This is a genomic window from Actinacidiphila acididurans (genome assembly GCF_016918855.1).
Lineage (GTDB): Bacteria > Actinomycetota > Actinomycetes > Streptomycetales > Streptomycetaceae > Actinacidiphila > Actinacidiphila acididurans.
This window is the reverse complement of record NZ_JADKYB010000014.1, coordinates 57,672-173,014: the sequence shown is the minus strand read 5'-3', so window position 1 is coordinate 173,014 and position 115,343 is coordinate 57,672. Positions and strand designations below refer to the sequence as shown.

The 115,343-nt window shown below is 72.5% G+C and carries 95 protein-coding genes (2 of these 95 cut by a window edge); 53 read left to right on the top strand and 42 right to left on the bottom strand.

All coding sequences use genetic code 11. The features are described 5' to 3' along the window. Both ITX44_RS25225 and ITX44_RS25220 read right to left on the bottom strand, forming a co-directional pair. Positions 1-1,971, bottom strand: partial view of a bifunctional glycosyltransferase/CDP-glycerol:glycerophosphate glycerophosphotransferase gene (locus ITX44_RS25225; RefSeq protein ID WP_372440991.1) — the 5' portion only. 906 nt of this gene lie to the left of the window's left edge; 1,971 of the gene's 2,877 nt are visible here — the first part of the coding sequence; the start codon lies at positions 1,969-1,971; the stop codon falls past the left edge of the window. 19 nt (positions 1,972-1,990) lie between these two features. Continuing rightward, positions 1,991-3,658, bottom strand: coding sequence for a DUF6056 family protein (locus tag ITX44_RS25220; protein WP_205359654.1), 1,668 nt, complete (start codon positions 3,656-3,658; stop codon positions 1,991-1,993). 171 nt (positions 3,659-3,829) lie between these two features. Between ITX44_RS25220 and ITX44_RS25215 the strand changes: the two genes are divergently transcribed. From ITX44_RS25215 to ITX44_RS25205, 3 genes are all read left to right on the top strand, one after another. Beyond that, a complete protein-coding gene (locus ITX44_RS25215; RefSeq protein WP_205359653.1) occupies positions 3,830-5,899 on the top strand; it encodes a PIG-L family deacetylase in 2,070 nt (689 codons plus the stop codon). Positions 5,900-6,201: 302 nt separating this feature from the next. Continuing rightward, on the top strand, positions 6,202-7,203 hold the full coding sequence (locus tag ITX44_RS25210; RefSeq protein WP_205359652.1) for a glycosyltransferase family 2 protein: 1,002 nt from the start codon (positions 6,202-6,204) through the stop codon (positions 7,201-7,203). Positions 7,204-7,368: 165 nt separating this feature from the next. Beyond that, positions 7,369-8,166: a ferritin-like domain-containing protein gene (locus ITX44_RS25205; RefSeq protein WP_205359651.1), complete on the top strand. Its 798-nt coding sequence runs from the start codon at positions 7,369-7,371 to the stop codon at positions 8,164-8,166. Positions 8,167-8,342: 176 nt separating this feature from the next. Here ITX44_RS25205 and ITX44_RS25200 read toward each other — a convergent pair whose 3' ends face one another. Beyond that, positions 8,343-9,278, bottom strand: coding sequence for a LysR family transcriptional regulator (locus ITX44_RS25200; RefSeq protein ID WP_205359650.1), 936 nt, complete (start codon positions 9,276-9,278; stop codon positions 8,343-8,345). Positions 9,279-9,385: 107 nt separating this feature from the next. On the opposite strand from ITX44_RS25200, the gene ITX44_RS25195 reads away from it, so the two are divergent. Next, on the top strand, positions 9,386-10,213 hold the full coding sequence (locus ITX44_RS25195) for an oxidoreductase (protein ID WP_205359649.1): 828 nt from the start codon (positions 9,386-9,388) through the stop codon (positions 10,211-10,213). Between the two features lie 156 nt (positions 10,214-10,369). On the opposite strand, the gene ITX44_RS42755 is transcribed toward ITX44_RS25195, so the two are convergent. Further along, complete coding sequence (locus tag ITX44_RS42755; protein WP_205359648.1) at positions 10,370-11,527, bottom strand: tetratricopeptide repeat protein; 1,158 nt, start codon at positions 11,525-11,527, stop codon at positions 10,370-10,372. Positions 11,528-11,862: 335 nt separating this feature from the next. Continuing rightward, complete coding sequence (locus ITX44_RS25185) at positions 11,863-13,224, bottom strand: glycoside hydrolase family 18 protein (protein WP_205359647.1); 1,362 nt, start codon at positions 13,222-13,224, stop codon at positions 11,863-11,865. 260 nt (positions 13,225-13,484) lie between these two features. Here ITX44_RS25185 and ITX44_RS42750 point away from each other — a divergent pair, with 260 nt between their 5' ends. Together ITX44_RS42750 and ITX44_RS25175 are read left to right on the top strand one after the other, a co-directional pair. After that, positions 13,485-14,456 carry a DUF4190 domain-containing protein gene (locus ITX44_RS42750; RefSeq protein WP_205359646.1) on the top strand — a complete coding sequence of 324 codons (972 nt, stop codon included), beginning with the start codon at positions 13,485-13,487 and terminating at the stop codon, positions 14,454-14,456. A gap of 204 nt (positions 14,457-14,660) precedes the next feature. Next, positions 14,661-15,413, top strand: a complete 753-nt coding sequence (locus ITX44_RS25175; RefSeq protein WP_205359645.1) for a GntR family transcriptional regulator — start codon at positions 14,661-14,663, stop codon at positions 15,411-15,413. A 24-nt stretch (positions 15,414-15,437) separates the two neighbouring features. On the opposite strand, the gene ITX44_RS25170 is transcribed toward ITX44_RS25175, so the two are convergent. From ITX44_RS25170 to ITX44_RS25160, 3 genes are read right to left on the bottom strand one after another with little or no spacing between them, the layout of a single operon-like run. Next, positions 15,438-15,875, bottom strand: coding sequence for a (deoxy)nucleoside triphosphate pyrophosphohydrolase (locus ITX44_RS25170; RefSeq protein WP_205359644.1), 438 nt, complete (start codon positions 15,873-15,875; stop codon positions 15,438-15,440). A gap of 19 nt (positions 15,876-15,894) precedes the next feature. Beyond that, positions 15,895-16,071 carry an SPOR domain-containing protein gene (locus ITX44_RS25165; RefSeq protein WP_205359643.1) on the bottom strand — a complete coding sequence of 59 codons (177 nt, stop codon included), beginning with the start codon at positions 16,069-16,071 and terminating at the stop codon, positions 15,895-15,897. After that, positions 16,068-16,514: an RpiB/LacA/LacB family sugar-phosphate isomerase gene (locus ITX44_RS25160; protein WP_205359642.1), complete on the bottom strand. Its 447-nt coding sequence runs from the start codon at positions 16,512-16,514 to the stop codon at positions 16,068-16,070. Before ITX44_RS25160 ends, ITX44_RS25165 begins: the two co-directional genes overlap by 4 nt. 846 nt (positions 16,515-17,360) lie before the next feature. Between ITX44_RS25160 and ITX44_RS25155 the strand changes: the two genes are divergently transcribed. Further along, entirely contained in the window at positions 17,361-19,826 is a 2,466-nt protein-coding gene (locus ITX44_RS25155) for a SpoIIE family protein phosphatase (protein ID WP_205359641.1), read from the top strand. A 260-nt stretch (positions 19,827-20,086) separates the two neighbouring features. After that, positions 20,087-22,633 carry a SpoIIE family protein phosphatase gene (locus tag ITX44_RS25150; RefSeq protein WP_205359759.1) on the top strand — a complete coding sequence of 849 codons (2,547 nt, stop codon included), beginning with the start codon at positions 20,087-20,089 and terminating at the stop codon, positions 22,631-22,633. Between the two features lie 175 nt (positions 22,634-22,808). Here ITX44_RS25150 and ITX44_RS25145 read toward each other — a convergent pair whose 3' ends face one another. From ITX44_RS25145 to ITX44_RS25120, 6 genes are all read right to left on the bottom strand, one after another. Beyond that, the gene (locus tag ITX44_RS25145) at positions 22,809-23,546 is read right to left on the bottom strand and encodes a PspA/IM30 family protein (protein ID WP_205359640.1); all 738 of its coding nucleotides are present in this window, start codon (positions 23,544-23,546) and stop codon (positions 22,809-22,811) included. Between the two features lie 294 nt (positions 23,547-23,840). Beyond that, complete coding sequence (locus ITX44_RS42290) at positions 23,841-25,946, bottom strand: TPM domain-containing protein (RefSeq protein WP_307795475.1); 2,106 nt, start codon at positions 25,944-25,946, stop codon at positions 23,841-23,843. Positions 25,947-26,022: 76 nt separating this feature from the next. Further along, positions 26,023-26,793: a succinate dehydrogenase/fumarate reductase iron-sulfur subunit gene (locus ITX44_RS25135; protein WP_205359639.1), complete on the bottom strand. Its 771-nt coding sequence runs from the start codon at positions 26,791-26,793 to the stop codon at positions 26,023-26,025. Next, positions 26,790-28,775 carry a fumarate reductase/succinate dehydrogenase flavoprotein subunit gene (locus ITX44_RS25130; RefSeq protein ID WP_205359638.1) on the bottom strand — a complete coding sequence of 662 codons (1,986 nt, stop codon included), beginning with the start codon at positions 28,773-28,775 and terminating at the stop codon, positions 26,790-26,792. Before ITX44_RS25130 ends, ITX44_RS25135 begins: the two co-directional genes overlap by 4 nt. 1 nt (position 28,776) lies before the next feature. Then, positions 28,777-29,616, bottom strand: coding sequence for a succinate dehydrogenase subunit SdhC (sdhC, locus tag ITX44_RS25125; RefSeq protein ID WP_205359637.1), 840 nt, complete (start codon positions 29,614-29,616; stop codon positions 28,777-28,779). Positions 29,617-29,677: 61 nt separating this feature from the next. Continuing rightward, entirely contained in the window at positions 29,678-29,965 is a 288-nt protein-coding gene (locus tag ITX44_RS25120) for an Rv0250c family protein (RefSeq protein WP_205359636.1), read from the bottom strand. A gap of 605 nt (positions 29,966-30,570) precedes the next feature. Between ITX44_RS25120 and ITX44_RS25115 the strand changes: the two genes are divergently transcribed. Then, positions 30,571-32,187 (top strand): ABC transporter family substrate-binding protein, encoded by a 1,617-nt coding sequence (locus ITX44_RS25115; RefSeq protein WP_307795474.1) that lies wholly within the window; start codon positions 30,571-30,573, stop codon positions 32,185-32,187. 35 nt (positions 32,188-32,222) lie between these two features. On the opposite strand, the gene ITX44_RS25110 is transcribed toward ITX44_RS25115, so the two are convergent. The 4 genes from ITX44_RS25110 to ITX44_RS25095 form a co-directional block, all read right to left on the bottom strand. Next, entirely contained in the window at positions 32,223-33,803 is a 1,581-nt protein-coding gene (locus tag ITX44_RS25110) for an ABC transporter substrate-binding protein (RefSeq protein WP_205359634.1), read from the bottom strand. Between the two features lie 2 nt (positions 33,804-33,805). Beyond that, complete coding sequence (locus ITX44_RS25105; RefSeq protein WP_307795473.1) at positions 33,806-35,710, bottom strand: ATP-binding protein; 1,905 nt, start codon at positions 35,708-35,710, stop codon at positions 33,806-33,808. A 344-nt stretch (positions 35,711-36,054) separates the two neighbouring features. Continuing rightward, positions 36,055-36,237: a 4-oxalocrotonate tautomerase DmpI gene (gene dmpI / locus ITX44_RS25100; protein WP_205359632.1), complete on the bottom strand. Its 183-nt coding sequence runs from the start codon at positions 36,235-36,237 to the stop codon at positions 36,055-36,057. 120 nt (positions 36,238-36,357) lie between these two features. Continuing rightward, a complete protein-coding gene (locus tag ITX44_RS25095; protein ID WP_205359631.1) occupies positions 36,358-37,269 on the bottom strand; it encodes a LysR family transcriptional regulator in 912 nt (303 codons plus the stop codon). A 375-nt stretch (positions 37,270-37,644) separates the two neighbouring features. On the opposite strand from ITX44_RS25095, the gene typA reads away from it, so the two are divergent. The 8 genes from typA (at position 37,645) to ITX44_RS25055 (ending at position 46,583) form a co-directional block, all read left to right on the top strand. Further along, entirely contained in the window at positions 37,645-39,513 is a 1,869-nt protein-coding gene (gene typA, locus ITX44_RS25090; protein WP_205359630.1) for a translational GTPase TypA, read from the top strand. Positions 39,514-40,049: 536 nt separating this feature from the next. Continuing rightward, positions 40,050-41,696: a peptide ABC transporter substrate-binding protein gene (locus tag ITX44_RS25085; protein WP_205359629.1), complete on the top strand. Its 1,647-nt coding sequence runs from the start codon at positions 40,050-40,052 to the stop codon at positions 41,694-41,696. A gap of 77 nt (positions 41,697-41,773) precedes the next feature. Beyond that, positions 41,774-42,697, top strand: coding sequence for an ABC transporter permease (locus ITX44_RS25080; protein WP_205359628.1), 924 nt, complete (start codon positions 41,774-41,776; stop codon positions 42,695-42,697). Continuing rightward, entirely contained in the window at positions 42,690-43,622 is a 933-nt protein-coding gene (locus ITX44_RS25075; protein ID WP_205359627.1) for an ABC transporter permease, read from the top strand. The genes ITX44_RS25080 and ITX44_RS25075 overlap by 8 nt, the downstream gene beginning before the upstream one ends. A 10-nt stretch (positions 43,623-43,632) precedes the next feature. Continuing rightward, complete coding sequence (locus tag ITX44_RS25070) at positions 43,633-44,661, top strand: ABC transporter ATP-binding protein (RefSeq protein WP_205359626.1); 1,029 nt, start codon at positions 43,633-43,635, stop codon at positions 44,659-44,661. Then, complete coding sequence (locus ITX44_RS25065; RefSeq protein WP_372440989.1) at positions 44,585-45,724, top strand: ABC transporter ATP-binding protein; 1,140 nt, start codon at positions 44,585-44,587, stop codon at positions 45,722-45,724. The genes ITX44_RS25070 and ITX44_RS25065 overlap by 77 nt, the downstream gene beginning before the upstream one ends. Positions 45,725-45,867: 143 nt before the next feature. Then, positions 45,868-46,254 (top strand): type II toxin-antitoxin system RelE/ParE family toxin, encoded by a 387-nt coding sequence (locus ITX44_RS25060; RefSeq protein WP_205359624.1) that lies wholly within the window; start codon positions 45,868-45,870, stop codon positions 46,252-46,254. Between the two features lie 92 nt (positions 46,255-46,346). After that, entirely contained in the window at positions 46,347-46,583 is a 237-nt protein-coding gene (locus ITX44_RS25055; protein WP_372440988.1) for a helix-turn-helix domain-containing protein, read from the top strand. A gap of 75 nt (positions 46,584-46,658) precedes the next feature. On the opposite strand, the gene ITX44_RS25050 is transcribed toward ITX44_RS25055, so the two are convergent. After that, complete coding sequence (locus ITX44_RS25050) at positions 46,659-47,465, bottom strand: D-Ala-D-Ala carboxypeptidase family metallohydrolase (RefSeq protein ID WP_372440987.1); 807 nt, start codon at positions 47,463-47,465, stop codon at positions 46,659-46,661. A 298-nt stretch (positions 47,466-47,763) separates the two neighbouring features. Between ITX44_RS25050 and ITX44_RS25045 the strand changes: the two genes are divergently transcribed. The 5 genes from ITX44_RS25045 to ITX44_RS25025 are packed head-to-tail and all read left to right on the top strand — an operon-like array spanning position 47,764 to position 53,497. Next, positions 47,764-49,392 (top strand): peptide ABC transporter substrate-binding protein, encoded by a 1,629-nt coding sequence (locus tag ITX44_RS25045; RefSeq protein ID WP_205359621.1) that lies wholly within the window; start codon positions 47,764-47,766, stop codon positions 49,390-49,392. A gap of 21 nt (positions 49,393-49,413) precedes the next feature. Further along, a complete protein-coding gene (locus tag ITX44_RS25040; RefSeq protein WP_205359620.1) occupies positions 49,414-50,337 on the top strand; it encodes an ABC transporter permease in 924 nt (307 codons plus the stop codon). After that, complete coding sequence (locus tag ITX44_RS25035; protein ID WP_205359619.1) at positions 50,330-51,328, top strand: ABC transporter permease; 999 nt, start codon at positions 50,330-50,332, stop codon at positions 51,326-51,328. The genes ITX44_RS25040 and ITX44_RS25035 overlap by 8 nt, the downstream gene beginning before the upstream one ends. A gap of 11 nt (positions 51,329-51,339) precedes the next feature. After that, the gene (locus tag ITX44_RS25030) at positions 51,340-52,401 is read left to right on the top strand and encodes an ABC transporter ATP-binding protein (RefSeq protein WP_205359618.1); all 1,062 of its coding nucleotides are present in this window, start codon (positions 51,340-51,342) and stop codon (positions 52,399-52,401) included. Beyond that, a complete protein-coding gene (locus ITX44_RS25025; protein ID WP_205359617.1) occupies positions 52,364-53,497 on the top strand; it encodes an ABC transporter ATP-binding protein in 1,134 nt (377 codons plus the stop codon). Before ITX44_RS25030 ends, ITX44_RS25025 begins: the two co-directional genes overlap by 38 nt. Positions 53,498-53,611: 114 nt before the next feature. Here ITX44_RS25025 and ITX44_RS25020 read toward each other — a convergent pair whose 3' ends face one another. The 5 genes from ITX44_RS25020 to ITX44_RS25000 all read right to left on the bottom strand — a co-directional run bounded on the left by ITX44_RS25020 (position 53,612) and on the right by ITX44_RS25000 (position 59,930). After that, entirely contained in the window at positions 53,612-54,763 is a 1,152-nt protein-coding gene (locus ITX44_RS25020) for an ABC transporter ATP-binding protein (RefSeq protein WP_205359616.1), read from the bottom strand. Between the two features lie 29 nt (positions 54,764-54,792). Continuing rightward, the gene (locus ITX44_RS25015; protein WP_205359615.1) at positions 54,793-55,854 is read right to left on the bottom strand and encodes an ABC transporter ATP-binding protein; all 1,062 of its coding nucleotides are present in this window, start codon (positions 55,852-55,854) and stop codon (positions 54,793-54,795) included. 55 nt (positions 55,855-55,909) lie between these two features. Next, the gene (locus ITX44_RS25010) at positions 55,910-56,893 is read right to left on the bottom strand and encodes an ABC transporter permease (RefSeq protein WP_205359614.1); all 984 of its coding nucleotides are present in this window, start codon (positions 56,891-56,893) and stop codon (positions 55,910-55,912) included. Between the two features lie 102 nt (positions 56,894-56,995). Continuing rightward, a complete protein-coding gene (locus ITX44_RS25005; RefSeq protein WP_205359613.1) occupies positions 56,996-58,786 on the bottom strand; it encodes an ABC transporter substrate-binding protein in 1,791 nt (596 codons plus the stop codon). A gap of 112 nt (positions 58,787-58,898) precedes the next feature. Continuing rightward, positions 58,899-59,930, bottom strand: a complete 1,032-nt coding sequence (locus tag ITX44_RS25000; protein WP_205359612.1) for an ABC transporter permease — start codon at positions 59,928-59,930, stop codon at positions 58,899-58,901. Between the two features lie 507 nt (positions 59,931-60,437). On the opposite strand from ITX44_RS25000, the gene ITX44_RS24995 reads away from it, so the two are divergent. Continuing rightward, on the top strand, positions 60,438-61,862 hold the full coding sequence (locus ITX44_RS24995) for a hypothetical protein (RefSeq protein ID WP_205359611.1): 1,425 nt from the start codon (positions 60,438-60,440) through the stop codon (positions 61,860-61,862). Positions 61,863-61,892: 30 nt separating this feature from the next. Here the strand turns inward: ITX44_RS24995 and ITX44_RS24990 are convergent, their stop codons facing one another. Then, positions 61,893-64,055: a S9 family peptidase gene (locus tag ITX44_RS24990; RefSeq protein ID WP_205359610.1), complete on the bottom strand. Its 2,163-nt coding sequence runs from the start codon at positions 64,053-64,055 to the stop codon at positions 61,893-61,895. A gap of 223 nt (positions 64,056-64,278) precedes the next feature. On the opposite strand from ITX44_RS24990, the gene ITX44_RS24985 reads away from it, so the two are divergent. The 5 genes from ITX44_RS24985 to ITX44_RS24965 all read left to right on the top strand — a co-directional run bounded on the left by ITX44_RS24985 (position 64,279) and on the right by ITX44_RS24965 (position 69,620). Further along, positions 64,279-64,473 (top strand): hypothetical protein, encoded by a 195-nt coding sequence (locus tag ITX44_RS24985; RefSeq protein WP_205359609.1) that lies wholly within the window; start codon positions 64,279-64,281, stop codon positions 64,471-64,473. A gap of 31 nt (positions 64,474-64,504) precedes the next feature. Then, a complete protein-coding gene (gene mshB, locus ITX44_RS24980; RefSeq protein ID WP_205359608.1) occupies positions 64,505-65,413 on the top strand; it encodes an N-acetyl-1-D-myo-inositol-2-amino-2-deoxy-alpha-D-glucopyranoside deacetylase in 909 nt (302 codons plus the stop codon). Continuing rightward, a complete protein-coding gene (locus ITX44_RS24975) occupies positions 65,410-65,817 on the top strand; it encodes a DUF6113 family protein (protein ID WP_307795472.1) in 408 nt (135 codons plus the stop codon). The genes mshB and ITX44_RS24975 overlap by 4 nt, the downstream gene beginning before the upstream one ends. Positions 65,818-66,177: 360 nt before the next feature. After that, a complete protein-coding gene (locus ITX44_RS24970) occupies positions 66,178-68,343 on the top strand; it encodes a hypothetical protein (RefSeq protein WP_236061514.1) in 2,166 nt (721 codons plus the stop codon). 182 nt (positions 68,344-68,525) lie between these two features. Then, positions 68,526-69,620, top strand: a complete 1,095-nt coding sequence (locus ITX44_RS24965; RefSeq protein ID WP_205359606.1) for an alpha/beta hydrolase — start codon at positions 68,526-68,528, stop codon at positions 69,618-69,620. A gap of 45 nt (positions 69,621-69,665) precedes the next feature. Here ITX44_RS24965 and ITX44_RS24960 read toward each other — a convergent pair whose 3' ends face one another. From ITX44_RS24960 to ITX44_RS24945, 4 genes are read right to left on the bottom strand one after another with little or no spacing between them, the layout of a single operon-like run. Next, the gene (locus tag ITX44_RS24960; RefSeq protein ID WP_205359605.1) at positions 69,666-70,631 is read right to left on the bottom strand and encodes a hypothetical protein; all 966 of its coding nucleotides are present in this window, start codon (positions 70,629-70,631) and stop codon (positions 69,666-69,668) included. A 13-nt stretch (positions 70,632-70,644) separates the two neighbouring features. Next, a complete protein-coding gene (locus tag ITX44_RS24955; RefSeq protein ID WP_372440986.1) occupies positions 70,645-71,883 on the bottom strand; it encodes a sensor histidine kinase in 1,239 nt (412 codons plus the stop codon). Then, positions 71,880-72,620 (bottom strand): ABC transporter permease, encoded by a 741-nt coding sequence (locus tag ITX44_RS24950; protein ID WP_205359603.1) that lies wholly within the window; start codon positions 72,618-72,620, stop codon positions 71,880-71,882. Before ITX44_RS24950 ends, ITX44_RS24955 begins: the two co-directional genes overlap by 4 nt. Further along, a complete protein-coding gene (locus ITX44_RS24945) occupies positions 72,617-73,645 on the bottom strand; it encodes an ABC transporter ATP-binding protein (RefSeq protein ID WP_205359602.1) in 1,029 nt (342 codons plus the stop codon). The genes ITX44_RS24950 and ITX44_RS24945 overlap by 4 nt, the downstream gene beginning before the upstream one ends. Positions 73,646-73,804: 159 nt before the next feature. Here ITX44_RS24945 and ITX44_RS24940 point away from each other — a divergent pair, with 159 nt between their 5' ends. The 3 genes from ITX44_RS24940 (at position 73,805) to ITX44_RS24930 (ending at position 75,309) form a co-directional block, all read left to right on the top strand. Beyond that, complete coding sequence (locus tag ITX44_RS24940) at positions 73,805-74,116, top strand: nuclear transport factor 2 family protein (protein WP_236061512.1); 312 nt, start codon at positions 73,805-73,807, stop codon at positions 74,114-74,116. 135 nt (positions 74,117-74,251) lie between these two features. After that, entirely contained in the window at positions 74,252-74,659 is a 408-nt protein-coding gene (locus ITX44_RS43225) for a hypothetical protein (protein ID WP_236061511.1), read from the top strand. A gap of 44 nt (positions 74,660-74,703) precedes the next feature. Further along, entirely contained in the window at positions 74,704-75,309 is a 606-nt protein-coding gene (locus ITX44_RS24930; RefSeq protein WP_307795471.1) for a response regulator, read from the top strand. Between the two features lie 497 nt (positions 75,310-75,806). Here ITX44_RS24930 and ITX44_RS24925 read toward each other — a convergent pair whose 3' ends face one another. Together ITX44_RS24925 and ITX44_RS24920 are read right to left on the bottom strand one after the other, a co-directional pair. Next, positions 75,807-76,631, bottom strand: coding sequence for a transglutaminase family protein (locus tag ITX44_RS24925; RefSeq protein ID WP_205359600.1), 825 nt, complete (start codon positions 76,629-76,631; stop codon positions 75,807-75,809). Beyond that, positions 76,628-77,629, bottom strand: a complete 1,002-nt coding sequence (locus tag ITX44_RS24920) for a GNAT family N-acetyltransferase (RefSeq protein ID WP_205359599.1) — start codon at positions 77,627-77,629, stop codon at positions 76,628-76,630. Before ITX44_RS24920 ends, ITX44_RS24925 begins: the two co-directional genes overlap by 4 nt. 108 nt (positions 77,630-77,737) lie before the next feature. On the opposite strand from ITX44_RS24920, the gene fdxA reads away from it, so the two are divergent. Both fdxA and dapC read left to right on the top strand, forming a co-directional pair. Next, on the top strand, positions 77,738-78,064 hold the full coding sequence (fdxA, locus tag ITX44_RS24915) for a ferredoxin (protein WP_205359598.1): 327 nt from the start codon (positions 77,738-77,740) through the stop codon (positions 78,062-78,064). Between the two features lie 138 nt (positions 78,065-78,202). Then, positions 78,203-79,303 (top strand): succinyldiaminopimelate transaminase, encoded by a 1,101-nt coding sequence (dapC, locus tag ITX44_RS24910; protein ID WP_205359597.1) that lies wholly within the window; start codon positions 78,203-78,205, stop codon positions 79,301-79,303. Positions 79,304-79,377: 74 nt separating this feature from the next. Here the strand turns inward: dapC and ITX44_RS24905 are convergent, their stop codons facing one another. The 4 genes from ITX44_RS24905 to ITX44_RS24890 all read right to left on the bottom strand — a co-directional run bounded on the left by ITX44_RS24905 (position 79,378) and on the right by ITX44_RS24890 (position 83,054). Then, the gene (locus ITX44_RS24905; RefSeq protein ID WP_205359596.1) at positions 79,378-79,812 is read right to left on the bottom strand and encodes an ATP-binding protein; all 435 of its coding nucleotides are present in this window, start codon (positions 79,810-79,812) and stop codon (positions 79,378-79,380) included. A gap of 400 nt (positions 79,813-80,212) precedes the next feature. Continuing rightward, positions 80,213-81,139: a heavy metal transporter gene (locus ITX44_RS24900; RefSeq protein ID WP_205359595.1), complete on the bottom strand. Its 927-nt coding sequence runs from the start codon at positions 81,137-81,139 to the stop codon at positions 80,213-80,215. Positions 81,140-81,222: 83 nt separating this feature from the next. Further along, on the bottom strand, positions 81,223-82,041 hold the full coding sequence (locus ITX44_RS24895) for a polysaccharide deacetylase family protein (RefSeq protein WP_205359594.1): 819 nt from the start codon (positions 82,039-82,041) through the stop codon (positions 81,223-81,225). A gap of 50 nt (positions 82,042-82,091) precedes the next feature. After that, positions 82,092-83,054: a helix-turn-helix domain-containing protein gene (locus ITX44_RS24890; protein ID WP_205359593.1), complete on the bottom strand. Its 963-nt coding sequence runs from the start codon at positions 83,052-83,054 to the stop codon at positions 82,092-82,094. A 65-nt stretch (positions 83,055-83,119) separates the two neighbouring features. Here ITX44_RS24890 and ITX44_RS24885 point away from each other — a divergent pair, with 65 nt between their 5' ends. The 4 genes from ITX44_RS24885 (at position 83,120) to ITX44_RS24870 (ending at position 88,184) form a co-directional block, all read left to right on the top strand. Further along, on the top strand, positions 83,120-84,670 hold the full coding sequence (locus tag ITX44_RS24885; protein ID WP_205359592.1) for an alpha/beta hydrolase: 1,551 nt from the start codon (positions 83,120-83,122) through the stop codon (positions 84,668-84,670). A gap of 389 nt (positions 84,671-85,059) precedes the next feature. Further along, complete coding sequence (gene dapE / locus ITX44_RS24880) at positions 85,060-86,136, top strand: succinyl-diaminopimelate desuccinylase (protein WP_205359591.1); 1,077 nt, start codon at positions 85,060-85,062, stop codon at positions 86,134-86,136. Positions 86,137-86,281: 145 nt separating this feature from the next. After that, positions 86,282-87,352, top strand: coding sequence for an alpha/beta hydrolase (locus tag ITX44_RS24875; RefSeq protein WP_205359590.1), 1,071 nt, complete (start codon positions 86,282-86,284; stop codon positions 87,350-87,352). A gap of 16 nt (positions 87,353-87,368) precedes the next feature. Continuing rightward, complete coding sequence (locus ITX44_RS24870; RefSeq protein WP_205359589.1) at positions 87,369-88,184, top strand: LOG family protein; 816 nt, start codon at positions 87,369-87,371, stop codon at positions 88,182-88,184. Positions 88,185-88,423: 239 nt separating this feature from the next. On the opposite strand, the gene folP is transcribed toward ITX44_RS24870, so the two are convergent. Further along, a complete protein-coding gene (gene folP, locus ITX44_RS24865; protein ID WP_205359755.1) occupies positions 88,424-89,236 on the bottom strand; it encodes a dihydropteroate synthase in 813 nt (270 codons plus the stop codon). A gap of 221 nt (positions 89,237-89,457) precedes the next feature. Between folP and ITX44_RS24860 the strand changes: the two genes are divergently transcribed. Next, entirely contained in the window at positions 89,458-89,985 is a 528-nt protein-coding gene (locus ITX44_RS24860) for a DivIVA domain-containing protein (RefSeq protein ID WP_205359588.1), read from the top strand. Positions 89,986-90,037: 52 nt separating this feature from the next. Next, entirely contained in the window at positions 90,038-90,628 is a 591-nt protein-coding gene (locus tag ITX44_RS24855; RefSeq protein ID WP_205359754.1) for a DNA-3-methyladenine glycosylase I, read from the top strand. A gap of 86 nt (positions 90,629-90,714) precedes the next feature. Here ITX44_RS24855 and ITX44_RS24850 read toward each other — a convergent pair whose 3' ends face one another. Then, complete coding sequence (locus ITX44_RS24850; RefSeq protein ID WP_205359587.1) at positions 90,715-91,497, bottom strand: enoyl-CoA hydratase/isomerase family protein; 783 nt, start codon at positions 91,495-91,497, stop codon at positions 90,715-90,717. A 598-nt stretch (positions 91,498-92,095) separates the two neighbouring features. Continuing rightward, entirely contained in the window at positions 92,096-93,061 is a 966-nt protein-coding gene (locus ITX44_RS24845; RefSeq protein ID WP_205359586.1) for a LysR family transcriptional regulator, read from the bottom strand. 166 nt (positions 93,062-93,227) lie between these two features. On the opposite strand from ITX44_RS24845, the gene ITX44_RS42745 reads away from it, so the two are divergent. From ITX44_RS42745 to ITX44_RS24800, 9 genes are all read left to right on the top strand, one after another. Further along, positions 93,228-94,142, top strand: a complete 915-nt coding sequence (locus ITX44_RS42745) for a zinc-binding dehydrogenase (protein ID WP_205359585.1) — start codon at positions 93,228-93,230, stop codon at positions 94,140-94,142. A gap of 634 nt (positions 94,143-94,776) precedes the next feature. Then, positions 94,777-99,075: a type I polyketide synthase gene (locus tag ITX44_RS24835; protein WP_205359584.1), complete on the top strand. Its 4,299-nt coding sequence runs from the start codon at positions 94,777-94,779 to the stop codon at positions 99,073-99,075. Continuing rightward, a complete protein-coding gene (locus ITX44_RS24830) occupies positions 99,072-100,553 on the top strand; it encodes an MFS transporter (protein WP_205359583.1) in 1,482 nt (493 codons plus the stop codon). Before ITX44_RS24835 ends, ITX44_RS24830 begins: the two co-directional genes overlap by 4 nt. A gap of 67 nt (positions 100,554-100,620) precedes the next feature. Beyond that, positions 100,621-101,865 carry an acyl-CoA dehydrogenase family protein gene (locus ITX44_RS24825; protein WP_205359582.1) on the top strand — a complete coding sequence of 415 codons (1,245 nt, stop codon included), beginning with the start codon at positions 100,621-100,623 and terminating at the stop codon, positions 101,863-101,865. A gap of 31 nt (positions 101,866-101,896) precedes the next feature. Continuing rightward, positions 101,897-102,634: an SDR family NAD(P)-dependent oxidoreductase gene (locus tag ITX44_RS24820; protein ID WP_205359581.1), complete on the top strand. Its 738-nt coding sequence runs from the start codon at positions 101,897-101,899 to the stop codon at positions 102,632-102,634. A 152-nt stretch (positions 102,635-102,786) separates the two neighbouring features. Next, a complete protein-coding gene (locus tag ITX44_RS24815; protein ID WP_205359580.1) occupies positions 102,787-103,749 on the top strand; it encodes a hypothetical protein in 963 nt (320 codons plus the stop codon). Positions 103,750-103,825: 76 nt separating this feature from the next. Then, positions 103,826-104,863, top strand: coding sequence for a 3-oxoacyl-[acyl-carrier-protein] synthase III C-terminal domain-containing protein (locus tag ITX44_RS24810; RefSeq protein ID WP_205359579.1), 1,038 nt, complete (start codon positions 103,826-103,828; stop codon positions 104,861-104,863). 53 nt (positions 104,864-104,916) lie between these two features. Further along, on the top strand, positions 104,917-106,497 hold the full coding sequence (locus tag ITX44_RS24805) for an acyl-CoA mutase large subunit family protein (protein WP_205359578.1): 1,581 nt from the start codon (positions 104,917-104,919) through the stop codon (positions 106,495-106,497). A gap of 253 nt (positions 106,498-106,750) precedes the next feature. Then, positions 106,751-106,918: a DUF3117 domain-containing protein gene (locus ITX44_RS24800; protein ID WP_069464762.1), complete on the top strand. Its 168-nt coding sequence runs from the start codon at positions 106,751-106,753 to the stop codon at positions 106,916-106,918. 87 nt (positions 106,919-107,005) lie between these two features. Here ITX44_RS24800 and ITX44_RS24795 read toward each other — a convergent pair whose 3' ends face one another. Beyond that, a complete protein-coding gene (locus ITX44_RS24795) occupies positions 107,006-107,641 on the bottom strand; it encodes an O-methyltransferase (RefSeq protein WP_205359753.1) in 636 nt (211 codons plus the stop codon). 201 nt (positions 107,642-107,842) lie between these two features. Here ITX44_RS24795 and sigE point away from each other — a divergent pair, with 201 nt between their 5' ends. The 4 genes from sigE (at position 107,843) to ITX44_RS24775 (ending at position 111,063) form a co-directional block, all read left to right on the top strand. Next, positions 107,843-108,634 carry an RNA polymerase sigma factor SigE gene (gene sigE / locus ITX44_RS24790; protein ID WP_205359752.1) on the top strand — a complete coding sequence of 264 codons (792 nt, stop codon included), beginning with the start codon at positions 107,843-107,845 and terminating at the stop codon, positions 108,632-108,634. After that, complete coding sequence (locus tag ITX44_RS24785) at positions 108,631-109,467, top strand: anti-sigma factor family protein (RefSeq protein ID WP_205359577.1); 837 nt, start codon at positions 108,631-108,633, stop codon at positions 109,465-109,467. Before sigE ends, ITX44_RS24785 begins: the two co-directional genes overlap by 4 nt. A gap of 213 nt (positions 109,468-109,680) precedes the next feature. After that, positions 109,681-110,163: a sec-independent translocase gene (locus ITX44_RS24780; protein ID WP_205359576.1), complete on the top strand. Its 483-nt coding sequence runs from the start codon at positions 109,681-109,683 to the stop codon at positions 110,161-110,163. A 267-nt stretch (positions 110,164-110,430) separates the two neighbouring features. Further along, positions 110,431-111,063 (top strand): hypothetical protein, encoded by a 633-nt coding sequence (locus ITX44_RS24775; RefSeq protein ID WP_205359575.1) that lies wholly within the window; start codon positions 110,431-110,433, stop codon positions 111,061-111,063. Between the two features lie 145 nt (positions 111,064-111,208). On the opposite strand, the gene ITX44_RS24770 is transcribed toward ITX44_RS24775, so the two are convergent. The 3 genes from ITX44_RS24770 to ITX44_RS24760 form a co-directional block, all read right to left on the bottom strand. Further along, the gene (locus ITX44_RS24770) at positions 111,209-112,366 is read right to left on the bottom strand and encodes an Mrp/NBP35 family ATP-binding protein (protein ID WP_205359574.1); all 1,158 of its coding nucleotides are present in this window, start codon (positions 112,364-112,366) and stop codon (positions 111,209-111,211) included. A 103-nt stretch (positions 112,367-112,469) separates the two neighbouring features. Beyond that, positions 112,470-113,045, bottom strand: a complete 576-nt coding sequence (locus ITX44_RS24765) for a DUF1003 domain-containing protein (protein ID WP_205359573.1) — start codon at positions 113,043-113,045, stop codon at positions 112,470-112,472. Continuing rightward, positions 113,035-114,432: a magnesium transporter MgtE N-terminal domain-containing protein gene (locus ITX44_RS24760; RefSeq protein WP_205359572.1), complete on the bottom strand. Its 1,398-nt coding sequence runs from the start codon at positions 114,430-114,432 to the stop codon at positions 113,035-113,037. The genes ITX44_RS24765 and ITX44_RS24760 overlap by 11 nt, the downstream gene beginning before the upstream one ends. 471 nt (positions 114,433-114,903) lie before the next feature. On the opposite strand from ITX44_RS24760, the gene ITX44_RS24755 reads away from it, so the two are divergent. Beyond that, positions 114,904-115,343 carry the 5' portion of a hypothetical protein gene (locus ITX44_RS24755; protein ID WP_205359751.1) on the top strand. The gene runs 250 nt beyond the window's last position, so 440 of the gene's 690 nt are visible here — the first part of the coding sequence; its start codon is at positions 114,904-114,906; its stop codon lies off the right edge, out of view.

Below are 115,343 nucleotides of genomic sequence, written 5' to 3'. Positions count from 1 at the left end.
CTCGGCCTGCGCCAGCGCCCGCAGGTACGGGAAGGACCAGCGCTTGACCAGGGTGGCGTCGGCCGGGAAGTCCTCGGGCCGGTCCGCGTAGGACCAGATCGCGGTGAACTTCACGCCCTGGCGGCGCATTTCCTCGTAGATCGCCCGGGGGCTGTCGCTGTACTGCTTGCCCAGGTGGCTCTCGAAGACCACCGTGCCCTTGCGGACCGGCAGCTTGCTGAACACCTCGTGGTAGACGCGGATCTTGGTCTCGCCGGAGCGGACGTACTTGCGCGCGCCGCGGGCCCTGCGCAGCCCGTTCTTGGCGACCGTGCCCGGCGCGCCCTGGAGCGCCCGGTCCAGGCCGGCCCGGCTGCGGCGGCTCACCGAGCCCTGCGCGACCTGCACGAACGCCAGATGGCCCTTGGCGGAGGTCTCGACCTCGAGCGTGTCGGCGACCAGCCGGGACAGCCGGGGCCGGATCCGCAGCGGCAGCTCGGTCTCCAGCGCCGCGTCGCCGACCGTGATCAGCATCGGCACCGTCGGGGTGCCGTCGATGCTCAGCACCAGCCGGATGTCCCACACCGGGTCCAGCAGGCCCAGCGGCCGCAGCTTCTTCGACAGGTCCGCCTCGGCCCGCCAGGTCAGGTGGTCACCGGCGTGCCGCACCTCGGCGGCCGGGAAGGTGATGCCGCGCATGCCCTTGCGGCGCGGCCGCAGTTCGATCGCGGCCTTCAGCTCCGCCTGCTCGGTGATCCGGCCCAGCGGGTTGACCACCGTGCCCGACACCGCGATGCCCTGGCCGGTCTGCCGGTACTGTTCCAGCTTGGCGCGCAGCGTCATCTGCCGCAGTGGCTTGGCGTGGTAGCCGAGGTCGGTGACGTCCAGGATCGCCCGGGCCCGCTCGTCGTCCAGGTGCTCGGCGCACCAGTAGACCCGGCCGTCCCGCTCGGTCAGCGGCACCGACAGCTTCTGCCGGTTGATCAGCGTGTCGATCGCCGGGTTGAGGTTCGCCCAGTCCTCCTCCATCAGCAGGTAGGCGCAGATGCGGTGGATGGGCTCCAGCCGCTCGTACGCCTCCTGCGAGATGCGGCTCATGTACTCCCGGGCCAGCCGGGAGAACTGGGTGCGGTAGTCGTCGTCCAGGAACGGCAGGTCCCGCAGGTGCAGCACCAGGTCGTGCTTGAGGAACTTGGTGTCCTTGTGCAGCTTCAGGTCGTCCAGGCCGCGCTCGCGGAAGATCGCGTCGATCTGGCGGTGGATGCGCACCCGGTGCACGAAGTTCTCCACCTCGTGCCGGCGGTTGCTGATCGACCGGCGGGTGCCGGTGTCGTCCACCATCCAGTTGTAGACGTGGTTGGGGATCAGCGTGATCCGCCGGGCGGCCAGGTACGCCTGCGCGGAGAACAGCAGGTCCTCGTAGTGGATGCCGACCGGGAACTCCAGGCCGTTGTCGCGCAGGAAGTCCCGCCGATAGCACATGTTGGTCGACAGGGTGTCGTAGACCAGCAGGTCCGGCAGCTCACCGACCGACTCGAAGGTGCGGGTCGAGGTGTACAGCCACGGGTACCAGTCGGCGCTCTTGCCGGTGCGCACCTGGACCCGCTTGGTCAGCCCGGACACCAGGTCGGCGCCGGTGGCGCGGGCGGCGTCCAGGAAGTTGCGGCAGGCGTCGTGCTGGAGGGTGTCGTCGCTGTCGAGGAAGACCACGTACTCACCGCGGACCTCGGCGATGCCGCGGTTGCGCGGGCCGCCGCAGCCGCCGCTGTTCTGCTCCAGCTGGAACGCCCGGACCCGGTCCGGGTGCAGCTCGGCCAGGGCCTGGGCCACCTCGTAGCTGCCGTCCGTGCTGCAGTCGTCGACGATCACGACCTCGACGCTGCGCAGCGACTGGTCGAGCACCGACTGCACCGCGGTCGGCAGCAGCTCGGCGTCGTTGTACACGATGACGACCACGCTCAGGTCGGGCCCCGGCACCCTGTTCATCCGCATGCCGTCCAAGGGTAGGCGTTCAGCTTTTCGTTCCCATCACGAAACGTGTGCTTCTCTTCGTGGGCACACGGGTGTGCTTGCTCGTACCCACCGTACCGACCGCCGGCCGCGGCTTCTGTATCCGGGTGACGTGGTAATAACGGGACACGCACTGCGCCACCCAGTCCTTCGCGTAGTCGCGGGTGAAGTACGGCTCGGCCAGCAGCGGCACATGCAGCGCCCGGTACGTGACCACGCGCGCGCCGCCCGCGGCTTCCTTGCGGATCAGGGCGTCCTGTTTGTCCCATTCCTGGGCCCGGACCACGGTGGTGGTGCCCATGTCCCGTACCACCGGCAGCAGATGCGCGGCCGCGCCCAGGCAGGTCACGGTGGCCGCCGCCGCGAGACCGGCGAGCAGCGGGACGCGGCGGCGCACTCGGGGGTCGGCGAGCCGGCGGGCGAGCAGGCGGCCGGCCAGCACGCCGTAACCGGCGAGCGTGAGCAGCGCGGGCAGCAGGAAGTTGGTCCATGCCCGTCCGTATGTCCACCCCGTCGGCCCGTAGCCCTGCCGCAGCCCGACCACCACGCCGAAGGACGAGATCAGCACCAGCGGCACCGGCAGCGCGGTGAGCGCCCAGGCCCACGCCCGCGACCCGCGCACGGCCCACTCCCGCGGGGCCTGACCGGCGGTCGGCGCATCCGGTGCGGTCCCGGCGGCCGTGTCCTTTACGGTCCGGTCCCCCCGCCGGCCGGTGAGCGCCAGCCCCAGCAGCAGACCCGCGGCGAGCGCCGCCGCGTACGCCCAGGTGGTGCCGATGCTGTGCCACACCCGCAGCCAGTCGGCGAACTCGGCCCGCAGTTGGCGCGGGGACAGCGGCGAGCCGGCCGGGGGCTGCTGGGCGCGCCGCCAGCGCGCGCCCGGCGAGGCGTAGAGCAGCGCGAACCCGGTCACCAGGCCCGCGCACCACCCGGCGCACCAGGCGAAGGGGTACCAGGTGCGGGCCCGCAGCCGCGGCACCAGCAGCAGCACTCCGGCCGCGCCCACGAACACCCCGCCGACCACCGTGAACGGCTCGCTCAGCGTGCCGATGACCAGGCCCATCAGCACCGCGAACGCCACCGCGGACCAGGTCGCCGCGCGGCCCCCGCGCCGCCCGGCGGCCACCGCGAGCAGGCCGCTCCACACCGCCAGCACCCCCGGCAGGGTGTGCGAGATCGTGCCCGGCGCCCACAGCAGCGCCTGATACGGCCGGGTGCCGGCGAAGAACAACAGCATCTGCGTGACCAGCACGGCGGCCAGCACCACCGGCCACGGCGCCCGTACCCCGGCCGCCCGGCCGAGCACCCGGGCGGCCAGCAGCAGCCCCAGTGTGAGACCGATCACCAGCAGCGCCGGCAGCAGCTTCGGGCCGAGCAGGCCGTGGGAGTAGACGAGCCCGGTGATGAAGGCGTTGGCGGCCCGGCCGTTCTGGGTGTCGTAGTAGTCCCGGGTGATGCCGAAGATGCCCAGGTCACGGGTCTTCCAGGCGCCGCACCAGTCGTCGGAGGTGGGGCGTACGTACAGCCCCAGGAACACCCCGGCGGCCAGCAGCACCCCGGCGGAGACCACCAGCGTGCCGGCCGCGCCCACGAGCAGTCGCCGCCGGTCGTCCGGCGGGAACGGATATCGCCTCAGGCGGTCGATCAGGTTCCGGATCACGTGTGTCACGTCTCCCTCGCGTCGTCCCGGGAGGGCCGTGGAACCTCGCCGCGGCATCCCCCCTCTTACGGGCCGGAGGAACGTCCGCTGCCGTGGGTCGTGCTGAGACCGGTTCGGATTATTCTTCCGAATTTCATCTCAACGCAACTTGACGTTCATGTTCGCTAGGGGGAAAGACCTGTGCCGGCCACTCGTAGGCGTCTGCTGCGCCACGCGCTCCTGGGCGCCACGGCGCTGGCCGCGGGCGGCTGCGGGCTGCTCCCGGACCACCGGCCGGCCGCGCGTACGGCGACCGACGGCGGCCCGGGGTCCGGCTCCGGGGTGGCGGTCACCGCCGGCCCCGGCGCGTCCGTGGTGCAGATCGTCGCGCACGCCGATGACGACCTGTACTTCATCAACCCCGAGACCGAGCGTTTCCTGCGCGCCGGGGTGCCGCTGACCTCGGTCTATCTGACCGCGGGGGAGAGCGCCGGGCTCGGCCCCAAGGCCCCCGCGGTCCGGGCCGGCGAGGTGCCGGTGCTGGACCGGGCGCAGTACGCCGCCGAGCGGTTCTACGGGCTGCGCCGCGCCTACGCCCGGATGGTCACCGGCGACCTGGACAGCCCCTGGACCCGTACGGCCGTGCTGCTGCGCTCCGGTACGGCCGCCGAGGTCGCCACCCTGCGGGCCGCGCCGCACGTACGGCTGGTGCTGCTGAACCTGCTGGAGGCCGGCGACCGCCGGCGGGCCTACCGGGGCCGCAGCCTGCCCGGCCTGATCAACGGCACCGCGCACTCGGTCCCCACCCTGGTCCTGGCGGACGGCCCGGTCACCAGTCAGTACTCCTACACGCGGGAGAAGCTGCTGGCCGCGCTCGACCAGCTGCTCACCGAGGCCCGGCCGACCCTGGTGTGCACCCTCGACCACGACCCGGAGCACAAGCCGGGCCGGCACGGCAGGGGAGTGATCTCCACCGACCACGCCGACCACACGGCCACCGCGCAGTTCGTGGTCACCGCGGTCGAGCACTACCGGCCGCCGGCCGGCGCGCCCGTGCCGGTGCTGCACAGCTACCGCGGCTACGCCAACCAGCTCTGGCCGCAGACCCTGGACGCCGGCACGGTCGCGGCCAAGACCGCGCTGCTCGTCACGTACTCCGGCCGCGGCCTGCCCTGCGGGGTGCGCACCGGGTGCGGCGACCACAACGTGGACAACCTGCGGCCGACCCGGCGCCGGTTCGCCAGCACCCAGCACCGCTACCAGGGCGACATCCACTGGCTGCGCCCGCTGCCCGACGGCCGGCTGACCGCGTTCGCGGTGCTGGCCGGGCAGGTCGTGCAGTGGAGCCAGGCCGCGCCGGGCGGTACCGACTTCGCCGAGCCGGTGCCCCTTTCCGGGCCGCCGGTGCTCGGGCAGGTGGCCGCGGTGTCGCTGCCCGACGGGCGGATCCGGCTGTTCGCGCTGCGGCACGGCGGACTGCTCGGCCCGCCCGCGACCCAGGTCCGCTCGGTGATCACCTGCGCCCAGTCCGCGCCCGGCGGCCCCTTCGGCCCCTGGCACGACCTCGGCGGCCCGGACGGCACCCGCGGCGCCAAGGCCCGCGAGATCGGACTGCCGTACGCGGCGGTGGACACCGGTGGCCGGGTCCACCTGGTGCTGCGCGGCTGGAACCGGGCGCTGCACGCGCGCACCCTGACGCCCGACGGCCGGTGGAGCTCCTGGCGGCGGCTGCCCGGGCCGGTGGACGTGCAGGACGGCCTGTGCCTGCTGCCCCGAGCCGACGGCCGCACCGAGATCTACGCCGGCACCCGCACCGCCCTCTACCGGTGGACGCTCGAGCCCGGCGGGTCGGCCGCGGCGGTACGGCTGCCGCTGCAGGTGCCGGCCTGCGCGCCGTCCGCGGTGGAACTGCCCGGCCGTCGGGTCCGCCTGTTCCTGCGCCCGGCCGCCTCCGCCTCCGTGGTGGTGCACGACCACGACGAGCGCACCGGCCGCTGGTCACCGGGCGTCCCGCACTCCACGGGCGGCTACGGCCCGGTCGCCGTGGTCCCCGCGTCGGGCGGCAGCCAGCTCACCGCCGCCCGCGACGACTCCGGCACGGTCACCACCCGCACCTGGCCCGCGGGCCCGCCCGCCACCGGCCACCCCGCGCTCCTCACCGGCACCCCGTCCCTGACCCGCGACCGCGCCGGCCGCACCTACCTCGCCACCATCGGCGCGGACGGCCGCCTCGCGGTGACCCGCGCCGACCCCGCGGAGCCCCGCGCATGAGCGCGGTCCGCCGGCCCCCCGGCGCGCAGCCGCGGGTTCCGCCCGCGCCCGGGCAGGCCGTACGGCCGCGGGAACCCGAGCCGGTGGACCCCGTACGGGCGCGGGCCGGCATCCACGCACCGGATTCCGCCCGTGCGTCCGACTCGGCACCCGGGCCGGTGCCCGGCCGCGTACGCGGGCCGGTGCCCGACTCCGTGCCCGCACCCGAAACCTCACCCGCGCAGGAACCCTCTTCCACGCGGGAGCGCGAACCGCACCGCGAACCCCACACCACACGCACACCGGTCCGGAAGGCCCCCGTCATGCGACTGTCCATCGTGGTCCCCTGCTTCAATGAAGAGGCCGTGATCGAGCTCTTCGACGCGCGGATCCGTCAGACCCTGGCCACGCTGCCCGTGGAGTACGAGCTGTGCTACGTCGACGACGGCAGCCGTGACGCCACCCTGGACAGGCTCCGCGCCCTGGCCGCCGGCCGCGAGCACACCACCCGCTACGTCTCCTTCTCCCGCAACTTCGGCAAGGAAGCCGGCATCCTGGCCGGACTCAAGGCCGCCACCGGCGACGCCGTGGTCATCATGGACGCCGACCTGCAGCACCCGCCCGAGCTCATCGGCCGCATGCTCGAACTCCACCAGGCCGGCCACGACCAGATCATCGCCCGCCGCACCCGCGACGGCGACAAGCCCCTGCGCACCGCCCTGTCCCGGCTGTACTACCGCATGGTCAACCAGTGGGTCGACGTCGAACTCACCGACGGCGTCGGCGACTTCCGCCTCCTGTCCCGCCGCGCGGTGGACGCACTCCTCTCCCTGCCGGAGTACAACCGCTTCTCCAAGGGCCTGTTCTCCTGGATCGGCTTCGACACAGTCACCTTCGACTACCGCAACGCCGCCCGCGAAGCGGGCCAGACCAAATGGCGCATCGGCGCCCTGGTCAACTACGGCATCGACGGCCTGATCTCCTTCAACAACCGCCCCCTGCGCCTGGCCATCTATGCCGGCCTCGGCCTGGCCACCGTCGCCGCCACCTACGCCGTCGTCGTCACCGTCATGGCCGCCATCCAGGGCCCCGACGTCCCCGGCTACGTCACGCTCCTTGTCGCCATCGTCGGCCTCGGCGGCATACAGATGCTTATGCTCGGCCTCATCGGCGAATACATCGGCCGCATCTACTACGAGACAAAACGACGGCCGCACTTCCTGGTGAAGGAGACCAACGCCGCCCCCCAGGGCTCGGCCGCCCTCGCCCCGGCGGTCACCCGTTCGGCTGTGCCCGCGCTGCCGTACCGCACGCCCCGGCCCTGACGCCCCGTGGGCCCGCGCCGGCGGGCCGGCGGGCGGTACCGGCCCGGTGGCGGCGCGGCCGGCCCCGGCGGACCCCGGTTGCGGGGGGTGCGGGGCCCGGTTCCACTCGTGGGAGAACGCGGCGGACCGCCCCGGCGGTGCGTACCCGGCGAGAGGAGCGACGTGGTGTTGTCGGCACGCAGCCTGTTCACGGAGATTCTCGACAACGACAGGTCCTTCCAGTTGTTCTGCTCCATCGCCGCCGGCGGCGAGGCCCAGGGCGGCTGGGAGAACGGACGTATCGCGGCACTGGTCCCGGACGCCCAGCGGCAGATGGCGCCCAAGATCGCCCGGCACGGCGCGGACGAGGACAAGCACGGCCGGATCTTCCTGGCCCTGCTGCGCAAGCGCGGCCTGGAGACGGTGCCGGTGCCGCCCGCGACGGACTACACGATGCTGCTGGAGCACGGCGGCATCGGCCTGGCCCACGCCCGCCTCAAGCGGGACGAGCCGCTGACCGAGGCGGACATCGTGAACTACCTCGCGCACAGCAGGGTCACCGAGCAACGCGCCTCGGAGCAGATGCAGTTGCTGCTGCGGCTGTTCGGCGACCACCCCGAGGTCGGCAAGGCGGTGCGGGCGATCTCCCGCGACGAGGACAACCATCTGGCGTATTGCAACGAGGAGTTGCTGCGGCTGTCCGGCCTCGGCCACGCCCGCGCCATCGAACGCGTCCTGCACGAGTCCGCGCTCGCCGAGATCCGGATCTACCGCGAGGTCAGCCTGGCGGTCATGGCGCACATGGGCCGCATCCTGAAGTGGTCCGCGGCCAAGGCGGCCGCGCTGCGGCTCGGCATCCACGCCGTCTACTGGTACGAACGGCTCGGCGGCTGGCGGCGGATGGTCACCCTGACCATGCCCGAGCGGCGCAACGCCCTCGGCGGCCCGACCCCGGACGACGACACTGCACTGGAACCGGCCTGACCCCGGGGTCGCGGTCCGGCAACCGTACGGCGGCCCCGGCGATCACCCACCGGCTGGACGGGCTGGACGGGCTGGACGGGCTGGACGGGCTGGACGGGCTGGACGGGCTGGACCGGCTGGACCCGCGCTCCCGGCGGCGCGCGGGGCCCGGCCTGATCCCGAACCCCACCGGTCCGTCAGGCGGCCGGCTGCCCGGACGACGGGCGCGCCGCCGCCTGACGGCAAGCGGTCGCATAGGCGGCGGTCAGCGGGCCGGCGGCGGCGCGCGGCCAGGCCAGCGCGAAGCGGCTCGGCGTGATCCCGCGCACCGGGCGGGTGGTGACGCCGCCCAGCGTGACCAGCGGCGCGTTGCCCGCGGCGAGCAGCACCACGCCGAGCCCGGCGACCAGCGCCTCGTACGTCTCCTCGGTGCTGGCCACTTCCGCGCCGATCCGCGGCGGGCGCCCACCGCGGGCGTCGAGCGCCAGCCAATAGTCCCGCAGCGGCCCGGCCGCGGCGGGCAGCGCGAGGAACGGCTCGTCCAGCAGCTCCGCGAAGTCCACGGCGGCGCCCGGCGGGACGTCGCGGGCCAGCCGGTGGCCGTCCGGGAGGGCGACCAGCCGCGGCTCCTCGGCGACGACCTGGTAGGCGTACCGCTCCTGGTCCGGCAGCGGCAGCCAGACGAACGCCACGTCGCTGCCGCCGTCGGCCAGCCCCGCGGTGGGGTCCGCCCAGCCGACCTGCCGCAGCCGCAGCTCGGCCTCCGGGTGGGCGGCGGTGAAGCGGGAGCGGACCGCCGGCAGCAGGCCGCCGCGGCCCGGGCTGGTGCTCATCCCCACCACCAGCGTGGCGCGCTGCGCGGCCTTCGCCCGCTCCACCGCCGCCCAGCCCTCGTCCCAGTCGGCCAGCACCCGGCGGGCGTACGGCAGCAGCGCCGTCCCGGCCGGGGTGAGCGCGACCCGCGTCCGGTCCCGCACGAACAGCGCCGCCCCGAGCTGCTTCTCCAGCGCCCGGATCTGTTTGCTCAGCGCCGGCTGCGAGACGAACAGCCGCTCGGCGGCCCGGGTGAAGTGCAACTCCTCCGCGACCGCCACGAAGTAGCGCAGGTCCCTGCCGTGGACGTCCATAACCATCGGTTATCACGGCGGGTCTTGGACCGACAAGGGACGCCCCCGGCAGGCTGGAGCACGCAAGCACGAGCAGGGCACGCGTACGGAAACAGGGACGGGGAGTGGACGCGATGAACAAGGTCTGGCTGATCACGGGCGCCAACAGCGGCTTCGGACGGGCGATCGCGCAGGCCGCGGTGGCGGCCGGTGACGTGGTGATCGGTGCCGCCCGGCGGGAGGGCGCGCTGGACGACCTGGTGGCCGCGCATCCCGACCAGGTCGAGGCGCTGCGGCTGGACGTCACCGACAGCGCCGCGATCGAGACGGCCGTCAAGGACGTGATCGCCCGGCACGGCCGGATCGACGTGCTGGTCAACAACGCCGGCCGGACCCATGTCGGGGCCTTCGAGGAGACCACCGACGAGGAGCTGCGGGCGCTGTTCGACGTGCACGTCTTCGGTCCGGCGGCGCTGGTGCGGGCGGTGCTGCCGCACATGCGGGCCCGCCGCTCGGGGGCGATCGTGCAGATGAGCAGCATGGGCGGGCAGATGTCCTTCGCCGGCTTCTCCGCCTACAGCGGCACGAAGTTCGCGCTGGAAGGCATGACCGAGGCGCTGGCCGACGAGGTGGGCCCGCTGGGCATCAAGACCCTGATCGTGGAACCCGGGGCCTTCCGCACCGCGCTGATGGCCAACCGCGGCGTCAGCGCCGAACTGCCCGACTACGAGGCCACCGTGGGCGCCACCCGCCGGATGGCCGAGGAGGCCGACGGCCTCCAGCCCGGCGACCCGGCCAGGGCCGCGGCGCTGATCCTGGCCGCCCTCGACGCCGAGGACACCCCGCTGCACCTGCCGCTCGGCGACGACGGCGTCACCGCCGTACTCGGCCACCTCGACCAGGTCCGGGCCCAGATCGCCCCCTGGGAGGCCCGGGCACGGGCGACCGCGTTCGGGGACTGAGCCGGACCCGGACGGTCCGGGACCCCGCAGCGCTGGGAGGCCCGGGCGCGGGCCACCCCGCCTTCGGGGACGGAACCGGATCGAGACAGGCCGAGTTGGGCCGAGCCGGACCCGGACGGCCCGGGGCTCCGCGCCCCCGGCGAGGAGCGGACGCCGTCAGCCCAGCGGTTCCAGCGCCGCCCGCGCCGCACGGGTACGCGGGTGGTCGGGGCCGAAGTGCTCGGTCCAGGCGGCCGCCGCGGCCCGCATCTCCTCCGGCGAGTCGCGGATGAGGGCGAGCAGGGTGCGGGTGCGCAGGATCCGGTGGTGGATCGGGGCCAGCCGGGCGCCCGCCTCGTTGAGCGCGTGCAGGGCCGCGGCCTCGGCCTCGGGCAGCATCCGCAGCCCGTACAGCGCCTCGGCCACCGCGAGCGAGCGCCCGCCGGGCTGGACGTCCGAGTAGCCGGGCAGCGCCTCGGCGACCCCGCGGGCCTCCTCGTAACGACCCTGGCCGACCAGCGCGGTGGCCAGGTTCAGCCGCAGCGCCTGCGCGAAGTCGCTGTAGGGGCCGAACATCCGCTCGGCCTCGGTGAGCGGGCCGCGGGCGTGCCGTTCGGCGTCGGCCGGCCGGCCCGACTCGGCGTAGGAGAAGGCCAGGTTGTTGGCGGCGGCCAGGCCCGCGATCGCCGCGTTGGGGTCCCGGCGGCCGGCCAGGTCGGCGGCCAGCGCGGACAGCGCCACCCCTTCCGCCTCGGCCTCGGCGAACCGGCCCATCAGGGCGAGTTGCTGGGTCCGGTTGATCCGGCAGATCAGCGCGTACGGGTGGTGCGGGCCGAGCAGTTCGGCGACCTCGGGCAGCATCCGGTCGCTGACGTCCACCGCCTCGCGCACCCGCCCGGCCTGACCGAGCACCTTCACCAACTGGGTGCGCACCCAGCAGCGTTCGGCGGCGAACCCGGCCTGGCGGAACCACGGCGCCTCGTACTCGTCGATCAGCGCCCGGGTCTGGCGCTCCGCATCCGCCAGCCGGCCGGTGGCGATCAGCGCGTCCACCACCTGGGTCCGCGCGGACAGCGTGGCCTGGTGCCGTACGCCGTGGGCGCGTTCGGCCTCGGCGGCGGCCGCGGAGATCACCGCCAGCGCCTCCTCGGGCCGGCCGAGCGCGAGCAGCGCGCCGCCGTGCGCGAGGCGGGCGCCGTGGATCCGCGGGTCGCCGGCCGGCAGCCCCGCCTCGCGCCGGGCCAGCAGGTCCCGCAGGTACTGCTCGCCCTCGTCCGGGCGGCCCTGCGCGACGAGCTGCTTGCCGTACGCCACGTCGGTGTCCGGCTTCTGCACTGCCGCCGTGTGTCGCCCGCGCGGCGAAATCCGTACCATCCACTGCCCCCGGGTGTCCGTGTCCGGCGATCGTACCCATCCGGCGGGCGCGGGGCGGGCGTTGCCCGGTCTCCCCCGGCAGGGTGGGGGAGACCGGGCAGTCAACTGCCGGGGACGGGCACCTTCGGCCCGCGAACCGGGCGGTCGCGGGCCGGGTGGCCGGAAGCCGGCGATCGGTGACCGGCGGCCCGGCCGATCCGGAGGCCGTCGGCGCCGGCCGTCGGATCGTGGACGGTGGGCCGCCGGGGTCCTCCGGGTCCGGGGCTCCGCCTCGACGGTGCGGCCGCCGGAGGCGGTCAGTGGCCGGTGAGCCCGTTGTGCACGGTGTGGACCAGTTCGCCGTCGCTCGTGTCGCCGTCCAGCGACCACATCATGGCGCCGCCGAGGTGGGCCTGCCGGATGAAGGCGGTCTTGGCGGTCAGGACCTGCGGGTCGTCGTAGGTCCAGAAGTTGGTGCCGTCGTACAGCCAGGCGAAGCCGTCACGGGTGTCGCGGTGGAGCGTGTACGTGCCGGACTGCGCGAGCACCTTCAGGGCGTGGTAGTCCTCGTTGCCGGCCTGCCAGGTGGCGGGCGCCGGGCCGGTGGACGTCTGGAACAGGCCGGCGGTGCCGCCGTCGGGCACACCGGTCCAGCCCTGGCCGTAGAAGGGCAGGCCGAGCACGAGCTGCCGGGCCGGCGCGCCGCGGCGCAGCCAGGCCTGGATCGTGCCGGTGTCGCTGAAGTCCTGCGCCACCGGGGAGCCGGCCGGGACCCGCAGCGCCGACTGCTGGTTGGTGGTGGTCTCGTACGGGCCGTGGAAGTCGTAGCCCTGCACGGTGCCGAAGTCGAGGTAGCGGAAGATCTTGTTCGCCTCGAAGCCGGCGTCGATCTTCGCGGGGGCGGCCGGCAGGAAGGCGCTCAGCTCGTAGTGCTTGTGCGTGGTGCGGCCGTACGCGTCGAGCTGGCGGCGGAACTCGGCGGCCAGCGCGGTGAAGTTCTGCTTGTCCTCGGGCCGGTAGACGGTGCCGGTGTTCGCGGCCGAGCCCGGCCACTCCCAGTCGATGTCGATGCCGTCGAAGATGCCGGCCGCCGAGCCCGGGCCGCCCTTGCCGTCCAGCAGCGGCAGGTTGCCCTTGATGAACATGTCCAGGCAGGAGGCGACCAGGGCCTGGCGGGAGGCGGGGGTGCGGGCCGCGTCGGAGAAGTTGGTCGACCAGCTCCAGCCGCCGATCGAGAGCAGGACCTTCAGCCCGGGGTTCTTCGCCTTCAGCTCGCGCAGCTGGTTGAAGTTGCCGGCCAGCGGCTGGTCGGCGGTGTCCGCGGTGCCGTCGACCGAGGTCGCGGCGTCCACCGGGTGCTGGTAGTCCGCCCAGGCGTCGCCCTGTCCGGCGGCGTTGGCCTCGAAGCACTTGCCGTCGGGGCCGATGTTGGCGAACGCGTAGTCGAGATCGGTGAGTTCGGCCGCGGCACCGGAGGTCTGCACGTTCTTGACCTGGTAGTTGCGGCCGTAGATGCCCCACTGGGTGAAGTAGCCGACGCTGCGGTACTCCTGGTGGTGGGAGTCGGCGTGGCCCGCGTGGGCCTGTGCGGCGCTGCCGCCGGCGACGGCGGGAAGGACGGCGGCCAGCGACAAGGTGGCGGCCGTGGCGGCCATACGGCCGAGGATTCTTCGACGCATGGCGCCGAACGTATTGGCCTAGACCAATGCGGGTCAAGGGGAACGGGCGAATGTGTTCCGCTTCCGCCGCCTTCCGCTGTCTTCCGCCGCCTTCCGCGTGCGGGCCGGCGGCCGGACCGGCCGCGGGAGCGGGGCGCCGGTTTCCGCCGGGTTCCGTGCGCGCGGCCGGCCGGGCGAGCCCGCGGCTGCGAGGATCCACCGGCCGGGCGGGGCGCCGATTCTCCCCTGGCCCCGGGCCCGCCGGACCGTAAACTCCCCTGGTGGACATACCCGCGCCGCCGCCTCCCGAGGACACTCCGAAGTCCGCCCCGGAACCCGGCGACCCCTTCGCGCCGCCGCCTCCGCCGCCCGCCCCCGTGGCGCCCGCCGGGGAGTCGGCGCCCGCCGGCCCTCGGCACGACCAGCCGCCGCCCGGTGTGCTCTACGGGCCGCCGCCCGGCTCCCCGTACGGACCGCCGCCGCCCGGGGCCGGATACGAGCCGCTGCCGCCGTACCCCGGCGGCCCCTACGGACCGCAGCCCGCGTACGGCCCCGGCCCGTACGGCGGTTACGGCTGGCCGCCGCCCCACCCCGGCGGGCCGCAGGGCTGGTACCCCTACGACCCGTCCACCAACGGCCTGGCCATCGCCTCGCTGGTGACGGCGTTCACCTGCGTGCCCTTCCTCGGCGCGATCCTCGGCGTCGCGGGGCTGCGGCAGATCGGGCGGCGCGGGCAGCAGGGCCGCGGGCTGGCGATCGCCGGCCTGATCATCAACTCGGTGGCCACCCTGCTGGTCGCGCTCTTCATCGGGCTCGGCGTGGCCGGGGTGCTGGACGAGGGCAACACCAAGGTGTCCGACCTCGCGGCCGGCCAGTGCTTCAACACCGTCGGCCGGTCGCTGTCCTCGGCAGGCGGTTCCGGCGCCTCCTCGGCCACCGTGGACGTCGTCTCCTGCGACCACGCGCACGACGCGGAGGCGTACGACGTGTTCGACCTGCCCGACAGCCTCGGCCCGGACTACCCCGGTTCCGACCGGATCTCCCAGGTGGCCGGTCCCAAGTGCACCTCGGCCGCGGACTCCTACCTCGGCGGCAAGCCGCTGCCGCACGGCGTGCGGATCTACTCCTACATCCCGCCGGCCAACGGCTGGGCGCACGGCTACCGCTGGGTGATCTGCTTCTTCGGCAGCACCTCCGAGAAGCTGCACGGCTCGGTCAAGGACGGCGGGCAGAACGCGGGGGTCGGCGTCTGACAGCGGTTCCGCGGGGGCGGGCCGGACGGCGCTCGGGAGGCGCGCGGGACGCCTTCGGGCGCACCCGGGGGGCGCGCGCGGGCGGCCCGGGACGGTGGCGCGCCGGGGTGGCGGAAAGCGGATGGTGAGGCTCAGGGGTGAGCTTGCGGACGAGCACCGACGGTTGCGAAGCTGTCGCTGACAGTCAACCCCTGGGAGGGGCACGTGGCCTTCGGTGAGCAGCCCGCCTACCTTCGCGTCGCCGACGACCTGCGGCGGAAGATCCTCGACGGCACGCTGCCGCCGCATGCCCGGCTCCCGTCCCAGGCCCGGATCCGCAGCGAATACGGGGTCTCCGACACCGTTGCCCTCGAAGCGCGCAAGGTGCTGATGGCCGAGGGATTCGTGGAGGGCAGGTCCGGTTCGGGGACGTACGTCCGCGAGCGGCCGCGGCAGCGGCGGATCCTCAGGAGCGGGTTCCGGCCCACCGGCGGCTGCACGCCGTACCGGCAGGAGCAGGCCGACGAGGGCAGCAAGGGCACCTGGGAGTCCCGCAGCATCCAGGACATCGCCTCGGCGGACGTGGCCGAACGGCTCGGCATCCAGCCCGGCGAGCGCGTGATGCGCACGCACTACCTCTTCCGGATCGAGGGCGAGCCGTCCATGCTCTCCACCTCCTGGGAGCCGCTGGAGATCACCGCCCGCACCCCGGTCATGCTGCCCGAGGAGGGCCCGGTCGGCGGCCAGGGCGTGGTGCCGCGGATGGCCGCGATCGACCTGGTCGTGGACCACATGGCCGAGGAGGTCGGGGCGCGCCCCGGGCTCGCCGAGGAGACCGCCGCGCTCGGCGGGGTGCCCGGCCACATCGTCATCGAGATCCGCCGCACCTATTACGCGAGCGGCCGCCCGGTGGAAACGGCCGATGTGGTGATTCCGGCGGAACGCTTCCGGGCCGTGTACCACCTGCCGGTGCGCTAGGGCTTCTCCCCCCGGGGGGCGGGCTCACCGAGCGGGGCGGGCCGGCCGGGTCGGTTGGACCCGGTCGAGATCCGTACGGAGCTGCCGGCAGGCCCAGGCGACGGCCGGGCGGTCGGGGTCGAGCCAGTCCAGGGCCATCGCCTCGTCCGGGGTGACCCAGCGCAGGGTGTCGTGGTCCTGGAGCGGGTGCGGGGTGCCGTACAGCACCGACGCGGTCCACACGTGCAGCATGCGGCCGCCGGGCACCGGCCACTCGCCCGGGACCCGCAGCAGCGGGCGGACCGTCACGCCCAGTTCCTCGCGCAGCTCGCGCACCAGGGCGTTGGGCACCGCCTCGCCCGGTTCGACCTTGCCGCCGGGCAGTTCCCAGCGCCCGGCCAGTTCCGCGGGCGCCGTGCGGCGGGCGGCGAGCAGCCGCCCTCCGTCCAGCAGCGCCCCGCCCACCACGACACCCGCACTCACGCCTGTCTCGCCCGTCTTCTCACGCCTGGACGCCCCGCGGGGCGATCCGCTCGATCACGTACACCTGCCGCTGCTCGCGGTCGAGGACGTCGGCGACCCGTTCCGCCTCGTCCTTCGTCGCGTACCGGGCGACACGGTAGCGATTGCCGCCGTCGTCGTCCTGCCGTATCAACACCCAGACCAGCTCGGACGTCACGAGGTTCCCTCCAGCGCGCGCACATGCGCGACGTTGTCCCGGTCGTCCGCGTCCTCGCTGGGCGTCCCGGCGAACCAGGCGTCCAGGATCTCCCCGAGCACCGGGCCCGAGGTCGCCCGCAGGCTCAGCGCCAGCGCGTTCGCGTCGTTCCACTTGCGGGCGCCGTCGGCGGTGTAGGCGTCGCCGCACAGGGCGGCGCGCACGCCGGGCACTTTGTTCGCGGCGATGGACGCGCCCGTGCCCGTCCAGCAGCAGACCACCGCCTGGTCGGCGGATCCGTCCGCCACCGCCCGGGCGGCGGCCTCCGCGCTCCAGGCCCAGTCCGCACGGTCCCCCGGGCGCAGCGCGCCGTAGGGCAGCACGGTGTGCCCGCGGCGGGTCAGCTCATCGACGATCAGGTGTGCCACTGGTTCGTCCATGTCCGAGGAAACGGCGATGCGCATATGCCCGACCCTACGCCCGAGGTTCACGGGCCGGGTACGCACTGCCACGAAGAGGTACTGTTCCGGCCAGTCGTTCGGCTCTTCCCGTGGGGGCGCCGCGCTTTCTTTTGCCGGAGCCGTTCATTTCCGCAGCTTCTTCTGTTTGTGGTTCTCCCGCTCGAGGTTCGCGCTTCTGGGGTACGGGTTCGCTGCGCTGGCCTTCTCGCCATTTGCGGGTGCGAGTCCGTTGCCTGCCGGTATTCACCCACCCGCCCACCCGTGCGGACCGTGGGTCCCTGCCGGTCCTCCCCGTGCCCCCTCGCGCCGTCGGCGGCTCTCCGCCGCCTAGTGCCGCCGCTGCCCGAACATGCAGGACAGCGGCTGGCCGCCGTCTTGCGTCGCCGCTGCCCGAACATGCAGGACAGCGGCTGCCCGCCGCCTTGCGCCGCGCCGCTGCCCGAACATGCAGCTCAGCGGCTGGCCGCCGTCTTGCGTCGCCACTGCCCGATACGCAGGACAGCGGGCCGCTTCCCGCCCGCTCGGGTCCTGTCGCCGTCCGTCAGCGGATTCCGCGGCCGCTTCCGCGCCCTTGGCTCCCGGCCCTGTGTCGCGGAGCCCGGTCCACAAGCCTGGCCTCGGGCATTGCCCCGCCCGCGGCCGCCGGGCCGTCGCGTTCCGTCAAGCCCTGCCCAGCTGTGCGCCCCCACCACCACCCCGAACTTCGTCCGAATGCGCCCTCTTGTCCGCCCGCCTTCGGCGCTGCATGGCATCCGCACGGTCTCGCGCCCCACCTCCAATGCGAAGAAAAGGCGTGAATTCGGGGTAGAAGGGGAGGGAAAGGGCCGGCGTGGGAGAAGGGTCGGGGGCATGCGTGGACACGGAGGCGGCGAGGGAGGGGGTGGGGAAGGGGAGGTCGTACGGGGCGGGACGCTGCTGGACACGCTGCGGGTCGCCGTGGTGATGCTGGACACCTCGGGGCGGGTGCTGTTGTGGAGCCCGTTGGCGGAGGACGTGCTCGGGTGGGCCGGGGAGCACATCGTGGGGCGGCGGGTGGGCGGGCTGTTCGGGGTCGTGCCCGAAGAAGGCGGGGGAGGGGTCCGGCCCGCGGAGATCCTGGGCGAGCTGCTGCGGCTCGGGCGGTGGGACGGCATCCTGGCGCTGCGTCACCGCGACGGCCACACCGTGCAGGTGGAGACCAGGGCCAGCCTGCTGGTGGACGGCGACGGCCGCCCCTTCGTACTGGCCTCGATGGTGGAGACCAGTCGGCTGCGCACCCTGGAGCACGACCTCGCCGCGCTGGACTCGCTGTTCGACGCCTCCCCGCTGGGCGTGGCCATCTTCGACACCGACCTGAGGTACGTACGGGTCAACGCCGCCCTCGCCCGGATGAGCGGCCTGCCGGTCACCGACCTCCTGGGCCGAACCGTCGACGACCTGCTGGACCCGGAGACGGCCGCGCTGCTGACCCCGCTGCAGAAGGACGTACTGGCCACCGGCCGCCCGGTGGTGGACCTGGAGGTACCCGGCCGTGGCGGTCGCGGGCACCGCTCCGTGTCGTTCCACCGGCTCGACGACCGGGCCGGCCGGGTGCTGGGCATCAGCGCCACCGTCATGGACGTCACCGAACGGGTCAGGGCCGCCGCGCGCGCCGAACGCGGCCGCAGCCGCCTCGCCCTGCTCAACGAACTCGGCTCGCGCATCGCCGGCGAGCTGGACGTGACCCGGGTCGCCCAGACCCTCGCGGAGGGGCTGGTGCCGGGCCTGGCCGACTACGCCACGGTGATCCTGCACGCCGGGATCGCCGAGGGCGGCGACCTGCCCACCATGCCGTACGGCGACCACACGCCCATGCGCCAGCTCGGCACCGCCTCGGTCCGGTGGAGCCCGGAGGCGCGGCGGTCCCTGCGCCGCGGCGTGAGCGTGGACTTCGCCGCCCGCCCGGTGTTCGGTGAGGTGCTGCGCAGCGGCGACCCCCGGCTGGTCGCCTCCACGCAGGAGCTGTGCGCCCTCGCCGAGCCCGACGACGACCGGGCCCGCGATGCGCTGCGGGCCGGCGTCAACTCCGTGCTGGTGCTGCCGCTGCGGGCCCGCGGCGTGGTGCTCGGCCTGCTGGTGATCGGGCGGGTGCGCGAGCGGGAGCCGCTGGACAGCGACGACCTGCCGTTCGCCACGGAGGTCGCCGACCGCGGCGCCGCCGCGCTGGACAACGCGCGGCTGTACGTCCGCGAGCGCGAAGGCGCCCTGATGCTCCAGCGCAGCCTGCTGCCGCAGGTGCTGCCCGACCCGCCCGGCGTGGAGATCGCCTTCCGCTACGTGCCCGGCAGCAGCGGCGCGGAGGCCGGCGGCGACTGGTTCGACGTCATCCCGCTGGCCGGCGGCCGGGTCGCGTTCGTGGTCGGCGACGTGATGGGCCACGGGCTGCGCGCCGCCGCCACCATGGGCCGGCTGCGCACCGCGGTCCGCACCCTGGCCGGCCTCGACATGCCCCCCGACGAACTGCTGCGCCGGGTCGGCGAACTCGGCGACGACCTCGCGCAGAGCCAGGCCGAGGGCTGGATGGCCACCGTCGTGTACGCCGTTTACGACCCCGCCGTACACCGCTGCTCGATGGCCCTGGCCGGGCACGTGCCGCCGCTGCTGGTGGAGAAGCGGGGCCCGGACGGCGCCTGCCGGGCCCGGCTGATCGATTTGCCCACCGGGGTGCCGCTGGGCGTGGGCGGGGTGCGGCTGGAGACCGTGGAGGTGGACGTCGAGGACGGCGCGGTGCTGGTGCTCTACACCGACGGCCTGGTCGAGTCGCGGGTCCGGGACATCGACGAGGGCCTGGAGTGGCTGCGCGGCACCATGTGCCGCTCGGTGAGCTCGCTGGAGGAGGCCTGCGACGACCTGCTGGCCACCATGGAGCAGGACCGCGAGCCGGACGACGTGGCGCTGCTGATGGCCCGGCTCGGCGGGCTGCCGCCCGGCTCCACCGCGCGCTGGACCTTCCCCGCCGAGCCGGGCGCGGTCCGCCTGGCCCGCCGCCGGGTCGCCCGCACCCTGGAGATCTGGGAGCTGACCGCCCTGTCCGACATCACGGTGCTGCTGGTCAGCGAGCTGGTCACCAATTCGCTGCGGTACGCGCACGGGCCCATCGGGGTACGGATGGTCCGCGGCACGTCCTTGCTGGTGGAGGTCTCCGACCCGCTGCCGGACCCGCCGCGCGAGCGGGTGGCCCGCGAGGACGACGAGGGCGGCCGGGGCCTGCAGCTGGTGGCCAGGACCTCCCGCCGGTGGGGTACCCGTCACGGCCCGCTCGGCAAGACCGTATGGTTCGAATTGGCGCTCCCGTGACCCGCCCGTTCCGCCCGTGTGTGACGTGCCCCGCTCACATCGGCGGAAGGGTTCGACCGGCCGGGGCCGGGTATGCCGAAGGGGCGGGAGCGAAAGGGGCGACCGTGGCGACCGTGCAGTTCCGGGGACGGTCCCCGTACCCCTGGAGCCGAGACGATGCTGTGATCGACAAGACCGTGTGCTGGACGGTCGTCATGCTGAATACTCGGCTCCATCCGGTCCATGTGTGCTGAGCTGGAGGGGTCGGGCGAGTGAGCGACATGCCAGCAGGGGCGGTACCGCCCGGGGACGACGTGGAGCGGCACGCCCCGGTGTGGCAGTCCAGCCCACCCGGGTCGATCTACGACTACATACGGGTCGCGTCGTTCTCCCTGGACCGGCACGGCCGGATCGACCAGTGGAGCGACCGCGCCACCGAGTTCTTCGGCGTACCCGCCGAGGAGGCCATCGGCCGCGACCCGGTCACCGCGTTCGCGCCCCCGGATGTCCGCCCGCGCGCCCAGGAACGGCTTCAGGACATCCTGAACGGCCGCGAGTGGACCGGCCTGGTGCCCTATCAGGACGCCGACGGCGTCGAGGGGCTGGCCGAGGTCTACGTGATGCCGGCCGACCACGGCGCGCTGTGCATCGCGGTGGACGTGTCCACGCTGCGGCAGATAGAGACGGACCTGGCCGCGTCCCAGGCGGTGTTCGGGCAGTCCCCGATGGGCTTCGTGCTGTTCGACACCCGGCTGCGGCTGATCCGGGTCAACGACCGCTTCGCCGCGGTCTTCGGCCGCGGCACCGACGAGCACCGCGGCCGCGGCCCGCACGACTTCCTGTCCCGGGTGGAGGCCGACCGGCTGTCCGCGGCGCTGCGCCAGGTGCTGGAGACCGGCGAGCCCGTCCTGGACATGCCGCTGGTCGGCACCGTGCCCGGCGACCCGTCCCGGCGCCGCTGGTCGATGTCCCTGTACCGGCTGCACAGCGGCACCGGCCGGCCGATCGGCGTGGCGGGCCTGGCCATGGACGTCACCGGCCGGCAGCGCGCCGAGCGCGAGGCCGCCCACGCCCGCCGCAACCTCGCGCTGCTCAACGAGGCCGGCTCGCGCATCGGCACCTCGCTTGACCTGGAGACCACCGCCCGCGAACTGCTCGACGTGGCCGTGCCGCACTTCTGCGACCTGGCCTCGGTCGACCTCTACCAGGCGCTGCTGTCCGGCGAGGAGGACCTGACCGGGACCAACGACGGCAGCGGCCAGGTGCGCCGGGTGGCGTTCGCCAGCGCCGTGTCCGACGCGCCCGTGGTGGCCCCCGACGGCGACGACGACTCCGTGGCCGACGGCCCGATCGTGGTCGGCGCGGTCCACCGCTACCGGTTCAGCTCGCCCAGCGCCCGCGCCCTGCGCACCGCGCAGCCGCAGGTCCTCGACGGCGACAGCGGCGCGGACGCCGGCTACCTCGGCGGCACCCTGGCGCAGTCCACCCTCGTGGTGCCGATGGTCGCCCGCGACACCGTACTCGGCCTGGTGCACTTCTCCCGGGCCAAGGGCAGCGAGCCGTTCACCGAGCGGGACCGCATGCTCGCCGAGGAACTCGCCGCGCGCGCCGCCATCTTCATCGACAACGCCCGGTTGTACCGGCGCGAGCACGAACGCGCCCTGATCCTCCAGCGCAGCCTGCTGCCCCCGGACGACCCGGAGGCGGCCGGCCTGGACATCGCCTGTCGTTACCTGCCCGGCAGCATGGAGGCCGAGGTCGGCGGCGACTGGTTCGACGTCATCGAACTGCCCGGTCACCGCACCGCGTTGGTGGTCGGTGACGTGATGGGCCGCGGCCTGCGCGCGGCCGTCGCGATGGGCGAACTGCGCACCGCCGTGCGCACGCTGGCCATGCTCGACCTCGAACCGGCCGAAGTACTGGGCGCGTTGGACGACGTGGTCGGCGGCCTGGGCGCGCCCGGCCGCACCCGCCGCGCCAAGGACAGCGTCGACGACCTGTCCGAGGTGTACCTGGCGACCTGCGTGTACGTGGTCTACGACGCGGTCACCCGGCGCTGCACCATCGCCAACGCCGGCCACCTGCCACCGGTCGTCGTCGAACCGGGGGAGACCCCACTCCTGCTGGAGCTGCCCCGCGGTGTCCCACTGGGCGTCGGCGGCGAGCCCTTCGAGGAGATCGAGGTCCAGCTCACCGACGGCGCACTCCTCGCCCTCTACACCGACGGCCTGGTCGAATCCCGCAGCCACCCCCTGGACGAGGGCCTGGACGCCTTCCGCGCCTCCCTCGCCGACCCGGCCCGCACCCTGGAAGACGTCTGCGACCACGTGCTGGCCACCCTCGACACCGCCCACGGCGAGGACGACATCGCCCTCCTGATGGCCCGCATCCGCGGCCTCCCCGAGGAGCACGTCGGCGACTGGCGGCTCGAGCCCCAGCCCACCTCGGTGGCCCGCGCCCGCGAACTGGCCCGCGACCAGCTCCTGACCTGGGGCCTGGACGGCCTGGTCGACACCACCGAACTCCTGGTCAGCGAACTCGTCACCAACGCCCTCCGGCACGGCTACGGCGAGATCCGGCTGCGCCTCCTCCTCGACCGCACCCTGGTCTGCGAAGTCTGGGACAGCGCCCTCCTCCAACCCCGCCGCCGCCGCGCCCGCGACACCGACGAGGGCGGCCGCGGCCTCCAACTCGTCGCCATGCTCAGCCAGTCCTGGGGCAGCCGCCGCACCCACCGCGGCAAAACCGTCTGGTTCGAACTGGCCCTCCGCGGCGGCGACCCCTCCCCCTCCGGCCCCTCCGTCGACGACCTCCTCAGCATGTTCTGACCCGCGCTACGCGAGTCCACCTGGGCCCGTGGAATCGGGGGTGCGGCTCGCCGGGAGCGCCCCAAAGGGGCGCGGGGAACTGCGCGACAAGCCACCCACGGACCGCAAGGTCCGGGAACGACAGCAACCACCCCTCCGGCCCGGTACCGACCCGCGCCCGGAAGCGCGTTGAGCTTCAGGAAGAGGCCGAAGCCCCCCGCTTCAGCGCAGCCAAGCGCGAGTCAACCTCTTCCGGGTCCGCCAGCGGCCCAAGGTACGGGTCCACCGACCCGAACTGCTCATCCAGCACAGAAGGCGCAAGCTCCTCCCGGCCCCCGGCACGGGCCCGCTCCCGCCGCAACTTGTCCTCGAAGCGCCCCAGATCCCCGGCCGGGTCGAACAAATCCACGCGCCGCACGGCATCCAGCACAGTCGTACGCGCCCGGCTCGTGCGCGAGCGCGCGACCAGCTCGTCACGCCGCGTCCGCAGCAATTCCAGAAGCTCCTTGGACCGGTCCAGCCCGATCCGCAACTGCTCGGTGGTCCCGGAACGCACCGCGATGAGCGGCTCGGCGTAGGCCGCGTCCTGCTCGCACCGCACCTGGTGGGCCAGCGCGATCCGCGCCAGCGTGTCGAAGCGTTCGGCCTCCATCGTGCCGCCGCCGGTCCGCAGTTCCTCCGCGCCGCGGCTGGCGGTCCGCGCCCGCCCGCCCCACTCGGCCGCCGCGGCCATGTCCTCGGCCCGGTCGTGCTCCAGCCGGCGCAACTCGGCCAGGCCCACCTCGAGCGCGTCCTCGGCCTCGTGCACGGTGCCGGTGTAGTCCCGGATGAGCTGATCCAGCATCTTGTGCGGGTCCTCGGCCTGGTCCAGCAGCGCGTCGACGTCGGTGCGGGCGAGCTGGGACACCCGGCCGAGAATGGTCTGCTTGGTCATGCGCTCTCCCTGGTCCTCGCTGGCTCTGCGGTTGTGCCTGGTTCTCCGTGGTCACCGTGCGGCCCTCGCACGGTTGCCGCGCGTTCCTTCGATCGCGCCGGACCCCTCCGCGCCGCAGGTACAGGTTCCCCAACCCGCGCCGGGCCCTTCCGGACCGCCGGTACGCCGTCCCGGGGCCGTCGGCCCCAGCCACGCCGCCGGTACGCGGTCGCCTACCCGTGCCGGGCCCTTCCGGGGCAGCCGGTTCGCGTTCCCCGACCCCCGCCGGCCCCGTCCGCGCCGCCCGTACGCCCCTCATGTCCGGTCCCGCGCGCCCATCCGGCCGCGCGTCTCGCCGCCGCCGAAGCTGCCGGGCCCGCCGTGGCCGGCGACCCCGCCCAGGCCGCCGGAGTCGCCGCCGAATCCGCCGAACCCGTCGCCGGCCCCGGGGTCCGGGCCGAGCAGGATCCCGCCGAGGACGGCCCCGCCGGTCCCGTCGTCATCCCCCCGCCTGCCCCCGGCCGGGGCGCCGAACCGGTTCTCGTGCTCCGCCAGGTCCTCCAGGGCCAGCCGTTGCGCGTCGCGGGCCAGCCGGTCCGCCGCCCGGGCCTCCTCCAGCGCGGCCCGCTCCTGGCCGCCGTGTCCGGGCAGGGACACCGGTACGGTCGCGCTCGCGGGTCCGTCGGCCGGTGCCTGCGCCCGGCCCAGCCGCCGTTCGGCCTCCGCGAGCCGAGTACGGGCCCGGCTGCCGATCGCCCCCCGGTGCGTGGTGACCACGTCCCGGGCCATGGCGACCTCGCTGCCGGCCACCAGCACCGCCCGGCCGAGCAGCGCGCGCCCGTCCGCCCCGTCCCGCACCAGGTCCGCCCCCGCCTCGGTGACCCGCCGCAGCGCCGCCATCGGGTCGTACCGCCCGCCGGCCAGCTCCTTCTCCACCTCCGCCAGTACGTCCCGGGAGGCGTGCTCGTCCTCGGCCGCGCGGGCGTCGAGCGCGGCGCCGAGGCCGTCCAGCGCCTCGCGCAGCGCCGCGTCGGCGGTGCGCAGCTCCTGCGCCCTGCGGGTGACGGAGTCGGCCAGGGCGGCGGCCTGGGTGAGGGCGCCCTCGGCGGCGCGCAGGAACACGGCGGCGCGGCCGCGGTCGGTGGACAGGGTCGTACGGACCTGGTCCAGGGCGGTCAGGGCGAAGGCCAGGCGGTCCCGGGCCTCGGCCGGGTGGGCGGCGACCGGGACGAGGGCGTCGTCGGCGTACGGGCCGTCCGGCCCGGACCGGGCGGACACGGCGCGGCCGGCCGCGGTGATACGGCCGGGCAGGGCCACGGCTCTGGCCTCGGCCTGTTCCAGGAGTTCGGGCGTGCCGGACTCCAGTGCGCGCAGCCGGTCGAAGGCGTCGGCCTCCGCGTCCAGCCGGCGGTTGGCCTGGGTGCAGTGGGACAGGATCTCGTCCAGCATCTGCCGGCGGGTCCCGTCGTCCTCGGGGAAGGTCTCGTCGAGCCCCTGCCGCAGCCGGAAGGCCGCGGCCAGCTCGCCGCGGGCGTACGCCACGGCCTCGGCGAAGGGCGCGGCCTCCGTCGGACCGCACTGGGCCGCCGCCAGTGCCACGTCCTCCTGGCTGGTGCGCACCGCGTCGTCGGTCGCCACCAGCAGCGCGCGGCCCTGCGCCTCCAGTTCGGGCAGCGCGGTGAGCGGGGTGGGTCGGCGGTTGCCGGTGCGGCCCCGGCCCCGGGGCCGCCCGGCCGGGGCGGGGCGTGCCGCCGGGCCGTCGGTACGCCGCCGGCGGAAGGCGTACGCGCCCATCACCGCTGCCGCGACGACCGCGACCACCGGGATCCACAGGTCGGCGGCGCCGTTCGAGGTACCCGCGGCCCGCACCGGGCCGAGCGGGCCCGGTACGAAATCCGGCGGGGTGACCGGCCGGCCGCTGAGCACGGCCGCGTACCCGTCGGCGGCGCCGATCGCGGCGCCCGCCCAGTCGGCCATGCGCAGCGCCGGTTCGACCGCCGCGTCGCCGACCTCGTCCAGCCGGGCCTGCGTCAGGCCCCAGTCCTGGTCGGCCGAGACCGCGTACTGCCGGTCCCGGACGGCCACCGCGAGCAGTACGTCGCGGCGGCCCAGCCCGCTGCGGACCGCGGTGGTGTTCGCCCAGTCCTGTGGGGAGCGCCCGGCGAAGGCGCTCACGTACGCGACGTACAGCGTCACCTCGTGCTCGGCGGACAGCAGGTTCAGCGCGGCCCGCACCTGCGGCGCCCGGCCGCCCAGCGCCCCCACCGTGTCCATGACCCGCACGCCCCGGCTCAGCGTGACCGGGCCCTGCGCCGGTCTTCGCGGGTCCGCGCCCGGGCCGGCCCCCGGGTGCGCGGCGCACACGCCCAGCGCGGCGAGGGCGGCGAACACCGCGGGGACCGCCCGACGTGCCCTGACCACGTGCCGCCTCCCGCTGTGAGGTGCCCTTTTCCGGGAGGCTAAGCGGGAAATGCCCCCTTCGCACCCCGGCGGGCGCTCACTGGCCCCTGCGGCGGATCCGGCTGCCGAGCCAGACCAGCGGGTCGTACTTGCGGTCGGCGGCGCGCTCCTTCAAGGGGATCAGCGCGTTGTCGGTGATCTTGATCTGTTCGGGGCAGACCTCGGTGCAGCACTTGGTGATGTTGCAGTAGCCCAGGCCGTGGTCGTCCTGCGCGGAGGTCGCCCGGGTCAGCCCGTGGTCGGCGGCGGCGTCCAGCGGGTGCATGTCGAGCTCGGCGATCCGCATCAGGAAGCGCGGCCCGGAGAAGGCCGGCTTGTTCTCGTCGTGGTCACGTACGACGTGGCAGGTGTTCTGGCACAGGAAGCACTCGATGCACTTGCGGAACTCCTGCGACCGCTCGACGTCGACCTGTGCCATCCGGTACTCGCCCGGCGCCACGCCCTCCGGCGGCACGAAGGAGGGCACCTCGCGGGCCTTGGTGTAGTTGAGGGACACGTCGGTGACCAGGTCGCGCACCACCGGGAAGGTGCGCATCGGGGTGACGGTGACCGTCTCGTCGCGGGTGAAGACCGACATGCGGGTCATGCACATCAGCCGGGGCCGGCCGTTGACCTCGGCGCTGCACGACCCGCACTTGCCGGCCTTGCAGTTCCAGCGCACCGCCAGGTCCGGCGCCTGGGTGGCCTGGAGGCGGTGGACGATGTCGAGCACCACCTCGCCGTCGTTGACCTCGACCTGGTAGTCGCGCAGGTCCCCGCCCTCGGCGTCGCCGCGCCACACCTTGAAGTGGGCCTCGTAGGAAGTCACCCGAGCTCCTCGTCCGTCAGATACTTCAGCAGCTCGTCCCGTTCGAACAGGTCGAGCAGGTCGGCCCGGATCGGGTCCATCGGCCGCCGCTCCACGCTCACCCGCGCGTCGGCGGCGCTGTCCGCGTCGGCCCCGGCTCCGGCCCCCGCCTGCGCCCCGGGCCCGGTCAGCGTGCACAGCAGGCCGACCTTGCGCCACGTGCGGTCCATCTCCGGATAGTCGTCCCGGGTGTGGCCGCCGCGGCTCTCGGTGCGCTCCAGCGCGGCCTTGGCCACGCATTCGCTGACCAGCAGCATGTTCCGCAGGTCGATGGCCAGGTGCCAGCCGGGATTGAACTGGCGGTGCCCCTCGACCACCGCCCGCCCGGCCCGCTCGCGCAAGGAAGCCAGCCGCTCCAGCGCCTGTTCCATCTCCGGGCCGCGCCGGATGATCCCCACCAGGTCGTTCATCACCTGCTGGAGTTCCTGGTGGACGGTGTACGGATTCTCCGCCGGAGCCTGCGCCCCGCCCGCCGCTCCTTCCGGCGTGTCCTGGGACGCGGCCTGTTCCGGACCGTTGAACGGCCGCAGCGCCTCGCGCGCCGCCGCGTCGATCTCCGCCTGGTCCGCCACCGGGCGCGCGGCCGGATCGAGCGCGGCCGCGTACCGCGCCGCCGACAGCCCGGCCCGGCGGCCGAAGACCAGCAGGTCGGACAGCGAGTTGCCGCCCAGCCGGTTGGAGCCGTGCATGCCGCCGGCCACCTCGCCGGCCGCGTAGAGCCCGGGCACGCCGCGGGCCTCGGCGGTGTCCGGCGCCACGTCCACCCCGCCCATCATGTAGTGGCAGGTCGGGCCGACCTCCATCGGCTCGGCGGTGATGTCGACGTCGGCCAGTTCCTTGAACTGGTGGTGCATCGAGGGCAGCCGCCGCTTGATCTCCTCCGGCGTCAGCCGGGTGGACACGTCCAGGAAGACCCCGCCGTGCGGGGTGCCGCGGCCCGCCTTGACCTCGGAGTTGATCGCGCGGGCCACCTCGTCGCGGGGCAGCAGCTCCGGTGGCCGGCGGTGGTGCTCCGGGTCGGTGTACCAGCCGTCGGCCTCCTCCTCGGTCTGCGCGTACTTCTCCTTGAACACGTCCGGGATGTAGTCGAACATGAACCGCTTGCCGTCGCTGTTGCGCAGCACCCCGCCGTCGCCGCGCACCGACTCGGTGACCAGGATCCCCTTGACCGACGGCGGCCAGACCATCCCGGTGGGGTGGAACTGGATGAACTCCATGTTGATCAGCGGCGCCCCGGCCAGTAGCGCCAGGGCGTGCCCGTCGCCGGTGTACTCCCAGGAGTTCGAGGTCACCTTGAACGACTTGCCGATGCCGCCGGTGGCCAGCACCACCGCGGGCGCGTCGATCACGAACAGCCGGCCGGACTCGCGGACGTACCCGAAGACGCCGGCCACCTCCTGGCCGGACTTCAGGATCCGGGTGACGGTGCATTCCTGGAGCACCTTCAGCCGGGACTCGTAGTCGCCGGTCTCGGCGAAGTCCTCCTGCTGGAGGGAGACCACCTTCTGCTGGAGGGTACGGATCAGCTCCAGGCCGGTGCGGTCGCCGACGTGGGCCAGCCGCGGGTACTCGTGGCCGCCGAAGTTGCGCTGCGAGATCTTGCCGTCCGGGGTGCGGTCGAACAGCGCGCCCCAGGTCTCCAGCTCCCACACCCGGTCGGGCGCCTCCTTGGCGTGCAGTTCGGCCATCCGCCAGTAGTTGAGGAACTTCCCGCCGCGCATGGTGTCGCGGAAGTGCACCTGCCAGTTGTCGTGCGGGTTGACGTTGCCCATGCTGGCCGCGATGCCGCCCTCGGCCATCACCGTGTGCGCCTTGCCGAACAGCGACTTGCAGATCACCGCGGTGCGCATGCCGCGCTCGCGCGCCTCGATCGCCGCCCGCAGCCCCGCCCCGCCCGCGCCGACCACGACCACGTCGTACGCGTGCCGCTCCACATTCGTCATCTCAGAAGAACCTCGGATCGTCGAAGGCGCCGCTGGCCACCAGGTACACGTACAGGTCCGCGATCCCCACGCTGATCAGCGAGGACCAGGCCAGCAGCATGTGGCGGCGATTGAGCACGCCGACCCAGGACCACAGCCGGTAGCGCACCGGGTGGCGGGAGAAGTGCCGCAGCCGGCCACCGACGATGTGCCGGCAGGAGTGGCAGGACAGGGTGTACGCCCAGATCAGCGCGATGTTGGCGAGCAGCACCAGGGTGCCCAGGCCCATGTGGCCCCACGCGCCGTGGGTGTCCCGGAAGCCGAGCGCGGTGTCGTACGTCAGGATGCCCGCGACCAGCAGCGCGATGTAGAAGAAGTAGCGGTGCAGGTTCTGCAGGATCAGCGGGAACCTGGTCTCCCCGGTGTACTTCGCGTGCGGCTCGGCCACCGCGCAGGCCGGCGGCGCGGCGTAGAAGCCGCGGTAGTACGCCTTGCGGTAGTAGTAGCAGGTCGCCCGGAAGCCGAGCGGGAAGATCAGCACCAGCAGGGCCGGCGACAGCCCCCACCACGGGCCGAACAGCGCCCAGTCGGCGCCGCCCTTCATGGGCACGCAGTTGTGGGCCAGGCACGGGGAGTAGAAGGGCGAGACGTACGGCGCCGCGTAATAGTCGGCGTTGGCGAACGCGCGCCAGGTGGAGTAGCCGACGAAGGCGGCCAGGCCCAGCGCGGTGACCAGCGGCGGCAGCCACCAGCGGTCGGTGCGCAGGTGCGGGGCGGTGATCGCGGCGCGCCCGGGGGCGCGGACACCGCGGTCGCGGGGGGAGGGGGCCGGCGGGGCGGCGGGGGTGGTTCCGGTGGCCAAGGAAGACTCCGTACGGGCGGGGGCGGGGGCGCGCGGACGGTGCGCGGGCCGGGCGCGCGCGTCAGGGCGCGTGCCGGTGCGGCGAGCCCAGCCCCTCGTCCTCCGCGTCCGTCCACAGGCCCCGGTCGTACGGGGCGTCGGGGATCGTCACCATGTCGGTCCGGCGGGCGCTCGCCGCGGCCGGCGCCGAGGCCAGCAGCAGCGCCAGGCTTTCGCGCAGGTGACCCGCGTCGGTCCGCACCCGGCGCATGTCCAGGGTGTCCCCGGCGTGCTCGTCCAGCCGGGCCACGCAGCGCATCAGATCGTCGAGCCGGCGCTGAACCGAGGTCAGGTCGTCGTGCATGGACATGGGGGTGCCCTCCATCTGCCGCTCGTGCGATGGGGTGACGCGGAACACATGTGGCGGGTGCCGCGCCTGAGAGTGTTGCGCGTCACACCACGCTTTGTGAAGACGGTTGCACGGATTGCCTCCGCAGGTGGTAACGGCACCGCTTCGGGTTGGGCCGTACGGGTGAGCTGCGCTTGCCTTGACGGCGAGTCAACGCTCCCGGTTCACCTTCGTGCGTTGCGATGAATGTCGGAATGGCCAATAAAAGTACGGTTCGCCGGGTGCGGCCCCGAAGGGGCGCGGGGAACTGCGCGAGCAACCAGTGACGGCCGGTGGTCCGGACACGACAGCAACTGCCCCTTTGGGCCGGTGGCGACCCGCGCCACTGAATTGGGCTGGTCGCGCAGTTCCCCGCGCCCCTGGGGGCGCCCCCCGGGCGTGCGGAGGTGTTGCGAGGCATGGAAGCGAAGCCTTATGGGGTGGTGCGGCCTGCCGGCCGCGTCCGGCGGGTAGGGGGTGCACTCACTGCGGCGGGGGCGCTGGCCCTGCTCACCGCCTGCTCGGGAGAGACAACGCACGCCGCGGGCTCCGCGGGGACCGACATCGCGACGGTCGCGCGGGCGGGCGTGAAAAACGGGGGAACCTTGCGGTGGGCGGTGGACGACGTACCGCAAACACTCAACGCGTACCAGTCGGACGCCGACGCGGGGTCCGGGGCGGTGGCCGGGGCGACGCTGCCGGCGATGTTCCGGCTGGACGCGCGCGGGAATCCGCGGCCCGACCCGGACTTCGTGACGTCGGCGAAGGTGACCGCGCAGGAACCGCGGCAGCAGGTCACGTACGAGCTGAACCCGAAGGCGAAGTGGAGCGACGGACGGGCGGTCGGAGTGGCCGACTTCACCGCCCAGTGGAAAGCGCTGAACGGCAAGAACACCGCGTTCTGGACCTCGCGCAACGCCGGCTACGACCGGATCTCCGGCATCAAGCAGGGCGCGAAGCCCACGGAGGTCGTCGTCACCTTCGCCACGCCCTACGCGGACTGGAAGTCGCTGTTCAGCCCGCTGTACCCCACGGCAGTGACGGGCACCCCGGACGCCTTCAACGACAAGGCCCGCACCGCGCTGCCCGCCGTCGCCGGCCCGTTCGCGCTCAAGGGCGTGGACACCAAGGCCGGTACGGTCACCCTGGTGCGCAACCCCTCGTGGTGGGGCGCGCGGGCCAAGCTGGACTCCCTCGTTCTGACCGCGGTGCCGCGCGACCGCCGGCTCGCCCGGCTCGCCGCCGGCACCCTGGACCTGGCCGAGATCGAGCCGGAGGCGGTGACCGCCGCCAAGGGCAGCCACGGCATCGGTGTCCGCAAGGCGCCGGGCGCGGCCTACGCGCAGCTCGCCATCAACGGCAGTACGGGCCCGCTGGCCGACGAGAAGATCCGGCACGCGGTGGCCAGGGCCGTCGACCGCAAGGCCATCGCCAAGGCGGTGCTGGCCCCGCTCGGGCTGCCGGCCATCGCGCTCGGCAACCACCTGGTGCTGCCCTCCCAGGACGGCTACGCCGACCACTCCTCGGCGCTCGGCACTTCCGGCGTCGCGCAGGCCAGGGCGCTGCTGGCGGACGCCGGCTGGAAGTCGCCGGCCACCGGCACGGGCGAGAAGCAGGCCGCGGGCCCCGGGCGTACCGCCGTGTCGGGGGCGAAGACCGTGGTCGAACCGGCGAACGCGGCCGTGAAGAACGGCAAGGAACTGACCCTGCGGTTCGTGCTGCCGGCCGACTCGCCGACCCTGGACGACGTCGGCAACCGCATCGCCCGCATGCTCTCGGGCATCGGGGTGCGCACCGAGCTGACCAAGGTGGACGGCACCAGCTTCTTCCAGGACCACGTGGCCGCGGGCGACTTCGACCTGGCCCTCTACTCCTGGCCCGGCACCCCGTTCCCGGCCACCGACGACACCCCGATCTTCGCCAAGCCGGTACCGGCGGCCGACGGTTCGCTGAGCGTGGCCCAGAACTACACCCGGGTCGGCACCGACCAGATCGACCAGCTCATGGCCCGGGCCGGCGCCGAACTCGACCCGTCCGAGGCCCGCTCGCTGACCGCCCAGGCCGACTCCCGCATCTGGGCCGCCGCCGCCTCGATCCCGCTCTACCAGCGCCCCGAGGTCGTCGCCCTGCGCACGGGCGTCGTCAACGCCGGTGCCTTCGGCTTCCAGACCCCCGCCTACCAGAACCTCGGCTTCCGCAAGTAGCCCTCCTTTTCGCGCCGCCCCCGCGGGCGTCCCGGTCACTTCACCGGCGACGCCTGCGCGGGCCACTGCACGGCCAGCACACTGGAGTTGCCGTCGTCCTGCAGCCGCAGGACGGGGACGGCCTTGTCCACCGGATTGCTGGCAGTGTCGCTGGTGGAGTAGTCCGCGGTGAACTGGATCGGCCCACTGGACCCGTGCACCTTGTGCGCACCTTGGAGGGCGCCGAGTTCGGCGGCGACCGCATCCGAGCCGGGCTGCGGCTGGTTGGCCAGCCGGACGGCGCTGATCGCGGTGAGCGTGGCATCGTAGGCCATCATCGTGTTGCCGTCGCTGAGCGCCGTGGTGGACGTCTCGTGGAACAGCGACTGATACTGCCCGATGAAGGTGGCGAAGCCGCTCCTGCCGTCCTGTATGTCCTGCTTATGTTGCGGGTCGTCGGCCGCCGACCACTCGTCGGGGTGGGCGACGCCCGCGTAGTCGACCGTGACGTGTCCCGACAGGTCCTTTTGGAGCTGGGGACTGTTGGGCAGGTTGGTCACGTCGTCGCCGCTAATGATCTCGATCTGCTTGTCCAGGCAGGTGTTGGACAGGGCGTGCACCAGCACGCCGAGGTCCTGGCCGCGCCCGGCGAACAGCACCACGGCCTTCGGCTGCTGTTCGAGGCAGATGTCGCCGGTCATCTGGCTGATCCGGTTCTCCACCTGCGCCTCGGCCTTGGTACGCGTCGCAGTGTCCACGGCTTGGTCGCGCTTTTCGGTGTTGTACGGTTCGGTGCCCACGATCTGGTGGCCGGGGATCTTGTTGAAATTCCGGAACCCGGTGACCAGCGTGGCGTCGTAGGAGTCCCCGGTGTTGTCGTCCTCCACTAGGACGGCCCGCGTGTAGCCGACTTTCTGCACGTAGGACAGGGCCACGGCCATGTTGTCCCGGTTGCTGGGGGAGACCCGGACGAAGTTCTTGATGTTGTCGTACGTGTCAGAGGTGATCGTCGCGCCGAAGACAGGGATGTCGTGACGGGTCAGGTCGTTCACAGCCAACTGGGTGGGCTTCAGACTGAGGCCGAGGCCGGTCACGGCGGCGATGTACTGGTCGGTGGCGTTCTCGATGGCCGACACCGCCGTCCGCCACCCGTTGGCCTGGTAGCCGTCACTGCCGATGAGTAACTGGATGTACGGGCTGTTGCCCTCGACGTTGGCGTTGTTGGCGTAGTGCTGAGCCGTATACGCGCCCTTTATCTGCTCCATCGCGTTGGTCATCGACAGGATGCTGCCCTTGTCCGCGGAGATCGGCAGCAGCAGGACGACGCTGACGTAGTTGTCCGGGTGATCCTTGACGACGTTGTGGTTCTCCTGCTGGACGGCCCGCTCGATCGGGGCCAGCTTCGAATTGAAGGGGTACGAGCCGTCGGTGAAGCCCACGCACTCGCCATTGACGCCTTCGTGGGTGACCACGGTGGCGTCCGCGTGCGAGCACGCGTGGTCCTCGTGGGTGAGGGCACGTACGCTCACCGTGCCGACTACGGCGAGCGTGAGGGCCAGGAGGGCGGTGAGCGCCACTTTGCCCCTGCGCCGCTGGTTCCCCCACCACGTCTTTGCCTTGCGCAAGATCTCGCCCACGGTTACTTCCATGTGTTCTCGATGACGCGGTATTTGTCGGCCTCCTCGAACAGCGCCTGGCTGTCCGTGAGGAAGGTGGCCAGGGCCTCGTACTCGTCGGCGATCGTCTTGGCCAGCCGGTGCGCAGGGTCGAAGGTGCGGTCCCGGAACAGCCAGCGGGCGACGGTGAGGCGGGTAATGGCCCTGCGGCGGTCGTCCGCCTGGGCCACTCCGGCGAGCGTGGTGACGAAGCCCCTCGGATCGCCGGCGGTGCGCAGCCGGTTGGGCGCTGTCGTGATCTGGTCCAGTACGGGCAGCCAGTCCGCGGTGGCCGTTGGCCGGTCCAGTTCCCGTTCCAGGTAGTTCACTACGCCTGTCAGGTGGGCGCGCTGGGACGGCTCCGCCTGCGCCAGCGTGTGGCGGTAGCGCAGCGGGGTGTTTCCCACATGGGTGTAGTGCGCGACATACCCTTCGTGCGCTCGCCCCCACACCTGGGGCCGGCGGGCCAGCCAGCGGCGCAGCAGCAGTGCGATCATCGGGTGCGGCTCCCATGCCTCGCCCGCATGCGGCTCCTCCAGCCACAGGGCCGAGGTGAGCCGGGACCGGGCGTCATTGGCATTGGCGCTGCTGTGCCACTCCAGGGAGCGGAAGGCCGCCGTGCAGGCGTCGAGGCGCAGCCCTGGCGTGGCGGCCAGGACCGCCATCGCGTCCAGCTCCGGGTTGCCCCCGGGGTCGAGCCGGCCGTCGGTGAGGACCGCGAGATCCTCGGGCAGGAGCCTTTTGAGCAGGTAGTCCTCGACGGTGGTGGCGGTGCCGTGGTCGGGCGGCCAGTGCTCGGGCAACTCGAACCGTGGCGGCAGCGGCTCGGCGAGCAGCAGGCGCGGGTCGTGCGCCTGGCGACCGAAGGCGGCCAGCAGGTGGGCCAGCCGGTCCACCGCCTCCGGGTGGCCGCCGGTCAGGTCGCGCAGGAAGTCGCCGTCGCGGTGGGTGTTGCCCAGCACGCTGCTGCGGCACATCTCCAGGACGTGGGTGCTCTCCAGGCCGGCCAGGCGGACCGGCACGAACCAGGGTGGCTCGTTCACCTGCGGGGCGAACACCAGCTCAAGGTCATTCGATGCCACGGCCCGGCCCATCCGCATCGCGTGCACCGGCCCGTGCCGCACGGCCACCACCACCAGCGGGTCGGGCCGCTGCGAACTGCGGCTCTCCCGGCGGCACTCGGCGAGCAGGTCGAGGAAGAGGTCGCCCATCGGGTTGTCGGCGTTGTCCACCAGCAGCAATGCGTTCATCAGCCGCTGTCCGCCGGGCTGGAACGCGTCGTTGAACGCCCACCGCGCGTCGGCCAGCAGCGCCGCGCACAGCACCTTCCCCACCTCGCGGACCGCAGCGTTGTCGTGGTCCACCACGTGCCGCCGCCACAGCCGCCACAGCAGGTCGTAGCCGTTGCCGCCGCCGGGCACCTCGGGGTCCGCCAGCCACCGCAGAGTCCGCCTCGTGCCGTGTCGCCCGAGTGCCGCCTGCAGCGCGCTCAACAGACTTGCGATCGCCCGGGCCATCACCTGCTGGTCGGGCGGCAGCATCGGGGCGGCCCGGTCCGCCCAGTCCCGCAGCGCCGTCTGCACGGCGGCTTCACGCGGTCCCGCGTTCAGGTACTTCTCGAACCCCGCTCGGTCCTGGGGGTCGCCCACGAAGCTCAGCGCTTTGATGATCACGCCGACTCTGGGGAAGGGCATCCGCCGTATGCCGGGGACCCTTCGCTTCCAGCCCTGCACTGCCGCCAGCACGATGTCCTCGACGCCCTGCGCGTCGCCGACGTCGAGCCGCACGCTCAGGCTCTTCTCGAAGAACTCGCCCCACAGGTTGTCCAGCACTGTCGATCCGCCGCCGCCCAGCGGCGCCGTCAGTACCACCACCGGCAGCGGGGCCACCGGCACACCTTTGCGTCGCAGCGCGTCCCGTACGAATCCCGTAACCCGGTCGCGGCCGTGCATCATGCCGCCCGCCACCGGCCCTCGTCCCCCGTGTCCCGCACGCCAGGCCCCTCTCCTCGCCCGCGCCCCACCCATCGCCCCGCCCGCACCCCGTTCCCGGGGCCCTGCTCCCCTCCATCGCGGAGCACTGCCGGGGATGGGGATGTTAGACCCCCACTGCGGGGAGGGGCCCCGGGAACGGATCGGATTCGGCCGAAAGGGTGACCCACGTGGACCGAACCCATGCGATGAGCCCTTGCTCCGCGCGGGCCGGGATACGGCCCGCGCGGGGTGGGGCGGGGCTACTTGTCGGCGATGAGCTTGCCGGCGACGGCCCAGCTCTCGGGGGACGTCTCCTGGAACCACACCTGCACCGTGTCCGCCGGGATCTTGTACGTGTCGACGAAGGCGTCGGTGATCCGGGCGACCAGCTCGCGCTTGAGCTCGACGGTGCGGGGGCCCTGCTGAACGGTGACGATCGGCATGCGTCCTCCTCAGGGATCGGCGCCGGCGGGACCGCCTGCCGGCCCGGACGGCGCACTTGCCGGGGTCAAGTCCACACCGCGGCGACGCGCCGATCGAGGCCCGGACGGCGATCGCAGCGATCACGATCCGAGATCGCCGCGACCCACCTCGCGGCAGGCGTCGAGCAACGGCCGCAGCCGTGCCGCCGTGGTGTCGCGGTGCACCGCCAGTACGGTCGGCATCGCCAGCGGCTCGCCGTCCGCGTCGTGCACGGGGACGAACGCCACCCGGGTGGTGCGCAGCACCGCGGCGTGCGACGCGTACACCACGGTCCACGCGTCACGGCCGGAGCCGAGCGCCGCCAGCGTGTCCTGGAGGGAACTGTGCGCCGGGCCGGGGACCGGCTCGAACCCCGCCTGCGCGCACACGCCGAGCAGCAGGTCCACCAGGGGCGGATTGTTGCGCCGGGACGTCAGGAACAACGGCAGTCCGGCCAGCTGCCCGATGCTTACGTCGGGCCCCGCGGCCAGCTCGTGCCGGGCGGGCAGCGCCGCCACCAGACGGTCCCGCCAGACCGGTATCAGCCGGACGTGCTCCGGTGCGTCGAGCTCACCGCGCAGGAACGCCGCGTCGCACTCCCGGTCCGCCACCCGGCGCAGCCGCTGCTCCATCGGCGCGGACACCAGCTCCACCGAGACCTGCGGCGCGAGCCGCTGCAGCGCCTCCAGCACCTGATCCAGCCGCTCGCCCATCCCGTTGCTGGTGCCGACCCGCAGCACCACGCCACGATCCGCCGCGAACCGCTCCACCACCTGCCGCGCCCGCCGCTCGGCGGCCAGCAACTCCTGTGCGGCCGGCAGGAAGTGCGTGCCGGCCTCGGTCAGCCGGACCCGGCGCGGCGAGCGGTCGAACAGCTCGACCCCCAGTTCCCGTTCCAGCCGCCGCACCTGCTGGCTCACCGCCGACTGGACGATCGACAGTCGCTCGGCCGCCCGCCCGAAGTGCAGTTCCTCAGCGACGGCGACGAAGTAACGCAGTTGCCGCAGCTCCATGCTTCTCCCACCGGATCACGGCCTGTGCCGGAGCAAGGCTAATCGGCACGGCTTGCCCGGCGCGTCGATCCGCACGGGGGAAGACCGAAGGCCCGGCACCGTGGGATCAGTCGGTGGCGCGCTGTGTACGGAGGACGGCGCGGGGCAGGGGGCGGACGGCCCGGGCCGGTGAACATGGGGCGAACGGCGAGGGCGGAGTCGGCGGCCGGGGTGCGGCCCGGGGCGGAAGGAAGGGCGGGCCCGGCATGGGCAGGAAGACGTCCCGCGGCGGGGCCCCGTACCATGGGACTGGCCGTGGCCGGAGGGTGCCCGGCGGGCGAGCGCGTCTGATGGGGGACGCGACGCCATCCACGAATCCGGGAGAAGCGCCGCAGTATGTCCACGCGCCACGACATCCGTAACGTCGCCATCGTCGCCCACGTCGACCACGGCAAGACGACACTGGTCGACGCCATGCTCAAGCAGGCCGGCGCATTCGCCGCCCACCAGCACGTGGACGACCGCGTGATGGACTCCAACGACCTGGAGCGCGAGAAGGGCATCACCATTCTCGCCAAGAACACGGCCGTGAAGTACCACCCGAAGGACGGTGGGGACCCGGTCACCATCAACATCATCGACACCCCAGGCCACGCCGACTTCGGCGGCGAGGTGGAGCGCGGGCTGTCCATGGTGGACGCGGTCGTGCTGCTGGTCGACGCCTCCGAGGGGCCGCTGCCGCAGACCCGGTTCGTGCTGCGCAAGGCGCTCAGCGCCCGGCTGCCGGTGATCCTGTGCATCAACAAGACCGACCGCCCCGACGCGCGTATCGACGAGGTCGTCAACGAGACGTACGACCTGTTCCTCGACCTCGACGCGGACGAGGACCAGATCGAGTTCCCGATCGTCTACGCCTGTGCCCGCGACGGTGTGGCGAGTCTCACCAAGCCGCAGAACGGCACGGTCCCGGCCGACTCCGACAGCCTGGAGCCGTTCTTCTCCACCCTGCTGGCGCACGTGCCGGCCCCCACGTTCGAGGAGGAGGCGCCGCTCCAGGCGCACGTCACCAACCTCGACGCCGACAACTTCCTCGGCCGTATCGCGCTGCTGCGGGTCGAGCAGGGTCACCTGAAGAAGGGGCAGACCGTCGCCTGGATCAAGCGCGACGGCACCGTGCAGAACGTCCGCATCACCGAGCTGATGATGACCGAGGCGCTGACCCGCAAGGCCGCCGAGAGCGCGGGCCCGGGCGACATCTGCGCGGTCGCGGGCATCCCGGACATCATGATCGGCGAGACCCTGGCCGACCCGGAGAACCCGATCGCGCTGCCGCTGATCACCGTGGACGAGCCGGCCATCTCGATGACCATCGGCACGAACACCTCGCCGCTGGTCGGCAAGGGCGGCAAGGGCCACAAGGTCACCGCCCGCCTGGTCAAGGACCGCCTGGAGCGCGAGCTGATCGGCAACGTGTCCCTGCGGGTGCTGCCCACCGAGCGGCCGGACGCCTGGGAGGTGCAGGGCCGCGGTGAGCTGGCGCTGGCGATCCTGGTGGAGACCATGCGCCGGGAGGGCTTCGAGCTGACCGTCGGCAAGCCCGAGGTGGTCACCAAGGAGATCAACGGCAAGGTCCACGAGCCGGTCGAGCGGATGACCATCGACTCGCCCGAGGAGCACCTGGGCGCGATCACCCAGCTCATGGCCACCCGCAAGGGCCGCATGGAGACCATGACCAACCACGGCTCGGGCTGGATCCGGATGGAGTGGATCGTGCCCTCGCGCGGGCTGATCGGCTTCCGTACGGAGTTCCTGACCCAGACCCGCGGCACGGGCATCGCGCACTCGATCTTCGAGGAGCACGAGCCCTGGTTCGGCGAGCTGCGCACCCGCAACAACGGCTCCCTGGTCGCCGACCGGGCCGGCGCGGTCACCGCCTTCGCCATGACCAATCTCCAGGAGCGCGGCGTCCTCTTCACGGACCCGGGCACCGAGGTGTACGAGGGCATGATCGTCGGGGAGAACTCGCGCTCCGACGACATGGACGTCAACATCACCAAGGAGAAGAAGCTCACGAACATGCGGTCCTCGACCGCTGACGTCGCCGAGTCGATCGTCCCCCCGCGCAAGCTCAGCCTCGAGCAGTCGCTGGAGTTCTGCCGCGACGACGAGTGCATTGAGGTCACTCCGGAGACGGTACGCATCCGCAAGGTGGTGCTGGACCAGAAGGAGCGGGGCCGCGCTGCCGCCCGCGCGAAGCACTCCTGAGCTTCGCAGGGCCGCACACATCCCCCCGGGCTCGCCCGGGGAAACCCAGGGGCGCGGGGAACTGCGCGCGAAACCCACCACCGGACCGCGGGTCGTCACCGACCCGAAGGGGCAGTTGCTGCCGTCTCCGGACCACCGGCAGGTGTGTGGTACTCGCGCAGTTCCCCGCGCCCCTTTGGCTACTCCCGGCGAACTCTCTGTAACCGGTGCGTCCGGTATTCGGACACGTACTCCGCATTTTGACGTTAGAAAGCTCACACTGTCCGTTTGCTTCCTGTCTGTCTACGTTCCGCTTTGTCCGGATTCCGGGCGCCGCTCACAGCTCTCTGTAATCAAAGTGAGACCCGGACTCGGGTCGACGCGCGCTCGGTGTAGCCGATAGTTAAAAGCGTTGAGCTCGGGTCAATGGGTCACGCCGCCGCAAGGCAAGAGGCGCCGACTCACGAGCACGGGACGGTCGAGGTCGCTGTCAGGGGTGTCAGCGCCGAGGGACCGTCCTTTCACGTAGCGAAAGTGACTCCTGAGGAGGCAAACCCATGCGTGGTGCCAAGAGCGCCAAGTGGGTCGTAGGAGCGGCCGTGGTCGCCCTGGCAGCGACCGCCTGTGGTGGCGGAGGCTCCGACACGAAGGCCGGCGGTTCGAACGACGGCGTCGTGCGGGCCTGGTGGGGCGACCCCCAGAACCCCCTTGAGCCCGCGAACACCAATGAGGTGCAGGGCGGCAAGGTCATGGACATGATCTTCATGGACCTCAAGGAGTACGACCCCACGACGGGCAAGGCCAACCTGGCCGCGGCCCAGTCGATCACCACCAACGACCAGCAGAACTTCACGATCACCCTGAAGCCGGGCCTGAAGTTCTCCGACGGCACGCCGGTGACCTCGTCGTCCTTCGTGGACGCCTGGAACTACGGCGCCCTGGTCACCAACAAGCAGCTCAACTCGTACTTCTTCGCGGACATCGACGGCTACGACGCCGTCCACCCGGAGGCGGCGAACGCGGCCCCGACCGCCAAGACGATGTCGGGCCTGAAGGTGGTCAACGACACCACCTTCACCGTGAAGCTGAAGCAGAAGTTCTCCACCTGGCCGGACCGGCTCGGCTACAAGGCGTTCGCGCCGCTGCCGAAGTCGTTCTTCACCGACCACGCCGGCTACCTGAACAAGCCGGTCGGCGACGGTCCGTACGAGGTCGTGTCGTACACCAAGGGCAGCAGCATGAAGCTGGTCCCGAACCCGTACTACACCGGCGCGAGCAAGCCGAAGAACAAGGGCGTGCTGCTGAAGGTCTACACCGACAGCGCCACCGCGTACGCGGACCTGCAGGCCGGCAACCTCGACGTGCTGGACGACATCCCGGCCGAGGACCTCACCCACGTCAAGTCGGACATGAGCGGCCGCTACCTCAACCAGCCGGCCGGCATCATCCAGACCATCTCCTTCCCGCTGAACCAGAAGTCCTGGAATGCGCCGGGGATGGACAAGGTCCGGCTCGGCCTGTCGATGGCCATCGACCGCAAGACGATCACCCAGAAGATCTTCCAGGGCACCCGTACCCCGGCCACCGACCTCACCTCCCCGGTGCTGGGCGCGTCCGGCGGCTACGACCCGACCATGGCCGGTGACGCGACGACGTACAACCCGACCAAGGCCCGGCAGCTCATCCAGCAGGGCGGCGGCATCCCCGGCGGTCACATGACCATCGGCTACAACGCCGACTCCGGCTCCCACAAGCAGTGGGTGGACGCGGTGTGCAACAGCATCAACCAGGTGCTGGGCAACAACAAGGCCTGCGTGGGCGCCCCGACCGGCACCTTCGCGGACTTCCGCAACCAGATCACCAAGGGCCAGATGACCCAGCCGTTCCGCTCCGGCTGGCAGATGGACTACCCGCTGATCGACGACTTCCTGACCCCGCTGTACGCCACCTCGGGCAGCTCGAACGACTCGCACTACAGCAACCCGCAGTTCGACAAGCTGATCAACGAGGCCAACGCGGCGCCGAACCCCGCGCAGGCGACCTCGCTGTACCAGCAGGCCGAGAAGCTGCTGTTCAAGGACATGCCGGTGATCCCGCTCTGGTACCAGAACGGTGAGGCCGCCTGGTCCTCCCGGGTCTCCAACGTGACGGAGAACGCCTTCAGCTACCCCGTCTACACCGACATCACGGTCAACAACAGCTGACCTGTGATGCGCGGACGCCGGCCGGGGGCCACCGCCCCCGGCCGGCAGCCGCCTGATCCCGAATCCCTGGAGGGCAGATGGGGCGCTACGTCATCAGGCGACTGCTCCAGATGGTTCCGGTCTTCATCGGCACCACCTTTCTGATCTTCGTGATGGTCTACGCACTGGGCGACCCGGTGGCCGCCATGTTCGGCGACCGCGCACCGGACCCCGCCACCGCGGCGCAGATCCGTCACGACCTGTATCTCGACCACCCGCTGCCCCTGCAGTACCTGCACTACATGGGGCAGATCTTCACCGGGAACTTCGGCAAGGCCGCCACCGGCCAGCCGGTCACGGAGCTCATGGGCACCGCCTTCCCGGTCACCCTGCGGCTGACGATCGTCGCCTTCGCCATCGAGGCGATCGCCGGCATCGGCCTCGGCCTGCTCGCCGGGCTGCGCCGCGGCCGGTTCGCCGACTCCGGGGTGCTGGCCTTCACGCTGCTGGTGGTGGCCATCCCGACGTTCGTCACCGGCTACCTGCTGCAGTACTTCGTCGGCGTCAAGTGGGGTCTGGCCAACCCGGCGGTCGCCGACGGCGCGCCGTTCAGCGACCTGATCCTGCCCGGCGTGGTGCTGGCCGGTGTCTCGCTCGCGTACGTCGCCCGGCTCACCCGTACCTCGGTCGCGGAGAACTCCCGCGCGGACTACCTGCGCACCGCCGTCGCCAAGGGCCTGCCCCGGCGCCGGGTGGTCACCGTGCACCTGCTGCGCAACTCGCTGATACCCGTGGTCACCTTCCTCGGCACCGACATCGGCGGCCTGATGGCCGGCGCGGTCGTCACCGAGCGGATCTTCAACATCCACGGCGTCGGCTACCAGCTCTACCAGGGCATCCTGCGGCAGAACCCCCCCACGGTGGTCGGCTTCGTCACCATCCTGGTGCTGATCTTCCTGGCCGCCAACCTGCTCGTCGACCTGCTCTACGCGGTCCTGGACCCGAGGATCCGGTATGCCTGACATGACCGACTCCCAGAGCCTGGTGGACGCGGTCCCCACCACCGCCGCCGGCCCCGTGGACCCCTCGCAGCAGCGCGAGAAGGCGCGCAGCCTGTGGAGCGACGCCTGGCACGACCTCAGCCGCAAGCCGCTGTTCTACATATCCGCGCTGGTGATCGTCTTCCTGGTGGTCATCGCCATCTGGCCGAGCCTGATCGCCTCCGGCGACCCGCTGGCCTGCGACCTGTCCAAGTCCCAGATGGGCCCGACCTCCGGGCACCCCTTCGGCTTCGACACCCAGGGCTGCGACGTCTACACCCGCGTGGTGTACGGCGCCCGCGCCTCGGTGAGCGTCGGTATGTTCTCCACCCTCGGCGTCACCGTGCTCGGCTCCCTGCTGGGGGGCCTGGCCGGATACTTCGGCGGCTGGTGGGACGCGATCCTGTCCCGGATCAGCGACATCTTCTTCGGCATCCCGATCCTGCTGGGCGGCGTCGTCTTCCTGTCCGTGATCAAGGGCGGCTCGGTCACCACCGTCTCGCTGTTCATGATCCTGCTGGGCTGGCCGCAGATCGCGCGTATCGCGCGCGGCGCGGTGATCACCGCCAAGCAGCAGGACTACGTGCAGGCCGCCCGCGCGCTCGGCGCCGGCCACACCCGGCTGATGCTGCGGCACATCGCGCCCAACGCGCTGGCCCCCGTCATCGTGGTGGCCACGATCGCGCTGGGCACGTACATCTCGCTGGAGGCGACGCTGTCCTACCTGGGCGTCGGCCTCAAGCCGCCGGCCGTTTCCTGGGGCATCGACATCTCCGCGGCGTCCGAGCAGATCAACAACGCCCCGCACATGCTGCTGTGGCCGGCCGGCGCGCTGAGCGTCACCGTCCTGGCGTTCATCCTGCTCGGCGACGCGGTACGCGACGCCCTCGACCCCAAGCTGCGCTAGGAGGGCGTACGTGACCGTCATCGATGAGACCGCGGGCGCCCTCGCGCCCGCCGCACCGGCGGCCCCGCTGCTGGACGTCCGCGACCTGCACGTGGAGTTCCGCACCCGGGACGGCGTGGCCAAGGCCGTCAACGGAGTGAACTACTCGGTGAACGCCGGCGAGACGCTGGCCGTGCTCGGTGAGTCCGGGTCCGGCAAGTCGGTCACCGCACAGGCGATCATGGGCATCCTCGACATGCCGCCCGGCCGTATCACCAGCGGCGAGATCCTCTTCCACGGCAAGGACATGCTCACCATGTCCGGCGAGGAGCGGCGGAAGATCCGCGGCCGGAAGATCGCCATGATCTTCCAGGACGCGCTGTCCGCGCTCAACCCGGTGCTGTCGGTGGGCTACCAGCTCGGCGAGATGTTCCGGGTGCACCAGGGGATGTCCCGCAAGCAGGCCAAGCTCAAGGCGATCGAGCTGATGGACCGGGTGCGCATCCCGGCCGCCAAGGAGCGGGTCAACGACTACCCGCACCAGTTCTCCGGCGGCATGCGGCAGCGCATCATGATCGCGATGGCGCTGGCCCTGGAACCGGACCTGATCATCGCGGACGAGCCGACCACGGCGCTCGACGTGACGGTGCAGGCCCAGGTGATGGACCTGCTGGCCGAGCTCCAGCGCGAGTTCACCATGGGCCTGATCCTGATCACCCACGACCTGGGCGTGGTGGCGGACGTCGCCGACAAGATCGCGGTGATGTACGCCGGGCGCATCGTGGAGACCGCGCCCGTCCACGAGATCTACCGGCGGCCGGCCCACCCGTACACCAAGGGCCTGCTCCAGTCGATCCCGCGGCTGGACCGCAAGGGTCAGGAGCTGTACGCGATCAAGGGCCTGCCGCCCAACCTGACCCGGATCCCGTCCGGCTGCGCCTTCAACCCGCGCTGCCCGATGGCCCAGGACGTGTGCCGTACCGATGTGCCGGTACTGCACCAGGTCGGGCCGGGCCGCGGCAGCGCCTGCCACTTCTGGAAGGAGACCCTCGGTGACTGATTCCCCCATCACCGCGCAGGGGCCCGCCGCACCGGCGGCCGCCCCGCAGGGCGAGCCGATCCTTCAGGTGCGCAACCTGGTCAAGCACTTCCCGCTGACCCAGGGCATCCTGTTCAAGAAGCAGATCGGCGCCGTCAAGGCGGTCGACGGTGTCTCCTTCGACCTCTACCGGGGCGAGACGCTGGGCATCGTCGGCGAGTCCGGCTGCGGCAAGTCCACCGTCGCCAAGCTGCTGATGAACTTGGAGCAGGCCACCTCCGGCGAGGTGTTCTACAAGGGCCAGGACATCACCCGGCTGTCCGGGCGCGCCCTGAAGGCGGTCCGGCGCAACATCCAGATGGTGTTCCAGGACCCCTACACCTCGCTCAACCCCCGGATGACGGTCGGCGACATCATCGGCGAGCCCTTCGACATCCACCCGGAAGCCGCGCCCAAGGGCGACCGGCGCCGCCGGGTGCGCGAACTGCTCGACGTGGTCGGGCTCAACCCGGAGTACATCAACCGCTACCCGCACCAGTTCTCCGGCGGCCAGCGGCAGCGCATCGGCATCGCCCGCGGCCTGGCGCTCAACCCGGAGATCATCATCTGCGACGAGCCGGTGTCCGCGCTGGACGTCTCGGTGCAGGCGCAGGTGGTCAACCTGATGGAGAAGCTCCAGGACGAGTTCGGACTGTCGTACGTCTTCATCGCGCACGACCTCTCGATCGTCCGGCACATCTCCGACCGGGTCGGCGTGATGTACCTGGGCCGGATCGCGGAGATCGGCAGCGACGCCGAGATCTACGAGCACCCCACCCACCCCTACACCCAGGCTCTGCTCTCCGCCGTCCCCGTCCCCGACCCCGAGGCCCGCGAACATCGCGAGCGCATCATCCTCTCCGGTGACGTCCCCTCCCCGGCCAACCCCCCCTCCGGCTGCCGCTTCCGCACCCGCTGCTGGAAGGCCCAGGACCGCTGCGCCACCGAAACCCCCCTCCTCGCCATCCCCGAACGCTTCGCCGACTCCGGCACCCTGGCCGCCCACGAGTCGGCCTGCCACTTCGCGGAAGCCGTGTCTTATTAGGCGCTGGCGCGCCGGGGGACGTGGTGGGCGCGGCCTGATCCGCGACACCATGGTTACGTGTAGGGGGCGCCCGCTATTGCGGGCGCCCCCTACACGTGCTGGGCTGCTTGCGTATACAGCCAGCTATCTATACATTCAAGTATATGGCCAGTGAGTGGGAGATCGAGATCGAGCCGGAAGTCCGGCACTGGCTGGACAACCTGTCCGACCGGGACTATCTCCAGGCGGAACACGCAGCCGAGCGCTTACTGGGCGCGCCGACCACGCTCTCGGAGCCCTACTCCCGCCACCTCGGCGACGGTCTTCGCGAACTGCGGTTCATGCTCGGACACGACAGTCAGGCGATCCGCCTGACGTACTGGCTTGCGCCCGGGCGTCGGATCGTCCTTCTCACTGTCTTCCGGAAATCCAAGATGCGCGAGGATGCCGAAGTGGATCGGGCCCAACAGGCCAGGAAGGCGTGCGAGGCCGAAGGCCATACGGCCCATGACGAGTTCAGCCGCACGATCACGATGGGAGATGCCCGATGAACCATGCTCGGTGGAAGCTCGCCCGCGAACGTGCGATTGCCAATGGCGGGAATGAGTCGCCCGAGGTCGAAGCCATGCGTACGGAGATCCGCATGGCTTTCGACCTCGGGCAGGCGGTTCACGACCGCAGGACGGAACTGGGGATCTCCCAGACGGAACTCGCCGGGCGGGCGGGCATGACCCAGCCGCAGGTCTCCAAGCTCGAGCTCGGCGGGACGGTCCCCACGCTGCCTCTCCTGGCTCGCCTGGCCAAAGCGCTCGACGTGTCCCTGAACATCGCCCTGGACGGCGACACCTCCACCGTCGCCTTCACGCCGCACGCCGCGTGACTGCGGCTGGACTGTTGCGAAGGTAGGGGGCGCCCGCTCATAGCGGGCGCCCCCTACACGTATGGTGCGGGTGGGTCAGACCGTGCCGCTTTCCCACCACCAGGCCTGGGCGCCGTAGGGGTATTCGATGCGGCTGTCCATGTGCTGCCAGGAGTTGGTGTAGGCCTCGAGGCCGGAGAAGCCGCTGCGTTCGCCGAGCTGGTAGAGGGTCTTGGTGGCCACGCCGGAGACGACGATGTCGGCGGCGATGCCGTACTGGTGCTGGGAGTTGGTGGCGTAGCCGTAGATGCTGGTGTTGTAGGCGATGCTGCGGAAGCCGGAGTTGATGGTGACCGGCTGGTTGCCGACCTTCTTGCGGACCGCCTCCAGCTTGTACATCAGGCGGCGGATGTTCTCCTTGACGGTGGCCGAGCCGACCTTGCCGCCGGAGAAGCCGGCGCCGTCGTGGCTGTAGAACTCGGAGAAGTCGAAGTGCGCGGTCGAACCGTCGCTGGCTTCCAGGGAGTTGAGGGTGGCCTGGGTCTGCGGGCCCACGATGCCGTCCGCCGACAGGCCGTACGCGGACTGGAAGCGCTTGACGGCGGCGGCCGTGCCGGGACCGAAGTCGCCGTCCACCGCGACGTAGGTGTGCGAGGCGGAGTCGGCGGCCCAGCCGGCCACCCGGATCTGGAGTTCGCTCACATCGGCGCCGGTCGCGCCCTGCTGGAGCGTGCGGCTCCAGGAGTAGGCGGCGGCCGGGCCGGCCAGCACCAGGCCGCCGGCGGTGGCCAGGCCGGCGGCGACGACCGCGCCGGCGCCGTAGCGCAGCAGCGAGCGGCGGCCCACCGGCCGGTCGGCCGCAGCCGCGGGGGAGAGGTCGCTCGGGATGCTCACGTCGCTCACGTCAGTGCTCCTCGGAATCCTCGAGACGGGTACGGAGGGCGCGGGGGGATCGGGGCGGCTGAGCCGCCACCCCATTCTTGACGGGGACCGGTCAGTTCATGCATCGCGCGTAGATGAACTTCCGCGGTCCCTGTGTCGTCCCCGCGCCGTCCTCGCGCCTTCCCTCCACTGTCCCTGCGCCGTTCCCCACCCGTCTCCGCCGGCCGACACGATGCCCCGTATGTGACTGATTGCCGTATTAATCCGATGATGTGGCGTACGTTCATCCTGCGACCCGGAACGAGGGAGGAGGCACGCGATGCGCAACGCCATGCGCGTGAGGTGCGCCGTCGGCGCGGCGGCGATCGCCATGGCCGCCGCTGCCTGCGGGGGCGGCAGCGACACCAGCGGCAGCGGCGGTGTCGTCCGGGCCTCCTGGGGTGACCCGCAGAACCCGCTGGAGCCGGCCGACACCAACGAGGTGCAGGGCGGCAAGGTGCTCGACATGGTCTTCCGCGGCCTGAAGAAGTACAACCCCAAGACCGCGGCCGCCGAGAACATGGTCGCCCAGTCGATCACCAGCACCGACTCGCAGAACTTCGACATCAAGCTCAAGCCCGGCTGGACCTTCTCCAACGGCGAGCCGGTCACCGCCGACTCCTTCATCAACGCCTGGAACTACGACGCCCTGCTGAAGAACGCCCAGGTCAACGCGCCCTTCTTCAGCTACATCGACGGCTACGACAAGGTCCACCCCGACGCCTCCGGCGCCAAGTCCAGCGCGCAGACCCTCTCCGGCCTGACCAAGGTCAGCGACACGGAGTTCACGGTCCGGCTGAACCAGAAGTTCTCCCTCTTCCCGGACACCCTCGGCTACTCGGCGTTCTACCCGCTGCCCAAGGCGTTCTTCAGCAACCACGCGGCCTGGCTCGCCAAGCCGATCGGCAACGGCCCGTACGAGATCTCCTCGTACACCAAGGGCACCGGCATGAATCTGGTCAAGTGGGACGGCTACAAGGGCCCGGACCCAGCCGTCAACAAGGGCGTGGACCTGCGGGTCTACACCGACAGCAACACCGCGTACACCGACCTCCAGGCCGGCAACCTGGACCTGGTCGACGACGTCCCCGCCGCCCAGCTCCGCAACGTCAAGGGCGACCTCGGCAACCGCTACATCAACGAGCCGGCCGGCATCATCCAGACCCTGGCCTTCCCGCTGTACAATCCGCGCTGGTCGTCGGCGAAAGCCGCCGAGCTCCGGCAGGGCCTGTCGATGGCGATCAACCGTCCGCAGATCACCCGGCAGATCTTCCAGAACACCCGCACCCCGGCCACCGACTGGACCTCACCCGTGCTCGGCGCGGCCGGCGGCTTCAAGGCGGGCCTGTGCAACACCGAGTGCAGCTTCGACCCGGCCAGGGCCAAGCAACTGATCCAGCAGGCCGGCGGGCTGCCCGGCGGGTCGATCACCATCTCGTACAACGCCGACACCGGCTCCCACAAGGAGTGGGTGGACGCGGTCTGCAACAGCATCAACAACGCGCTGGGCAACAACAAGGCCTGCGTCGGGGCGCCGGTCGGCACCTTCGCCGACTTCCGCAACAAGATCACCAACAAGCAGATGGCCAACACGTTCCGGGCCGGCTGGCAGATGGACTACCCGCTGATCCAGGACTTCCTCCAGCCGCAGTACTTCACCGGCGCCTCCTCCAACGACTCGCACTACAGCAACCCGAACTTCGACAAGCTGGTCAACCAGGCCAACGCCGAGAGTTCGCCCGCCGCTGCCGTGCGCGCCTACCAGGACGCCGAGCGGCAGCTCGTCCAGGACATGCCGGCGATCCCGCTCTGGTACCAGAACGGCAGCGCGGGCTACTCCGCGAACCTCAGCAACGTGACCCTGAACCCCTTCAGCGTCCCGGTCTACAACGAGATCAAGGTCGCCTGACCCCGCCCCGGAAGGCCCACGATGGGACGCTATGTGATCCGGCGGCTGCTCCAGATGATCCCGGTGTTCATCGGCAGCACCTTCCTGATCTTCTTCATGGTCTACGCGCTCGGCGACCCGGTCGCCGCCCTGTTCGGCGACCGCGCGCCCGACCCCGCCACGGCCGCCCAGATCCGGCGGGACCTGCACCTCAACGACTCGCTGGGCGAGCAGTACCTGATCTACATGCGCAACATCTTCACCGGCGACTTCGGCACCGCCTTCAACGGACAGGCCGTCACCAGCCTGATGGGCAGCGCCTTCCCGGTCACCATCCGGCTGACCCTGGTGGCCGTCGTGTTCGAGGTCGTCATCGGCATCGCGCTCGGCGTCGTGACCGGCCTGCGCCGCGGCCGGCCGGTGGACACCGGGGTGCTTCTGCTCACCCTGGTCGTCATCTCGGTGCCGACCTTCGTCACCGGCTACGTGCTCCAGTACATCTTCGGCGTCCGGCTGCGGTGGACCGCCCCCTCGGTGTCGCCGAGCGCGCCCGTGGGCGAACTGCTGCTGCCCGGCCTGGTGCTCGCCCTGGTCTCGCTGGCCTACGTCACCCGGCTCACCCGTACCTCGATCGCCGAGAACACCCGGGCCGACTACGTGCGCACCGCCGTCGCCAAGGGCCTGCCCCAGCGCCGGGTGATCGTCCGGCACCTGCTGCGCAACTCCCTGATCCCGGTGGTGACCTTCATCGGCACCGACATCGGCGCCCTGATGGGCGGTGCCATCGTCACCGAGCGGATCTTCAACATCCACGGCGTGGGCTTCCAGCTCTACCAGGGCATCCTGCGCAACAACGCCCCGACCGTGGTCGGCTTCGTGACCATCCTCGTGCTGGTCTTCCTCATCGCGAACCTGCTCGTCGACCTGCTGTACGCGGTCCTGGACCCGAGGATCCGTTATGCCTGACGCACAAGACCCCCTGGAACCGGTGGACCCCCACCAGGCGGTGGCGCCCGCCGGCGGCTACGGCGGCGGGTTCGACCTGGCCGCCGCCGACGCCCAGATCCTGGAGGGGCCCGCGGGCCGGGCCCAGGACGGCGGCCCGCTCGCCAAGCCCCGCAGCCTGTGGTCCGACGCGTGGCACGACCTGCGGCGCAACCCGATCTTCATCGTCTCGGCGCTGATCATCCTGTTCCTGCTGTTCATCGTGATCTGGCCGCAGGCGATCACCACCCAGGACCCGCTGAAGGCCAACCTCGCCATGTCCCAGGCCGGCCCCTCCGCCGGCCACCCCTTCGGCTTCGACAACCAGGGCCGCGACGTCTACACCCGGGTGGTGTACGGGGCCCGCGCCTCGGTCAGCGTCGGGCTGTGCGCCACGATCGGCGTGGTGCTCGCCGGCAGCGCGCTCGGTGCCCTGGCCGGATACTTCGGCGGCTGGTGGGACGCGGTGCTGTCGCGGATCAGCGACATCTTCTTCGGCATCCCGGTCATCCTGGGCGGCCTGGTCTTCCTGTCCGTGGTCACCAACTCCACCATCTGGCCGGTGGTCGGCTTCATGGTGCTGCTGGGCTGGCCGCAGGTCGCCCGGATCGCCCGCGGCTCGGTGATCACCGCCCGGCAGAACGACTACGTGCTGGCCGCCCGGGCGCTGGGCGCCGGCGACTCGCGGCTGCTGCTGCGGCACATCGCGCCCAACGCGGTCGCGCCGGTCATCGTGGTCGGCACCATCGCGCTGGGCACGTACATCGCCCTGGAGGCGACCCTGTCGTACCTGGGGGTGGGCCTGCGCCCGCCGACCGTGTCCTGGGGCATCGACATCTCCGACGCGTCGAACCAGATCCGCAACGCCCCGCACATGCTGCTGTGGCCGGCCGGCGCGCTCAGCCTGACGGTGCTGGCCTTCATCATGCTCGGCGACGCGGTCCGCGACGCCCTCGACCCCAAGCTGCGCTGAGGAGGCCTGCCATGGCCACGAGCCCGGACCTCGTCCCCACGCCGGCGCAGACCCCCGCCGACCCGCTGTTGGACGTGCGGGACCTGCACGTGGAGTTCCGCACCCGGGACGGCGTGGCCAAGGCCGTCAACGGCGTCAACTACACGGTGCACGCGGGCGAGACCCTGGCGGTGCTCGGCGAGTCCGGGTCCGGCAAGTCGGTCACCGCCCAGGCGATCATGGGCATCCTGGACACCCCGCCGGGCTTCGTCACCCGCGGCCAGGTGCTGTTCCAGGGCCGGGACCTGCTGACGATGTCCGCCGAGGAGCGCCGCAAGGTGCGCGGGGCGCGTATCGCGATGATCTTCCAGGACGCGCTGTCCGCGCTCAACCCGGTGCTGACCGTGGGCGAGCAGCTCGGCGAGATGTTCCGGGTGCACCGCGGCGCCTCCCGCAAGGAGGCCCGGGCCAAGGCGATCGAGCTGATGGACCGGGTCCGCATCCCCGCCGCCCGCGACCGGGTGCGCGACTACCCGCACCAGTTCTCCGGCGGCATGCGGCAGCGGGTGATGATCGCCATGGCGATGGCGCTGGAGCCCGACCTGATCATCGCGGACGAGCCGACCACGGCGCTGGACGTGACGGTGCAGGCCCAGGTGATGGACCTGCTGGCCGAGCTCCAGCGGGAGTTCACCATGGGCCTGATCCTGATCACCCACGACCTGGGGGTGGTCGCCGATGTGGCCGACAAGATCGCGGTGATGTACGCCGGGCGCATCGTGGAGACCGCGCCGGTGCACGACATCTACCGCGCGCCCGCCCACCCGTACACCCGGGGCCTGCTGCGGTCGATCCCGCGGCTGGACCGCAAGGGGCGGGAGCTGTACGCGATCAAGGGCCTGCCGCCCAGCCTGCTGCACATCCCGCCCGGCTGCCCCTTCCACCCGCGCTGTGCGCAGGCGCGCGGCCGGGAGCTGTGCCGCAGCGACCTGCCGGCGCTGCTGCCGGTGGTCGGCGGCCGGGCCAGCGCCTGCCACTTCTGGAAGGAGACCCTCGGTGACGACAACGCCGCGGCCGACCGCGCCGGAGCCTGAGGCGCCCGCCGGCGGCGCCGGCCGCGAACCGATCCTCCAGGTCCGCGGCCTGGTCAAGCACTTCCCGCTGACCCAGGGCATCGTGTTCAAGAAGCAGGTCGGCGCGGTCAAGGCGGTGGACGGGGTCGGCTTCGACCTGTTCGCCGGGGAGACGCTGGGCATCGTCGGCGAGTCCGGCTGCGGCAAGTCCACCGTGGCCAAGCTGATCGCCCACCTGGAACGGCCGACGGCCGGCCGCATCCTGTACAAGGGCCAGGACATCACCGATCTGTCCGGGCGCGCCCTGAAGGCGGTCCGGCGCAACATCCAGATGGTGTTCCAGGACCCGTACACCTCGCTCAACCCGCGCATGACGGTCGGCGACATCATCGGCGAGCCCTTCGACATCCACCCCGAGGTGGCGCCCAAGGGCGACCGCAGGCGGCGGGTCCAGGAACTGCTGGACGTGGTCGGGCTCAACCCGGAGTACATCAACCGCTACCCGCACCAGTTCTCCGGCGGCCAGCGGCAGCGCATCGGCATCGCCCGCGGGCTCGCCCTGCGCCCGGAGGTGATCGTCGCCGACGAGCCGGTCTCCGCGCTCGACGTCTCCGTGCAGGCCCAGGTGATCAACCTGATGGCCCGGCTCCAGGACGAGTTCGGGCTCAGTTACGTCTTCATCGCGCACGACCTGTCGATCGTCCGGCACATCTCCGACCGGGTGGCCGTGATGTACCTCGGCAAGGTCGTCGAGATCGGCCCGGACGCCGCGATCTACGAGCACCCGACCCACCCGTACACCCAGGCCCTGCTGTCCGCCGTGCCCGTCCCCGACCCCGCTGCCCGCCAATACAGTGGGGGTCCCCCCGGCGGAGCCAGTGGGGGTCCCCCCGGCGGAGCCAGGGGGAGGATCATCCTGGTCGGCGACGTGCCGTCCCCGGCGAATCCGCCGTCCGGCTGCCACTTCCGCACCCGCTGCTGGAAGGCGCGGGAGCGGTGCGCCCTGGAGGAGCCGCCGCTCACCGTCCCCCCGGAGTTCCGCGCCACCGCCGGGCCCGCCGAGCACCCCTCGGCCTGCCACTACGCGCAGGAGCGGCTGGTCGTCCCGGGGGAGTGACGCGGGAGCGCCGGGGGAGTGCCGGAGGAGTGCCCGACACGCCGAAGGCCGTACTCCGGGAAAAGGGGTGTCCGGAGTACGGCCTGGCGCCGAACGGAAGCGGGCGAGCCCGGGTCAAGGGGTCTCTTCGGCCGCCTCCTCGATCGCGGCCAGTGCGGGGTCGAGGACGATGTCCTCTTTCCGCGCCGTGATCGTCGGTTCCTCCGGGAAGTGGCAGGCCGTCAGGTGGCCCGCCACGTTCCCGCCGATCTGCACCAGCGGCGGTTCCTCCGTGGCGCACTTGTCCTGGGCCTTCCAGCACCGGGTGCGGAACCGGCAGCCGGAGGGCGGGTTGATCGGCGACGGTACGTCACCGGCCAGCCGGATCCGCTCGCGGCCGTCGTCGTCCGGGTCCGCCTCCGGGGCCGCCGACAGCAGCGCGTGGGTGTACGGGTGGCGCGGCCGCTCGTAGATCGACGCGCGGTCGCCGATCTCCACGATCTTGCCCAGGTACATCACCGCTATGCGCTGCGAGAAGTGCCGGACGATCGCCAGGTCGTGCGCGATGAACAGGAACGCGATACCCAGTTCCTTCTGCACCCGCTGCAGCAGGTTGACCACCTGCGCCTGGATCGACACGTCCAGCGCGGAGACCGGCTCGTCGGCCACGATCAGCTTCGGGTCCAGGGCCAGCGCCCGGGCCACCCCGATGCGCTGCCGCTGGCCGCCGGAGAACTCGTGCGGGAAGCGGTTGTAGTGCTCCGGGTTGAGGCCGACGATCTCCAGCAGCTCGCGGACCCGCTTCTCCCGGCCGCCGGACGGGTTGATGTCGTTGATCTCCATCGGCGCGGAGACGATCGAGCCGACCGTCTGCCGCGGGTTCAGCGACGCGTACGGGTCCTGGAAGATCATCTGGATCTCGGACCGGATCGGCGCGAGCTCCTTGCGGCTGCGGTGGGTGATGTCCTGCCCGGCGTAGGTGATCTTGCCGCCGGTCGGCTCCAGCAGCCGGGTCACCAGCCGGCCGGTGGTGGACTTGCCGCAGCCGGACTCGCCGACCATGCCCAGCGACTCGCCGGCCGCGATGCTGAAGTCCACGCCGTCGACCGCCCGCACGTCCCCGACCCGGCGCTTGACGATGAACCCGCCGTGGATCGGGAAGTACTTCTGCAGCCCGGAGACCTCCAGCAGCGTCTCGCCGCCGCCCGCGCCGGCACCCGACGCGCCGTCCTTGGCGGGCTCGGGCGCGGTGTCCTCGGGCTGGTCCAGGGTCACCTGTTCACTCATTGCTGTTCCTCGACTCCTGGTCAGCGCAGTCAGCGCAGCCGCGGCTGGACCTGCTGGATGAAGATGTCACGCTTCTGCTCCGGTGTCAGGTGGCACGCCGACCCGCGCCCCTCGGGCAGCACCGGCCGCTCGGTGGCGCACCGGTCGCCGCCCACCTCACCGGCGAAGGTGCACCGGGGGTGGAACGGGCAGCCCGACGGCGGGTTCAGCAGGCTCGGCGGCGACCCCGGGATCGGGGCCAGCGGGACGTCCACCGACGCGGACAGCCGGGGTATGGACCCCAGCAGACCCCACGCGTACGGGTGCTCGGGCGTCTTGAGGATGTCCCGTACGGTGCCGCGCTCCACCGCCCGGCCCGCGTACATCACCACCACGTCGTCCGCCGTGTTGGCGATCACGCCCAGGTCATGGGTGATCAGGATGATCGCGGTGCCGGTCTCCTGCTGGAGGTCCTTGAGCAGGTCCAGGATCTGCGCCTGGACGGTCACGTCCAGGGCGGTGGTCGGCTCGTCGGCGATCACCAGGTCGGGGTTGCAGACCAGCGCCATGGCGATCATGGCGCGCTGCCGCATACCGCCGGAGAACTGGTGCGGGTAGTCGTCCACCCGGGTCTGCGGCTGCGGGATGCCGACCTTGCCGAGCATCTCGATCGCCCGGTCCCGGGCCTCCTTCTTGGAGGCGCCCAGGTGCTTCATGTACGGCTCGGCGATCTGCCGGCCCACCGTGTAGTACGGCGACAGCGCGGTCAGCGAGTCCTGGAAGACCATCGCCATCTTCTTGCCGCGCAGCTTCTCCAGCGTCTTCGTCGAGGCGCCGGTCAGCTCCTGGCCGTCGAGGACGATCTCCCCGGCGATGGTGGTGTTGCGCGGGTTGTGCAGCCCCAGGATCGCCAGGTTGGTGACCGACTTGCCGGAGCCGGACTCGCCCACGATGCCCAGGGTCTTGCCCCGGTCGAGGTCGAAGGACAGCCCGTCGACGGCCTTCACGGTGCCGTCCTCGGTGGCGAACTGCACGTACAGGTCGCGCACGGAGAGGAAGTGCTCGGATTCCTGGGGCCTGGGCTCGGCCTCGGGTTTCGTCAAAGTGGTCACGGGACGGGTTCTCCTACCGGGTGGTGCGCGGTCGCGGCGGGTGGGTGGGCCGCGCTCAGGCGAGCCGGATCCGCGGGTCGATGAGGGCGTAGCAGGCGTCGACGACGATGTTGAACACCACGATGGCGGTGGCGCTGATGAGCATGACGGCCATCTCCAGCGGCAGGTCGAGCTGGTAGACCGCGTTGACGGCGAGCGTGCCGAGGCCGTGCAGGCCGAAGGTGGCCTCGGTGATGATCGCGCCGCCGAGGACGCTGCCGAGGTCGATGCCGAAGATGGTGATGATCGAGGCGGCCGCGCCGCGCAGGGCGTACCGGTAGAACACGTACTTCGACGACATGCCCTTGGCGCGCGCGGTGCGGATGTGGTCCTCGGAGAGCTGCTCGACCATCAGGGAGCGCGTCTGCCGGCTGTAGTTGGACCAGAAGATCACCGACATCACCAGGCACGGCAGGACCAGGCCGTTCAGCGAGCCCACCGGGTCGGAGGACCACGTCGGGTCGTGGCCGTGGTCGAACCAGCCGAGGTTGTCGGCGAACAGCGCGATGGCCAGCGGGCCGATGAAGTAGATCTGCACCGAGTTGCCGATCAGCGAGATGGAGCTGGCGACCCGGTCGAAGGACTTGCCCTGCTGCCAGGCGGACAGCATGCCCAGGCCCACACCGATGATCAGGAACGCGGCCGAGCCGCCGACGGCCAGCGACAGCGTGGTCGGGTAGCGGTCCGAGATCAGCGGCCAGATCGGCTGGTCGTTGGCGAAGGAGAAGCCGAAGCAGGGAGCGGCGCAGTTCTGTCCGTCGGGCATGTGGCGGCCGACGAAGATGCCGCGCATGTAGTCCCAGTACTGCTGGTAGACCGGCAGGTCCAGGCCCATGCGGTGGTGGATCTGGGCGACCAGGACCTTGTTGGAGCAGTTCTTGCCACAGGCGAGCTGGGCCGGATCCGTCGGCAGCACGAAGAACAGCAGATACGTGATGAAACTGATGGCCAGGATGATGACGACGGCGCCGAGGACGCGTCGGGTGAGGAATCGGAGCATCGAGGAGGCTCTTCCGTGGGGGCGCGGGAGGCGGCCGCGCGGTCGGATCCTGGGGCGGGCGGCCCCGGCCGGTCAGCCGGGGCCGCCCGCCCGTTGCGGCAACTACTGCTTGACGAACACGGTGCTGGCGTTGATCACACCGGTCACCGAGTTGTAGGTCACGCCGCCGAGGCCGGAACCGTAGATGTTGAAGAACTTGTCGAACAGGAACGGCACCTGCGCGGTGTCGTGCTGCAGCGAGTACTCCGACAGGGCCTCCCAGTCCTTGGTCTGCTGGGTCAGGTTCGTCTCGGCCTTGATGCGGTCGATCTCACTGTTGATGTGGTCGTCGTTCAGGAACGAGTAGTTGTTCGTCCCGTCCGAGAGGTTGCGGCCGTCCATCGTCGGCGGGATCACCGTGGAGCCGTTCGGCCAGTCGGCGCCCCAGCCGGTGCGGTAGATGTCGTACTGGTTGTTCACCTTGCCGACCACCGTGTAGTACGAGGTCGGGTCGATGGCCTTGCGCACGACCTGGAAGCCGGCCTTCTGCAGCGCGTTGGCGACACTCAGCGAGACGTTCTGCCACTTCGGCGTGTTGGCGTAGGCGTAGACCAGCTTCGGGTGCGGCTGGCCGGCCTGCTGGAGGAGCTGCTTGGCCTTCTCGGGGTCACCGGTCGGCTTGGCGAGCTTGCCGAACGGGTCGAACTGCTTCCAGCCGGCGATGGTCGGGCTGAGCAGCGTGGTGCCGAGGTCGCCCTGGGCCGCGCCGCCGAACGCCTGCTGGACCTGCGACATCGGGAACGCGTAGGCGATGGCCTGGCGCACCAGCGGGTTGGTGATCCGCTTGGTGTTGATGTCGAGGGTCTCGACGTACGGCTGGTACTGGTTGATCGACCGCGACTTGTACTGCGGGTCGGTGACCAGCGTCTGCATCTGCGACGGGTCGGCCGAGCCGGACAGGTTCAGCGCGTTCTTGTCGGTGCCCGCGCCGGCCTCGAGACGCTGGGACAGACCCGGCTCGGCGATGCCGAGCTGGAAGTTCCAGCCGTCCGGGTAGGCGTTGCGGATCGGGTCGGTCTTCGGGTCCCAGTAGGGGTTGCGCTTGAAGACCAGCGACTTGCCCTGCTTGTACGAGGAGATCATGTACGGGCCGGAGGAGACCGGGTGGTTGTTGTACGCCGCCTTGTCGTCCTTCGACTTCTCCACCGGCGCCGTCACGGGCATGGCCATCGCGTAGGGCGCGTCGGCGTGCGGCGTCTGGAAGTGGAAGACGATGGTCTTGTCGTCCGGGGTGGCCAGGAGCGTGTCGGGTATGTCCTTGCCGGTGTACGGGCCCGCGTACGCCTTGCGGTAGTCGGGGCCGTACAGCCAGGACTGGATGTACTGCGGGCCCTGGGTCTCGAAGTCGGCGAAGAGCCGCTCGATGCTGTACTTGATGTCCTTGGACGTGATCGGCGTGCCGTCCTGGAACTTCAGGCCGTCCTTGAGCGTGTACGTCCAGGTCTTGCCGCCGTCGGACTCCTTGCCGGTGTCGGTGGCCATGTCGCCGACCAGGATCGTCTTGCCGGTCGTGGGGTCGATCTTGTAACCGGTCAGCGTACGCGCGTAGAGGACCGAGACCGAAAGCTGGTCGCTCACGTACTGCTGGCCCGGGTCCAGGTAGTCGAAGCCGGCCTGGTCCAGGTCCTGGACGGTGCCGCCCTTCACCGCGCCGGGGACGGCCGGCGCGGGGCCCGTGGAGTCGGCCGCAGTGCCGAGGCCGTAGTTCGGCACCGGCGCCTTGGACGGGGCCGCGCTGGAGCCGCCCTTGCCGCCGCCCGTGCCGCCGCCGCCACCGCTGCTGCACGCCGCGGTCAGCGACAGCGCGCCGGCTGCCACGATGGCCGCAGCCAAGCGAGCTTTGCTGTTTCTCATGAATTCCTGCCTGTCACTGGACTGAACTGCCACCGATGCCGACGTCCGGCGACCCCGTACGGTCTCCGCCCGACGACCTGGACAACTTGATGGAACCGGCCGAACTGGCTCTCTAGCGGAGGGTCTTGGGGTCGAGTGCGTCCCGGACCGAGTCCCCGAGCAGGTTGAAGGCGACCACGAAGATCACCATCGCGATGCCGGGGAAGAACATGAAGGTGATGTCGCTCTTGTAGAACGTCGCACCGGTCTGGAACATCAGGCCCCAGTCCGGGGTCGGCGGGAGGATGCCGACGCCCAGGAAGGACAGGCCCGCCTCCGCCGTCACGAACACCGGCAGCATCAGCGTGGACTGGACCAGGATGGTGCTCCAGATGTTCGGCAGCAGCTCCTTCCTGATGATCCGCCAGGAGGACGCGCCGCTGATCCGGGCGGCCTCCACGAACTCCCGCTCGCGCAGGCTGAGCACCTGGGCGCGCACCAGGCGGCCGATGCTCATCCAGCCGAGGAGGAACTGCACGCCGATCAGCACCAAGGGGCGCACCCACCAGGACTCCGGGTCGCCGACGCCGACGAACAGGGAGATCGCCACCGGCGAGAAGGCGATGAAGAACAGCTGCTGCGGGAAGGACAGCATGAAGTCGGAGAACCGGCCCATGAAGTAGTCGGTCCTGCCGCCGAGGTACCCCTGGGTGAGGCCGAACAGCACTCCGACGCCGACCGCCAGCACGGTCACGGCGAGCGCGATCAGCAGCGACGTGCGTATGCCGTAGACGAGCAGCATGAACACGTCGCGGCCGAGCTGCGGCTCGATGCCGAACCAGTGCTGGCCGCTGATGCCGCCGTTGGGCGCGATGGGCAGGCCGTAGCTGTTCAGCAGGCCGTCGTCCTGGCCGTACAGATCGTAGGCGTTCTTCCCGTAGAGCGCGGAGATCAGGGGGGCCGCGGCCGCGACCAGGATGAAGAACACGACGACGATCGCGCAGATGATGCCGACGCGGTCCCGCTTGAAGCGGAGCCACGCGAGCTGACGGGGTGTGCGGCCGGCCAGGGCCGGGGTGCCTTTGGCGTCCGGTCCGCCCGAACCCGCCGCCGGTTCGGGCGTGAGGCTGTCGGCGTTCGTCGCAGCCTGGCTTGGACTGGTCATTGGTGTGATCCCCCGGAACCGAGAGCGTGCGGTGCGACGCCTCGTTGTGCGTCGCGGGTTGAAGCGGACTTTCGCAATGGAATCAACTTGCAGTCAAGAGGGGACGGAGGGAAGAAAGCTTGTTGTTTGGCATCTTGAGCGAAGGTTTTGCAGATCGTCGTCCGGACGTGCTTGACAATGATCCGCTACGTCGGGCAAAACGGATATGTCGGGACGAAGAGCGTTAACATTGCGGCAACTTGGCTGTCGCAACTCCGATATACGGACCTTGCAGTCTGAACAACGTACGGCCGTGCGGGTGCCGTAGGCCGGCCGGAGACGCCCCAGGCGATTCCGGCCGGCCGCCCCGCCCCTTTCCGCGACCCCTTCCGGCAGCCTTTCCGGCTATTTCCCAACTGCCTCTTGTGTCACGTGCGACCCGTTCGTATGTGTTCCCCGATCGGCTGTTCCTGCCCCGGCCGGGTGGGTATATCCAAGGGAACATCGGGCCACTGGGGGAGCGGGCCAATGCAGCAGGCGACGCCGTACGGGACGGGATCGGGTGCCGGCCGGGACCCCGGAAGCGGAACCGGCGGGCCGGGGCCGGGCACGCTGACCGCCGGCGCGCGCGTCACGGGGGCCCTGATCTGCGTCGTCCTCATCGGGGTGGAACTCGCCTGGGCGATCCGCGACTTCGACTCGGCCGGTGTCCACGACACCCTGTGGACCTGGTTCGGCCTGCAGTTGCCGGGCATCCGGCACGGTCTGCTCGGCACCAGCGGCTTGGACGCGGTGCTGCTGGTGGTGCTGGTCGGCGCCCTGGCGGCGGCCCGGCGGCCGAGTGCCGGCTGGGCGTTCGTCACCGTCGGCCTGTTCGCGGTCGCCTACCGGGTGCCCGGGGTGTGGATCTTCACCTCCGACTGGGCGCGGGACGCGCCGCTGCACGACCGGGCGCTGAGCACCTCGGTCGGCTACGTGATCGCGGGGGTCGCGCTGATCGTGACCGGACTGGCCGGGCGGCGCCCGGCCGGCGCGGTCCCGCTCACCGGGCCCTCCGACCAGGCGTATTCGTCCGGTCCGGCAGGTCCGTACCAGGCGCCGGTGGGCTACGGCACCCCGGCCGTCGTCGCCGCGCCGGCCGGACCCGGCGCCCCGCCGGCCCGGCCGCGCACCGGAGCGGCGTTCGTCGGCGGGCTCGTCGCGGTCGCCCTGGCCCTGGAACTGGCCGGCTGGCAGTTCTACTACGTGCAGGAATACCATGGTTCGGGCTTTCCGCCGCATCTGTACCGGCACCTGCTGACCGGTCAGGAGACGATCACCTCGCTGCTGGCGGCGCCGACGTACTACGCCGCCTGGATCACGGTGGTGCTCTGCCTGCTGCTCGCGGTGGCCGCCTTCACCCGCGCCCCGCTGGCCCGCCCGCTGGGCCTGGCGGTCGGCGCCACCTTCGTGCTCAACGGCGTGATCTCGCTGGACAACTGGCACACCGAGAAGCTGCTGTTCCACTCCGGCATCCCGGACAACTACACCGCCCAGCAGTCCTTCGACTTCGTGGAACTCATCTTCGGCCTGCTGCTCCTGGGGCTGATGGGGCTGCGGGAGCCGCGGACCGCAGGCTCTTCGGTGCCACCGGCCTGGGGGAGCCCGACGGGATACGGCGACGCCCCTGGTCAGGGCGGGGCGAACCCGTACGGCTACGGCGGGGGCGGTGCGCACGGTCAGGCTGCCGGGAATCCTTCCGGCTACGGCACCGGCTACGGCAGTTCGTCCGGTGGCTGGGGCGGGTCGCCCCAGCAGCAGCCGCCTGCCGCGCCCGGCGGCTTCGGTCCGCCGCCGAACTTGCCGCCGGATTTGCCTCCGCGGCCGCCGCAGCAGCCTCCGGCCGGTTACGGCTACCCGTCCTACCCGCCCGGCGAGGCCCCGCCGCCCCCGGCCGGTCCGCCCCAGCGGTAGCCGGCGCCGGTCCGGGGGCGTTCGCCCGGCTCAGCGGGCCAGCGAGCGCTTGAGGAACTCCACCTGGAGCAGCAGCAGATTCTCCGCGACCTGCTCCTGCGGGGTCATGTGGGTCACCCCGGACAGCGGCAGTACCTCGTGCGGGCGGCCCGCGGCCAGCAACGCCGAGGACAGCCGCAGCGTGTTGGCGACCAGCACGTTGTCGTCCGCGAGGCCGTGGATGATCATCATCGGCCGGGCGGGCTCGGCCGCGCCCACCAGCCCGGCCTCGGTCACCACCGAGTTCGCGTCGTAGACCTCCGGCCGCTCGGCCGGGTGGCCCAGATAGCGCTCGGTGTAGTGCGTGTCGTACAGCCGGAAGTCGGTGACCGGCGCCCCGACCACCGCCGCGTGGAAGACGTCCGGGCGGCGCAGTGCCGCGAGCGCCGCCAGATAACCGCCGTAGGACCAGCCGCGGATGGCCACCCGGTCCAGGTCCAGCGGATACGACCCGGCCAGCGCGTGCAGCGCCTCGACCTGGTCGGCCACCGACACCCCGGCGAAGTCGAAGGCGATCGCCTTCTCCCAGGCGGGGGAGCGGCCCGGGGTGCCGCGGCCGTCGGCCACGATCACCGCGAAGCCCTGGTCGGCGAACCACTGCGAGACCAGGTGGGTGTTGTGCGCCGCGTACACCCGCTGGCCGTGCGGGCCGCCGTAGGGGTCCAGGAGGACCGGCAGCGGGCCGTCCCCCTCCGTGTACCCGTGCGGCAGCAGGACGGCCGTCGGGATGCGGTGCTCGCCGGCCGCCAGCAGCCGCGGCCGGGTGGTCAGCACGGGCGCCTGCGTATACGACCGGACCTCCGCGACCGCCTCGGTGCCGCGCAGCACCACGCTCCGGCCGCCCGGCCGGTCCGGCACCGCGGAGGTCAGCACCGTCAACTCCCCGGCCCGCACGGCGGTGTGGACGCCCGGTTCCGCCGAGACCCGCACCACGCCCGCCGCGCCCACCCGGTACACGTGCACCTCGCCGATCTCCGGGTCGGCCGCTTGCTCCCCGGCCGAGGCCGCCACCAGCACGTCCTCGTCGCCCGCGTCCAGCACCGCCCGCAGGTGCAACTCGGCTCCGGTCAGCGTCTTGTCGCCGACCTTGAGCACCCGCGCGCCGTCCTCGTCGGTGATCCGCACCAGCTCCCCGGAGGGCGTCAGGGACGGCGAACCGGCGAAGAGATCAAGCCAAATCCGATCTTCCTCGAGGAGCAACGTGCGAGTGGCGCCAGTCGCCGGATCGACGGTCAGATACGCCTGCTCGCGCTGATCACGGGCCTGCACCAGCAGCAGCGGCTGCCCCGCGCCCGACCACAGCACGTCCGCCAGATACGGATAGCGGCCGGCGTCCCACTCCACCGCCCGGCGCGTGCCGTCCAAGCCCACCAGGAACAGCGACACCACCGCGTTGTCCGTGCCCGCCGCCGGATACGGCACCTCGGCCGGCCGCCGGTCCGGGTGCGCCGGGTCGCCGATCCACCACCGCTGCACGGGCGTCTCGTCCACTCGCGCCACCAGCAGCGCGGCACTGTCCGGCGACCACCAGAAGCCGCGGCTGCGGCCCATCTCCTCGGCCGCGACGAACTCCGCCAGCCCCCAGGTCACCGACGGCCCGTCCGGCTCGGCCAGCGCCCGGTCGCCGGTCCCGTCGGCGCCCACCACCCGCAGCGCGCCCTGCGCCGCGTACGCCACCAGGCGCCCGTCGGGCGACGGCCGCGGGTCCACCACCGGGCCGGGCACCACCAGTTCGCGCGGGGCCGCCCCGCCGGGCGTCAGGCCCGCGGTGAACAGCCGCCCGGACAGCGCGAAGGCCGCCACGGCGACGGCCTTGTCCACCGCGAAGCCCACGATCCCCGCCGAGCCCTCCCGGCTGCGCTCCCGGCGCGCCCGCTCGGCCGGCGACAACTCCTCCTCGCCGCCCGCCAGCAGAGCCGCCGGATCGGCCACCAGCCGCTCCCCGTCCGCCGCCGCGCCGCCGTCCCGGGAACCCCCGTCCCCCGGGGCGGGCGGCACGTCCAGCACCCACAGCGCCTGCGCCCGGTCGGTGCCGGATCCGGACCGCACGAACGCCACGCGGCCGCCCTCCGGCGACGCGACGAAGGCCCGCGGGGCGCCGAGGGTGAACCGCTGGGTCCGCGCGTGCTGCCGCGGGAAGGAGAGCTCGGTCATACCCGCGACCCTAGGGGACGCCACTGACAATCGCCCCTCGATTTCGCCCGGGGGCGGCGCCGTGGCGCGACGTGCGGGATGGCCGGAATCCGGCCATGCGCCCCCATGTGCTTCCGTGCACCGAACAATGCCGACCGACGGAAAGTTATGATCCGTAGCCGTGGGTGGGTAATAACCGTGTGGCAACTGACATGAACCCTGCGTACCTGGGAGGTGAGCCGCTGTGGCAGTGTCGATTTCGGCGGTGCTGCTGCTGCTGATCGTGGTGGTCCTGCTGGTCCGCCGCTCCGGGCTCAAGCCGTGGCACGCCGTGGCCTGTACGCTGCTGGGCTTCTACCTCGCCAGTTCGTCGTGGGCACCGCAGATCAGCGACCTCACGAACAACGTCGCGCAGACCATCTCCAACATCAAGTTCTGACCGGGCAGGGGCGGGCCGTAGGCTTCGCCCCATGACGACCGATCTTCCGGCGACTGAGGCGACACCTCCGGCGGGCCTGCCCGACCGGCGGCTGCTGTTCGTCCACGCCCACCCGGACGACGAAACGATCACCAACGGCGTGACCATGGCCAAGTACGCGGCCGAGGGCGCGCTGGTCACCCTCGTCACCTGCACCCTCGGCGAGGAAGGCGAGGTCATCCCGCCCGAGCTGGCCCACCTGGCCTCGGACCGGGACGACACCCTCGGCGAGCACCGGATCGGCGAACTCGCCGCCGCCATGGAGGCGCTGGGCGTCACCGACCACCGCTTCCTCGGCGGCCCGGGGCGCTACCGCGACTCCGGCATGATGGGTGTCCCGCACAACGACAACCCGAAGTGCTTCTGGCAGGCCGACCTCGACGAGGCGGCCGGCCGGCTCGTGGACGTCATCCTGGAGACCCGCCCCCAGGTGCTGGTCACCTACGACAGCAACGGCGGCTACGGTCACCCCGACCACATCCAGGCCCACCGCGTGGCCATGCGCGGCTACGAACTGGCCGCCGCCCGCGGCCACACCATCGACCGGGTCTACGAGGTCTGCTTCCCCCGCTCGGTGGTCGCGGCGGGCTTCGAGCGGCTGCGCGCCGCCGGCGGCAACTCCGTGTTCCAGCACATCGCCACCCCGGACGACGTGCCCGGCGTGGTGGACGACGCGCTCGTCAACGCCTCCGTGAACGGCGAGGCGTATTCGGACAACAAGAAGGCCGCACTCACCGCGCACCACAGCCAGATCGCCGTGGACGGCCCCTTCTTCGCCCTGTCCAACGAACTGGGCCAGCCGTTCTTCGGCACCGAGTACTTCCGCCAGGTGCGCGGTGAGGCCCTGGCCGAGGGCGTGGCCGACGGGCTGTTCCCCGAGGTGGCGGAGAGCGCGCGTTGAACCGTCCGCAAGCCACGCAAGCCCCGCAGGACAAGCACCCGGTGATGGGACAGCGCGCCCGGCTGGCCGCGTACGCCGTCCTGGCCGTGCTCGCGGTGGTCGTCGCCGTGGCCGGCGCGCTGGTCCAGGCCGGCTGGTTCCCCGGCGGCCTGCTGCTGGCGCTCGCCGGGTGCCTGGCACTGTTCTACGGCGGCGTGAAGGCCACCGGCACCCGGCTGGGCGCGGTGGTGCCCGCCGGGGTCTGGGTGGTGTGCGTCATGCTGCTGAGCACGTCCCGGCCCGAGGGCGACTTTTTGTTCGCCGCGGGCGTCGGACCGTACATTTATCTGCTCGGCGGCGCAATGGGCGCGGTGATCTGTGCCACCGCGCCCCAACTGCCCCCGTCCGGGGCGAATCGCGTCTGACGTTGGCAACCTGGCCTGGGATCATGGTTGGCTTGCGCCGAGCGTTCCCAGGGACGCGGGCCGCGCTGCCACCCCGCTCGGTATGGTGGTCGAGCCGGCGAGCCGCTCACGGTGCTAGGTGACGAGCGGCGCACACAACCGGGAGAGCCTGCATTGAGTCGAGAAACTGACCCTCCGTCCTCCGGCCCCCAGGGGCGTGGGGGAGCCGCGTACCCGTCCGGGACCCCTCCGTACGGCACGCGCCAATTCCCGTCGCTGCACCCGCAGGAAGAGCCGCGGGCCGCGGGTACTCCCGGAACCGAGGCCGCGAACGGCGCCGGTGCGGAGCCGCCCGCCACGGAGCCGAAGACCGAGACCACGATGACCACCCGGATCCGGATCAACATCCCCGGCTCCCGGCCCATTCCGCCGGTCGTGGTCCGTACCCCGGTCGAGAACCCGGCCCCCGGCGCCCAGGACGACCCGACCGGACAGCAGCCGCTGCCGGCCGCCGCCGAGGAGCGGCCCGCCGAGCCCGAGAAGGCCAAGGGCAAGGAGAAGGCCAGCGACTGGTTCGCGCCGCGCAAATCGCAGCCGTCGCCCGCCCCCGGCGCCACCCCGCCGGGCGGCATGCCCGCAGCGGGTGCCGCCGGTCCGGCCGCTCCCGGCGCAACCGGTCCGGGCGCGCGTCCCGGCTCCGGCCGCCGCGGCGCGCCCGACCCCATTGCCGCCGCCTTCAGTTCGCCGCCGGCCACCGACCCCTTCGGTGACACGGGCGTCGACCCGTTCACGGACACCGCGGCCGCCCCCGGCCCGTTCCGCGACAGCGGCAGCGGACCCGGTACGCACGCGGCACCCGACCCCTTCACCGACACGGGCGCCGACCCCTTCCGCGGGACCGCGCCCGGGGCCGACCCGTTCCGGGACACCGGCTCGGGGACGCGTCCCGGGGCCGATCCCTTCACGGACACCGGCGTCGACCCGTTCACGGACACCGGCGCCGCGGCCGGCCCGTTCGGCCGCCCGCAGGCCGGACCGACCCCCGCGGCCGCCGAGGACGGCGCACGCGGCCCGCACGACACCCCCGCCGAGGGCTTCGCCTCGCCGTTCAGTGCCCCCGGGTCCGGGTCCCGGCGCCGTACCCCCGACGCGTCCCTGGGCACCGACGACTTCCCGCCCGGGGTGCCGCGGCCCAGCGACCCGCTGGCGCCGCCCGCCGCCGACAACCCGTTCGCGCCGCCGGCCGGCCAGGAGCGCAGCCCCTTCCCGCCGCGTACGCCCGGTGCCACCGGCCCCGACCCGTTCGCGCCGCCCGCGACCGACGAGCCCTTCCCCGGCTACCAGCCGCCGGCCGGCCCCACCACCGGACCGGCCACCGGGCCGATGCGGATGCCCGGCGCCCCGGCCGCCGACTTCCGGCAGTCGCCGGAGTTCACCCCGCCCGGCGGGGACGTCTCCGGCGACACCCTGGTCAGCGGGATCCCCGTGGTCCCGCCGGCCGAGACGCAGGCCCCGCGCCCGCAGACCGACACCGGCGAGTCCGGCCCGGCCGCCCCGGCCCCCGCGAAGGCCGCCAAGCCCGCCAAGCCCGCCAAGAAGGGCCGCAGCAAGCTGGTGCTGCTCGGCGTCGGACTCGGCGGCGTGGTCGTCATCGCCTACGGCGCCGGCCTGCTGATGGACCACGCCGAGGTGCCCAAGGGCACCACCGTGCTCGGCGTCGACATCGGCGACAAGAACAAGGCCGCCGCGGTCAAGACGCTCGACGCCGCGCTGGGCAACCGCACCACCGCGCCGCTCACCCTCACCATCGGGGACCGCAAGGAGAGCCTGAAGCCGTCCGTGGCGGGCCTGTCCGTCGACACCGACGCCACCGTCCGCAAGGTCGCCCACCCCGACTACAACCCGGTCTCGGTGATCGGCTCGCTGTTCGGCCAGACCCGCAAGGCCGACCCGGTGATACTCGTGGACGAGGACAAGCTCAAGGTCGCCCTCCAGGGCATCGCGGGCCGCGGCAGCGCGGGAAGCGACGCCATGGTGCGCTTCGCCGACGGCAAGGCCATCGGCGTGCCCGGCAAGCCCAGCAACTCCTTCGACGTCAACGCCGCCGCGAGCCAGGTCGCCGCCGCCTACCGCAACCGCGCGGCCACCGGCGTCAACCAGCCCGTCGCCCTGACCGAGCACACCGTGCCGCCGAAGGTCGGCCAGGCCGAACTCGACAAGGCGGTCAACGGCTTCGGCCGCACCGCGATGTCCGGCTTCGTCACCGTGCGGGCCGGCGGCCACTCGATCACCTTCGGCCCCAACAAGTCGCTGCCGAAGTTCCTCAGCATGGTCGCCAACCCCGACGGCACCCTGGCCCCGCACATCGACCTGACCGTCCTCCAGTCGCTGTACGGCAGCACCTTCGACGGAGTGCTGCTCCAGCGCGGCAACGGCACGACCACCGCGGTCACCCCGCAGGACGTGGCCACCGCCCTGATCCCCGCGCTGAACTCCACCAAGGCCGCCGACCGCGACGTGACCCTGCCGAACGTCGCCTCCGGCTGACCTGCCACGACCCGCCCGCACCCCGGACCGTCCCCGGCTCGCCCGGGGCCGTCCGTCAGTGACCCGCGCCGCACCCCGCCGTCCCCGCTGAACCCTTTGCCGCGAACGCCCATCTAACCGGTGGAACGTCGCGGCAGAGGGTGCCGGTGACGGCGGGACCGCAAGGGACGGCGGGGATACGGATGAGTCTGACGGGCACGGCCTTCTTCGTGCTGTGCGTCGCCCTGGTGCCGGTCGCCGTGGCGCTGACGCTGCTCGCCTGGAACAGGGTGCCGGGGCCGCCGGCCGCCCGGATCTCGGCCCGGCTGGGCATGGTGGTCCTCGGCCAGGCCGCCGCGGTGCTCGCGGTCCTGGTGTGGGTGAACAACTCCTACGGCCTGTACGAGTCGTGGAGCGACCTGATGGGGAACAACGGCCAGGTGCAGCTGGGCGCCGCACCCGGCCGCGATTCCGGCCAGGGCACCCAGGTGACGGCCGCCTCCCTGGAGCGGCTGAACTTCTCCCCGGCCAAGGGCGGCGCCCTGAAGACCACCGCCACCGGGCCGCTGTCGCACATCACCGGCACCATCGAGGTGTGGTTGCCGCCGCAATACAAGGACCCCGCCTACCGCGACACCCGCTTCCCGGTGGTGGAACTGCTGCCCGGCTACCCCGGCAGCCCCGGCGCCTGGTTCGGCGCCATGGGCGCCGGGCACGAACTGACCGCGCTCATCGAGGCGCACAAGGCCGCACCCATGATCCTGGTCGCGCCCAAGATGAACGTGCTGGGCACGGTCGACCCGGGCTGCGCCGACCTGCCGCACGGCAGCCGGACCAGCACCTGGCTGGGCGTGGACGTGCCGAACCTGATCGCCGGCAACTTCCGGGTGCTGCCCGGCCCGCACCACTGGGGCATCATGGGCTACTCGGCCGGCGCCTACTGCGCCGCCAACCTGGCGCTGCACCACCCCCGGCAGTTCCACGCGGTGGTCAGCCTGTCCGGCTACAACGCGCCCGAGTCCCGCCTGGTCACCCGCGACCCGATGCTGGCCCGCGCCAACGACCCGTATCTGGAGCTGCGCGACAGCAGGCGGCAGCCGGACGTCGTGTTCCTGATGGCGGGCAGCTACCAGGACAGCGACACGGTGTACGCGGCCAAGGCGCTGCTGTCCACGCTGCACCACCCCGGCACCAGCCGCCTGCTGACCATCGCCAGGGGCGGCCACAACACCCAGGTGTGGAAGGAGATGCTGCCGACCGCGATGGTCTGGCTCTCCCAGCAGACCGCGGGCCGCTGAGGACCGCCGACGCCGCCGGTCCGGGGCCGGGCCCGCGCCACATGCTCAGCCGCGCTGCCACCAGCGGCGCTTGCGCTCCGGGGAGAGGGTGTGGATCGCCGGCCCCAGCAGGTCGAAGGTGACCACGGTCGCCGTGCCGTCGGCTGTGCCGCCCGCCAGCACCGGGCCCAGGCAGATCAGCTTCAGGCCGTCCTCGTGCGGCAGCCCGGCGAACACCGGGGCGCCCGCGCAGCCCACCGGCAACGGCCCGGACCAGCGCACCGCGCCGGCCCCGGTACGGGTCACCGTGCCCGCCAGCAGGACCTGGGGGCGCTGCGGGTGGCGGGCGTCGGGGTCGCCGACCTCGTGGCCGAGCAGGTACGCGGGCAGGCCCGCGCCGTCCTCGTCCCCGTCCTCTTCCGCGGGCAGCGCCTCGATGTCCGGGGGCTGCGCCGCGAGCCCCGCCGTGACCTCCTGCACCGCCCAGGTCCAGCCCCTGCGCTCGCCATGGATGTGCAGGTCCACCGTGGGCATCACCGCCACCCCGGACTGCCCGACCGGCGCCCACTTGCGGGCGAACCCGGGCAGCACCAGCTCATCCGCCGGCAACTCCGGGGCGATCAGCCCCTCCCGCAGGGCGAACGCACCGATCTCGAACCGCGTCTGCGGCTCGGCGGCCACCAGGTACTGGCGGATCGTCTCCTTGCCGTCCAGCACCTCGACCAGGTCGTTGTACCAGAACGCCGTGCCGAAGCTCTTGTCCTTGCGGGCCGCCTGAAGCGGCAGGGTGGTCCGCCCGGCCACGGCCAGCACCGCGTCGGCGACCACGTTCCCCGGCTCGGCCCCCGGCCCGCGCCGTACGGGCGGCTCCTCGGCCTGGGGCTCCTGCTCCGGCGGCGTCCGCTGCTCCTCCGGCTCCGGACCGCTGCCCGCGGCGGCGGACGCCGAGGACCCCGGCGTGCCCTCGTACGAGGTCTGTGCCGGAAGCTGTACGGAAGGTCGCGCGGGGGGTTCCGCCGGGGTTTCTGCCACGTCCGGGACCCTACTACCCGGCCGTACCCGGACGGCGGGCGCCCACCGGCGCCGAGGACAGCGGGACCGCGGCGGTCAGCACGAAGCCGCCGTCGCCGGAGCGGCCGGTGGTCAGCGAGCCGCCGGCCAGCAGCAGCCGTTCGCCGAGCCCGGTCAGGCCGTTGCCGGGGCCGTGCCCGGGCTCGGGGCCGCGCCCGTCGTCCGACACGGTCAGCCGCGCCTGAGCGTCCGTCACGGTGAGCGCGACCACGCACTGCGCCGCGCCGCTGTGCCGTACGGCATTGGTCACCGCCTCCCGCAGCGCCCAGGCGAGCGCGCCCTCGCCGTCCGGGCCGAGCCCCGGCACCCGGTCGGGGACGTGGACGCGCGCGCCGATGCCGGCCGAGGACAGCGCGGTACGGGCGGTGGCGGCCTCGGCGGCCAGGGTCGGCCTGCGGTAGCCGCTGACCGCCTCCCGGACGTCCACCAGGGCCTGCCGGCTGACCTGCTCGATGTCGGCGACCTGCGCGGCCGCGTCCTGCGGCCGGTCCGGCAGCATCCGCCCGGCCAGTTCGCTCTTGAGGGTGATCAGCGACAGCGAGTGGCCCAGCAGGTCGTGCAGGTCCCGGGCCAGCCGCAGCCGCTCCTCGGTCGCCGCGAGCTCGGCCACCGTCTCCCGGGCCGTCCGCAGCTCCCGCATGGTGCGGATGAGCTGCCGCACGCCCACCATGGCGAACCCGCCGAGCAGCGTCGGGATCACCAGGCTCGGGTAGAGGTCGCCGTGCGGCGCGACCGCCGAGCCGATCCCGACCAGCGCCAGGGTCAGCCCGGGCACCGCCCACCGCGACCGCCGGGTCGGCAGCGCCGCCCCGCACGCCACCGCGTCGTACACGAACAGCACCAGCCAGCTCTCGCCGAGCGTGGCGGCCAGCAGCACGGCCAGCGCGGTGAGCCCGGCGAGCAGCCCGTACACCCAGCGCGGCGGCTCCTCGCTCTCGCTGGTGCGGAAGAAGACCAGCGCGAGGTACGCCGCCACGAAGCCGGTCAGGCCCGCCGTGGCGAGCACGGTGACCGGCACCGAGTGGTTCCCGCCGGTCAGGTCGCTGACCGGGGCGCCCAGGTAGAGCAGCCAGATGCCGATCCAGGCCAGCTTGACCAGGGCCTGCCGGCGGTTCTCCGGCGGGCGGCCGATGCCGGTGTCGTCGGCGGCCTCGATCTTCTGCCGCCAGGGCGGCCACGGCTCGCGCGCGGGATCGGTCACGGTGGGCCTCACGCCTTCCGGGTGTCCTTGCGGTACAGCCATGCCGCCGTGCCCGCGAACAGCGCCAGGTAGACCACCAGGACGGTGATGTCCTTGGCGTGCGGGGCGTCGCCGAACTCGATGGCCTGGCCGACCGCGGTGTAGGCGCGGCCGGGCAGGTAGCCGGCCAGGGTCTGCAGCCAGTGCGGGAAGGTGGTGAAGGGTACCCACAGGCCGCCGAGCATCGCCAGCACGAAGTAGCACAGCATGGAGATCGGCCGGGCCACGTCGGCGGTGGCCACGTACCCGATGGCCACGCCCAGCGCGGCGAAGACCATGCTGCCGGCCCAGACGGCCAGCGCGGTCGACACCCACTGCCAGGCGGCCAGCCGGACGTCCTTCACGGCCGCGCCCAGCACCAGCACGATCAGGATGGACGGCAGGCTGACGGTGGCCGCGGAGGCGATCTTCGCGGTGACGTAGCCGCGGCCGGGCAGCGCGGTCAGCCGCAACTGCCGCACCCAGCCCTTCTCCCGCTCCCGCGCGATCCGCTCGGCGTTGCCCATGAGCACCGCGGTCATCGCGCCGAACGCGGCCATGGCGACCATGTAGTACGCCACCACCGTCAGGTTCAGCCCGTCCATCTTCTTGGTCCTGTCCGCGCCGGCGGTGATGATCAGGAAGAGCAGGCCCGGGTAGAGCACCGAGAAGAACATGAACCTGCGGTTGCGCAGGGTGCGGAGGATCTCCAGCTCGACCAGGGTCTTCATCGGTTGCCGGGCTCCTCGGCGGTGGCGGTGACAGCGGTGGCGGTGGTTGTGGCGGCGGGCGTGGCGGTGTCCGCCGCGGCTTCGGTGATGGCCAGGAACGCCTGCTCCAGGCCGAGCCCGGAGACCTCCAGGTTGCGCGGGTACAGGCCCAGTGCGTAGACGGCGTGCATGGTGGCGTCCGCGTCGTCGGAGCGGATCCGGACGGTGGGACCGGTGATGTCCAGGCCGACCACGCGGGGCAGGCCGCGCAGCGCCGCCTCGTCGATCCGGCCGTCCCGGTCGGCGTCGAGGTCGAAGGTGATCCGGCGGGCGCCGGCCCGGGCCTTGATCTCGGCGGCGGTGCCGTCGGCGATCAGGGCACCGCGGTGCAGCACCAGCACCCGGTCGGCGATCGCGTCGGCTTCTTCCAGGTAGTGCGTGGCGAACAGTACGGTCCTGCCCTGTTCGACCTGGCCGCGCATGGTCGCCCAGAACGCCTGCCGCGCGGTCACGTCCATGCCCACGGTCGGCTCGTCCAGCACGATCAGGTCGTTGGCGCCCGCGGTGGCCATCGCGAACCGCACCCGCTGCTCCTGGCCGCCCGACAGCTTGTTGACCTTGCGGTCGCCGATCCCGTCGATCCCGGCGTCCTTGAGCACCCGGTCCACCGGGTACGCGCGCGGGTGCAGATCGCAGGCCAGGCCCACCAGCTCCCGTACGGTGACGTCCTCCATCAGGCCGCCGGACTGGAGCATCGCCCCCACCCGGCCGGCCGCGATGGCTTTCGCCGGGGTCGTACCGAAGACGGCCACCGACCCGCTGTCCGGATTGCGCAGGCCCAGCAGCAGGTCCAGCGCGGTGGACTTGCCCGCCCCGTTCGGCCCGAGCAGCGCCACCGTCTCCCCGGCCCGCAGCTCCAGATCCAGCCCCGCCACCGCGCGCACCGCGCCGAAGTTCTTGTTCACCGCGCGGAAGGAGACGACAGGCGCTCCCCGGTCCGCGCTTCCCCCGCCGTGCCCGGCGGTCACTGCAGATGTTGCGGTCATGGCATCAGCGTCACGGATGCGGTTCCTTTCGGGCAGTGCCCGCACTCGTGTCTTCGGCATGACAGATGTCACGGGGGCGCGCGTACGCCGGATGCGCCGGGCGCGTGTCCCCGGGGCGCCGATCGTCGTTGACAGGTCATGAACACTCCTCCTGTGCAAATGCCCATTCCTGTCGCCGCGGCGCTGGAAGCCGCCGACGCGGGGAACGTCGAGGATTTCCTGGCCGCCTTCGCCGAGGACGCGGCGGTCGACGACTGGGGGCGGGAGTTCCGCGGCCGGGACGCGATCCGGGCGTGGAGCGACGCGGAGTTCATCGGCAAGGAGGTGAGCCTGCGGGTCACGGGCGTGCGGAGCGAGGGGGGCACCACGACGGTGAGCGCTCAGGTGGGCGGCAAGGGGTTCAACGGGCCCTCGGACTTCACGTTCACCGTGGCCGGCGAGCATGTGACGCTGATGCGGATCACGGGCTGACGGCGGGTGCGGGGTGGGGGCCGGGCGGGGCGTACGGCGGGGCGTACGCCCAGGTGGGTGGCGGGCAGCGAACGCTCTGCAACGGTCCACGTACGCACCGGCGCCTTTCCGTGCCGCCCGGCCTAGCATCGACAAATGACTCGCAGCAGCAGGACCCCACGCCCGCTGACCGTCGACGACGAGACCTTTCTGTGGACGCTGCGGCACGACCACCGTGCCGCGGCCGGGGGGAAGGGCTACGAGGACTGCCGTGAAGTGCTGACGATTCGGCGTACGGGTGCGCTGGGCCGGCTGCTGATCACCTTCGCCCACGGCCCGGGCCATCTGGTACCGGACGCGCACGCCCCGTCGGGCGCGGTCGGCACTCCCGAGGGCACCTGGCTGAACCTGCACGAACCCGGTACGGTGCGGGCCCTGCTGGAGGCCGCGCACGATCTGGGGCTGGGCGCGGACAGTGCGGCCGTCTACGAGGTGGACGGCTGGACGCTCTTCGCCTCCGCGGCCGCGCGGTGTGCCCGTACGCCGGAGGACGGCGGCCCCTGATGTGGAGAAACGTTCCGGCCCGTTTCCGGCGGTAGTCTGCCCGGGTGATCCGTGTGCTCCTCGCCGACGACCAGTCCATGGTGCGTGAGGCCCTGGCCACGCTGCTGGGGCTGGAGGACGACATCGAGGTGGTCGCCCAGGTGGCGCGCGGGGACGAGGTGGTGGCCGCGGTCCGCGAGCACGCGCCGGACGTGGCCCTGCTCGACATCGAGATGCCCGGGATGACCGGGATCGAGGCCGCGGCGCACCTGCGTACGGCCTGCCCCGAGGTGAAGGTCGTCATCGTCACCACCTTCGGCCGGCCCGGCTACCTGCGCCGGGCCATGGAGTCCGGGGCGGAGGCCTTCCTGGTCAAGGACGCGCCGGCCGCCCAGCTCGCCGAAGCGGTCCGCCAGGTCCTCCAGGGCCACCGCGTCATCGACCCCACCCTGGCCGCAGCCGCTCTGGCCGAAGGGCCCGACCCCCTCACCCCCCGCGAACGCGAAGTCCTCAACGCCGCGGCCGACGGCTCCGTCAACGCGGACATCGCCCGCCGCCTTCGCCTCTCCGAGGGCACGGTTCGCAATTACCTCTCCACCGCGATCCAGAAGACCGGTGCGCGTAATCGCACCGAGGCGGTGCGGATAGCCCGCGAAAAGGGCTGGCTCTGAACGGGGGTACCCCCCGTACTCCCCGCACCGCTCCTCGGGCTCGTCCCGCAGCCCTTCGCTCGGCCTGCGGCCCTGCGTTGCCGGTTCGCCCGGGTGCGCCCGGTCGGCCTTGCGGCCGGTTCGGCACCGGCGGTCTCCGCCGTTGTGGTTGCGCGCCGTTGCGCCGGGGCGTGGGGGCCGTCTGCGCGGGCCCCCGCGACCCCGCGCGGCTTCACCGGGCTCGGCCTGGGGCCCCGCGTTGCTGGTTCGCCCGGGTGCGCCCGGTCGGCCTTGCGGCCGGTTCGGCACCGGCGGTCTCCGCCGTCGTGGTTGCGCGCCGTTGCGCCGGGATGTGGGGGCCGTCTGCGCGGCCCCCGCACCCCCGCAACCCCCGCACTCCCTGCACCCCCGCACTCCCTGCACCCCCCGCGCTTAGCGGCTCGCCCTGTGCGCGGCTCGCGTTCGGATCGAGGGCCGCTGCGGCGCCCGGCCGCACCCCGTTCGACCGCCGCCAGGAATCAGTTGAGCATGGCCCGGGCCGCGCGGGCCTGGCCGCGGATGGTGGTGGCTGTTTCGGGGTCGAAGGCGCCGATCACTTCGGCGTATTCGTCCATCGCGGCGGCGCCGCCGAGGAAGTCGCCCATTTTGACGAGGAGGTGGGCGCGTTCGAGGCGGAGGCGGGCGGGGTGGCGGGGGAGGAGGAGGGTGAGGTCGATGGCCCAGAGTTCGACGGAGCGGCGTTCGGAGCGGGGGGCGGCCCAGGAGCGGATGTTGGTCAGGACGCGGCGGATGATGTCGAGGGGGTCGGCGGGGACCAGGGCGTCGGGGGTCAGGGGGGCGCCGGTGGTGGAGGTGACCAGGAGTTCCGCGTCGGTGTCGGAGAGGACGCGGCCGCCGTCGAAGGGGTCGGCCAGCACACAGGGGCCGCCGGGATCGCCGAAGCCGACCACGAAGTGCCCGGGCAGGGCGACGCCGTGCACGGGCGCGCCGGCCCGCCGGGCGACCTCCATCCACACCACCGACAGCAGGATGGGCAGCCCGCGCCGGCGCCGTACGACCTCCTGGAGCAGGGAGGACGACAGGTGCCGGTAGTCGGCGGGGAAGCCGTGGAAGCCGCAGCGCTCACCGAGCACCTGGCGCAGCGCGGTCGCCCACTCCAGCGGCGTGGACAGCCCGTACGGCAGCAGGCCGGCCAGCCGGTCCAGCTCGATCTGGGCCAGGTCGGCGGGGGCGCCGTCCAGCGCAGGGTCGGCCTGCGCGCCGATCAGCAGGCACAGCTCCGCCAGGTCGGGCCGCTCCTCGCGGGCGGCGGCGGCGAACCGTTCACGTACGTCAGGGGTCATGGGTGCCAGGTCGGTCCGGCGGTTGTCGGCCGCAGGTAGTGGTAACGGTGGTGGTCGATGAAGCCCAGCCGGTCCCACAGGGCGCGGGCCGCGGAGTTTCCGGTCTCGACCTGAAGGTACGCCGCCGTGGCCCCCTCCTCGTACGCCTGCCGGGCCAGCGCCCCGACGACCGCGGTGGCCAGGCCGCGCCGCCGCGCCCCCGGCTCGACCTCGACCGCGCCGAACAGCGCCCACTGCCCGTCGACCACCGCGCGGCCTATCGCACCGGGCGCCGTGGCGAACCACACCGACGGCCCGCCGGACACCACCGTCAGCGCCGCGTCGGCCAGTTCCCCCGTACGGTGATACGCCGCCAGCCACGCGGCCCCCGGTGTCCGCGACAGGCTCACCTCCTGCGCACCCACGGCGGTCTGCTGCAGCAGCGGGGCCAGCGGCGCGGTCCGCACCACCGTGTCGCCCTCGCGCTCCCAGCCCAGGGCGGCGACCTGCGCGGCGTACCGCGAGGAATCCGGCACCTGGAGGCACGGCGCCAGGCCACGCTCCCCGTACCACCGCACGACGCGGGGCAGTGCGTCCGGCAGCGGCAGCCCGGGGTCGCCGGCCACCAGCGCCGAGTTCGCCCGCCGGGTGAAGCCGCCGGAGGCCCGCAGCGTCCACGCGCCGAGCCGGTCCGTCTCGGTGGCCGGCCAGGCGCGCGAGGCGATCTCCTCGAGCTCCTCGTCGCTCACCGCGGGCACCCGCAGCCCGGCCCGGGGACGGGCCGGCGGCACCACTTTCCCCGACACCAGTGACGCCTCTTCGATCCGCACCGTCTCGCCGCTCCGCCGTGTGACCGACACCACTCCAGCATCCCAGGATGCGAGAACACCGACCGTATCGGTGAACGTAGGATGCCCGTCGGTGATCCCGATCACCTGCCGTACCGACACGCGTTTACCCACGTCAGCGGGGGTGATGCGGATCTCGAACCGGGCTCCGGCCGAGAATTCCCCTGGCATGCCTGCCCCTCCTGTTCGGATCGTGCCCAGGAACGGAGATACTAGGGGCGGGCATCGACGACGCCGCGCTCCCGCGCGTGATGAGCCCTATCGAGGAGGAACGACAGCGTGACCTACGTCATCGCGCAGCCTTGTGTAGACGTAAAGGACAAGGCGTGCATCGAAGAGTGCCCGGTCGACTGCATCTACGAGGGCTCCCGGTCCTTGTACATCCACCCGGACGAGTGTGTCGACTGCGGCGCGTGTGAGCCGGTCTGCCCGGTCGAGGCCATCTTCTACGAGGACGACACCCCGGAGGAGTGGAAGGACTACTACAAGGCGAACGTCGAGTTCTTCGACGAGCTCGGTTCGCCCGGCGGCGCCTCCAAGCTCGGCCTCATCGAGCGGGACCACCCCATGATCGCAGCGCTGCCCCCGCAGAACCAGGACCACTGAGTCCCGTTCCCGCGGGCGGCCGGAGCTCCGCCGGGCCCCGTACGGCACCGCGCCGTGCGGGGCCGCGGCGTATCCGAACCCCCAGGAACGACCCGCACCACCCGCACGACAAGCACGACGACGAACGAGAGTGAGCCCGTGAGCATCTCCGCCCGCCTCCCGGTGTTCCCCTGGGACCGCCTGGAGCCGTACAAGGCCACGGCCGCCGCGCACCCGGACGGCGTGGTCGACCTGTCGGTGGGCACCCCGGTGGACCCCGTCCCCGACGTGGTCCGGCAGGCGCTGGCCGCCGCCTCCGACAGCCCCGGCTACCCGCTCACCTACGGGACGCGCGCGCTGCGCGAGGCCGCCGCCGGATACCTGCGGCAGTGGCACGGAGTGGCGGGCGCGGACCCGGCGCACGTGCTGCCGCTGATCGGCTCCAAGGAACTGGTCGGCTGGCTGCCCACCCTGCTCGACCTGCGCGAGGGCGACCAGGTCGCCCTGCCGCGGCTGGCCTACCCGACGTACGAGATCGGCGCGCTGCTGGCCCGCGCGGAGCCGGTCACGTACGACGACCCGGTCGCCGATCTGGACCCGGCGCGCGTGAAGCTGCTGTGGCTCAACAGCCCCTCCAATCCGACCGGCCGGGTGCTGACCGCCGCCGAGCTGCGCCGGACCGTGAGCTGGGCGCGGGAGCACGGGATCCTGGTGGCCAGCGACGAGTGCTACATCGAGCTGGGCTGGGAGGGCACCGAGCCGGTCTCGGTGCTGCACCCCGACGTGTGCGGTGACAGCCACGAGGGCCTGCTCGCCGTCCACTCGCTGTCCAAGCGGTCCAACTTCGCCGGCTACCGCGGCTCCTTCCTGGCCGGCGACCCGGCGGCCGTCCGCGAACTGCTCGAGGTGCGCAAGCACGCGGGCATGATCGTGCCGCAGCCGGTCCAGGCCGCGATGACCGCCGCGCTCGGCGACCGCGCGCACGCGGTGGAGCAGAAGGAGCGCTACGGGCGCCGCCGTACCGCCCTGCGGGCCGCTTTCGAGTCCGCCGGCTTCCGTATCGAGCACAGCGAGGCCGGCCTCTACCTGTGGGCGACCCGCGCCGAGAAGTGCTGGGACACCGTGGGCGACCTGGCCGGGCGGGGCATCGTCGTTGCCCCCGGCGAGTTCTACGGCGCCGCCGGCGAGTCCTTCGTCCGGATCGCCCTCACGGCCACGGACGAGCGGGTCGAGGCGGCGGTGCGCAGGCTGGCGCGCTGAAGCCGGCGCAAGCGCGAAGGGGCTGGGCGTTCACGGGGAACGCCCAGCCCCTTCGCATGCGCTTCGGTGGCGGATCAGGCCAGCGGGAGGCCCTTGAGCGGGAGCTGGCCGGCGTTGGGGAGGGAGGAGAGGGTCTCGGCGCCCGGGACGGCGCTGCCGGCGGACTCGGCGGTGCCGCCGACCAGGCGGCCCGCGGTGTCGGTGGCCTGGCCGGCCGTCCGCTGGGCGGCGGGGGCGGCGGTACGGCTGGTGGTGCCGACGATGCGCCCGGCGGCCGGGAGCGCGGTCTTCACCGCGTCCGAGCCGGTCTGCGCGGCCAGCCCGGTCGCTTTCTGCGCCGCGCCGTCCACGGTGCGGCCGACGTTCGCGCCGTCGACGTTCGTCAGCCCGCCCAGGTCCGGCTGGTGCGGGGTCGCGGCCTGCGCGGCACCGGCACCGACCAGGGGGGCGGCGGCCGCGCCGAGCAGCAGGGCGGCCTGGGCGATGCGGCGCGGGAGGGGGAGGGACATGGTGCGTGCACTCCTTGACGGGGTGGGAACCGTTCGGTCGGGCTGATTACCGCTGCAGCCGGGCGAAGGTTGCGGGCCCGATGAGTAAAGAATCAGTAATGCATCGCATTATCGGAGTCCGGCAGTTCGGGTATAAACGGACAGCTCATATGACCGCGCGGAAACGTCTCTCCCCTTGCGCGGTAAGGGGTTTGTGCTGCCGGTCCGCCCGGTGGGGTGAGGGCCGCGGACGCGTGTTGCCGCGACGGGTACGTACTTCTGACGGGTGACGACAAGAAGAGGTGCACGAATTCCGGGGTCGTGGATCCGTAAGGTCGTGAATCGTACGGTCGCGGATGGTGCGAGCGACGGCCCGCGGGCTACGGAGCGACGGTGATCCATGCCATTGCCGGCCCGCGGGTTACGGCGCCACGGTGATCCGCACCAGCGCCGGCCCGCCGCCGTCGGACTGCGCCCCGCCCTTGGCGGTCGTCGCCTTCTGCCGCTGCCAGCCCTTGCCGGACTGGGCCGCCAGCCACCGCGCGTCGCCGTAGGTCACCTGCTCGATTTTGAGGTCGTGGGCGTGGGCCACCGCCCACTGGGCGACCTCCCAGCCGCGCAGGGTGCCGTCGTCTGCCGCCGCGCCGGCCGCCGCGGCCGGGACCGCGACCGTACGCGGCGCCGGGTCCTTGCGGGGCCGTACCGCCGTGCCGAACTCGCGGGTCAGCCGGGCCGTCACCTGCGCCGGGCTGCCGGCGCCGCCGCCCGCGCTGTCCGGGGTGTCCGCGCCCGTCGTGCAGCTCAGCGCGCCGTTCGCCCGTCCGGTCAGCGCGGCCGTGAGCAGGGTCGCGTCCGCCTCGTGCTTGGCGTACGCCTGCGGATATCCGCTTCTTTGCACCCGCTGGGCCGCCACGGTCAGCGGCAGCCGCGAATACCCCTTGATTTTCACCAGGCTGTCGAAGAATTCGTTCGACGCGTAGACCGGGTCGAGGATTTGTGCCGCGGTGCCCCAGCCCTGCGAAGGCCGCTGCTGGAACAGTCCGACCGAATCCCGGTCCCCGCCGTGGAGATTGCGCAGCCGCGATTCCTGGAGCGACGTCGCCAGAGCTATCGTCAGCGCGCGTTCGGGCAGCCCCCGCGATGCCGCCACCGCCGCGATCGTCGCCGCGTTGCCCGCCTGTTCCTGCGTCAGATCCATGGCGTTGCCCTCCGCCGTCACCGTGCAGCCGGGCCCCGCGGGGGAGTTGGCGGCGAAGTGGTACACGGTGTACCCGGCCAGGCCGAGCAGGACGAGCAGGAGGGTGGCGTTGCGGAGGGGATGGCGCTTGCGGGGGGAGGGCGAGGGCACGCATCGGAGCGTAGCGAATCCCCCGAGGTCGCGGCCCTCGTCAGCGTGTCGGTCCGGACCCCGCCCCGCGTGGCGGAACGTTTCTACCGGTAGACCGCGCCCGGCTGGGGGACGGCGGGGGCGAGCAGTTCGGGGACCGTCACGAAGGTGTAGCCCTGCCGCCGCAGGCCGTCGATGATGCCGGGCACGGCCGGCACGGTCCCCTGGTAGAGGTCGTGCAGCAGGACGATGCCGCCCCGGCTCGCGCCGCTCAGGATCCGCTGCCGGATGAGCGGCGTGTCGGTGGTGGCGTAGTCGGAGGCGGAATCGCTCCACAGCACCTGGGCCAGCCCGAGCTCCCGGCACACCTGCGCGACCTTCTGGTCGGTCCGGCCCTGCGGCGGCCGCATCAGCGTGGGCCGGATGCCGGTCAGCTTCTGCACCGCGTCGTTCAGCATGGTGAGCTGGGCCCGTATCTGCGCGGGCGTGAGCGAGGGCAGCCGGGGGTGGGTCCAGGTGTGGTTCGCCAGCACGTGCCCGTCCGCGGCCATCCGCTTCACCAGACCGGGGTACGCGTCCACGTGCCGGTGCCCGAGCAGGAAGAACGTCGCCCGCACCTTCTTCCGCTCCAGGATCCGCAGCAGCGCGGCGGTGTGGGCGCTGGGCGCGGAGTCGAAGGTGAGCGCGATGCACTTCGCCTTCCGGCAGTCCACGGAGCCCGGGGCCTTGTTGCGCTCTCCGCCCTTCCCGTTGTCGACCTTGAACGCGGCTTCCCGCGCGCCGCGCGCCGACGTGACGCCGTACGCCGCCCCGCTCCCGCTCACACCGACGGCCACGCACACGGCCACGGCCACTGCGGCGACCGATCGCCCCGCCCGCCGCTTCCTGCTGCCTGTACGGTCACCGCCGCCGGTTGCGCCCATGCCGAAACCTCCGGGCCTGGCTCCTTCTGGTGTTCACGCCCCGCAGCCCCCTACCGATGCTCCGGGGCACGCTCGACGGCCGCAACCGGAACGGACTCCGGCCAGGGGGTCGTCTCGGCCAGGAGCGCCGTACGGAGCCAGGCGTGAGTGGAGCCCGGGGTGGGGCGGTCGGGGGCGGCGGAGAGGCGGGCGGTCAGGGACCAGTAGGCGTCAAGGCGGGGCTCGGTGGTGAGCAGGCCGGCCAGGGCGCGGCGGAAGGCGGGGGTGTCGCGGGTCGCGAGGGAATCCGCGTGGGCGGCGACGAAGGAGTCCAGGGCCTCGCCGGGGTGCGGCGGGCGGCCGGCCAGCAGGTGGGGGACGGCCAGGCCGTAGGACGCGATGAGTCCTTCGTAGAGGACGGCCGGGCGGTGGCCGGAGCTCCGGCGGTGGGTGACCGGCTGGGACTTGGCGGCCTCCGGGCGTACCGCCGCGACCAGCGCGTGCAGCCGGGCGAGGGACAGCACCTGATCGGGCGTCGGGTCGGCCGGGAGGACCGGGACGGCCTGGTCGAGGACCGCCGTCACCAGGCCGGTCGGCAGCCGCGGCGGCAGCCAGCGCCGCCAGAACCGGGCCAGCGCGGCCGTACCCGGCGGATCGGGCAGCGCGCCCAGCAGGCGCAGCCGGTCGGCCCGCTCGGCCGCCGGCCCCTCGTCCAGCAGGTGCAGTGCGGCCTCGCGCCAGCGCAGCGCGGTCAGCCGGGCCCTGGTCTCCGCCAGGTGCGCCGCGATCACCTCGTCCAGCGCGTCCTCGTCGTCCAGCGCCGCCGCCACCGCCGCGACCGGCAGCCCCAGTCCCCGCAGCGAACGGATCAGCCGCAGCCGGTCCAGCGCCCCCGCCCCGTACCGCCGGTGCCCGCCCGCACTGCGCCCCGCCGCCGGCAGCAGGCCCCGGTCCGAATAGAAGCGCACGGTCTTCACGGTCACCCCGGCCCGCTCGGCCAGTTCCCCGATGCTCCACGTCCGCTCGGCGGTCACGCTTGAACCTCCCCCAACGGGAGTTCCTACCGTACCGGCGGACCCGACGCCCTGAGGAGGCTCGCATGACCGCGTACGTGCTCGTTCCCGACGTCCACACCGGCGGCTGGGTGTGGGAGCGGACCGCCGCGCTGCTCCGCGAGGCGGGCGCCGCCGCGTATCCCGTGACCCTCACCGGCATGGGCGACCCCGGCCGTCCGGCCGGCCCGGACACCACGCTCGACACCCACATCGCGGACGTGGTGCGGGCCATTGACGGGACTGGTGACCCGCAGGTCGTGCTCGTCGGCCACGGGTACGGCATTCACCCGGCCCTGGGCGCCGCCGACCTCCGCCCGGCTCGCGTCGCCCGCGTCGTCCACCTCGACGCGGGCCTGCCCAAGGACGGCGACCCCCCGCTGGCCCTGATTCCGGACCCTTCGGTGCGGGAGGCCTCCGGCGGCTCCGTTTCGGCCGGGGAGTGGGAGCGCTGGGGGAGTACGGCCGGGGTGCCGGCCGAGGATCTGGCCCGGCTCACCGAGCGCGCCGCACCCCAGCCGATGGGGACCCTGACCCAGCCGCTCCGTCGTACCGGCGCGGCCCACGACGTCCCCACCACCGGCGTCCTGTGCACCGCCGGTGGCGGCAGCATCGCCCGGGTCGAGGCGATGATCGCCATGGGCGACCCCCACCTGGCCCAGCTCACCGCTCCTGGCGTGACCTTCTTCGAACTGCCCACCGGCCACTGGCCCATGCTCTCTGCTCCCGCCGACCTCGTCCGGGTCCTGCTGTCCGCCGCCGCGGGCGAAGGGCACCGGATCACCCGGCGGCGACCCACGCACCTGCGGCCCTTCCTGCTGGACGTACCCGACCTTCCGCGCGAACGGAGGGGGCGGGTGGACCTCTACGTGCCGAATTTTCGGGGGGAGCATGTGCGGGGGAGCGGCGGGCGCCGGGCTGAGGGGGCGGACGTCTCTTCGCCGGATGACGCGCCCGACGCTGCCGGGACGTGGCCGGCGGTGGTGTTCGTGCACGGTGGGCCGGTGCCCGAGGCTGCCCGGCCCACCCCGCGTGACTGGCCTTCGCTCACCGGTTACGCCCGGCTCGTGGCGTCGTACGGTGCCGTCGGTGCGATCGTCGATCACCGGTTGCACGGCCTCGGCGACTGGGAGCGGGCCGCCGCCGACGTGGCCGAGGCGGTCGCGGCGGTACGTGCCGACCCGCGCGTCGACCCCGACCGGATCGCGCTCTGGTACTTCTCGGCCGGCGGCCTGCTCGCCGCCGACGTCCTGGCCGCGCCCCCGCCTTGGCTGCGCTGCGTTTCCGCAAGCTATCCGGTCCTGGCGCCCCTGCCCGGCTGGGGCCTCGCGGGCTCCCGCTTCCACCCGGCCGAGGCCGTCCTCGGCGCCGGCCGGCTCCCCCTCGTCCTCACCCGCGTCGGGGCGGAACGCCCCGAACTCGCCGCGACGGTGGCCCACTTCACGGCTGCCGCCCGCGCCTGCGGCGCCGCCCTCGAGATCATCGACGTCCCCGGTGCGCCGCACGGCTTCGAGACCGCCGAGCCGAGCGAATCCGCCAAGGGTGCGGTTCTTTCTGGGGTACGGACGGTGTTGGGGCACCTCGGAGTGGCGCCGTAGGGCCGCGCTGACCCGGCCGGGTTCGCCGGGGAGCGCCCGGCAGGGGCGCGGGGCTGTGTTTGCTGTGCGGCTGGCGCCGCGTGGGCGCGAGCTCCCCCAGCGCTTCGCCTGGGGGTACCCCCAGCCACCGGCCGGTGGTCCGGACGCGACAGCAACTGCCCCTTTGGGCCGGTGGCGACCCGCGCCACGGAATTGGGCTGGTCGCGCAGTTCCCCGCGCCCCTGACTACTCCCGGCGAGCCCCCGCGGCGCAGCCGCGGCCCCGGGTACTCCGGGCGGGCCGCCCCACCGTCCGGCAGCCCCGGTACTCCCGGCGAACCCCTCCACCGCCAGGTGGCCCCCGGCCATTTCGGGGCGAGCCGTCGAGGATCAGGCCGCTAGCCTGGGCGCATGCACAGCAAAGTGGCCGCACTGGATCTCGGGCAGGACGCGGTGACCCTCACCGCACACCTGGTGGACGTACCGTCGGAGAGCCGGCAGGAGAAGGCGCTCGCGGATTTGGTGGAGCAGGCACTGCGAGGGGTGCCCCATCTGCGGGTGGACCGGGACGGAGACGCGGTCGTGGCCAGGACCGCGCTGGGCCGCGCGGAGCGGGTCGTGCTGGCGGGGCACCTGGACACCGTGCCGGTGGCGGACAATCTGCCGTCGAGGCTCGACGAGGACGGGCTGCTGTGGGGGTGCGGCACGTCCGACATGAAGGCGGGCGTCGCGGTGCAGCTGAAGCTGGCCGCAGGCCTGGCCGAGCCGAACCGCGACGTCACGTACGTGTTCTACGACGCCGAGGAGATCGCCTCGGAGTTCAACGGCCTGAAGCGGCTGGCCGAGCGGCACCCGGACTGGCTGGCCGGGGATTTCGCCGTACTGATGGAGCCGACCGGGGGCCGGGTGGACGGCGGCTGCCAGGGCACGCTGCGGGTGGAGGTACGCACCACAGGGCGCCGCGCGCACTCCGCCCGGAGCTGGCTGGGGGAGAACGCGATCCACAAGGCCGCACCGATCCTGGACCGCCTCGCGGCCTACGAGCCGCGCCGCGTGGAGATCGACGGCCTGGTCTATCCCGAGGGCCTCAACGCCGTCCTCATCAACGGCGGCCACGCCACCAACGTGATCCCCGACTTCTGCACGGTCACCGTCAACTACCGCTTCTCGCCCGACCAGAGCGAGCGGCAGGCCCTGGACCGGGTCCGGGACCTCTTCGACGGCTTCGACGTGCTGGTCACCGACAGCGCACCGGGCGCCCTGCCCGGCCTGTCCCACCCGGCCGCAGCCGCCTTCGTGGCGGCGATCGGGACGGCCCCGGCCGCCAAGGAAGCCTGGACCGACGTGGCCCGCTTCGCCGCCCTCGGCATCCCCGCGGTCAACTACGGCCCCGGCGACCCCACCCTCGCCCACACCCGCGAGGAACACGTGGTGGCCGCCTCGATCCTGGAGGCCGAGACCCGGCTGCGTACCTGGCTCACCGCCTGAGACCGGCCTGAGACCGGCTCCGTACCGGCTCGTGCGCACCTCGCCACACCGAACCTGAGCAACCGAACTGGGGTGCGCACCGGTCCTCATTCCCGGCATGGTGTGATCGGATACGTCCGATCCGGATGGGGGGAAGAGGCGCGTCGTGGGGCTGACCGGTAGATGGTTCGCGATCCTGCTCGTCGCCGCCGCGATAGGGGCGGTGGCGTGTGCCGTGCTGTTCTGGTCCCGGGTCCGCGGCCCGCGTGCGATACGGCTGGCCGAGCGGGTCGGCCTGATCTTCCTCTGCCAGATCACCGCGATCTTCGTGGTGATGGTCCTGATCAACAACCAGTACGGATTCTACGCCTCCTGGGACGACCTGCTGGGCGACGCCAACACCGGCGGCAAGCCCACCCCGACGAGCACCCCGACCCCGGCCGTCCCCGACTACCGGGCGACGTTCGCCTCGTACTCCCAGGGCTTCGAGCGGGCCAGCGTCCGCGGCTGGGACTCGGGCACCAAGGGCGACGTGATCGTGTGGCTGCCGCCGCAGTACGGCAAGAAGGAGTTCGCGCACACCCGCTTCCCGGTGATCGAGGTGCTGCACGGCATACCCGGCACCCCGCACAGCTTCCTGCGCGGCATGCGGCTCGGCCAGATCATGCAGGACGAGATCACCGCCGGCCGCGCGGAACCGGCCATCCTGGTGCTGCCCACGATCACCCCGGACCGGGTCAACACCGGCTGCGCGGACGTCCCCGGCAAGAGCAAGGTCGGCACCTGGCTGGCCGACGACGTGGTCAAGACGATCGAGCGCAATTTCCGGGCCCTGCCCGCCCCTCGCGGCTGGGCCGTGATGGGCATATCGACCGGCGGCTACTGCGCGGCCCGGCTGGCGCTGGAATACCCCGACCGGTTCGCGGCCGGCGCGGCCCTGGCCCCCGACAACCCGGCCGACGGGCTGCGTAACCCGCTGTGGCTGGCCCGTAACACCCGCCCCGACACCCAGCTCCTGGTCGAGTCCAGCCTCCAGGACCCGGACAGCCCGCCGAAGTTCGCCGACTGGATCACCAGCGCGGTGCAGCCGCCGGCCACCGTCACCACGATGCGGATCAAGAACGGCGGGCACAACTGGAAAACCTGGGGCCGGATGTTCCCCGACGCCTTCACCTGGGTCAGCGGCCGGATCGAGGCCCCCCGGGCGGTTCCCTTGGCCCCGTCCGCGGCGCCTTGATGCGTACGCTGCCGGTATGACTGACGAATTCGAATCCTTCGAGCCGGGCGAGGCCCAGGAGGCCGCGGCAGCGGCGAACGCCGCCGCGGAGCGCGTGCCCTTCAGCAAGGACTGGCCCGAGCGGCACACCGGCCCCGTGGTCCGCCGGCGCGGGCAGGTGCAGGCCGGCACCACCGACCAGCGGCTGCTGGACAGCCACGGCCCGTCGGACTGGGTGCACGGCGACCCGTGGCGCGTGATGCGGATCCAGTCGGAGTTCGTCGAGGGCTTCGGCGCGCTGGCCGAGCTCGGTCCCGCGGTCAGCGTCTTCGGCTCGGCCCGCACCTCGGCCGACTCGCCCGAGTACGCGGCCGGCGTCCGCATCGGGCGCGCCCTCGCCGAGGCCGGCTTCGCCGTGATCACCGGCGGCGGCCCGGGCGCCATGGAAGCGGCCAACAAGGGCGCCCTGGAGGCCGGCGGCGTCTCGGTCGGCCTCGGCATCGAGCTGCCCTTCGAGCAGGGGCTCAACCCCTACGTCGACATCGGCGTCAACTTCCGCTACTTCTTCGTCCGCAAGACCATGTTCGTCAAGTACGCGCGCGGGTTCGTGGTCCTCCCCGGCGGCTTCGGCACGCTCGACGAACTCTTCGAGGCACTCACCCTCGTCCAGACCAAGAAGGTCACCCGTTTTCCGATCGTCCTCTTCGGCACGTCCTACTGGGGCGGCCTCGCCTCCTGGGTCCGCTCCACCCTCGTCGCCGAGGGCAAGGCTTCGCCTCTGGACCTCGAGCTCTTCCACGTCACCGATGATGTCGACGACGCGGTTGACCGGGTCACCAAGGAGAGTGCGTAGCGTTTTTTCGACGGGGGTTCGCCGGGGGTACCTGGGGGCGCGGGGAACTGCGCGAGCAACCACTGACAGCCGGCGGTCCGGATGCGACAGCAACTGCCCCTTTGGGCCGGTGGCGACCCGCGCCACGGATGACGGTTGCTCGCGCTGGGGGCACCCCTGGGGGTACCCCCGGACGGAGTCTGGGGGAGGAGTCTGGGGGACCCCGCGCCCCTGGGTCTTCCGGGCGAACCCTTCGCCCGTTACGCCAGGCCCCGCCGGGCGACGGCGGGGGGACGGTCACCCCGGATCGCGCTGACCATGTCGAGGACCTCGCGCGTTTCCTGAACCTCATGGACGCGGTAGACCTGCGCCCCGAGCCAGGAAGAGATCGCCGTCGCGGCCAACGTCCCGACGAGCCGCTGATGCACCGCACGGTCAATGCTCTCGCCGACGAAATCCTTGTTGGACAGGGAGACGAGGACCGGCCAGCCGGTCGCGGTCATTTCGGGCAGGCGACGGGTCGCCTCCAAGGAGTGACGTGTGTTCTTGCCGAAGTCGTGGCCCGGGTCGATGAGGATGCCGTCGCGCCGGACGCCGAGGTCGACGGCCCGCTCGGCGAGGGCGAGGGTCACGCGGAGGATGTCGGCCATCACGTCGTCGTAGCCGACCCGGTGCGGGCGGGTGCGGGGGAGGGCGCCGCCGGCGTGGGTGCAGACCAGGCCGGCGCCGTCGCGGGCGGCGACGGCCGCGACCTCGGGGTCCACGCCGCCCCACGCGTCGTTGAGCAGGTCCGCGCCGGCCGCGCAGGCGGCCTCGGCGACCTCGTGGCGCCAGGTGTCGACGCTGATGACCACATCGGGGTGGCGGCGGCGTACCTCGGCCACGAAACCGGCGGTCCGGCGGATCTCCTCGGCCGTCGAGACCTCCTCGCCGGGGCCGGCCTTCACGCCGCCGATGTCGATGATCGCCGCGCCGTGGGCGATCGCCTGTGCCACCCGTTCCAGTGCCGGCTCGTCGGTGAACGTGGCCCCCTGGTCGTAGAAGGAGTCCGGCGTACGGTTGACGATCGCCATGATCACCTGCTCCCGTTCGCCGAATTCGCGGCTGCCCAGCCGAAGTGGCACTGTCACTCCTCATCTCAGACTCATGCGATCGTGGCACGATCGTGCCTGACACGTCCTGCCCGCCCCGCCCGTCCTGCGCCACCCGACGGGCCGGGGCAGCACAGTGGGCACGATGGGCAGGGCGCGTACAGGCAGGACTCGCAGACAGGGCCGGACCCCGGGAGATCGACTTGTTCTGGTTCATGATCATCGCGCTGGTCGCGGTGGTGGCCGCGGTGGCCATGGCGGTGCTCGGCGACGGCGGCGCGCTCAAGGACGCCGAGCCGGACCGGCTGGAGGACCGGCTGCCCCCGGACCGCCCGCTGGTGCGCTCCGACATCGACGCGGTACGGCTGCCGGTGGCGGTGCGCGGCTACCGGATGATGGACGTCGACGAGGTGCTGGACCGGCTCGGCGCCGAGCTGGCCGAGCGCGACGCGCGGATCGCCGACCTGGAGGCGTCGCTGGCCGGGGTGTCCGCGGCGCGGGTGGCCGAGGGCGCGGACCGCGGTGGCGCACGGGAGGCGGCCTACGGGTCGTACGGTGGTGGGGCGCAGCACGGCGTCCCCGAGTACGGCGGCGCCGACGGCCCGGAGCAGGGCGCGGGCGGTGCCGACCACGGTGCCGCGGGCGACCAGCGGCCGGGTGGGGGCCGGGCCGGTGAGTACGGCGGGCACGGTGGATACGGCGGGGACGAGGACGGGCGCGGTAGTGAGTGATCCGGGTGAACCAGGCGCACAGGACGCCGGCGGTACGGGCGGCGGTGCGCCGGTGACGGGCCTGGCGGTCGGCGACGACGGGCTGGCGCGCTGCGCCTGGGGCCTGTCCGCCCCGGACTACGTGGACTATCACGACAAGGAATGGGGCCGGCCGGTGCACGGCGACGACGCCCTGTTCGAGCGGGTGTGCCTGGAGGCGTTCCAGTCCGGCCTGTCGTGGATCACCATCCTGCGCCGCCGGGAGACCTTCCGTAAAGCCTTCGGCGGCTTCGTGATCGACACCGTGGCCGCGTTCACCGACGCCGACCGCGAACGGCTGCTGGCCGACCCCGGGATCATCCGCAACCGCGCCAAGATCGACGCCGCGATAGCGAACGCCGCGGCCGCCGCCTCGGTCCGCGACACGTACGAGGGCGGCCTGGACGCCCTGATCTGGTCCTTCGCGCCGGACCCGGCCACCCGCCCGGCGCCGCGCGGTTTCGGCGACGTGCCGGCCACCACGCCGGAGTCCACCGCGCTGGCCAAGGACCTGAAGAAGCGCGGATTCCGCTTCGTCGGTCCCACCACCGCCTACGCCCTGATGCAGGCGTGCGGCCTGGTCAACGACCACCTGGCGGACTGCTGGGCGCGCCCGCTGCCCTAGCACCGGGACCGAGCTCACCGGGGCCCGCGGGGGCTTGCGACAGCCCTCCGGGGCCCCGGGAGGCGGCCCGCTTGTCCAGGGCCTGCCTACTTGCCCAGGAACGTGGGCCTGCGCTTCTCCACGAACGCCGCCACCGCCTCCTTGTGGTCCGCCGAGGCGCCCGCCCGGCTCTGGAGCTCGGCCTCCTTGGCCAGCGACTCGGTCAGGGTGTGCTCGGCGGAGTACGCCAGGGACTCCTTGACGGCCGCGTAGGCGACGGTCGGGCCCTGCGCGAGCCCGCGGGCCACCGTGAGAGCTTCGGCGGCCAGGTCGGCCGCCGGCACCACGCGGTGCACCAGGCCCAGCGACAGCGCCTCCTCGGTCCTGACCGAGCGGGGGAACATCAGCAGCTCCTGCGCGCGGCCGTAGCCGACCAGCCGGGACAGCGTCCAGGACATGCCGGAGTCGGCGGTCAGGGCGACCCCCAGGAAGGCCGTCGTGAAGGACGCGGTGTCGGCCGCGATCCGGTAATCCGCGGCAAAGGCGAAGCCCGCGCCAGCACCGGCCGCCACACCGTTCACAGCCGCCACAACAGGCTTGGGCATCGTCGCGATCGCGGTGGCGATCGGGTTGTAATGCTCGGCGACCGTGTCCATCCCGCCGCCGGCCGCGAGAATTCCCACGTGTTCCTTGAGGTCCTGTCCGACACAGAAAGCACGCCCGTTACCGGTCAGCAGCACGGCCCGCACGGTGTCGTCGGACCCGGCCGCGCGCAATGCGTCCCGCAGTGCGTTCTTGGTCCCGGTGTCGAGCGCGTTCATCGCATCCGGCCGGTTCAAGGTGACGGTGGCGAGTCCGTCGGCAACTGCGTAGAGCACGCTGTCGGCCATCACATAACCCCTTCGTCGCGGTACGTGTCCTGGCCAGCATGCCGGAAATCCCTGCGGCCAGGCATGTCATGTACGGCAAAAACAACGATGTCATCCGGGTGCGCACCGCACGCTGTCGAGCGCGGGCCCACCGCCGGATGATGATCGCGCGGCGCGGCGGCCCGGAACGTCATCACCGTAATCGATCACGGCAATGGGTCGTGGCCCGGGGCAACAAGGCCGCACCGCACCGGTGCACCGGGCCGGCCGCAAAAATGCACGGCCGCACAAGCGGAACGGATGCCGCCGCCGGAGCGCCCGGTTCCGGTACCGCCTTCCGCGGCGCGGGAATTGCCTCGCCGGGGCGGCCGGGCGAAATCGGCGGCGCGGCCCGGGCGGAACTCCCGATTTCGGCCCGGCGGACCCCGGTGTCCACCGGGCCGGACGGCACGGGAATTGCCGTGTCGTGGCGCTCCGCGTTTCCCCGGATACGCCATGATGCCAGTCGTGATGTCACCCGACTTCACGGACTTCGCCGGACTTCACGCGCCCCGCGAATCGTGCCGCGGTCAGGTCCTCCGGCCGATGCCGCCTCGCGCGGATTCGGCGCCGTACGGGTCTATTCCGCCGCGTGCGCGGAATAGGCGCCCGTCATGGCGCCCGCCGCCGCGAGGTAGGGCGGCGGCCCGCCCGGCCCGCTGTGCTGCCGGGCGGCCTCCCAGCACGCCTCCAGCAGCAGCCTGCTGCGCGAGCACGCGGGATCGCGGACGGCCACGCAGACGGGCACCCCCAGCGGCGGGTGGATCGGCCGGCTCACCACCGAGCTGTTCGGCGCGCCTTCCATCGCGCCCTCGTACACCACGGCCCAGGACGGCGCGCCCAGTCCGATCTCGGCGAGCGTGTTCTGCACCGAGGTGAACGGCTTTCCCAGGACCGGTTCGAATCCGCCTTCCCGGCAGTGCTCCCAGAGGAAGTCGAAGAAACGCGGATTCTCCGAGCGCTCCACGGTCCGCAGCGGAATTTCCCGCATGTCCGACAGTCGCAGCGCCGGCCGGCGGGCCAGCGGGCTTTTCGCGGGGAGCGCGATCACCAGGGAATCCCACCAGACCGTCGTCATCGACAGCCCGGGACTTTCCTGCTGCATATGAATGAAAGTGGCGTCCAGTTCGTTTTCCCGGACTTGGCGCAACCTTGCCCACGGCGGGCCGTCGTGCAGCTCCACCTGAAGATCCGGCTGGCGTTCGCCCAGTATCCGCAGAACGGTTTCCAGGCGTGATCCCATCGCGTGCGAGGTGCCGAGGCGGAGCAGCATGTGCTCCGCCTTGCGATCTTCGCCTCGGGCAACGGCCATCGCGCGTTCCGCGGCGGCCAGTACGGCCCGGGCTTCCGGAAGGAGTCGACTACCCGTCGGTGTGAGGCTGATGGGCCTGGTGGAGCGGTCGAACAGAGCGGTGCCGGCTTCCCGTTCAAGCCGCTGGATCAGAACGGTGATTGTGGGTTGAACAACGTGCAGCCGCTCACTTGCCCGCCGGAAGTTCCGTTCCTCCGCCACTGCGATAAAGCATTTCAGTTGTCGTAATTCCACCCGTTTCCCCCATGTGATAGCGATACGCTATCACCACGATAGCACATTGATGTTTGGACGTGTGTGCAATCTACGATTGACTGAGCGTCGAGGCCGCACAGGTATCTCGGCTCGCTTTAACAGAATGTAAAATCCAGGCGTCAAGGAGTGTGTACAATTGCGCGGCGTGGTCAATTCCCCGGATGCCGGAGCGCCGATCACCATCACCGAGGTCGCCGATCCGCAGCCCGCCCCTCACCAGGTCCTGGTGAAGGTGCACGCGTTCTCGGTCAACCGCGGTGAGCTGGCGCTGCTGCGGGTCCGGCCCGCCGGCTGGCGCCCCGGACAGGACATCGCCGGCGTCGTGGTCCAGGAGGCCGCGGACGGCTCCGGCCCGAAGGCCGGCACCCGCATCGTCGGCATGGTGGAAGGCGCCGGCTGGTCGGAGCAGGCCGCCGTCGACACCGGCCGGCTGGCCGCCCTGCCCGACGACCTGGACTTCCCCGAGGCCGCGGGCCTGCCCATGGCCGGCCTGACCGCGCTGCGCTCGCTGCGTCAGGGCGGCTTCCTGGTCGGCCGCAGGGTCCTCATCACCGGCGCCAACGGCGGCGTCGGCCGGTTCCAGGTCCAGCTCGCCGCGCTCGCCGGCGCGGAGGTGACCGCGGTCAGCACCCGCGCGGAAGCCGCCCAGGACCTGCTCGATCTCGGCGCCTCGGCGGTCGTCAGCAAGACCTCGGAGGCCGAGGGCCTGTTCCACCTGATCGAGGAGTCGGTCGGCGGTGCCTCGCTGGAGGCCGCGATCACCAAGATCGTCCCCGGCGGCACCGTGGTCGTCCTCGGCAACAGCTCGGCCGAGCAGGCCGGCATCGGCGTGCTGGACTTCGTCGGCGGCCACGAGGGCGCCCGGCTGCAGAACTACATCTCCTACGCCTCGACCGACCCCGACGACGAGGACCTGCGCATCCTGGCCGGCCTGGTCGGCGCCGGCAAGCTGGTCTCCAGCGTCGGCCGGACCGCGGACTGGTCCGACCTGGTGACCGTGCTCGGCGAGTTCCGGGACCGCAAGGTCCCCGGTGGCAAGGTGGTCCTCACCATCGGCTGACCGGACCGGTTCGCAGCACATTCTTTGGACCTTCCCGGCCGCGAGGGCAGCTGAACCTTCGTGGTCGCATCCGGTCGGATCCGGTGGTATCTGACCGGATCCGGTCGTACTGCGGCCGAGTTACCGGTCGTGAACCGGTCGCGGCCGGCGGCGAACCGCCGCGGACCGGCTGCTGACCGACCACGGACCGACCACGGACCGGTCACGTTCCGGTCGTACGTCCGGCCGCACCCCGGCCGGCTGCCCGGCCGGTCGCCGATCCCGGCCGGATCGGCACAGCGGACTTCCCGGACCGGCCCCGTCCCTGGACGGGTGTTCCCCGGGGCCCTCCGGGAGGGCAGCGTCCGCGCGGCGCGGCGGCCCCATTCCCCGTATCGGCCGCCGTGCCGCGCGGAGCGTTCGTACCCCCACGGAGCGCTCGTACCGCGCGGAGGCACCGTGCCGCCGGCGGGGCGTGCGTACCGCGCCGCGCGGACCGTCGCCGCTCCGCCCCCTTTTCCCGTGCTCCCGCCTGCCCGCCGCTCGCCGCGCCTGCCTGCGCCGGCCCACGTCCCCCGTTCCATGTCCCCCCGTGAAGTCGACGGCACGCCGACCGGCGTCGCCGTGTCCGGACCATCGAAGGAGAACAGAACGCATGGTTGACCGAACCAGGCGCAGACCGAAGTCACGGAAGGCCGGTGGCGGCACGCCCATCGCCGTCATCGGCATCGGCTGCCGGGTCCCCGGCGCACACAACCCGGACGACTTCTGGTCCCTGCTCAGCGACGGCGTCGACGCCGTCCAGGACATCCCCGCCGACCGCTTCGACGCGGAGGCGCTGTACGACCCCGAGCCCAACACGCCCGGCCGCATCATCAGCCGCAAGGGCGGCTACCTGGAGAACGTCGACCAGTTCGACTCCGGCTTCTTCGGGATATCCCCGCGCGAGGCGTCCGCGATGGACCCCCAGCAGCGCCTGCTGCTGGAGTGCGCCTGGGAGGCGCTGGAGGACGCCGGACTGCCGCTCGCCCGCGTCTCCGGCACCCAGACCGGCGTGTTCGTCGGCGCCGACAGCGCCAACTACTGGGAGCTCCAGCACCGCGAACAGCCCCACATCTACGGCGTGATGGGCGGCGGCGCGCGCTCCGCCATCGCCGGCCGGCTGTCCTTCGTGCTGGACACCCGCGGCCCGAGCATCACCATCGACGCCGCCTGCGCCTCCTCCCTGGTCGCCGTGCACATGGCCTGCCAGAGCCTGCGCAGCGGCGAGTCCGAGATCGCCGTCGCGGTCGGCGCCCACATGATCATGGCGCCCTGGGAGAGCATCGCGTTCTCGCAGGCCGGCATGCTCTCCGCCAAGGGCCGCTGCGCCTTCGGCGACGCCTCCGCGGACGGCTTCGTGCGCAGCGAGGCGATCGGCGTCGTGGTGCTCAAGCCGCTGGACCGGGCGCTCGCCGATGGCGACCCGGTCCGCGCGGTCATCCGCGGCTCCGCGGTCAGCAACGACGGCGCCGGCAGCGGCCTGCTGATGTCGCCGGCCGTCGAGGGCCAGACCATCATGCTGCGCAACGCCTACACCGACGCCGGCATCAACCCCGCCGACGTGGACTTCGTCGAGGCCCACGGCACCGGCACCCAGGCCGGCGACCCGGTGGAACTCCAGGCGCTGGCCGACGTGCTCGGCCCCGGCCGCGAGGCCGGAAAGCGGGCCTGGGTCGCCTCGGCCAAGACCAACCTCGGCCACAGCGAGGCCGCGGCCGGCATCGTCGGCCTGATCAAGACGGTGCTCTCGCTCCAGCACCGGGCCGTGCCCGGCGTGCTGCACCACACCGTGCCCAACCCGAAGATCCCCTGGGACGACCTGCCGCTGGCGGTCCCCCGCATGATCCAGCCGCTGGACGAGGACCGGCAACTCATCGCCGGCGTCAGCGCCTTCGGCATTTCCGGCACCAACGCGCATGTGGTGCTCACCTCGCCCGAACCGCAGCCGGAAGCCGGCCTGCGCCACACCGACGCGGCCACGGCGGAGGGTGGCGACGCGCAGGTGCTGGTGCTCTCGGCCCGCTCGGCCGAGGCGCTGCGCGACCTGGTCCGGTTCTACCTGTCGTACCTCGGCCCCGGCGGCGAGGGACGGCGCCACTCGCTGCGCGACATCTGCTACACCGCCGCCACCCGGCGCACCCACCACGAGTACCGGGTCGCGGTGGTCGGCGACAGCCACGAGACCATCGCCGACGCGCTGCGCTCCTCGCTGCACGCCACCGAGCGCCCGGCCCCGGCCGGCAGGCCCAAGGTCGCGTTCGTCTTCCCCGGCCAGGGCTCGCAGTGGACCGGCATGGGCCGCGAACTGCTGAAGCTGTCCCCGGCGTTCCGCACCGCCATCCAGGCCTGCGACGACGCGATCCGGGCCGAGGCCGGCTGGTCGCTGATCGAGAAGCTGGAGGACCCGCGGACCGTCTGGGAGGGCATCGACATGGTGCAGCCCGCGCTGTGGGCCATGGAGGTCGCGCTCGCCGAGACCTGGAAGGCCTGGGGCGTGCGCCCGGACCTGGTCATCGGGCACAGCATGGGCGAGGCCGCCGCCTCGTACGTGGCCGGCGCCCTGGACCTGGCCGACAGCGCCGCGGTGATCTGCCGCCGCAGCAAGCTCATGGCGCAGGTCGCCGGGCGCGGCGCGATGGCCGTGGTGGAACTGCCCGCCGACGAGGCCGCGGCCCTCATCGAGGACCCCGGAGCGGTGTCCGTGGCGGCGTACAACAGCCCCACCTCCACCGTCCTGGCCGGCGACCCCGAGGCGCTGACCGCCATCAAGGAACGGCTGGACGCCCGCGACGTGTTCTGCCGCCTGGTCCAGGTGGACGTCGCCTCGCACAGCCACCAGGTCGAGCCGCTGCTCGAGGACCTGGCCGCGGTGCTGGACACCCTGGCCCCGCACGCCACCACGGTGCCGCTGCACTCCACCGTGCGCGACCAGGTGATCGACGGCGCCGAGATGGACGCCGCGTACTGGGTGCGCAACCTGCGCGACCCGGTCCGCTTCGTGCACGCCGTCTCCGCCGCGCGCGACGCCGGCGCCACCGCGTTCGTCGAGATCAGCCCGCACCCGGTGCTCGGCCACCCGGTCGAGGAGACCGTCCGCGGCACCGCCTCCCGCTCGCTCACCTCGCTGCGCCGCATGCAGCCCGAGCGCGAGGCTATGCTCGGCACCTGGGCCCGGCTGTACGAGGCCGGCGCCGAGCTGCTCCCCGAGCTGCTCTACCCCGGCGGCCGCAATGTGCCGCTGCCGCACTACCCGTGGCAGCGCGAGCGGTACTGGCTGGAGGAGAGCCTGACCCGGCCCGGCCCGCACGTGACCACCGTGGTCCTGGACCCGGCGGCCGAGGCGTATCTGACGCAGCACCGGATCCGCGGCACCGCCCTGGTGCCGGGTACGGTCCTGCTCGACGCCGTCCGCTCGGCCCGGGCCGCGGCCGCCGGCGAGGGGCCGGTCGCGCTGACCGACGTCACTTTCACCGAGGCGCTGCTGGTGGAGGCCACCGGCCCGGTCCGGCTGCGGGTCACCCTGGAGCCCGGCGCCGCGGGCACGCACCGCTTCACCGTCGACTCCCAGCAGGGGGTCGCGCCGCGCGAAGCCGCGGGGGAGTCCGGCGGCGTGTGGACCACGCACTGCACCGGCACCGTCGGCGCCCTGGCCGACGCCGGCCCGGCCCCCGAGCACCTGGGCGAGACCCTGACCCGCTGCCCCGCCGGCTGGCAGGCCGCGGACTTCTACGCCACGGCCGCCGCCGCGGGCGCCGACTGGGGACCGGCCAACCAGGCCGTGACCGGGCTGTGGTCCGGTACGGGCGAGGCGGTCGCGCAGCTGCGGCTGCCCGGCGGCCTGCCCGCGGGAGCCCCCGCGGTCCACCCGGCCCTGCTGGAGGCCGCGGCCCAGCCGCTGATGGCGGCCTTCGAGCAGCCCGAGCCGTTCGTCGCCGCCGGCATCGCCGAGGTGCACTACCTGGGCGACGCGGCCGAGGTGTGGAGCCAGGTACGGGTCACCGCGTCCACGCCCGACGGCACCGCCGAGGCCGACGTGATCCTGCTCGACGACCAGCACCGGGTGGTGGCCCGCATGCTCGGGCTGAAGCTGGTCCGGCTGCGCGAGAGCCGGCCCGAGGCCGTACCGCAGCAGGCCGTTCCTCAGCAGGTCGTTCCTCAGCAGGCCGGCGGCGCCGATCCGGCCGCCGTGTCCGGCCCGACCGTACTTCCCGCGGCCGCCGGGTCCGGCGCGCACGCGGCACCGACCGAGAGGGGACTGGGTTCCGTGGAGATCAGCGGTGAGATCCGCATCCGTGACGCGCAGGAGCGGCTGATCGTCGAGCTGAGCGGCACCCTGCGGCTGGGCGGAGCCGGCCAGGCACCCGCCTTCACGGTGGCCGCCGGCGACCGGCAGGCCGTCCCGGCGCTGTCCGCGGCCGTGCCCGCGGGCGTGGCGCCGGCCGTCGCGCCGGCCGCCCCCGCCCTGCCCGCCCCGATCCCGGCCCCCCGCAACGGCGTGCTCGGCAACGGTGTGCGGGGCGGCGCCGCGGCGCCCGCCGCCCGCCCGGCGGTGCCGCAGCCGGTCGCCGCGCCGCTGCGTACCGCCCCGGCACCCGCCCCCGCGCCCCAGCCGCCGGCCCCGGCTCCGGCCGCACCCGCGGCCCCCGCGGCGCCGGCCGCCGCCGAGGCCGAGGGGTCCACCCTGGACCAGGTCATCTCCGAGGTCGCCGCCGTGCTGCGGATGCCGACCGGCCGGGTGGAGCCCACCCGCGGCCTGACCCAGCTCGGCCTGGACTCGCTGATGGCCCTGGAGCTGAAGTCCCGGCTCCAGCGCGGCCCCGGACTGGACGTGACGGTCCAGCAGCTCCTGAAGGCGACCTCGGTCGAGGCCCTGGCCGAGGAACTGGCGAGCAGAAAAGTGCAGCGTGCATGACTGCGCTCGCCGGCTCCCGCACGACCGGTAGCGCCGTACGGCGCGGCTCCGGTCTCCTGCTGACCGTCCTGGTCGGCGCCCAGTTCATGATCTCGCTCGACGCGACGATCGTGAACGTGGCACTGCCCTCGATCAAGCAGGACCTGGGCATGGGCCAGACCTCACTGGGCTGGGTGGTCAACGGCTACGCCCTCGCCTTCGGCGGCCTGCTGCTGCTCGGCGCCCGGCTCGGTGACGTCTTCGGCAGACGGCGGATGCTGTTCATCGGCACCGTGGTCTTCGCCCTGTCGTCCCTGTGGTGCGGACTGGCCGGCGGGCCCGGGCAGCTCGTGGCCGCCCGGGCCCTGCAGGGCGTCGGTGCCGCCCTGATGTCCCCGGTGGCGATGGCGATCGTCATCGCCACGATGGACGGGCAGGCCCGCAACCGGGCGCTCGGCCTGTGGGGCGCGATGTCCGGCCTGGCCGGCGGCCTCGGCATGCTGTGCGGCGGCCTGCTCAGCCAGCTGTCCTGGCGGTGGAACTTCCTGGTCAACGTGCCGATCAGCGTGGTCCTGCTGACGGTGGCCGTCGGCAGCGTGCCGGAGAGCAAGGTCCCGCGCAACGGCCGGCCGGACGTGCTGGGCGCGCTGCTGAGCACCGCGGGCCTGTCCCTGCTGGTGTACGCCGTGGTCCGCACCCGGGAGACCTCCTGGACCGCGCCCTCCACGCTGCTCATGCTCGCCTGCTCCGCCGCCCTCCTGGCCGGTTTCGCCGGCTGGGAGCGGCGGGCGGCCGACCCGGTCGTGCCGCTGCGGATCCTGCGCTCGCGCACGGTCTCGGCCGGCAACGCGGTCACCGCGTTGACCGGCGGCGTCGGCCAGGTCACGTACTACTTCGTCACGCTGTACGTGCAACAGGCCCTCGGCTACCGGCCGCTGACCTCGGGGTTGGTGTTCCTGCCGATCAGCGCCGCCATCTTCCTCACCTCGACCCGCGCCTCCGCCCTGATCCGGGCGATCGGGCTGCGTCGGGCGCTGGTGGCGGGCCTGGCGCTGTCCGCGGCCTCGCTGCTGTGGCTGTCCCGGGCCCCGGCCGACGGCCACTACGTCGCGGACATGCTGGTCCCGTCGGTGCTGTGGGGCCTGGGCTGGGGGCTGGCGCAGGCCACCTCCTTCATCGCCCCGGCCCAGGGGGTCCGCCCGGATCTGGCCGGGGTCGCCTCCGGCCTGATCGCCACCACGTACCGGATCGGCGGCGCCATCTGCCTGGCGGCCATGATCACCACCGCCGCCGCGCGTACCGCCCATGTCACCCCGGCCGGCGCCACCGCCGGTGTCGCCGCGCTGGCCTCCGGCTTCCGGGTGGCCTTCCTCGGCGGCGCCGCCCTGGCCCTGCTCGGGCTGCTGCTCGCCCTGCTGCTGCCCCGCCTGGAACCACCGGAGCCGGCCCCCGTGGCCGCCTCCCGGGCCGGCGACGCACAGGACGAACCCGCTCGCTGAACCCGCTCGAACCGCCCCACCGGGGGCGAGTGCTCATGATCAACACCACCGTATAGGGGAATCTACGATGGACTTCGCACTCACCGACGAGAACGTCGAGTGGCGCACCAAAGCCAGAGCGTTCGCCGACGAGGCGGTACGCCCGGTGGCGGCCGAACTCGACGCGCAACTCGACCCCCAGGACGCCTGGTCCTGGGAGCTGGTCGAGGAGATGGACGCGCGCGGGCTGCGCCAGGCCCCGCTCCCGGTCGAGTTCAAGGGCGCGAGCACCGACTACGTCACCAACACGATCATCCTGGAGGAGATCGCCGCGGCCGACCTCGGCACCGCGGTCGTCCTCGCCCAGCACTGGAAGTTCGCCCAGATCCTCAACGAGGTGGGCACCCCCTCCCAGCGCGAGCGCTTCCTCGGCCGCAACGCGGCCAACCCGCGCGGCCTGTTCGCGGCCTCCTTCACCGAGCCCAACGCCGGCTCGGACAACCTGCTGCCCTACCGGGCCCCCGGCGGCGGCATGCAGACCTTCGGCCGCCGGGTCGACGGCGGCTACGTCGTCAACGGCATGAAGCACTACATATCCAACGCCAACCGGGCCGACACCATCCTGTGTTTCGCCCGCACCGACGCCGAGGGCCCGCTCACCGACTCCGTCACCTCCTTCATCGTGCCCGCCGACGCCGAGGGCCTGCGCATCGGCAAGGTCCACGACAAGTCCGGCGAGCGCGTGGCGAACAACGCCGAGATCTTCTACGAGGACGTCTTCGTGCCCGACGAGGACGTGCTCGGCGAGCCCGGCACCGCCCTGCGCAGCGTCGCCCGGCTGCTGCGGGCCAGCAACGCCTACGCCGCCTCCTGCGCGCTCGGCATCGCCCGCGAGTGCTTCGACCGCTCCCTGGACTGGTGCCGCAACCGCGTCCAGGGCGGCAAGCCGATCATCGAGCACCAGGCCGTCGGCTCCTACCTCGCCACCATGTACACCAACGTCGAGGTCAGCCGCACCCTGATCTGGCGGGCCGCCTGCCAGGCCCGCACCGCCGAGACCTTCGCCCCGTACATGGCGATCATGCCCAAGCTCGTCGTCTCCGAGTACACCTTCGACTCCGCGCGCCGGGCGATGGAACTGTGGGGCGGCGCCGGCGTGATGAAGGAGAACGGCATCGAGAAGCTGCTGCGCGACGCGTCCATCTGGCTGCACTCGGACGGCACCAACATCATCATGCGCGAGCGGCTGGCGAACCTGCTGCGGGACGCCGAGCCCGGCGCACCCATGTGGGACGGCGTCCCGACCACCCGCCGCATGGTCGGCATCATCTGATCCCCCGCGGGGATCGGAAGGGACACCGACCATGAGACTGCGGCACAAGGTCGCCGTCGTCACCGGCGGCACCAGCGGCCTGGGCCGGCGCATCGCCGAAGCCCTGCTGCGCGAGGGCGCGCAGGTGGTGTGCGCGGCCCGCTCCGAGCGCGACATGCCGGCCATCACCGAACTGGCCGGCCCGCGGGCCGCCTTCCACCACGTGGACGTGCGCGACCCGGACTCCGTACGCGGCCTGATGAGCTTCGCGCAGGACCGCTTCGGCAAGCTGGACATCTGCGTGGCCAACGCCGGCGTCACCCGGGACGGCCCGGTGCACCGGCTGGACCCCAAGGAGTGGGACGAGGTCCTGGACACCAACCTCACCGGGGCCTTCCACTGCATGCAGGCGGCCGTGCCGTACCTGCAACTGTCCGCCGGCACCCTGATCAACGTCTCCTCGGCGCTGTCCACCCGGGTCTCCCCGGGCGCCACCGCCTACAGCGTCTCCAAGGCCGGCCTCGACATGCTCACCCGCGCCGCCGCGGTGGAGCTGGGGGCACTCGGCATCCGCGTCAACGCGGTGGCTCCTGGCTTCATCGGCGAGGGCATGGGCAGCCGCCTGTCGGACAACGACCTGGTGTGGGACGACTACCGGACCCGGCTGGTCTCCGGCCGGCTCGGCACCGGCGACGAGGTCGGCCGCGCGGTGGTCTTCCTCGCCTCCCCGGACGGCGGCTACGTCAACGGCCACGTCCTGGAGGTCAACGGCGGCCTGCAATGGGCCTGACGCCTCCCGCTCACCCGGCCCGCGCCGCCGGCTGAGCCGGCACCCCCACCGCGCAGTGCCCCGCCCCCGGGCCGGTCCCACGACGACACGCCCCGGGGGCTCCCTCCATCCCCGGACCAGACCCCGCGAACACCGGAAAGGCAGACTCCGCCATGGCACTGCATCCCGCGTTCTGGCCCCTGCACACGCCACTCGACAGCGCTCTCGACGACTCCCTGGACGGCTCCCTCGACGTGCCGGCCGGCACCTCTCCGGACGCGTCGGCCGGTACGTCCCCGGACTCCCCGCTCGACCCGGCGCCCGGCTCCGGCACGGACGACGGCCGGCCGTACGGGACGTACGTGCGGACCTTCGGCCTGTGGCGCGGCCGCGCCGACTGGGTCAACCCGCGCAGCGGCAACCCGGCCTCGACCGGGCCCGCTGTCCCCGCGTGGGACGACGACTGCGCGGTCGCGGCGAGCTGGATCGCCGACGGCATCGGCATCGCCGGCCTCAACCTCGTCGCCGTCTTCAGCGAGGAGCTGGAGGTGGCAGCCGGCACCGCGGGCGCCGCCGCCTTCCTCGACCTCGCCGACCTGCTCACCGCCCTGCCCGGGCTCGCCACCGAGGCAGCCGGGCGGGGCCCCGGCGACCGCACCGACCGCACCGCCCGCACCCTGGGCCGGCTCGCCGCCCGCCTCCAGGTGGTCTGGGAGCCGTGGACCGACCTCGCGGCCGAACTGCTGCGGGAGGCCGGCCCCGCCGCGCGCCCCGCCCCGGCCGCCCTGATCGTGCAGCGGCTGCGCGACCTGGCCGCCCGCGACCTGCTCGCGTTCGTCACCTGCCTCGCCCACCTGATCCCCACCGGCCTGCCCGGACAGGAGCAGGCCGTCGAGTCCGCGCTGCGGCGCATGATCGGCGACGACTGGCCGGCCGGGCGGTCCCGCGCGGTGCCGGCCAGGACCCCGGCCGGGCCCTGGCCCGACCTGCACCACGACCTGGCCGCCGCGCTGGCTCCGCTGGACCACCGCCGGTGGCGGGAAAGCCACGACGAGGTACGGGAGTTCGCCGACCTGCTCGCCGACTTCCTCGCGGGCCGGACCCCGGCCCCCGCCGCCGACACCTCCCTCGCATGACCCCGGCACCGCTCCCGCACCACCGTGCCCCGACGCGTACCAGTCCACCGACCCGACGCGCACAGAAGTGGGACCGATGAAGACCAACGGCGAGATCACCGTCGCCGCAGCCACGACCTGGCTGCCCGAGACCAGGCAGACCCCGGACACCGTCGGCACCACCGCTGAGGACGCCGGGTACGAGGCGCTGGCCGTCTCCGACGACCTGTCCGCCCCGCAGATGGCCGAACTGGCCGCCCGCGCCGCGCTCGGCCGGGCCGGCTGGGAGGGCGACTCCGTGCGCCTGCTGCTGCACGCCTGGAGCTACTACCAGGGCCACGACTTCTGGTCCCCGGCCCACTACCTGGCCGACCGGCTGGGCGCCGGCTCGGCCCTGCCGGTCGGCATCCAGCAGATGTGCAACGGCGGGGCGGCGGCCCTGCAGAGCGCCGCCGCCCACCTGCTGGCCGACCCGGCGCTGGACCGGGCCCTGGTCACCACCGCCGACCGGTTCTGCCCGCCCGGCTTCGACCGCTGGTCCGGCGACCTCGGCGTCGCGTACGGCGACGGGGCCACCGCGGTCCTGCTGACCCGTACCGGCGCCGGCGAGACCGCCGACTCCGCTCCGGCCGGCGGGGCCTTGCGGCTGCTGTCCGTCGCCTCGGTCGCCGCACCCGAACTGGAGGCCATGCACCGCGGACACGACGCCTTCGCCCCGGCGCCGCGCTGGCTGTCCGGGCAGGTCGACGCCCGCCGCACCAAGAAGGCGTATCTGCGGGCCCACGGCAGCGACGGCTACCGCGACACCGAACGCCGCGCGCTGCGCACCCTGGTGACGTCCGCCCTGGACGACGCCGGGCTCGCCCCCGACGACCCCGCCCTGCGGCTGGTCGTCCTGCCCCGCCTCCAGGGCCCGCTGCTGGCGGGGGAGTACGTGCCGCTGCTCGCGGACCTGACCCGCGCCGAGCCGGTGGACTTCGGCCGGACCACCGGCCACCTGGGCGCGGGCGACCTGCTCGCGGGCATCGCCGACCTCACCGAGCAGAAACTGCTCGCGGCCGGGGAGAGCGCCCTGGTACTCAGCACAGGAGCCGGATTCACCTGGTCCTGCGCCGTGGTCCGCGTGCCGTCCTGACGGCATCCCCCATCCCCTACCTGTATCGAGTTCATTTCGCGGAGGCGTGACCTATGACGCGTGATTCGGAATCCGGTCTGCCGATCGAGCCGGTCTATGGTCCTGAGGTGCTGGCCGGGTGGGATCCGGTGGTGGCGTTGGGTGAGCCGGGTGGGTATCCGTTCACCCGGGGTGTGTACCGGAGTATGTATACGGGGCGGCCGTGGACGATGCGGCAGTATGCGGGGTTCGGTACGGCGGCTGAGTCCAATGCGCGGTATCGGCAGTTGATCGCGAACGGCACGATGGGGTTGTCGGTGGCGTTCGATCTGCCCACGCAGATGGGTCATGACTCCGATGCGCCGCTGGCTCATGGTGAGGTGGGCAAGGTGGGGGTGGCCGTGGATTCGGTGGAGGACATGCGGGTGCTGTTCGGCGGGATCCCGCTGGACCAGGTGTCCACCTCGATGACGATCAACGCCCCGGCGGCGATACTGCTGCTGCTGTATCAGCTGGTGGCGGAGGAGCAGGGGATCCCGGCGGGGGCGTTGACGGGGACGATCCAGAACGATGTGCTGAAGGAGTACATCGCGCGGGGGACGTACATTTTTCCGCCCAAACCGTCGCTGCGGTTGATCGCGGACATTTTCGCGTACTGCCGGGCGGAGATCCCGAAGTGGAACACGATCTCGATCTCGGGGTATCACATGGCGGAGGCGGGTGCGTCGCCGGCGCAGGAGATCGCGTTCACGCTGGCGGACGGGATCGAGTACGTGCGCACGGCGATTGCGGCGGGGATGGATGTGGACGATTTCGCGCCGCGGTTGTCGTTCTTCTTTGTGGCGCGGACGACGTTTTTGGAGGAGGTGGCGAAGTTCCGGGCGGCGCGGCGGATCTGGGCGCGGGTGATGCGGGAGGAGTTCGGGGCGAAGAATCCCAAGTCGTGGATGCTGCGGTTCCATACCCAGACGGCGGGGGTGCAGTTGACCGCGCAGCAGCCGGAGGTCAACCTGGTACGCGTCGCCGTGCAGGGCCTGGCAGCCGTCATGGGCGGTACGCAGTCGTTGCACACCAATTCCTTCGACGAGGCCATCGCCCTGCCGACGGACAAGTCGGCGCGTCTGGCGTTGCGTACGCAGCAGGTGCTGGCGTACGAGACGGATGTGACGGCGACGGTGGATCCGTTCGCGGGGTCGTATGTGGTGGAGAAGCTCACCGATGACGTGGAGAAGGCCACCGTGGATCTGATGGCGCGGGTGGAGGAGTTGGGGGGTGCGGTGGCGGCGATTGAGAAGGGGTTCCAGAAGCAGGAGATCGAGCGCAACGCGTATCGCATCGCTCTGGAGACCGACGCGGGGGAGCGGGTGGTGGTGGGCGTGAACCGGTTCAAGCTGGACGAGGAGGAGCCGTACGAGCCGCTGCGGGTGGACCCGGCCATCGAGGCACAGCAGGCCCAACGCCTCGCGGCCCTGCGCGCCGACCGCGACCAGCAAGCGGTGGACGATGCCCTGGTGGCGTTGCAGAAGGCGGCCCAGAGTTCGGACAACGTGCTGTATCCGATGAAGGAGGCGCTGCGGTTGCGGGCCACGGTCGGGGAGGTCTGCAACGCACTGCGCGAGGTCTGGGGCACCTACGTGCCCGCCGACGCCTTCTGAGTGGACGGCCGGACCACCGGCCGCCGCGGACCGCGTGACCGGCCGACTCCCCTCCGTGGCCGGTCACGCTCCGCGGTGGCCGGCGTCGGTCACGCCCGTTACCGGCCACGATGGGGGCGGTTGGTGCCCGGCAGTATCGATGCAGGTCACAAGTTTGCGTTGGCCGATGTTGGTCATCGGGTGGCGGGATGCGGGATAATGGCCGAGAACCAATGTGTTCGAGTCCGAGCTGGTTTCAGGAAGGGGAACGAGCATGGCGGCCATGAAGCCGCGGACGGGTGACGGCCCGCTCGAGGTGACCAAGGAGGGGCGGAGCATCATCATGCGCGTTCCGCTTGAGGGCGGCGGGCGGCTTGTCGTCGAGCTGACCCCGGACGAGGCGGATGCCCTGGGCGACGCGTTGAAGAAGGCCATCGCCTGAGACCAGCGCTCACGCACGCCGCGGCCACGTACCGGACGGTACGTGGCCGCTGTCTGTTTTTGTGCCGCCGTCGCGCGAACCCGGGCGTCACGCGTGGCGGACCGCGCAGAGCAGGCCGTCGTCGGTGGGGAGGAGGACGGGGGCCAGGAGGGAACTGTCGCGGACCGCGCGCATGAGTTCGCGCAGGGCGACGGCCTCGGCGTCCTGGTGGGCGGCGTTCAGCGCGCGGCCCTGGGCGAAGGCGCCCTCGAAGCAGACCAGGCCGCCGGGGCGCAGCAGGCGCAGGGCCGCGTCGAGGTAGTCCAGGTACTCCAGCCGGTCGGCGTCGCAGAAGACGAGGTCGTAGCCGCCGTCGGTGAGGCGGGGGAGGACGTCCAGGGCCGGCCCGCAGATGAAGCGGGAGCGGTTCCCGGCGAACCCGGCCTCCCGGTACGCCTCGCGGGCGAGCTGCTGCCGGTCCGGCTCGGTGTCCACCGTGGTGAGCACCCCGTCCCGGCGCATCCCGCGCAGCAGGTGGACGCCGGAGACGCCGGTCCCGGTGCCGATCTCGACCACGGACTTCGCGTCGCCCGCGGCGGCCAGCAGCCGCAGCGCGGCGCCCGTACCAGGGGAAACCGCCCGCACCCCGGCCGCGTGCGAACGGGCGCGGGCGCGGACGAGAACGTCGTCCTCGGCGACGAAAGCGTCGGCGAACGCCCAGCTCGCCTGCCGGTTGCCGGTAATGGCCCTCTCCGCTCTCTCCTGGTCCGCGGCGGGCGCCCACGACGGTCGCGGGCCCCGCCCGGCGACTGTATCCGCTGGGCCCGGGAACCCGCAGATGGGACCGCGCGTTAAGCAGACGTAAGGAAGACGGGCGGCAGTGCCCCAGGTGCCGTCGCCCGCTGGCAACAGCGCACTTATCCGGAGCTAACGGGCGAGGTGGCTATGGTAGGGGCTCTACTGGACACCACCAGAGCCGACAGGGGAGGTGCGGCTGCGACCGGTGACCGAAGGGCGTTCGAACGCTTTCGCAGGTCTGCCGGACAGCCGAGATCCGTGACCAACACTGCTGACGATTCTCTCCGCGACACCGAGGACTCCGTCGACATGGACGCCGTGGCCCCCGAGACCGCGACGTTCGCCGCCGCCGGGGACCCTCAGACGTGGACGCCTCCGACCTGGGAGGAGATCGTCAACACGCACAGTGCCCGGGTGTACCGGCTGGCGTACCGCCTGACCGGCAACCAGCACGACGCGGAGGACCTCACCCAGGAGGTCTTCGTGCGGGTCTTCCGTTCCCTGTCCACCTACACGCCCGGCACCTTCGAGGGCTGGCTGCACCGCATCACCACGAACCTGTTCCTGGACATGGTGCGGCGCCGTCAGCGGATCCGGTTCGACGCCCTCGGCGAGGACGCGGCCGAGCGGCTGCCCAGCCGTGAGCCGTCGCCCGCGCAGCACTTCAACGACACCCACTTCGACGCGGACGTCCAGCAGGCGCTGGACACCCTGGCCCCGGAGTTCCGGGCCGCGGTGGTGCTCTGCGACATCGAGGGCCTGTCGTACGAGGAGATCGCCGCGACCCTGGGCGTCAAGCTGGGCACGGTCCGCAGCCGGATCCACCGCGGCCGCTCCCACCTGCGCAAGGCTCTGGAGCACCGGGCGCCCGGCGCCCGGCCGGCCCCCGCGCTTGCTGCCACCGCACCGAAACCTGGCCTGGAGGGCGGGAGAGCGTGAGCAGTAGCGGCACCGGCGAGTACCCTTCCACGCCTGCCGAACAGCACCTCGGCGACCGGCTGGCCGCCTTGGTCGACGGCGAACTGACCGGCGACGGCAGGGACCGGGTTCTCGCCCATCTTGCGACATGTCCCCAGTGCAAAGCCGCCGCGGACGAGCAGCGGCGACTCAAGAGCGTGGTCGCCGCCTCGGAGCTGCCGGCCATTTCCGCCGGGCTGATGGCCCGGCTGCAGGGGCTGCCCGGCATGGACGGCCCCGGCGGCCCGCACGACGGCAGTCCGGCGCACGGACCCCGCGTACGGGAGGAGGAACCCGCCCGCAGACGCGGGCCCTTCGACGGCGGCCTGCTCGGCGCCGGCTCCGGGGCGTTCGGCGGCGGCAGGCGCGGCTTCTCCTATCTGACCCCGGCGTCCGATCTGGTGGCCGCCGACCTGGTCGGCCGCGACCTGATGGGCGTCGACGGCAGCCCCTCCCGGGGCTTCCGTGTGCACGAGCCCTCCCGCGGCCGGCGGTTCGCCTTCGCGGCGGCCGGGGCGTTCTCCATGGCGGCCATCGCCATCGGCAGCGCGCTGCCGATGGAGGCCGCGGTGGACGGCGGCGCCCGCCCGGACGAGGGACCGGCGGTGAGCCCGCTCAGCGCCAACTCCGTCTCCGACACCCGCGGCGCGGTGCCGCGCGGCATGCTGGAGTCCCCCGGCGAGAACACCGGCAGGCGGTCCTCCGCCCAGGGCGCCTCCGGCGCCGAGGGCCTGTCCCCGTCCGCCGCCGCTGCCGCGACCAGTTCGGCGACCTCCGTGTCGCTGCGGTCGGGCAACACGTACGTCCTGCACTGACACGGACCGGGCACGTACGTCGGTACGTGCCCTGGGTGCGTCGGCGCGGCTGTCGGATCGCGCCACGAGCGGCGCGGAGCGCCGTACCACCGAGACTTCGCCAGGTCGCGGCATAGTGTTGGCCGTAGCCACTCCCGCGCTCGCCGCACCTGCGGGTACCGTTGAGTCCGCCGGTGCCCGCGGTCCCGGCTGGACGTCCCAAGGAGCTGCAAGGTGTTCTTCGACATAGGCCCGCTGGAGCTGGTCGCGATCGTGGTCCTTGCCGTCCTTATCTTCGGCCCGGACAAGCTCCCGAAGGTCATCCAGGACGTGATGGCCTTCATCCGCAAGGTGCGGGAGTTCTCCGACAGCGCCAAGGAGGACATCCGGCGGGAGCTGGGCCCGGAGTTCAAGGACTTCGAGTTCGAGGACCTGAACCCCAAGACGTTCATCCGGAAGAACCTCATGAGCGGTGAAGAGGACGAGTACGGACTGAACGAGCTCAAGGACCTCCGCAACACCTTCGACATGCGCAAGGAGATGGCCGAGGTCACCGACGCCGTCAACGGCGTGGAGCCCGGCCCGGCCGCCGCCACGGGCGCGGCCGCCTCCGGCGCGGCAGGCGGCTCGGGCGGTTCCGGCACCCCGGACATGCTGCGCAAGCGTGAGCGGCTCAACCCGGACGAGCCGCCGCCCTTCGACGACGACGCGACCTGACGGCTCGCCCGCTTCCTGCGGCGTGACCTGACCGGCCCGCACGCCCGCCCGACGCCCGCGGGAGCCTGACCGCCCCGTGGTCCCCCGGGTGGCCGTATTCGGCCATATTGCGCCGCGCCTCGCCCCGGCCGGGTCATTTGCGTCAACCGGAATACGGCTTTTCATCCGATTGGGTGCGCTTTTTCCGTGTGTTCGCCATCACCCCACGCCGTTTCGGCCTCCCAACCCACCCGGGGTCGGGCAAGATGGCAAGTCGCCCAGAAGGGCATGGAGGAGGCGACCCAAATGGAGACGAAGGCCGGCACGGCGCAAGGGACGGTCGACGGCTACTTGATGGCCGACTTCCCGTGGTACGGGCTCGACGAGGCGTTCACCGGGCGCCGGTGGCTCACCACGATCGGGACCAGTGCGGACGGCACCGTGGAGTACGGCTCGACCGGCCACGGCGACGAGCCCACCCTCAAGGCCGACCTGTCCGACCCCGAGGGGCTGCGGTTCGCCGTGGTCGTCACGGTCGCCGAGCGCCCGGTACGGCGCAGCGCGGACGGCACCGGCACCCTGGAGGCCACCTCGGTCGCCTCGGCCGCCTGGCTGGCCGGCTCGGGCCTGCTGTCGTGCACCTGGCCGGCCCACATGGAGCGGGCGTTGCGCCAGGACTGGCTGGACCAGCAGACCGCGGCCGCCTGGGAACTCGCCGACGACCTGACCGGCTCCGGCTGGTCCACCCTCACCCTTCCGGTGGACGGCATCCCCACCCCCTTCCACTACCGCGAATCGGAGTACGGCTGGGTGATGGCCGGCTCCGCCAGCGGCGTGCACCTGGGCGCGTACGGGCGCGGCATGAGCGCGTACGGGCTCGGCCTGTCCGTGGTCAAGGACATCACCGACTACGTGGAGTGAGCCCGGGCCCGGACTGAAGGGTCCCGGAAGGGCCCCGAAGGTCCCCGGAACGAAGAGGGGCGGCCGCCGAAGCGACCGCCCCTTCCGTATGTTCGGCGCTGCGTTCGGGCCCTGCGTCCAGGCTCCGTACGCCCGCGCCCGAGCGTCAGAACTTGTTGCGCGGGGTGATCCCCAGCGACATCCCGGCCAGCCCGCGGGACCGGTTGGTGAGCTTGCCCGCGATACCGCGCAGGGCCGCGCCGGCCGGGGACTCCGGGTTCGTCAGCGCCACCGGGCGGCCGTCGTCGCCGCCCTCGCGCAGCCGGACGTCGATCGGGATCCGGCCCAGCACCGGCACGGTGGTCCCGGTGGTCCGGGTCAGGCCCTCGGCGACCCGGTCGCCGCCGCCGGTGCCGAAGACGTCAACCACCTCGCCGCAGTGCGGGCACGGCATGCCCGACATGTTCTCCACCACGCCGACGATCTTCTGGTGCGTCTGCACCGCGATCGACCCGGCCCGCTCGGCGACCTCGGCCGCGGCCTGCTGCGGAGTGGTCACGACCAGGATCTCCGCGTTGGGCACGAGCTGGGCCACCGAGATCGCGATGTCGCCGGTGCCGGGCGGCAGGTCCAGCAGCAGCACGTCCAGGTCGCCCCAGTACACGTCGGCCAGGAACTGCTGGAGCGCGCGGTGCAGCATCGGACCGCGCCAGACCACCGGCGCGTTGCCCGGGGTGAACATGCCGATCGAGATGACCTTCACGCCGTTCGCCGACGGCGGCATGATCATGTTCTCCACCTGGGTGGGCCGGCCGTCGGTGCCGAGCATGCGCGGCACGCTGTGACCGTAGATGTCCGCGTCCACCACGCCGACCTTCAGGCCGTCCGCGGCCATCGCGGCCGCCAGGTTGACGGTGACCGACGACTTGCCGACGCCGCCCTTGCCGGACGCGACCGCGTACACCCGGGTCAGCGAGCCCGGCTGGGCGAACGGGATCTCCCGCTCGGCCTGGCCGCCGCGCAGCGACGACGCCAGGTCCTTGCGCTGCGCGTCGCTCATCACGTCCAGCGTCACCCGCACCGCCGTGACCCCGGCCACCCCGCCGACCGCGGTCGACACCCGTTGGGTGATGGTGTCCCGCAGCGGACAGCCGGCGACCGTGAGCCAGACGGCCACGGCGACCGTCCCGTCGTCGGCGATGTCCACGGATTTCACCATGCCGAGCTCGGTGATCGGCTTGTGGATCTCCGGGTCGTTGACCGTGGCGAGCGCGGCGCGGACTGCGTCCTCGGCCGGCGTCGGGCGGTACGTAGCGGTAGCCATACGTCGATGGTACGGCTGTGGGCTCGAGTCCCCCTTCAGTGCCCCGGCGCTTCCGCGGCCCCTGGAGACACGCGAGCCACCCGGCACGGACGTCCGGGACGGTTCAGTGTCCGCGCCCGTCGCCGTTCTCCGCGGTCCTGGCCCGCCCGGGGTGCACCTGGCCGTCGAGATCCCGGAGCAGGTCCTGGAGTTCGGAGCGGATCCAGTCGCGGGTGGCGACCTCGCCGAGGTTCACCCGCAGCGCCGCGATCTCCCGGGTCAGGTACTCGGTGTCGGCGATGCTGCGTTCGTTCTGCTTGCGGTCCTGCTCGAGGTTGACCCGGTCCCGGTCGTCCTGCCGGTTCTGCGCCAGCAGGATCAGCGGGGCGGCGTACGACGCCTGGAGGGAGAGCACCAGCGTCAGGAAGATGAACGGATAGGGGTCCCACCGCGCCACCGGGGGCGCGAACACGTTCCACAACAGCCACACCACGATGACGGCGGTCATCCAGAGGATGAACCGCCAGGTGCCGAGGAAGCGCGCGATGCGCTCGGACATCTGCCCGAACGCCTCCGGGTCGTAGGTGGGCAGCACACTGCGGCGCGGCTCGCGCGGCTGGTCGAGACGGCTGCGCGGCCGGGGGGCCGCGGTGGCGCCGGCCGGGCGCGCCTGGCCGCGCTCGCGGTCCTCACCGGCCATCGGCCGCCTCCGTCATCTCCCGCTCCGTCTCGTCCGCCGGGCTGTGCAGTTCGTGCTCCCGCCAGTCCTCGGGGAGCAGGTGGTCCAGCACGTCGTCGACGGTGACGGCGCCCAGCAGGGAGCCGCTGTCGTCCACCACGGGTGCGGAGACCATGTTGTACGTCGCCAGGAAGCTCGTCACGGCAGGAAGAGGTGTCTGCGGGTCCAGCGGTTGCAGGTCGGTGTCCACGATCGAGCCGAGCAGCGTGAACGGCGGGTCGCGCAGCAGCCGCTGGAAGTGCACCAGCCCCAGGTACTTCCCGGTCGGCGTCTCCTCCGGCGCCCGGCACACGTACACCTGCGCGGCCAGCGCCGGCGGCAGGTCCGGCTCGCGGATCCGGGCCAGCGCGTCCGCCACGGTCGCGTCCGGCCGCAGCACGATCGGCTCGGTGGTCATCAGCCCGCCCGCGGTGCGCTCCTCGTACGACATCAGCCGCCGTACGCCCGCGGCCTCGTGCGGCTGCATCAGCATCAGCAGCCGCTCCTGCTCGTCGCCCGGCAGTTCGGCCAGCAGGTCGGCCGCGTCGTCCGGGTCCATCGCCTCCAGCACGTCCGCGGCCCGCTCCTCCTTGAGCCGGCCGAGGATCTCCACCTGGTCGTCGTCCGGCAGCTCCTCCAGCACGTCGGCCAGCCGGTCGTCGTCGAGCACCGCGGCCACCTCGCCGCGCCGCTTGGGCGACAGGTGGTGCAGCACATTGGCCAGGTCGGCCGGGCGCAGCTGCTCGAAGGTCGCCACCAGGCTGGCCGCGCCCTGGCTCTCCTCGCGCAGCGAGAAGCCGCTCACCTCCGACCAGTCCACGGTCAGCGTCTCGCCCCCGCGCCGCCCGCCGGAGCCCTTCCACGGCAGCGCCACGCGCGACTGCGGCCGGCCGTCCTTGCCCCGGCGCACGAAGACCTTGTCGATCTCCCAGTCCCTGCGGGCCGGCAGCCGCACCATCGACACGTCCAGGACGGTGGCCTCCTCGCCGGCCTCCTCGTCCGCCGTCTCCCCGGTGACCTCGGCCGCCCCGTCCTCGTGCTCGTGCTCGCGCCGCAGCAGCCGCACCCGGCGGTCCAGCAGCTCGGCCAGCACCAGCGTCTCGGTCGAGCGCTGCTCGAAGCGGCGCATGTTCACCACGCCGGTGGTGATCACCTGGCCCGACTCCATGCCGGTGACCCGGGTCATGGGCAGGAAGATCCGGCGCCGGCTGATCACCTCGACGACCAGCCCCAGCACCCGGGGCGGCCGGCCGCCGACCCGCATCATCACCACGACATCGCGCACCCTGCCCACCTGTTCGCCGTTCGGATCGAACACGGCGATCCCGGACAGGTGCGAGACGAAAACCCGGGGGGCGCCCGCGACCATTCGGTTGCCTCCTGCGTTCGGCTGCGCTTGCGTAGCGAGTGTGCTTCGGCTTGTGCTTGTGCGGGACGGCCCGCACCCGGCCGTGCGGCACGAGCCGTACTGACCCGCTACGTCACTCGGGGCAAGGCTACTCCGGGCGGATCATGGGCGCCCGGTGCCCCATAGGGGCGCGGGGAACTGCGCGAGCAACCACTGACTGCCGGTGGTCCGGGAACGACAGCAACTGCCCCCTTGGGTCGGTGGCGACCCGCGCCACGGTGGTGGGCTTGTCGCGCAGTTCCCCGCGCCCCTGGGTACTCCGGTGTTGCCGCAGCGCGCGTGATCCCCGCGCCCCTGGGTTTTCCCGGCGAACCGTAGGGGGGCGCGGGGGACCCCCGCCGCGGTACCGTGCGGTAGCTTCAGCCCAACCCGTTCCGAGGGGGAACCGAACCCGTGCGTAACGCTTCCGCCGGCCGCCCCGCCGGCCTCGTCATGGGAGTGGTCGCCGCGGGGACCCTGCTGAGCGGGTGCCTCGGGCTCGGCGGCAACCCGGACGCGGGCACCAACGGAGTGGGCAAGCTGCCGCCGGCGACCATAGAGGCGCAGGCCAAGGCCGCGGCCGATACGGCGACCGCGGTACGGCTGTCCGGCACGGTGGCGAGCGGCGGCTCGACGTACCGGCTCGACATGCGGCTGCGGGCCGACGGCGGGGTCGGCGAGGTGACCACGAAGGGCGCGACCTTCCAACTGCTGCGCGTCGGCAGCGCTCTGTACCTGAAGGCGAACGCCGACTTCTACGGGGTGAGCGGCTCCAAGGACGCGCAGGCCGCGGCGGCCGAGCTCAACGGCAAGTACGTCAAGGTGCCGCCGGGTGATCCGGCCTACGCCCAGTTCAGCGGCTTCACGGACAAGAAGGTGCTGCTCTCCGGGCT

What these genes read in the sequence shown, in the direction of transcription:
- ITX44_RS25210 (WP_205359652.1), top strand. Translation starts at nt 6,202, where the DNA reads ATGCGACTGTCCATCGTGGTCCCCTGCTTCAATGAAGAGGCCGTGATC.
- ITX44_RS25200 (WP_205359650.1), bottom strand. Translation starts at nt 9,278, where the DNA reads ATGGTTATGGACGTCCACGGCAGGGACCTGCGCTACTTCGTGGCGGTC.
- ITX44_RS25195 (WP_205359649.1), top strand. Translation starts at nt 9,386, where the DNA reads ATGAACAAGGTCTGGCTGATCACGGGCGCCAACAGCGGCTTCGGACGG.
- ITX44_RS25185 (WP_205359647.1), bottom strand. Translation starts at nt 13,224, where the DNA reads ATGCGTCGAAGAATCCTCGGCCGTATGGCCGCCACGGCCGCCACCTTG.
- ITX44_RS25160 (WP_205359642.1), bottom strand. Translation starts at nt 16,514, where the DNA reads ATGCGCATCGCCGTTTCCTCGGACATGGACGAACCAGTGGCACACCTG.
- ITX44_RS25155 (WP_205359641.1), top strand. Translation starts at nt 17,361, where the DNA reads ATGCGTGGACACGGAGGCGGCGAGGGAGGGGGTGGGGAAGGGGAGGTC.
- ITX44_RS25150 (WP_205359759.1), top strand. Translation starts at nt 20,087, where the DNA reads ATGCCAGCAGGGGCGGTACCGCCCGGGGACGACGTGGAGCGGCACGCC.
- ITX44_RS25145 (WP_205359640.1), bottom strand. Translation starts at nt 23,546, where the DNA reads ATGACCAAGCAGACCATTCTCGGCCGGGTGTCCCAGCTCGCCCGCACC.
- ITX44_RS25130 (WP_205359638.1), bottom strand. Translation starts at nt 28,775, where the DNA reads ATGACGAATGTGGAGCGGCACGCGTACGACGTGGTCGTGGTCGGCGCG.
- ITX44_RS25120 (WP_205359636.1), bottom strand. Translation starts at nt 29,965, where the DNA reads ATGTCCATGCACGACGACCTGACCTCGGTTCAGCGCCGGCTCGACGAT.
- dmpI (WP_205359632.1), bottom strand. Translation starts at nt 36,237, where the DNA reads ATGCCGATCGTCACCGTTCAGCAGGGCCCCCGCACCGTCGAGCTCAAG.
- ITX44_RS25095 (WP_205359631.1), bottom strand. Translation starts at nt 37,269, where the DNA reads ATGGAGCTGCGGCAACTGCGTTACTTCGTCGCCGTCGCTGAGGAACTG.
- typA (WP_205359630.1), top strand. Translation starts at nt 37,645, where the DNA reads ATGTCCACGCGCCACGACATCCGTAACGTCGCCATCGTCGCCCACGTC.
- ITX44_RS25085 (WP_205359629.1), top strand. Translation starts at nt 40,050, where the DNA reads ATGCGTGGTGCCAAGAGCGCCAAGTGGGTCGTAGGAGCGGCCGTGGTC.
- ITX44_RS25080 (WP_205359628.1), top strand. Translation starts at nt 41,774, where the DNA reads ATGGGGCGCTACGTCATCAGGCGACTGCTCCAGATGGTTCCGGTCTTC.
- ITX44_RS25075 (WP_205359627.1), top strand. Translation starts at nt 42,690, where the DNA reads ATGCCTGACATGACCGACTCCCAGAGCCTGGTGGACGCGGTCCCCACC.
- ITX44_RS25065 (WP_372440989.1), top strand. Translation starts at nt 44,585, where the DNA reads ATGTGCCGGTACTGCACCAGGTCGGGCCGGGCCGCGGCAGCGCCTGCC.
- ITX44_RS25060 (WP_205359624.1), top strand. Translation starts at nt 45,868, where the DNA reads ATGGCCAGTGAGTGGGAGATCGAGATCGAGCCGGAAGTCCGGCACTGG.
- ITX44_RS25055 (WP_372440988.1), top strand. Translation starts at nt 46,347, where the DNA reads ATGGCTTTCGACCTCGGGCAGGCGGTTCACGACCGCAGGACGGAACTG.
- ITX44_RS25045 (WP_205359621.1), top strand. Translation starts at nt 47,764, where the DNA reads ATGCGCAACGCCATGCGCGTGAGGTGCGCCGTCGGCGCGGCGGCGATC.
- ITX44_RS25040 (WP_205359620.1), top strand. Translation starts at nt 49,414, where the DNA reads ATGGGACGCTATGTGATCCGGCGGCTGCTCCAGATGATCCCGGTGTTC.
- ITX44_RS25035 (WP_205359619.1), top strand. Translation starts at nt 50,330, where the DNA reads ATGCCTGACGCACAAGACCCCCTGGAACCGGTGGACCCCCACCAGGCG.
- ITX44_RS25030 (WP_205359618.1), top strand. Translation starts at nt 51,340, where the DNA reads ATGGCCACGAGCCCGGACCTCGTCCCCACGCCGGCGCAGACCCCCGCC.
- ITX44_RS25020 (WP_205359616.1), bottom strand. Translation starts at nt 54,763, where the DNA reads ATGAGTGAACAGGTGACCCTGGACCAGCCCGAGGACACCGCGCCCGAG.
- ITX44_RS25010 (WP_205359614.1), bottom strand. Translation starts at nt 56,893, where the DNA reads ATGCTCCGATTCCTCACCCGACGCGTCCTCGGCGCCGTCGTCATCATC.
- ITX44_RS25005 (WP_205359613.1), bottom strand. Translation starts at nt 58,786, where the DNA reads ATGAGAAACAGCAAAGCTCGCTTGGCTGCGGCCATCGTGGCAGCCGGC.
- ITX44_RS25000 (WP_205359612.1), bottom strand. Translation starts at nt 59,930, where the DNA reads ATGACCAGTCCAAGCCAGGCTGCGACGAACGCCGACAGCCTCACGCCC.
- ITX44_RS24995 (WP_205359611.1), top strand. Translation starts at nt 60,438, where the DNA reads ATGCAGCAGGCGACGCCGTACGGGACGGGATCGGGTGCCGGCCGGGAC.
- ITX44_RS24990 (WP_205359610.1), bottom strand. Translation starts at nt 64,055, where the DNA reads ATGACCGAGCTCTCCTTCCCGCGGCAGCACGCGCGGACCCAGCGGTTC.
- mshB (WP_205359608.1), top strand. Translation starts at nt 64,505, where the DNA reads ATGACGACCGATCTTCCGGCGACTGAGGCGACACCTCCGGCGGGCCTG.
- ITX44_RS24970 (WP_236061514.1), top strand. Translation starts at nt 66,178, where the DNA reads ATGACCACCCGGATCCGGATCAACATCCCCGGCTCCCGGCCCATTCCG.
- ITX44_RS24965 (WP_205359606.1), top strand. Translation starts at nt 68,526, where the DNA reads ATGAGTCTGACGGGCACGGCCTTCTTCGTGCTGTGCGTCGCCCTGGTG.
- ITX44_RS24950 (WP_205359603.1), bottom strand. Translation starts at nt 72,620, where the DNA reads ATGAAGACCCTGGTCGAGCTGGAGATCCTCCGCACCCTGCGCAACCGC.
- ITX44_RS24945 (WP_205359602.1), bottom strand. Translation starts at nt 73,645, where the DNA reads ATGACCGCAACATCTGCAGTGACCGCCGGGCACGGCGGGGGAAGCGCG.
- ITX44_RS24940 (WP_236061512.1), top strand. Translation starts at nt 73,805, where the DNA reads ATGCCCATTCCTGTCGCCGCGGCGCTGGAAGCCGCCGACGCGGGGAAC.
- ITX44_RS43225 (WP_236061511.1), top strand. Translation starts at nt 74,252, where the DNA reads ATGACTCGCAGCAGCAGGACCCCACGCCCGCTGACCGTCGACGACGAG.
- ITX44_RS24925 (WP_205359600.1), bottom strand. Translation starts at nt 76,631, where the DNA reads ATGACCCCTGACGTACGTGAACGGTTCGCCGCCGCCGCCCGCGAGGAG.
- ITX44_RS24920 (WP_205359599.1), bottom strand. Translation starts at nt 77,629, where the DNA reads ATGCCAGGGGAATTCTCGGCCGGAGCCCGGTTCGAGATCCGCATCACC.
- ITX44_RS24905 (WP_205359596.1), bottom strand. Translation starts at nt 79,812, where the DNA reads ATGTCCCTCCCCCTCCCGCGCCGCATCGCCCAGGCCGCCCTGCTGCTC.
- ITX44_RS24895 (WP_205359594.1), bottom strand. Translation starts at nt 82,041, where the DNA reads ATGGGCGCAACCGGCGGCGGTGACCGTACAGGCAGCAGGAAGCGGCGG.
- ITX44_RS24885 (WP_205359592.1), top strand. Translation starts at nt 83,120, where the DNA reads ATGACCGCGTACGTGCTCGTTCCCGACGTCCACACCGGCGGCTGGGTG.
- dapE (WP_205359591.1), top strand. Translation starts at nt 85,060, where the DNA reads ATGCACAGCAAAGTGGCCGCACTGGATCTCGGGCAGGACGCGGTGACC.
- ITX44_RS24870 (WP_205359589.1), top strand. Translation starts at nt 87,369, where the DNA reads ATGACTGACGAATTCGAATCCTTCGAGCCGGGCGAGGCCCAGGAGGCC.
- folP (WP_205359755.1), bottom strand. Translation starts at nt 89,236, where the DNA reads ATGGCGATCGTCAACCGTACGCCGGACTCCTTCTACGACCAGGGGGCC.
- ITX44_RS24850 (WP_205359587.1), bottom strand. Translation starts at nt 91,497, where the DNA reads ATGGCCGACAGCGTGCTCTACGCAGTTGCCGACGGACTCGCCACCGTC.
- ITX44_RS24835 (WP_205359584.1), top strand. Translation starts at nt 94,777, where the DNA reads ATGGTTGACCGAACCAGGCGCAGACCGAAGTCACGGAAGGCCGGTGGC.
- ITX44_RS24830 (WP_205359583.1), top strand. Translation starts at nt 99,072, where the DNA reads ATGACTGCGCTCGCCGGCTCCCGCACGACCGGTAGCGCCGTACGGCGC.
- ITX44_RS24825 (WP_205359582.1), top strand. Translation starts at nt 100,621, where the DNA reads ATGGACTTCGCACTCACCGACGAGAACGTCGAGTGGCGCACCAAAGCC.
- ITX44_RS24820 (WP_205359581.1), top strand. Translation starts at nt 101,897, where the DNA reads ATGAGACTGCGGCACAAGGTCGCCGTCGTCACCGGCGGCACCAGCGGC.
- ITX44_RS24815 (WP_205359580.1), top strand. Translation starts at nt 102,787, where the DNA reads ATGGCACTGCATCCCGCGTTCTGGCCCCTGCACACGCCACTCGACAGC.
- ITX44_RS24810 (WP_205359579.1), top strand. Translation starts at nt 103,826, where the DNA reads ATGAAGACCAACGGCGAGATCACCGTCGCCGCAGCCACGACCTGGCTG.
- ITX44_RS24805 (WP_205359578.1), top strand. Translation starts at nt 104,917, where the DNA reads ATGACGCGTGATTCGGAATCCGGTCTGCCGATCGAGCCGGTCTATGGT.
- ITX44_RS24800 (WP_069464762.1), top strand. Translation starts at nt 106,751, where the DNA reads ATGGCGGCCATGAAGCCGCGGACGGGTGACGGCCCGCTCGAGGTGACC.
- sigE (WP_205359752.1), top strand. Translation starts at nt 107,843, where the DNA reads ATGGTAGGGGCTCTACTGGACACCACCAGAGCCGACAGGGGAGGTGCG.
- ITX44_RS24775 (WP_205359575.1), top strand. Translation starts at nt 110,431, where the DNA reads ATGGAGGAGGCGACCCAAATGGAGACGAAGGCCGGCACGGCGCAAGGG.
- ITX44_RS24770 (WP_205359574.1), bottom strand. Translation starts at nt 112,366, where the DNA reads ATGGCTACCGCTACGTACCGCCCGACGCCGGCCGAGGACGCAGTCCGC.
- ITX44_RS24765 (WP_205359573.1), bottom strand. Translation starts at nt 113,045, where the DNA reads ATGGCCGGTGAGGACCGCGAGCGCGGCCAGGCGCGCCCGGCCGGCGCC.
- ITX44_RS24760 (WP_205359572.1), bottom strand. Translation starts at nt 114,432, where the DNA reads ATGGTCGCGGGCGCCCCCCGGGTTTTCGTCTCGCACCTGTCCGGGATC.